The sequence below is a fragment of the Burkholderia sp. 28_3 genome (assembly GCF_003253915.1).
Lineage (GTDB): Bacteria > Pseudomonadota > Gammaproteobacteria > Burkholderiales > Burkholderiaceae > Burkholderia > Burkholderia cenocepacia.
This window is the reverse complement of record NZ_QKZF01000001.1, coordinates 910319-1011527: the sequence shown is the minus strand read 5'-3', so window position 1 is coordinate 1011527 and position 101209 is coordinate 910319. Positions and strand designations below refer to the sequence as shown.

General features: G+C 68.1%; 86 protein-coding genes (1 of these 86 only partly in view). 45 read left to right on the top strand and 41 right to left on the bottom strand.

Going from position 1 to position 101209, the window contains the following annotated elements; translation table 11 throughout:
- Positions 1-990 (top strand): phosphonoacetaldehyde dehydrogenase (phnY, locus tag DFS13_RS04655; protein WP_111441419.1); only part of this gene is annotated, 990 nt, incomplete at its 5' end.
- A 45-nt stretch (positions 991-1035) separates the two neighbouring features.
- On the opposite strand, the gene DFS13_RS04650 is transcribed toward phnY, so the two are convergent.
- Entirely contained in the window at positions 1036-3255 is a 2220-nt protein-coding gene (locus tag DFS13_RS04650; protein ID WP_012493258.1) for a TonB-dependent siderophore receptor, read from the bottom strand.
- A 325-nt stretch (positions 3256-3580) separates the two neighbouring features.
- On the opposite strand from DFS13_RS04650, the gene DFS13_RS04645 reads away from it, so the two are divergent.
- A complete protein-coding gene (locus DFS13_RS04645) occupies positions 3581-4642 on the top strand; it encodes an asparaginase (protein ID WP_111441418.1) in 1062 nt (353 codons plus the stop codon).
- A 56-nt stretch (positions 4643-4698) separates the two neighbouring features.
- On the opposite strand, the gene DFS13_RS04640 is transcribed toward DFS13_RS04645, so the two are convergent.
- On the bottom strand, positions 4699-5673 hold the full coding sequence (locus tag DFS13_RS04640; protein WP_034202506.1) for a LysR family transcriptional regulator: 975 nt from the start codon (positions 5671-5673) through the stop codon (positions 4699-4701).
- Positions 5674-5814: 141 nt separating this feature from the next.
- Here DFS13_RS04640 and DFS13_RS04635 point away from each other — a divergent pair, with 141 nt between their 5' ends.
- The gene (locus tag DFS13_RS04635; RefSeq protein WP_111441417.1) at positions 5815-7221 is read left to right on the top strand and encodes an aspartate ammonia-lyase; all 1407 of its coding nucleotides are present in this window, start codon (positions 5815-5817) and stop codon (positions 7219-7221) included.
- A 77-nt stretch (positions 7222-7298) separates the two neighbouring features.
- Positions 7299-8804: an amino acid permease gene (locus tag DFS13_RS04630; RefSeq protein ID WP_006491141.1), complete on the top strand. Its 1506-nt coding sequence runs from the start codon at positions 7299-7301 to the stop codon at positions 8802-8804.
- Positions 8805-8877: 73 nt separating this feature from the next.
- On the opposite strand, the gene DFS13_RS04625 is transcribed toward DFS13_RS04630, so the two are convergent.
- Positions 8878-9561 (bottom strand): alpha/beta hydrolase, encoded by a 684-nt coding sequence (locus tag DFS13_RS04625; RefSeq protein ID WP_111441416.1) that lies wholly within the window; start codon positions 9559-9561, stop codon positions 8878-8880.
- Between the two features lie 258 nt (positions 9562-9819).
- Here DFS13_RS04625 and DFS13_RS04620 point away from each other — a divergent pair, with 258 nt between their 5' ends.
- Both DFS13_RS04620 and DFS13_RS04615 read left to right on the top strand, forming a co-directional pair.
- Entirely contained in the window at positions 9820-10062 is a 243-nt protein-coding gene (locus tag DFS13_RS04620; protein ID WP_006491146.1) for an antitoxin, read from the top strand.
- Complete coding sequence (locus DFS13_RS04615; protein ID WP_109342384.1) at positions 10059-10466, top strand: type II toxin-antitoxin system VapC family toxin; 408 nt, start codon at positions 10059-10061, stop codon at positions 10464-10466. Before DFS13_RS04620 ends, DFS13_RS04615 begins: the two co-directional genes overlap by 4 nt.
- Positions 10467-10582: 116 nt before the next feature.
- On the opposite strand, the gene DFS13_RS04610 is transcribed toward DFS13_RS04615, so the two are convergent.
- Positions 10583-10771 (bottom strand): hypothetical protein, encoded by a 189-nt coding sequence (locus DFS13_RS04610; protein ID WP_240465729.1) that lies wholly within the window; start codon positions 10769-10771, stop codon positions 10583-10585.
- Positions 10772-10867: 96 nt separating this feature from the next.
- Here DFS13_RS04610 and DFS13_RS04605 point away from each other — a divergent pair, with 96 nt between their 5' ends.
- The 6 genes from DFS13_RS04605 to DFS13_RS04580 all read left to right on the top strand — a co-directional run bounded on the left by DFS13_RS04605 (position 10868) and on the right by DFS13_RS04580 (position 16553).
- Positions 10868-13243 (top strand): MCP four helix bundle domain-containing protein, encoded by a 2376-nt coding sequence (locus DFS13_RS04605; RefSeq protein ID WP_111441414.1) that lies wholly within the window; start codon positions 10868-10870, stop codon positions 13241-13243.
- Between the two features lie 22 nt (positions 13244-13265).
- On the top strand, positions 13266-13994 hold the full coding sequence (locus DFS13_RS41145; protein WP_111441422.1) for a methyl-accepting chemotaxis protein: 729 nt from the start codon (positions 13266-13268) through the stop codon (positions 13992-13994).
- A complete protein-coding gene (locus tag DFS13_RS04595) occupies positions 13991-14572 on the top strand; it encodes a hypothetical protein (protein WP_069353548.1) in 582 nt (193 codons plus the stop codon). Before DFS13_RS41145 ends, DFS13_RS04595 begins: the two co-directional genes overlap by 4 nt.
- Positions 14573-14594: 22 nt before the next feature.
- Positions 14595-15554, top strand: coding sequence for a chemotaxis protein CheX (locus DFS13_RS04590; RefSeq protein WP_006486236.1), 960 nt, complete (start codon positions 14595-14597; stop codon positions 15552-15554).
- A gap of 29 nt (positions 15555-15583) precedes the next feature.
- A complete protein-coding gene (locus DFS13_RS04585) occupies positions 15584-15949 on the top strand; it encodes a response regulator (protein WP_006486240.1) in 366 nt (121 codons plus the stop codon).
- Between the two features lie 145 nt (positions 15950-16094).
- Positions 16095-16553 carry a DUF3592 domain-containing protein gene (locus DFS13_RS04580; RefSeq protein WP_034202500.1) on the top strand — a complete coding sequence of 153 codons (459 nt, stop codon included), beginning with the start codon at positions 16095-16097 and terminating at the stop codon, positions 16551-16553.
- 30 nt (positions 16554-16583) lie between these two features.
- On the opposite strand, the gene DFS13_RS04575 is transcribed toward DFS13_RS04580, so the two are convergent.
- Positions 16584-17474 carry a LysR family transcriptional regulator gene (locus DFS13_RS04575; protein ID WP_006491368.1) on the bottom strand — a complete coding sequence of 297 codons (891 nt, stop codon included), beginning with the start codon at positions 17472-17474 and terminating at the stop codon, positions 16584-16586.
- A gap of 137 nt (positions 17475-17611) precedes the next feature.
- On the opposite strand from DFS13_RS04575, the gene DFS13_RS04570 reads away from it, so the two are divergent.
- Both DFS13_RS04570 and DFS13_RS04565 read left to right on the top strand, forming a co-directional pair.
- Positions 17612-19045 carry an MFS transporter gene (locus DFS13_RS04570; protein WP_111441413.1) on the top strand — a complete coding sequence of 478 codons (1434 nt, stop codon included), beginning with the start codon at positions 17612-17614 and terminating at the stop codon, positions 19043-19045.
- Between the two features lie 184 nt (positions 19046-19229).
- Entirely contained in the window at positions 19230-20024 is a 795-nt protein-coding gene (locus DFS13_RS04565; protein ID WP_059723151.1) for an enoyl-CoA hydratase, read from the top strand.
- A gap of 186 nt (positions 20025-20210) precedes the next feature.
- Here DFS13_RS04565 and alr read toward each other — a convergent pair whose 3' ends face one another.
- A complete protein-coding gene (gene alr / locus DFS13_RS04560; protein ID WP_111441412.1) occupies positions 20211-21332 on the bottom strand; it encodes an alanine racemase in 1122 nt (373 codons plus the stop codon).
- Positions 21333-21633: 301 nt separating this feature from the next.
- Between alr and DFS13_RS04555 the strand changes: the two genes are divergently transcribed.
- On the top strand, positions 21634-22005 hold the full coding sequence (locus DFS13_RS04555) for an MAPEG family protein (RefSeq protein ID WP_006495095.1): 372 nt from the start codon (positions 21634-21636) through the stop codon (positions 22003-22005).
- Between the two features lie 42 nt (positions 22006-22047).
- Here the strand turns inward: DFS13_RS04555 and DFS13_RS04550 are convergent, their stop codons facing one another.
- The gene (locus tag DFS13_RS04550) at positions 22048-22995 is read right to left on the bottom strand and encodes a LysR family transcriptional regulator (RefSeq protein ID WP_006486231.1); all 948 of its coding nucleotides are present in this window, start codon (positions 22993-22995) and stop codon (positions 22048-22050) included.
- A 119-nt stretch (positions 22996-23114) separates the two neighbouring features.
- Between DFS13_RS04550 and DFS13_RS04545 the strand changes: the two genes are divergently transcribed.
- From DFS13_RS04545 to DFS13_RS04505, 9 genes are all read left to right on the top strand, one after another.
- A complete protein-coding gene (locus tag DFS13_RS04545; protein ID WP_111441411.1) occupies positions 23115-26654 on the top strand; it encodes an ABC transporter ATP-binding protein in 3540 nt (1179 codons plus the stop codon).
- 398 nt (positions 26655-27052) lie between these two features.
- Positions 27053-27805: a glutamine ABC transporter substrate-binding protein GlnH gene (gene glnH / locus DFS13_RS04540; RefSeq protein WP_006486224.1), complete on the top strand. Its 753-nt coding sequence runs from the start codon at positions 27053-27055 to the stop codon at positions 27803-27805.
- A 15-nt stretch (positions 27806-27820) separates the two neighbouring features.
- Positions 27821-28528 (top strand): glutamine ABC transporter permease GlnP, encoded by a 708-nt coding sequence (glnP, locus tag DFS13_RS04535; RefSeq protein WP_020979474.1) that lies wholly within the window; start codon positions 27821-27823, stop codon positions 28526-28528.
- On the top strand, positions 28525-29253 hold the full coding sequence (glnQ, locus tag DFS13_RS04530) for a glutamine ABC transporter ATP-binding protein GlnQ (RefSeq protein ID WP_006486238.1): 729 nt from the start codon (positions 28525-28527) through the stop codon (positions 29251-29253). Before glnP ends, glnQ begins: the two co-directional genes overlap by 4 nt.
- 20 nt (positions 29254-29273) lie before the next feature.
- Positions 29274-30323 carry a C45 family peptidase gene (locus DFS13_RS04525; RefSeq protein ID WP_034202494.1) on the top strand — a complete coding sequence of 350 codons (1050 nt, stop codon included), beginning with the start codon at positions 29274-29276 and terminating at the stop codon, positions 30321-30323.
- A gap of 15 nt (positions 30324-30338) precedes the next feature.
- The gene (locus DFS13_RS04520; protein WP_111441410.1) at positions 30339-31673 is read left to right on the top strand and encodes an aspartate aminotransferase family protein; all 1335 of its coding nucleotides are present in this window, start codon (positions 30339-30341) and stop codon (positions 31671-31673) included.
- 25 nt (positions 31674-31698) lie between these two features.
- Positions 31699-32253, top strand: coding sequence for a carboxymuconolactone decarboxylase family protein (locus tag DFS13_RS04515; RefSeq protein ID WP_111441409.1), 555 nt, complete (start codon positions 31699-31701; stop codon positions 32251-32253).
- Between the two features lie 207 nt (positions 32254-32460).
- Positions 32461-33360, top strand: coding sequence for a lipid A hydroxylase LpxO (gene lpxO / locus DFS13_RS04510; protein WP_006486222.1), 900 nt, complete (start codon positions 32461-32463; stop codon positions 33358-33360).
- Positions 33361-33528: 168 nt separating this feature from the next.
- Positions 33529-34317: a hypothetical protein gene (locus tag DFS13_RS04505; protein WP_012493262.1), complete on the top strand. Its 789-nt coding sequence runs from the start codon at positions 33529-33531 to the stop codon at positions 34315-34317.
- Positions 34318-34411: 94 nt separating this feature from the next.
- Here DFS13_RS04505 and ahpF read toward each other — a convergent pair whose 3' ends face one another.
- The 4 genes from ahpF to DFS13_RS04485 form a co-directional block, all read right to left on the bottom strand.
- Entirely contained in the window at positions 34412-36013 is a 1602-nt protein-coding gene (ahpF, locus tag DFS13_RS04500) for an alkyl hydroperoxide reductase subunit F (protein ID WP_111441408.1), read from the bottom strand.
- 118 nt (positions 36014-36131) lie between these two features.
- A complete protein-coding gene (gene ahpC, locus DFS13_RS04495; protein WP_006488685.1) occupies positions 36132-36695 on the bottom strand; it encodes an alkyl hydroperoxide reductase subunit C in 564 nt (187 codons plus the stop codon).
- Between the two features lie 173 nt (positions 36696-36868).
- Positions 36869-37078: a CopG family transcriptional regulator gene (locus DFS13_RS04490; protein WP_111441407.1), complete on the bottom strand. Its 210-nt coding sequence runs from the start codon at positions 37076-37078 to the stop codon at positions 36869-36871.
- 115 nt (positions 37079-37193) lie between these two features.
- Positions 37194-38090 carry a LysR substrate-binding domain-containing protein gene (locus DFS13_RS04485; protein ID WP_006488686.1) on the bottom strand — a complete coding sequence of 299 codons (897 nt, stop codon included), beginning with the start codon at positions 38088-38090 and terminating at the stop codon, positions 37194-37196.
- A gap of 178 nt (positions 38091-38268) precedes the next feature.
- Between DFS13_RS04485 and DFS13_RS04480 the strand changes: the two genes are divergently transcribed.
- From DFS13_RS04480 to DFS13_RS04470, 3 genes are read left to right on the top strand one after another with little or no spacing between them, the layout of a single operon-like run.
- A complete protein-coding gene (locus DFS13_RS04480) occupies positions 38269-39435 on the top strand; it encodes a branched-chain amino acid ABC transporter substrate-binding protein (protein WP_111441406.1) in 1167 nt (388 codons plus the stop codon).
- Positions 39436-39460: 25 nt separating this feature from the next.
- The gene (locus DFS13_RS04475) at positions 39461-39985 is read left to right on the top strand and encodes an L-2-amino-thiazoline-4-carboxylic acid hydrolase (protein ID WP_006488690.1); all 525 of its coding nucleotides are present in this window, start codon (positions 39461-39463) and stop codon (positions 39983-39985) included.
- Entirely contained in the window at positions 39978-41228 is a 1251-nt protein-coding gene (locus DFS13_RS04470) for a Zn-dependent hydrolase (RefSeq protein ID WP_006493440.1), read from the top strand. The genes DFS13_RS04475 and DFS13_RS04470 overlap by 8 nt, the downstream gene beginning before the upstream one ends.
- Positions 41229-41259: 31 nt before the next feature.
- On the opposite strand, the gene DFS13_RS04465 is transcribed toward DFS13_RS04470, so the two are convergent.
- From DFS13_RS04465 to DFS13_RS04415, 10 genes are all read right to left on the bottom strand, one after another.
- Positions 41260-42096, bottom strand: coding sequence for a cytochrome c (locus DFS13_RS04465; protein ID WP_006488689.1), 837 nt, complete (start codon positions 42094-42096; stop codon positions 41260-41262).
- 279 nt (positions 42097-42375) lie between these two features.
- A complete protein-coding gene (locus DFS13_RS04460; protein WP_006495088.1) occupies positions 42376-43632 on the bottom strand; it encodes a hypothetical protein in 1257 nt (418 codons plus the stop codon).
- 8 nt (positions 43633-43640) lie between these two features.
- Positions 43641-45464, bottom strand: a complete 1824-nt coding sequence (gene glmS, locus DFS13_RS04455; RefSeq protein WP_006488683.1) for a glutamine--fructose-6-phosphate transaminase (isomerizing) — start codon at positions 45462-45464, stop codon at positions 43641-43643.
- A gap of 118 nt (positions 45465-45582) precedes the next feature.
- Entirely contained in the window at positions 45583-46071 is a 489-nt protein-coding gene (locus DFS13_RS04450; protein WP_048989115.1) for a hypothetical protein, read from the bottom strand.
- A complete protein-coding gene (gene pgaC, locus DFS13_RS04445) occupies positions 46049-47320 on the bottom strand; it encodes a poly-beta-1,6-N-acetyl-D-glucosamine synthase (RefSeq protein ID WP_006488682.1) in 1272 nt (423 codons plus the stop codon). Before pgaC ends, DFS13_RS04450 begins: the two co-directional genes overlap by 23 nt.
- Positions 47317-49410 carry a poly-beta-1,6-N-acetyl-D-glucosamine N-deacetylase PgaB gene (gene pgaB, locus DFS13_RS04440; protein ID WP_034178464.1) on the bottom strand — a complete coding sequence of 698 codons (2094 nt, stop codon included), beginning with the start codon at positions 49408-49410 and terminating at the stop codon, positions 47317-47319. The genes pgaC and pgaB overlap by 4 nt, the downstream gene beginning before the upstream one ends.
- Before the next feature lie 17 nt (positions 49411-49427).
- Positions 49428-52061, bottom strand: coding sequence for a poly-beta-1,6 N-acetyl-D-glucosamine export porin PgaA (gene pgaA, locus DFS13_RS04435; protein ID WP_111441405.1), 2634 nt, complete (start codon positions 52059-52061; stop codon positions 49428-49430).
- Positions 52062-52165: 104 nt separating this feature from the next.
- The gene (locus DFS13_RS04430; RefSeq protein ID WP_111441404.1) at positions 52166-52924 is read right to left on the bottom strand and encodes a hypothetical protein; all 759 of its coding nucleotides are present in this window, start codon (positions 52922-52924) and stop codon (positions 52166-52168) included.
- A 62-nt stretch (positions 52925-52986) separates the two neighbouring features.
- Positions 52987-53412: a hypothetical protein gene (locus DFS13_RS04425; protein ID WP_034178463.1), complete on the bottom strand. Its 426-nt coding sequence runs from the start codon at positions 53410-53412 to the stop codon at positions 52987-52989.
- A gap of 632 nt (positions 53413-54044) precedes the next feature.
- Positions 54045-55040 (bottom strand): LysR substrate-binding domain-containing protein, encoded by a 996-nt coding sequence (locus DFS13_RS04415; RefSeq protein WP_006495083.1) that lies wholly within the window; start codon positions 55038-55040, stop codon positions 54045-54047.
- 589 nt (positions 55041-55629) lie between these two features.
- On the opposite strand from DFS13_RS04415, the gene DFS13_RS04405 reads away from it, so the two are divergent.
- From DFS13_RS04405 to DFS13_RS04375, 7 genes are all read left to right on the top strand, one after another.
- Entirely contained in the window at positions 55630-57045 is a 1416-nt protein-coding gene (locus DFS13_RS04405; RefSeq protein ID WP_006481635.1) for a circularly permuted type 2 ATP-grasp protein, read from the top strand.
- Between the two features lie 64 nt (positions 57046-57109).
- Positions 57110-58051: an alpha-E domain-containing protein gene (locus tag DFS13_RS04400; RefSeq protein WP_006481638.1), complete on the top strand. Its 942-nt coding sequence runs from the start codon at positions 57110-57112 to the stop codon at positions 58049-58051.
- 8 nt (positions 58052-58059) lie between these two features.
- Positions 58060-59043, top strand: coding sequence for a transglutaminase family protein (locus tag DFS13_RS04395; RefSeq protein ID WP_034202485.1), 984 nt, complete (start codon positions 58060-58062; stop codon positions 59041-59043).
- A gap of 93 nt (positions 59044-59136) precedes the next feature.
- Positions 59137-62550 carry a DUF2126 domain-containing protein gene (locus DFS13_RS04390; protein WP_111441402.1) on the top strand — a complete coding sequence of 1138 codons (3414 nt, stop codon included), beginning with the start codon at positions 59137-59139 and terminating at the stop codon, positions 62548-62550.
- A gap of 202 nt (positions 62551-62752) precedes the next feature.
- A complete protein-coding gene (locus DFS13_RS04385) occupies positions 62753-65359 on the top strand; it encodes a circularly permuted type 2 ATP-grasp protein (protein WP_041494541.1) in 2607 nt (868 codons plus the stop codon).
- Positions 65353-66408, top strand: coding sequence for a transglutaminase family protein (locus tag DFS13_RS04380; RefSeq protein WP_006495079.1), 1056 nt, complete (start codon positions 65353-65355; stop codon positions 66406-66408). Before DFS13_RS04385 ends, DFS13_RS04380 begins: the two co-directional genes overlap by 7 nt.
- A 176-nt stretch (positions 66409-66584) precedes the next feature.
- Positions 66585-66857: a hypothetical protein gene (locus tag DFS13_RS04375; protein ID WP_027807048.1), complete on the top strand. Its 273-nt coding sequence runs from the start codon at positions 66585-66587 to the stop codon at positions 66855-66857.
- 68 nt (positions 66858-66925) lie between these two features.
- Here the strand turns inward: DFS13_RS04375 and pip are convergent, their stop codons facing one another.
- On the bottom strand, positions 66926-67858 hold the full coding sequence (pip, locus tag DFS13_RS04370; protein WP_006484702.1) for a prolyl aminopeptidase: 933 nt from the start codon (positions 67856-67858) through the stop codon (positions 66926-66928).
- 325 nt (positions 67859-68183) lie between these two features.
- On the opposite strand from pip, the gene DFS13_RS04365 reads away from it, so the two are divergent.
- The gene (locus tag DFS13_RS04365) at positions 68184-69335 is read left to right on the top strand and encodes an acyltransferase (RefSeq protein ID WP_109342397.1); all 1152 of its coding nucleotides are present in this window, start codon (positions 68184-68186) and stop codon (positions 69333-69335) included.
- A 27-nt stretch (positions 69336-69362) separates the two neighbouring features.
- Here the strand turns inward: DFS13_RS04365 and DFS13_RS04360 are convergent, their stop codons facing one another.
- The 9 genes from DFS13_RS04360 to DFS13_RS04320 all read right to left on the bottom strand — a co-directional run bounded on the left by DFS13_RS04360 (position 69363) and on the right by DFS13_RS04320 (position 78272).
- Positions 69363-70181, bottom strand: coding sequence for a multidrug ABC transporter ATPase (locus tag DFS13_RS04360; RefSeq protein ID WP_077021006.1), 819 nt, complete (start codon positions 70179-70181; stop codon positions 69363-69365).
- A 170-nt stretch (positions 70182-70351) separates the two neighbouring features.
- Complete coding sequence (locus tag DFS13_RS04355; protein WP_111441401.1) at positions 70352-70792, bottom strand: lysozyme inhibitor LprI family protein; 441 nt, start codon at positions 70790-70792, stop codon at positions 70352-70354.
- A 262-nt stretch (positions 70793-71054) separates the two neighbouring features.
- On the bottom strand, positions 71055-72119 hold the full coding sequence (locus DFS13_RS04350) for a 2-aminoethylphosphonate aminotransferase (protein ID WP_048985784.1): 1065 nt from the start codon (positions 72117-72119) through the stop codon (positions 71055-71057).
- Entirely contained in the window at positions 72119-73300 is a 1182-nt protein-coding gene (gene aepY / locus DFS13_RS04345; RefSeq protein ID WP_006484696.1) for a phosphonopyruvate decarboxylase, read from the bottom strand. Before aepY ends, DFS13_RS04350 begins: the two co-directional genes overlap by 1 nt.
- Positions 73297-74985 (bottom strand): phosphoenolpyruvate mutase, encoded by a 1689-nt coding sequence (gene aepX, locus DFS13_RS04340; protein WP_006484687.1) that lies wholly within the window; start codon positions 74983-74985, stop codon positions 73297-73299. Before aepX ends, aepY begins: the two co-directional genes overlap by 4 nt.
- Entirely contained in the window at positions 74982-75749 is a 768-nt protein-coding gene (locus DFS13_RS04335; RefSeq protein ID WP_006492690.1) for an NTP transferase domain-containing protein, read from the bottom strand. Before DFS13_RS04335 ends, aepX begins: the two co-directional genes overlap by 4 nt.
- A 35-nt stretch (positions 75750-75784) precedes the next feature.
- On the bottom strand, positions 75785-76786 hold the full coding sequence (locus DFS13_RS04330; RefSeq protein WP_006484682.1) for an HpnL family protein: 1002 nt from the start codon (positions 76784-76786) through the stop codon (positions 75785-75787).
- Entirely contained in the window at positions 76783-77592 is an 810-nt protein-coding gene (locus DFS13_RS04325; RefSeq protein ID WP_111441400.1) for a 2OG-Fe(II) oxygenase, read from the bottom strand. Before DFS13_RS04325 ends, DFS13_RS04330 begins: the two co-directional genes overlap by 4 nt.
- Positions 77589-78272, bottom strand: a complete 684-nt coding sequence (locus tag DFS13_RS04320) for a CDP-alcohol phosphatidyltransferase family protein (protein ID WP_006484692.1) — start codon at positions 78270-78272, stop codon at positions 77589-77591. Before DFS13_RS04320 ends, DFS13_RS04325 begins: the two co-directional genes overlap by 4 nt.
- 650 nt (positions 78273-78922) lie before the next feature.
- Here DFS13_RS04320 and DFS13_RS04310 point away from each other — a divergent pair.
- The gene (locus DFS13_RS04310) at positions 78923-80437 is read left to right on the top strand and encodes an acetyl-CoA hydrolase/transferase family protein (RefSeq protein WP_006484688.1); all 1515 of its coding nucleotides are present in this window, start codon (positions 78923-78925) and stop codon (positions 80435-80437) included.
- Positions 80438-80467: 30 nt separating this feature from the next.
- Here the strand turns inward: DFS13_RS04310 and DFS13_RS04305 are convergent, their stop codons facing one another.
- Positions 80468-81997, bottom strand: a complete 1530-nt coding sequence (locus tag DFS13_RS04305; RefSeq protein WP_109342400.1) for a DHA2 family efflux MFS transporter permease subunit — start codon at positions 81995-81997, stop codon at positions 80468-80470.
- A gap of 135 nt (positions 81998-82132) precedes the next feature.
- Here DFS13_RS04305 and DFS13_RS04300 point away from each other — a divergent pair, with 135 nt between their 5' ends.
- Positions 82133-82573: a MarR family winged helix-turn-helix transcriptional regulator gene (locus DFS13_RS04300; RefSeq protein WP_006484698.1), complete on the top strand. Its 441-nt coding sequence runs from the start codon at positions 82133-82135 to the stop codon at positions 82571-82573.
- 57 nt (positions 82574-82630) lie between these two features.
- A complete protein-coding gene (locus DFS13_RS41140) occupies positions 82631-83701 on the top strand; it encodes a tetratricopeptide repeat protein (RefSeq protein ID WP_111441399.1) in 1071 nt (356 codons plus the stop codon).
- 56 nt (positions 83702-83757) lie between these two features.
- Here DFS13_RS41140 and DFS13_RS04290 read toward each other — a convergent pair whose 3' ends face one another.
- The gene (locus DFS13_RS04290) at positions 83758-84255 is read right to left on the bottom strand and encodes a DUF2938 domain-containing protein (RefSeq protein ID WP_111441398.1); all 498 of its coding nucleotides are present in this window, start codon (positions 84253-84255) and stop codon (positions 83758-83760) included.
- Between the two features lie 139 nt (positions 84256-84394).
- Here DFS13_RS04290 and DFS13_RS04285 point away from each other — a divergent pair, with 139 nt between their 5' ends.
- Positions 84395-84823, top strand: coding sequence for a helix-turn-helix domain-containing protein (locus DFS13_RS04285; protein ID WP_006484694.1), 429 nt, complete (start codon positions 84395-84397; stop codon positions 84821-84823).
- Positions 84824-84977: 154 nt separating this feature from the next.
- On the opposite strand, the gene DFS13_RS04280 is transcribed toward DFS13_RS04285, so the two are convergent.
- The gene (locus tag DFS13_RS04280) at positions 84978-85859 is read right to left on the bottom strand and encodes a helix-hairpin-helix domain-containing protein (protein WP_006484679.1); all 882 of its coding nucleotides are present in this window, start codon (positions 85857-85859) and stop codon (positions 84978-84980) included.
- Between the two features lie 182 nt (positions 85860-86041).
- Complete coding sequence (locus tag DFS13_RS04275) at positions 86042-87568, bottom strand: sigma-70 family RNA polymerase sigma factor (RefSeq protein WP_111441397.1); 1527 nt, start codon at positions 87566-87568, stop codon at positions 86042-86044.
- A 297-nt stretch (positions 87569-87865) separates the two neighbouring features.
- On the opposite strand from DFS13_RS04275, the gene DFS13_RS04270 reads away from it, so the two are divergent.
- Positions 87866-88318: a hypothetical protein gene (locus tag DFS13_RS04270; RefSeq protein ID WP_006484690.1), complete on the top strand. Its 453-nt coding sequence runs from the start codon at positions 87866-87868 to the stop codon at positions 88316-88318.
- 33 nt (positions 88319-88351) lie between these two features.
- Positions 88352-89215 (top strand): SH3 domain-containing protein, encoded by an 864-nt coding sequence (locus tag DFS13_RS04265; protein ID WP_111441396.1) that lies wholly within the window; start codon positions 88352-88354, stop codon positions 89213-89215.
- Positions 89216-89334: 119 nt separating this feature from the next.
- On the opposite strand, the gene ilvD is transcribed toward DFS13_RS04265, so the two are convergent.
- The 5 genes from ilvD to DFS13_RS04240 all read right to left on the bottom strand — a co-directional run bounded on the left by ilvD (position 89335) and on the right by DFS13_RS04240 (position 96947).
- Complete coding sequence (gene ilvD, locus DFS13_RS04260; protein WP_111441395.1) at positions 89335-91194, bottom strand: dihydroxy-acid dehydratase; 1860 nt, start codon at positions 91192-91194, stop codon at positions 89335-89337.
- Positions 91195-91497: 303 nt separating this feature from the next.
- Positions 91498-92520 (bottom strand): Ldh family oxidoreductase, encoded by a 1023-nt coding sequence (locus DFS13_RS04255; protein WP_006495060.1) that lies wholly within the window; start codon positions 92518-92520, stop codon positions 91498-91500.
- On the bottom strand, positions 92513-94105 hold the full coding sequence (locus DFS13_RS04250) for an aldehyde dehydrogenase (NADP(+)) (RefSeq protein WP_077021012.1): 1593 nt from the start codon (positions 94103-94105) through the stop codon (positions 92513-92515). Before DFS13_RS04250 ends, DFS13_RS04255 begins: the two co-directional genes overlap by 8 nt.
- Positions 94106-94175: 70 nt before the next feature.
- Positions 94176-95801 (bottom strand): APC family permease, encoded by a 1626-nt coding sequence (locus DFS13_RS04245; RefSeq protein WP_034202473.1) that lies wholly within the window; start codon positions 95799-95801, stop codon positions 94176-94178.
- A gap of 225 nt (positions 95802-96026) precedes the next feature.
- Positions 96027-96947, bottom strand: a complete 921-nt coding sequence (locus DFS13_RS04240; RefSeq protein WP_006484863.1) for a dihydrodipicolinate synthase family protein — start codon at positions 96945-96947, stop codon at positions 96027-96029.
- 251 nt (positions 96948-97198) lie between these two features.
- Between DFS13_RS04240 and DFS13_RS04235 the strand changes: the two genes are divergently transcribed.
- The 4 genes from DFS13_RS04235 (at position 97199) to DFS13_RS04220 (ending at position 101036) form a co-directional block, all read left to right on the top strand.
- The gene (locus tag DFS13_RS04235) at positions 97199-98131 is read left to right on the top strand and encodes a 4-hydroxyproline epimerase (RefSeq protein ID WP_060266117.1); all 933 of its coding nucleotides are present in this window, start codon (positions 97199-97201) and stop codon (positions 98129-98131) included.
- Entirely contained in the window at positions 98128-99255 is a 1128-nt protein-coding gene (locus DFS13_RS04230; RefSeq protein WP_111441394.1) for an FAD-binding oxidoreductase, read from the top strand. The genes DFS13_RS04235 and DFS13_RS04230 overlap by 4 nt, the downstream gene beginning before the upstream one ends.
- Positions 99256-99537: 282 nt before the next feature.
- A complete protein-coding gene (locus DFS13_RS04225; RefSeq protein ID WP_006495055.1) occupies positions 99538-99771 on the top strand; it encodes a 2Fe-2S iron-sulfur cluster-binding protein in 234 nt (77 codons plus the stop codon).
- On the top strand, positions 99768-101036 hold the full coding sequence (locus DFS13_RS04220; RefSeq protein WP_111441393.1) for an FAD/NAD(P)-binding oxidoreductase: 1269 nt from the start codon (positions 99768-99770) through the stop codon (positions 101034-101036). The genes DFS13_RS04225 and DFS13_RS04220 overlap by 4 nt, the downstream gene beginning before the upstream one ends.
- 50 nt (positions 101037-101086) lie before the next feature.
- Here the strand turns inward: DFS13_RS04220 and DFS13_RS04215 are convergent, their stop codons facing one another.
- A protein-coding gene (locus DFS13_RS04215) for a LysR substrate-binding domain-containing protein (protein ID WP_006495053.1) crosses the window boundary here: on the bottom strand, positions 101087-101209 show its final stretch. It continues 822 nt past the right edge of the window; 123 of the gene's 945 nt are visible here — the last part of the coding sequence; its start codon lies off the right edge, out of view; its stop codon occupies positions 101087-101089.

Sequence of the window (101209 nt, the reverse complement as noted above, 5' to 3'; positions counted from 1 at the left end):
TCGGCGATCACGCCGTTCAACCACCCGATGAACCAGGTCGCGCACAAGATCGTGCCGTCGGTCGCGACCAACAACCGGATCGTCGTGAAGCCGTCGGAGAAGGTGCCGCTGTCGTGTTATCTGTTCGCGGACATCCTGTATGAAGCCGGCCTGCCGCCGCAGATGCTGCAGGTGATCACCGGCGACCCGAAGGAAATCGCCGACGAGCTGATCACGAACCCGGCGATCGACCTGATCACGTTCACCGGCGGCGTGTCGATCGGCAAGTCGATCGCCGCGCGGATGGGCTACCGGCGCGCGGTGCTCGAACTCGGCGGCAACGATCCGATCATCGTGATGGAAGATGCCGATCTCGACGAAGCGAGCACGCTCGCGGTATCGGGCTCGTACAAGAATTCGGGGCAGCGCTGCACGGCGATCAAGCGGATGCTCGTGCACGAGGCGGTGGCCGATCGCTTCACGGCGCTCGTCGTCGAGAAGACGCGCGCCTGGTCGTACGGCAACCCGTCCGATCCGTCGGTCGACATGGGCACGGTGATCGACGAAGCGGCGGCGAAGTTCTGCGAGCAGCAGGTCAACGACGCGATCGCGCGCGGCGCGCGGCTGCTGGTCGGCAACGTGCGCGACGGCGCGCTGTATTCGCCGACCGTCGTCGATCGCGTGACGCCCGACATGCCGCTGGTCAAGCACGAAACCTTCGGGCCGGTGTCGCCGATCATGCGCTTTCGCGATATCGACGAGGCGATCCGGATGTCGAACAGCACCGACTACGCGCTGTCGTCGTCGGTGTGCACGAACCGCTTCGACCACATCACGCGCTTCATCACCGAGCTGGAAGTCGGCAGCGTGAACGTGCGCGAAGTGCCCGGCTATCGGCTCGAACTGACGCCGTTCGGCGGCGTGAAGGATTCGGGGCTCGGCTACAAGGAGGGCGTGCAGGAGGCGATGAAGAGCTTCACGAACGTGAAGACGTATTCGCTGCCGTGGTGAACGCGGCGGGGAAGGGCGCGGCGCGCCCTCCCGTCGCCGGCGGCGTTACTGATAGAAGTTGAGCGTGACCATCGCCGAACGGCCCGGCGCCCACGTCGCGTAGATCGGATACGCGCTCGCGTAATACTGCTTGTCGAACAGGTTCTGCACGTTCAGTTGAACGTCCATCGTCTTGTTCACGCGCCACGTCGCGGCCGCGTCGAAGCGTGCATAGCCGGGCGTCCACTTCTTCACGGTCGGCGATACCGATGCATAGGTCTTGCTCATCACCGTCGCACCCGCGCCGAGCGTGAGCTTCGGCATCACGTCGTAGCTGGTCCACAGCGTGAAGTTGTGCTTCGGCACCATCACCATCGGCAGGCCCGATGCGCCCGGGCTGCCGGGGCCCGCGTCGGTCGTGATCGCGTTCAGGTACGAATAGCCGCCGAACACGTGCCACTTCTGCGTCAGGTTGCCCGCGAAGCCGAATTCGAAACCGCGCACGCGCTGCTTGCCCGCGTTGACCGTGTGACCGAGGCCGTCGCTGACGCGCGCGTTGGTCTTTTCGGTCTGGAACAGCGCGGACGTCAGCGACAGCTGATCCTGCAGCACGTCCCACTTCGCACCGATCTCGATGTTGCGCGCGCGTTCGGGCGCGAGATCCTGGTTGGTCGCGGTGATCTGGTCGGTGCCGCCGCCGAGGCCGCCGTTCGAGCCCGGCGGGTTCGACGACGTGCCGTACGACGCGTACAGGCTCACGTTGGTCACCGGCTTGAACACGAGGCCGAACTGGTAGCTGAACAGGTTCGACGTGTTCGACAGGTCGGCGACGCCGGCCTGCTTGCCGGTCGTGTCGTAGCGGTCGAAGCGCAGCCCCGTGTTGAACTGCCAGCGCTCGGACAGCTTCACCGTGTCGAAGATGTACGCGGAGACCGTATCGGTGCGCGTGTTCGTCGTCGCGCCGGGGAAGCCCTTGTCGCCGTTCAGTACGATGCTGCCGGTCCACGGCATGTTCGGGTTCCAGCCGCCGGCGAGCGGCGTGCAGTTACCGACCACCGCGCACGGGCTGTTCGAGCGGATGTTGTTGCCGGCCGAATCCGACACGAGATAGCCCTCGTAACGTGCCTGCTCGTGGCTGAACTCGACGCCGGCCGTCATCGTGTGCTTCATCCCGAACAGGCTCGCGCTGCCCGTCACTTCGGTCTGGTTCGAGAAACCGTTCAGCGCGTACTTGCCGCTCTTCGCCTGCAGCCCGAGCATGTTCGGGTTCGACGCGAGGATCTGCGGATTCGTCGCCACGTAATCGAGCGTCGAGCGGCCGAACATCGTCGTGTTCTTCAGCTTCCACGTGTCATTGAGCTTGTGCTCGACGCGAATTTCGCCGGTATCGGTCTGCCCGTAACGGTAGTCGCGCGTGTTGAGCCCGAAGAACTGCCCGCGATCGGTCGGCACCGGCGTGCCGCCCGATGCGCGGAACGGCACGCTGAAGTCCGGCATGTCGTAGGAGTTCATGTGGTAGTAGCTGACCGTGACCGTGGTCGGCGTGTTCAGCCCGAACACGATCGACGGCGCGACGCCCCAGCGCTTGTTGTACACGTCGTTGCGGCCGGCCTGGTTCGCGTCGTGGCCCATCACGTTCAGGCGCACGGCCGTCGTGTCGTTGATCTTGCGGTTCGCGTCGACCGTCGCGCGCTTGTAGCCGTCGGTGCCGAAGCCGATGCTGCTGTTGATGAAGTTGTCGTTTTGCGGCGTCTTCGTGACGATGTCGATGCTGCCGCCCACCGAGCCGCGGCCCGCGTAGACCGAATCGGGGCCCTTGATCACGCTGATCTGCTCGACCGCGAACGTCTCGCGGTTCTGCAGGCCGGAGTCGCGCATGCCGTCGACGAAGATCGAGTTGCGCGATTCGAAGCCGCGGATCACCGGACGGTCGGCCGACGGGTTCGCCGCCGCATCGCCGCCGAGGAACGTGATGCCCGGCACCGAGCGCAGCGCGTCCGCGAAGGACGTGACGTTCTTCTCCTTGATCAACTGCTCGGGGATCACCGTGACCGAGCGCGGCGTATCGAGCAGCGGCGCGGTGAATTTGTACGACGGCGAGCGTTTCACCTGCATGTCCGACAGCGCGGACGACTGCACGGCAATCGTCGGCAGCGTCGCAGGGACGTCGGCGGCAGGAGCGGAAGCGGGAGCGGTTTCGGCGGAGGCGAGCAGCGGCGTCAGGAACACGGAGCAGGTCAGTGCCGATACGAGGGTGCGGGGCCTCGTCTTGAACTGGGCGGGCATATCGGGAAGCAGCGGAAGGTTCGGTGATCGGACGCGTTTTTCTCGATGCCGGCGGGGCGTGTCCGAAACATCGGAAAACGTCAATGTAAATGCGTATGATTCGCGTTTGCGGTCGCAATTCTACGGATTAGTGTCAAATCTGTAAACGATTGAATGGTTTTTGTACTCATTCAGTCGGGCTTTCGTGGGGGCGCGATCGCCTTTGCGTCGCGTGCAACACCGCTTTCCATGACAGGGCCGCCGCGCGGCGGCGGCGACTCGCTACACTGCCGTACCGGTTGAGGGGCCCCGGCAGTCAGGCCCCCAGGCAAGGAGACAGGACACGATGGACACCCCACGCGCAGCAGTCGTCACATACCGCGGCAATGCGATCGAGAACACGTACGTCGCCCATGTGGCGGTCGTCGATGCACGCGGCAGGCTGCTGTCCCGGTTCGGCGATCCGTTCCGGATCACGCTCGCGCGGTCGGCGGCCAAGCCGGCCCAGGCGCTGTCGGTGATCGAGACGGGCGCGCCGGAACGCTTCGGCTTCGACGACGCGGACATCGCGCTGATGTGCGCGTCGCACAGCAGCGAGGACCGTCACATCGTGCGCACGCGCGCGATGCTCGAGAAGGTCGCCGCGCACGAAGCGGATTTGCGCTGCGGCGGCCATCCGCCGCTGTCCGACGCGGTGTACCGGTCGTGGATCAAGCGCGACTACACGCCGACCGGCGTGTGCAGCAACTGTTCCGGCAAGCATGTCGGGATGCTGGCCGGCGCGCAGGCGATCGGCGCGGCGATCGCCGATTACCATCTGCCCGACCATCCGATGCAGGTGCGCGTGAAGCACGTGGTGGCCGATGCGTGCGGCTTGCGCGACGACGAGGTCGACTGGGCGATCGACGGCTGCAACCTGCCGACGCCGGCGTTCTCGCTGGATCGCCTCGCGCGCCTTTATGCGTCGCTGGCCGACGGTGCGGACGCGGTGGAAGCCGGCGGCGCGGTTACCGATCGCGTTCGCGCGCTGGCGCGCATTCATCGTTCGATGACCGCGTATCCGGAACTGGTGGCGGGCGAAGGGCGCTATTGCACGGTGCTGATGAACGCATTCGGCGGGCAGGTGGTCGGCAAGCTCGGCGCGGATGCATGCTACGGGATCGGCGTGCGTGCGTCGGAACGCACGCGGGAACTCGGTGCGGACGGCGCGCTCGGCATTTCGGTGAAGATCGAGGACGGCAATCTCGACGTGCTGTATATGGTCGTCAGCGAAATCCTCGAGCGGCTGCGGATCGGCACCGCCGAGCAGCGCGCGCAACTGGCCGGCTTCCACCGGCCGCGGATGCTCAACACGCAGGGCGTCGAGTTCGGGCACGCGACGTTCCCGTTCGAATTGCAGGCGGCCTGAACGCCGTTACCGAGCCGTTACCGCGCCGATGCCGCCGGCCCGCGCGTCGGCGCTCGCTATGCGCGCAGGTCGCGAATCTTCGCCAGCTCCCGCTCCGACAGTTCGCCGATCTGCGCGAGATGTTCCGCGAGAAAATCCTTCAGCACGCGCAGCTTCGCCGAGCTGCGCCGGTTCGCCAGATACGCGATGTAGATGAATTCGCCGGTCAGCCGGTTCTGCAGCCGGTAGCGCGGCAGCACGGCTTCGAGCTGGCCGCTCGCGAGCAGGTCGCGCACCAGCCAGATCTCGAATTCCGCGATGCCGAGCCCCGCGCAGGTCGCATCCAGCAGCAGCTCCGAATGGTCGGTGACGAGATTGCCGGCCGGCAGCACGCTGTGGTGCGCGTCGCCGCTCACGAGATCCCAGCGCGGATCGCCTTCCGGGTGCACGTAGCGCAGGCAGTTGTGATGCTTGAGGTCGTCCGGCGTCGCCGGGCGCCCGCAGCGGTCGAGGTAGCCGGGCGTCGCGCACAGGATGCTGTCGTTGCGCGACAACCGGTGGACGACGAGGTTATCCAGGTAGTTCTCGCCTTCGTGGATGTCGAGGTCGAAGCCGCCGGCCACGAGGTCGTTGTGGTTGTCGGTGAGCCGCACGTCGAGCTGGATGGTCGGATAGCGCGCCAGGAACGGCGCGATCAGCGGCGCCAGATGACGTCGCCCGAACGCGACCGGCGCGGTGAGCTTCAGCGGGCCGCTCGGCCGCGCATTCAGCTCGGCGACGACGCGCAGCGTGTCGTCGAGATCGGCGATCAGCGTGACCGCGCGCTCCAGGTAGATGTGGCCGGCCTCGGTGAGCGTCACGCTGTGCGTCGAGCGGTGCAGCAGCGCGACGCCGAGCGCTTCCTCGATCGCCGTCACCTTGCGCGCGACGGTTGACGTCGACACGTGCATCTCCTTCGCGACCGCCGAAAAACTCCCCGTTTCGACCACGCGCACGAACGCGCGCATCGCGCCCAGGTGATCGATGCCGGTTTCCCTCGCGCCTGTTTTCATTCGATTCTCGCTGTTGCGTCCCACGCAAAACCGCTTTCGATAATACAGAAGCGAGGTTGTTTTTGCAAAGGCATAGAATGCGAACCCGTCGCGTCGGGAAGCGGCGCACGACGAGCGGCACGAGACATTCAGGAGGGCACGATGGCAGAAAACGGCTTCCGCGTCGAAGCGGATCTTTTAGGGAAACGAAGTATTCCGGATGCCGCCTACTACGGCGTCCACACGCTGCGCGCGAAAGAGAATTTCGACATTTCGGGCCGCACCATTGCGTCGCTGCCGTACCTCGTGATGGCGCTCGCGGCCGTGAAGGAAGCGGCGGCCGACGCCAACTGCGAACTCGGGCTGCTGCCGCGGCCGTACCGCGATGCGATCGCCGCCGCGTGCGTCGAGATCCGCGAAGGGCGGCTGCACGACCAGTTCGTCGTCGACGTGATCCAGGGCGGCGCCGGCACGTCGACCAACATGAACGCGAACGAGGTGATCTGCAACCGCGCGCTCGAACTCATGGGGCACGCGCGCGGGCAGTACGAATACCTGCATCCGAACGAACACGTCAATCTCGCGCAGAGCACCAACGACGTCTATCCGACCGCGATCCGGATCGCGACGTGCTTCGCGGTCGAGCATCTGCTCGAAGCGATGGCGCGGCTGCGCGATACGTTCGCGGAGCGCGCCGACGCGTTCGCCGGCTTGCTGAAGCTCGGCCGCACGCAGTTGCAGGACGCGGTGCCGATGACGCTCGGCCAGGAGTTCTCGACCTACGCGGTGATGCTGACGGAGGACATCGCGCGGCTGCAGGAGGCCGGCTGGCTGATTCGCGAGATCAACCTCGGCGCGACCGCGATCGGCACGGGCATCACCGCGCATCCGGAGTATGCGGAGAAGGCGCTGGCCGCGCTGCGGCGCATCACCGGGCTCGACCTGAGCACCGCGCCGAACCTGATCGAGGCGACGCAGGATTGCGGCGCGTTCGTCCAGGTGTCGGGCGTGCTCAAGCGGATCGCCGTCAAGCTGTCGAAGATCTGCAACGACCTGCGGCTGCTGTCGAGCGGCCCGCGCGCGGGCTTCGGCGAGATCAACCTGCCGCCGGTGCAGGCCGGTTCGTCGATCATGCCCGGCAAGGTGAATCCGGTGATCCCGGAAGTCGTCAACCAAGTCGCGTTCGAGGTGTTCGGCAACGACCTGACCATCACCTTCGCGGCCGAGGCCGGCCAGCTTCAGCTCAACGCGTTCGAACCGGTGATCGCGAGCGCGCTGTTCCGCAGCTTCAGCCACCTGACGGCCGCCTGCACGACGCTCGCGCAGCGCTGCGTGAGCGGCATCACCGCGAACCCCGAGCGGCTGCGCGAAACGATGGAGCGCTCGGTCGCGCTCGCGACCGCGCTGAATCCGTACATCGGCTACAAGCGCGCGACCGCCGTGGCCGCCGAAGCGCATGCGACCGGCAAATCGATCCGCGAGGTCGTGCTGGCCCGCGAGCTGATGACCGCTGCGCAACTCGACGAAGCGCTGCAACCGGAAGCGCTGATCCGGCCTCGGGCGCGCTGACGCCGGCCGCTTCGCGACCGTACCGAAAGCGCCCTCGAAGCAGGGCGCGACACATCAACAAACGACGGAGACTCACGATGAAACACACCAGCGAACGCCCGGCCGGCCCGGCCGGCGGCGCGGATGCCGCTCATGCCGATCCCGATGCGATGTTCGCGTCGCACGAAGCCGGCTATGCGAAGCAGTTGAAGCCGCGGCACGTGCAGATGATCGCGATGGGCGGTGCGATCGGCACCGGCCTCTTTCTCGGCGCGGGCGGGCGCCTGCAAAGCGCGGGGCCCGCGCTCGCGCTCGTCTATCTCGTGTGCGGCGTGTTCGCGTTCCTGATCATGCGTGCGCTCGGCGAGCTGGTGATGCACCGGCCGACCAGCGGCAGCTTCGTGTCGTACGCACGGGAGTTCATGGGCGAGCGGGCGTCGTTCGTCGCGGGCTGGATGTACTACCTGAACTGGGCGACGACCGGCATCGTCGACATCACCGCGGTCGCGATCTACATGAAGTACTGGGCCGTCTTCACCGACGTGCCGCAATGGGTGTTCGCGCTCGGCGCGCTCGGGATCGTATCGGTGATGAACATGATCGGCGTGAAGGTGTTCGGCGAGATGGAGTTCTGGTTCTCGCTCGTCAAGGTCGGCACGCTCGCGGTGTTTCTCGCGGTCGGCGCGGTGTTTCTCGCGAGCGGCCATCCGGTGGCGGGGCAGATGCCGGGGCTGCATGTCATCGCGGATCACGGCGGGATCTTCCCGCACGGGATCCTGCCGGCCGTGCTGATCGTGCAGGGTGTCGTGTTCGCATACGCGAGCATCGAGCTCGTCGGCGTCGCCGCGGGCGAGACGGCCGATGCGCGCAAGGTGCTGCCGAAGGCGATCAACAGCGTGATGTGGCGCATCGCGCTGTTCTATGTCGGCTCGGTCGTGCTGCTGACGATGCTGCTGCCGTGGACCGCGTACAGCGCGCACGAAAGCCCGTTCGTCACGTTCTTCAGCAAGCTCGGCGTGCCGTACGTCGGCACGGTGATGAACGTCGTGGTGCTGACGGCCGCGCTGTCGAGCCTGAATTCCGGCCTCTATTCGACGGGCCGCGTGCTGCGCTCGCTCGCGATGGGCGGCTCGGCGCCGCGTTTCGTGTCGCGGATGAACGCGCGGGGCGTGCCGTACGGCGGGATCCTGATCACGGTGGCGATCAACGCGATCGGCGTGCCGCTGAACTACATCGTGCCGGCCCAGGCGTTCGAGATCGTGCTGAACATGGCGTCGCTCGGGATCATCACGACGTGGGGCTTCATCGTGATGTGCCAGATCCTGTTCCGCCGCGCGGTCGATCGCGGCGAGATGAAGGCCGTGTCGTTCCGGATGCCGGGCGCGCCGTTCACGTCGTGGCTCACGCTCGCTTTCCTCGTCGGCGTGCTGGTGCTGATGGCGTTCGACTATCCGGGCGGCACGTGGACCATCGCGACGATTCCCGTCGTCGTGCTCGCGCTGGTGATCGGCTGGAAGCTGGCGAAACGTGGCGCCGAGCGCGAGCGGGCGGCGGCGATGCCGGCATCCGTGCGTGCCGTTGCGGATCCTGCGCGGAACGCGTGACGCGCGCGTGACGTCATGCACCGGGGGCGCCGGTCCGTTCGCGGGCGGGCGCCCCCGGTGCGTCGGGTTCGAGTCAGTTCAACCCGGTGCGCTCGCCGACCCATCGGCCGAAATCGCCGGCCATCTCCGCGGTCAGCTCGTGCCCGGCCGCATACAGCCGCGTGTCGTGCGCGACGCCGAGCGCCGCGAGTGTCGCATCGGCCTTGTCCGCCCACGCGACGGGCAGCTTGTCGTCGAAGCGGCCATGCACGATCAGCGCGTGAAGCGGGCGCAGCGCGTCGCGCGGCGCGATCAGCGGATCGATTTCCGGCAGGATGCGCCCGCACAGCACGGCGAACGCGCTCACGTCGCCTGGCGACGTGAGGCCGACGCTCGCGCTCATGATGCCGCCCTGGCTGAAGCCGGCGATCACGGTCGGCAACGCGGGCGCCGCGCCATCCTGTGCGCGGAAGGCGTGCAGCAGCGTGACCAGTTGCACGCGGCTCTCGTCCGCGCGCGCGGCATCGATTTCAGGGCCGTTCGGGCCGAAACGCACCGGAAACCACGCATGCTGACTGGGCCCGAACGTGAGCGGGCCGCGCAGGAACGCGATTTCGATGCGCGGATCGATCACGTCGGCCACGTTCAGCAGGTTGGTTTCGTTGCCGCCGACGCCGTGCAGCAGCAACAGGCGCGCGGCGGGGCGGCCAGCGGCCGGGCGCAGCCGGTACTGCAGGCCGGAATCGGGATCGGCGGTCAGCGGCAGGGCGTCGGTCATCGCGTGGGTCCGGAAAGAGGTCGATGCGACAGTCTAGAGCGGGCGGATCGGCAGGGGAATCGCCGGGGCGGGATTGATTGTTTCCTGAGCGGAATGAATCGGGGCACCGTTCGTTGCGGGAACGGATCGCGATGTCACGCGGCCAGGCATGGCCGGACGGCCCGGATATACGCCGACGACAGGCCAAGTGGACGACTCGTCATTCTCACGTACAGTTGATAAAATAGATACATTCTGTAGATACGTGAGGATGGAGCGATGGATACTGCAAAGCTCTTCAAGCATGGCGGCTCGCAGGCTGTCCGGCTACCGAAGGATTTCCGCTTCGATACGGCCGAGGTTCGCATCCGCCGCCACGGGGCGGCCGTCATTCTCGAGCCGATGCCGCAAGACTGGGCTTGGCTGGCACCGCTGATCGGTCCGGTGGACGCCGATTTCGAGGCTGCAGCGACCACACAGCCGTCCGCTCAGGAGCGCTCGGGCCTGGACGTGTTCGAATGAAATTCCTGCTGGATACCAACGCGGTGATCGCCATTCTCAAAGGCGAGCCGGCGATACTGGCCCGTTTGCATGCCTGGCACCCGGCCGATTTCGGAATCCCCGCGATCGTCGCGCACGAGCTTTACTACGGCGCGTACAAGAGCCAGCGAGCGGCTGCGAACGTCGCGCGTGTCGACGCGCTGCAGTTCGAGGTCGTATCGTTCGACACCGAGGATGCACAGCATGCGGGTGAAATTCGCGCGCACCTGATCGCGGCCGGCACGCCGATTGGTCCATACGATGCATTGATCGCAGGGCAGGCGCGTGCGCGGCACCTGGTGCTGGTCACGCACAACGTCCGCGAATTCGAGCGCGTTCCGCGGCTGCAATTCGAAGACTGGCTAGCCGAACCGAGGGCAGACTGAACGGTAGGTCATGCAAGATCGACATTAACGAACCTGCCCGACAAACCCCGCGTAGAGCATAAAAAGGTGTCAGAAAAAGACGACCCGCCGATAATACGCAAACGTTTTTCCGGCATTCAATAGAACGGATTTTGCGGAGCATGAATAAAACAATGAATATCCGCTATTCGTGCGATTCGTCGAACGCCGCATCCATACGGGGTATGGCGGCGGTAAGTTAACGGCAAGCCGACCAAAAACTTTAGGCTTTTCCCCGCGCAATTATTCATTTCATTTTTCTCAATGACCGATTGATTTTCGGTCATCGGACAGTCATACACCATCCCCGATAATTCGGCGCTCACATTCTTTCAATAGACCAGAGGGCGATCGAACCCGGATCGCTGCGGGGAGCTGTACTCATGACCATCCGTCATCGCATTACGCTGCTAGTCGTCCTGACGTTCTTCGCGCTGTCCGCGATCGGCGCTTATGCCGTGTACCAGACGCGCAAGAGCGCATCCGAGGTGCGTCAGGTCACCCAGGGAATCGTGCCGAGCGCGCTCGCGTCGGCGGATCTCGTCGCCGATGTGAAGAACATCCAGATCGCGACGATGACGCTCGTCTACGCGCCCGACGCGAACACAGCCGCCCAGGCGCGCGACGAGCTGAAGGCGAAGCAGGCCGCGCTGCGCGCCGCACTCGACGCGCAGGCGAAATCGGCGGTCGGCCGCGCGCAGGAAGGGCTCGTCGCGCAGGCGAAGGACAGCGCCACGAACTATTTCGCGGCGATCGACGACACCGTGAAGATGAAGACGGACGGCAAGGCCGAGATGGCGCAGGCCTACCTGTTCGCGAACGTCGCGCAGTATCGCGATGAGCTCGAAAGCATCGTCGACACGCTGCGCGTCGAGAAGAACCGCCAGAAGGACGACGCGATCGGCGCGCTGAACGGGATGCTCGCGACCACGGCGACCGCGATCGCGGGCGTCGCCGGCACGGTGATCGTGCTGCTGACCGCGCTCGGCTTCGTGCTGTATCGCCAGATCACGCGCCCGTTGATCGGGATGCAGACGGCGATGAGCGAGATCGCGACGAGCCAGGATTTCACGCGCCGCGTGCCGGTGGGCCGGATGGACGAAATCGGCCACTCGATCGTCGCGTTCAACGGGATGATCGAGAAGATCCAGGAGAACGCCGCGCAACTGAAGCAGAAGACGGCCGACATCCAGGCGATGCTGCAGAACATGCAGCAGGGCATCCTGACCGTCGTCGAAGGCGGCGTCGTGCATGCGGAGTATTCGGCGTACCTCGAAACCATCTTCGAGACGAACGACATCGCCGGCCGCGACCTGATGGCGCTCGTGTTCGACGATTCGGCGATCGGCGCCGACGCGCGCTCGCAGGTCGACGCGGCCGTGCACGCATGCCTTGGCGAAGACAGCATGAACTTCGCGTTCAACGAGCACCTGCTCGTCAACGAGGTCGCGAAGCGGATGCCGGACGGCCGCGAGAAGTGGCTCGACCTGAGCTGGTCGGCGATCACCGACGAGACCGACACGGTCGTGCGCCTGATGCTGTGCGTGCGCGACGTGACCGAGATCCGCGAGCTGACCGCGCAGGCCGGCGAGCAACAGCGTCGCCTGGAGATGATCGGCGAGATCCTGTCGATCAGCCAGGACAAGTTCCACGACTTCGTGCACAGCGCGAAGGGCTTCCTCAGCGAGAACGAGCGGATGATCCGCCAGCACGAGCGCGCCGATCACTCGATCGTCGCCGCGCTGTTCCGCAACATGCACACGATCAAGGGCAATGCGCGCACGTACAGCCTGCAGCATCTGACGAACATCGTCCACGAAGCGGAGCAGGCGTACGAATCGCTGCGCCGCGCGGACAGCGGCCCCGAGTGGAACCGCGACGCGCTGATGGAGGATCTGGCGCGCGTACGTGAAGCCGTCGACCACTACGCGACGATCAACGCGGTCACGCTCGGCCGCAGCGGCGAGCCGGCACAGCATGGCGCGGACTACCTGATGGTCGAGCGCGCGCACATCAGCGAGAGCCTGCGCGTGCTCGACGGCGCCGATCCGGCGAACGCGTCCGACTGGCACGCGGCGCGCGAGGCGGTGCGGCGCATGCTGAGCCAGCTCGGCACGCAAGGGATCGGCGACGCGCTCGGCGGCGTGATCGAGTCGCTGCCGTCGCTCGCGGCCGAGCTCGGCAAGCCGGCGCCCGTCGTGCATATCGACAGTCACGGCCAGCGCGTGCGCAGCGAGATCGTCGCGACGCTGAAGAACGTGTTCATGCACCTGCTGCGCAATGCGATCGACCACGGGATCGAATCGTCCGACGAGCGGCGCGCGGCCGGCAAGGCGGCGTCCGGCACGATCGACATCGCGGTCGGCGTGGGCGGCGGCGAGCTGTGGTTCGTGCTCGGCGACGACGGCCGCGGCCTCGCGCTCGACCGGATTCGCGGCATCGCGCGCGAGCGCGGCTGGATCGATGCCGACAGCGAAGCGGCGCTGTCCGACGAGGAGGTCGCCGAGCTGATCTTCCGGCCGGGCTTCTCGACCGCGCAGACGGTGACCGAAGTATCGGGGCGCGGCGTCGGCATGGACGCGGTGCGCAACTTCCTGAAGCGCGACGGCGGCGATATCGCGCTGCGCTTCACCGACGATCGCGTCGGCGCGCCGTATCGCGCGTTCGAGACGATCGTGTCGCTGCCGGCGCGCTTCGCGGCGGACGGTGCCGCGCACGCGCAGCGGGCGCGCATCGCGGATATCGGCGCAGCGGAGTGACGGCGTGATCGAGCAGGCGTGGATGATTCAGGTGGCCGCCGCGCTGGCGGGCGGCGTGGTCGTCGCGGTGGCGGCGGCGGTCGTGTTGCGCGTGACGCGCAGGCGGCTCGTCGCGGCGCTCACGCGCGAGGCCGATGCGTTGCGCGACGCGCTCGATGCAGCCGGCGCACGCGCCGATGAAGCGGCGTCGGCGCATGCGGACGCCGCCGACGCATGGGCGCAACGCGAGGCGCAACTGGCGGAGGCGCTGACGCGCGAGATCGCCGCGAACGGCGCGCAGCGCGACGCGTTGCAGGCGCTGTCGGCCGACCGCGCGGCGCTCGCGCAGCACGCGCTGAAGATCGCCGACGAAGCCGCGCGCCTGCGCGGGCTCGCCGGCACGTTCGAGCGCTGGCACGAGCAGATGATCTCGCTGACCACGCAGAACCAGGACATGCGCACGAAGAACCAGGAACTGTCCGCGATCGTCGCGCACGTATCGATCGTGTCGCTGAACGCGTCGATCGAGGCCGCGCGCGCGGGCACGGCCGGGCGCGGCTTCTCGATCGTCGCGAGCGAGGTGCGCGGGCTGGCCGCGCGCTCGCAGCAACTGTCGAACAGCTATCGCGACAGCCTGAACCGCAACGATCTCGTGACGGCCGCGACGTTCCAGGACATCCAGGCCGGCGGCAAGATGATCACGGCCGCGCTCGCGACCCTCGAGACGCTGGCCGGGCAACTGCACGCGCGAATCGAAGGGGAAGCCGCGTGATCAGTGCGCAGGCGAGGGCCGGTTTCGAACGGATCTTTTTCGATGCCGCGCGCACGCGGCTCGCGGCCGGCGGCGCGTGCGAGATCCGGCCGGCCGCCGGTCACGACCCCGACGCGCCCGATCGCGTGCTCGCGAAATCGCGATCGAAGCCGAAGGTGCCCGAACACGTGGCCGTGCTGACGATCTCGGCGCTGCATTTCCGCCTGCTGCTCGCGCTGCGCTTCAGCGACGACGACGCGACGCGCCGCCATTTCGCCGGCACGACGGCGGGCACGAGCAGCCAGCGGCCGTTGACCGAAGCGTTCATGGAGGTCGCGAACCTGTGTTGCGGCGCGATCAACCAGGCGCTGACCGCGCCGTTTCCCGATCTCGGGATGTCGACGCCTTACCTGCTGAGCGGCGCGAGCATCGACTACATGCGTGCGCTCGCCCCCGATTACGTGGCTGCGTACGACCTGACGCTCGACGGCGACGTGCGGGTCGGCGCGACGCTGTGCGTGTGCGCGAACGCGCCGGTCGATTTCCATGTGCCGGAAACGGCCACGGTGGAAGCCGGCGGCGAGCTCGAACTGTTCTGACCGACCATCAGGAACCCGTGAGATGACCGAAGACCAACCCGTCAGCAAGGTGCTCGTGCTCGACGACAGCCGCGTGCACGCCGACGCGATCAAGCGTTTCTGCGACGAGCACAACCTGGTCGGCCTGACCGTGCGGCGCAGCCGGCTGCTGAAGGTGCTGCGCTCGAACATCGATCTCGGCGCGATCCTGCTGGCCGAGGATTACGGCGGCTCGCCGGTCGAGAGCGCGATCATCGCGACGCAGATCGACGCGCTGCGGCCCGAGCTGCCGATCATCCTGCGCCGCGAATCGCTCGCGTCACGCGACGGGCTGCCCGATGCGCTGGCGCGCGTCGCATGCGCGGCCTACGTCGCCGACGACATGACGCCGCTCGAGCGCGCGATCGACGAATACCTGTTCGGCCGCGACTACCCGAACGCGCTGGTGCGCGGCATCTCGGAGATCACCGAGGCGCGCCTCGACAGCCTGTTCCCGGGCATGACGATCGAGCACGACACGCCGTGCATCGTGCGCGACCAGATCATCTTCGGCGAGGTGTTCAGCCTGATCGCGCTCGAAAGCGCGTGGTGCCGCGGCTACATGCTGCTGCAGACGAGCGAGCAGCCGCTGCTCGACATGCTCGGCGGCACGCGCGACGGCGGCCGCGCGCCGGATTTCCGCGACGTGAACAGCGTGCTCGGCGAACTGACCAACCTCGTGTGGGGCGCGTTCAAGAACCGCTATCTCGGCGACGCCGAGGCGCTGGCGCGCCATCCGGTGCAGGTGCCGCTCGTCGTCAATCACAAGCAGAAGTTCATCTCGTTCGGCGGCGACTGCCCGCAGCTCTGTTTCAAGTACCGGATGACCGATCCGGCATCGGGGCGTTCGGTCCGTCTCGACCAGCGTTTCGTGTTCAGCCTCAGCTGGTCGCCGGAAGATTTCCGCGAATCGGTGCAGGACGTCGGGCCGATGGTCGAATCGGGCGAACTCGAACTGTTTTGAAGTCAGCAACAACGAAAGGGGAATACGACATGGCAAAGATTCTGGTGGTCGACGATTCGGGCACGGTGCGCGACGAAGTGGCCGGCTTCCTGCGCAATCACGGGCTCGACGTCGCGACGGCCGTCGACGGCAAGGACGGGCTCGCGAAGCTCAAGGCGACGCCCGGCGTGCGCCTCGTGATCAGCGACGTGAACATGCCGAACATGGACGGCCTGACGATGGTCGAGAAGATTCGCGGCGAACTGGCGAACACGGCGGTCAACGTCGTGATGCTGACGACCGAAAGCAGCCCGGCGATGAAGGAGCGCGGCAAGGCCGCCGGCGTGAAGGGCTGGATCGTGAAGCCGTTCAAGGGCGATGCGGTGCTCGACGCGCTGAAGAAGCTCGCGGGCTGACGCGCGAGCGGCCCGGCGCGAGCTTGCGTACGCAATTTACAGCGTGCCGGGATGTCCGTATCCTGCCGGATGCCGAGGGCGGCGTGGCGGCGCATCATGCGCCGCATGCCCGGCATTGACGAACATCAGGAGCGGAACGAAGCAGATGGCAACTGAAATCGGGCGACCCGCTGCGCAGCACATCGAGTGGCGGATCGCGAAGGGCATCGTTTTTACCATCGTGGGCACGTGCATGCTGATCGGCACTGCGTTGTACGCGCAGTCGACACGCGAATTCCTGCGAACGTCGGTCGTCGTGCCAGGGCGCGTGGTCAAGCTGAACGCAGGTCCGCATCATCCGGAGATCACGTTCACGACGCTCGCGGGTGAGCAGGTCGACTATGCGCAAGGCGGCGAAGTCAGCGTCGAGGACGGCGCGACGGTCGAAGTGCGCTATGCGCCGGACGCGCCGAGGACGACCGCGCGGATGAACACGTTCGGCGCGATCTGGGGCACCGTGCTGACCATCGGCGCGATGGGTATGGTTTTTTTCGCCGTCGGCGTCGGTCAGGTGTGGTCGGGCGTGCGTGCCTCGCGTAGCCGGAGACACCCCCCGGTGCGCTGACGCGAAAGCCTGAAAAGCCTGAAACCCGCGTTATCGGGCAGCGGTCGTCGCGCTCGCCGCCGTCGCGAATTCGTCGACGACCGCTTCGATCACCGCCTGCACGCGCGCGGTCTTGTAGAGATCGGTGTGGGCGACGAGCCACACGTCGAAATGATTGCATCGCTGCGGCATGAGGCGCACCAGTTCCGGCTCGGTGTCGGCGCGGAAGCATGGCAGCTCCGCGATGCCGAGCCCCGCGAGCGTGGCCTCCACCAGCATCATCGTCGACGACGTCTGGAACATCACGCGGCCGCGCGAAGTCGGTTCGCCGCACAGCGCGTCCCACATCGTCGGCACCACCGGTTGCTGGTACATCACCAGATCGTGCCCGTCGAACGCGCTGCCGGCGACCGGCTCGCCGCGTTCGGCCAGGTAGCGGCGCGACGCGTAGATGCCCGTTTCGAGATGACCGAGCCGCCTGACGATCAGGTCCGGCGATTCCGGCCGCAACGTGCGAATCGCGAGATCCGCCTCGCGGCGCGTGAGGTTGGTGATTTGCGCCGACGTCACGCATACCACGTCGATGCCGGCATGCTTGCGCCGCACGCGGGCGATCGCCGGAACGACGAAGCGCTTGCCGAGCGTGTCGGTCGTGGCGATGCGCACCGACCCGGCCAGTTGCTCGTCGAGCCCCATTACCCGGCGCTCGATCGTCAGCGACGCCCGCTCCATCGTTTCGGCCGGTTCGAGCAGCGCTTCGCCCGCGGTCGTCAGCACATAGAGGGTCGGCGTGCGCAGAAACAGCCGGGCCGACAGTTCGTCCTCGAGCGCGGCGATCCGGCGCCCGACCGTCGCCTGGTCGACGTTCAGCTGCGCCGCGGCGCCGCGCAGCGTGCCGGTGCGCGCCAGGGCGAGGAAGAAGCGGGCGTTGTCCCAGTTCATGCGGATCGATTGTGTCATCGGGCTGGTGGCGACGGGCGGGAATCGGTGATGCAGATCTGCATCAGGCAAATGCGAAATTATCACTTTTCCGCATCGCGCGGCCGGTCCTAGACTCCCGGCATCTGCCTGGAGGTGCCATGTCCGACTGCCATTCCGTTTCCGTCCCCGCACCCGTCTCGGTGGCGACACCGAACCACCCGACCGCGCGCGAGCAGCGCCTGACGCTGGCGCTCGTCGCGGTCGGCATGTTCATGGCGGTGCTCGATTCGACGATCGTCAATGTGGCGCTGCCGGCGATGCGCACGAGCCTCGGCGCGACGGTCGCGGAACTCGCGTGGATCGTCGACGCGTACACGCTCAGCTTCGCCGCGCTGATCCTCGCGGGCGGCGCGCTGTCCGACCGGTTCGGCGCGAAGCACGTGTATCTGGCCGGGCTGGCGCTGTTCGTCGCCGCGTCGGCGGCGTGCGGGGGCGCGTCGTCGGTGGCGGTCCTCGTGGTCGCGCGTTTCGGGCAGGGCATGGGCGCCGCGCTCTTCCTGCCCGCGTCGCTCGCGATCGTGCGCAGCACCTTCGACGTGCCGGCCGAGCGCGCGCGGGCGATCGCGGTGTGGGCCGGCATCGCGTCGGTCGCGGTCGCCGTGGGGCCGGTACTCGGCGGAATCCTGGTCGACGATTTCGGTTGGCGCAGCGCGTTCCTGATCAACGTGCCCACCGGCGCGGTCGCCTTTGCCGGCGCGGCGGCGCTCGTTCGGGCGTCGGCCGCGCGGGACGTGCGCCCGTTCGACTGGGCCGGCCAGTGCGTCGGCGCGACGGCGCTCGGTGCGCTGTGTTTCGCGGTGATCGAACTGCCGACGCGCGGCGTCGGCGCCACGGAGGTCCGGGGCGCGCTGCTGGTCGCCGCGCTCGCCGCCGCGGTGCTGGTCGTCATCGAGCGGCGTGCCCGCCATCCGATGGTGCCGCTCGCGTGGTTTCGCAATCGCGTCTTCGTCGCGATGAACCTGATGGGCAGCCTCGTCTATGTCGGCTACTTCGGGCTGCTGTTCGTGCTGAGCCTGTACCTGCACGGGCGCTTCGGCATGAGTGCGCGGCAGACGGGGCTGACGCTGTTGCCGTTCGCGCTGAGCCTGTCGCTCGGCAATCTGCTGTCGGGAAAACTGCACGGCCGGGTGCGTCCGGTCAGGCTGATGGCAAACGGCCTCGCGATGGCGGCGCTGGCCGTTCCGGCGATCGCGCTTGCGCTCGCGCTGCGTGCGCCGTGGCCGGTGGTCTGGACGGCCATGGTCGCATTCGGCACCGGAACCGCGCTGTCGGTGGCGCCGATGATCGCGACCGTGCTCGAACAGGTGCCTGCCGACGCGGCGGGCGTGGCATCCGGGTTCCTCAACGCGGCGCGGCAGGCCGGCAGCCTGCTCGGCGTGGCCGTCGCAGGCGCCGCGACGATCCTGTTGCCGGATCCGACCGATGCGCTGTGGGCGGTCGCGGCGCTCGGATGCGTCGCCTATGCGATGGCCGCGCTGGCGGCGAGGACGGCAGGCCGCGTGGAAGCCGCGCAGCCGCAGCCGCGCCGTTGACGCACGAGCGGCAAGGGTGTGGCGTAGTGGCCGGCAGGCCGCCGCGCACGCGCATGCGGCGACGCGGCTGGACGCGGTGCGCAATGTGGAGGACCATTTCCGGGATATGCCGCGAGCGAGCGGGCGCGATGACCACTCGCCCGCCTCGCCGCGCAACCTGTCGACCCCCGTCCAGCGGAGCCCCATGGAACCCGATCAACAGACCGCCGAGCCGATCCTGCTGCGCGACGCGCACGACGGCGTCGTCACGCTGCGGCTGAATCGCCCGCAGCAGTTCAACGCGTTGTCCGAAGCGATGCTGTCGGCCCTGCACGATGCGTTCGATACGCTGGCGGCCGATCCGCACGTGCGCTGCGTCGTGCTGGCCGCCGAAGGCAAGGCGTTCTGCGCCGGCCACGACTTGCGGCAGATGCGCGGCAAGCCCGAACTCGACTACTACCGCACGCTGTTCGCGCAGTGCAGCCGCGTGATGCTCGCGATGCGCGCGTTGCCGGTGCCGGTGATCGCACGCGTGCACGGCATCGCGACGGCGGCCGGCTGCCAGCTCGTCGCCGCGTGCGACCTCGCGGTCGCGGCCGATACCGCGCGCTTCGCGGTGTCGGGCATCAACGTCGGGCTGTTCTGCTCGACGCCGGCCGTCGCGCTGAGCCGCAACGTCGCGGCCAAGCGCGCGTTCGACATGCTGATGACCGGGCGCTTCGTCGATGCGGCGACGGCCGCCGCGTGGGGGCTCGTCAACGAAGCCGTGCCCGAGGATGCCCTCGATGCAGCCGTCGCGCGCAAGGTCGCGGAGATCGTCGCGAAGAGCCCGGCCGCGGTGCGTTATGGCAAGCAGATGTTCTATCGTCAGCGCGAGTTGCCGCTCGACGAAGCGTATGCGTATGCGGGCGACGTGATGGCGCGCAACATGATGGAAGAGGATGCGGGCGAGGGGATCGACGCGTTCCTCGAGAAGCGGAAGCCGACGTGGCGTTCGTGATGCGTTGACGGAGGCGAGCACGCAGCGTGTCGTTGCACGGCGCGCAACGCCGTACCGCGTCGTCGCCGGCGCGCGTTGGGGCGCTGCAAAGCGAACGGGCCGCCCGAGGCGGCCCGCAAGCAGATAGACAGCATGGCATGCGCGGCGACGCGGTCACGTACCGCCGCCGCGACGCAGCGCCGCCGGTCAGCGTCCGTAGCTCCCCGTCCGCAGCGGCGCTTGCACGGTCGACGCGCCGGGCGGCACGATCACGACCGGCACGCGGCGCGCGAGCGCGCACATCAGCTCGTAGCCGATCGTGCCGCTGGCTTCCGCGACGTCGTCCACCTTCACCTGGTCGCCCCACAGCTCGACGCTCGAGCCGATGCCCGCGTTCGGGCAAGGCGTCAGGTCGACGGTCAGCATGTCCATCGACACGCGGCCGACGACGCGCGTCATCACGCCGTCCACCGCGATCGGCGTGCCGGTCGGCGCGTGGCGCGGATAGCCGTCCGCGTAGCCGCACGCGACGACGCCGATCCGCATCGGCCGGTCGGCCGTGAAGCGGCGGCCGTAGCCGACGGTCTCTTCCGGCGCGAGCGTCTGCACGCCGATGATCTTGCTGGTCAGCGTCATCGCGGCCACCAGCGGCGTGTCGGCGATATGCCGCGCAGCACCCGTCGGCGACGCGCCGTACAGGATCGTGCCGGGCCGCACCCAGTCGCGATGCGCGCGCGGATGCCACAGCACGGCCGCCGAATTCGACACCGAGCGCTCGCCCGGAATCCCGGCCGTGGTCGCGTCGAACTGCTCCAACTGCCAGTCGACTTCGCCTTCGTCGGCGTTCGCGAAATGCATCATCAACGTGATCTTGCCGATCGACGGCGCACTCGCCGCGCGTTCCCACGCGGCGCGGAACGCGGCCGGCCGATAGCCGAGCCGGTTCATGCCGGAATTCATCTTGAGCTGGATGTCGATCGGCTGCTTCGGCTTCGCGGCGATCAGCAGGTCGAGCTGCTCGTCGCAGTGCACGGCGACCGTCAGCCGGTAGCGATCGGCGAGTTCGACGTCGGCCGGTTCGAAGACGCCTTCGAGCAGCAGCACGGGCTTGTCCCAGCCGAGCTCGCGTACGCGCACGGCTTCGTCGAGATCGAGCAGCGCGATGCCGTCGGCGGCCGCGAGGCCCGGATAGATCCGTTCGATGCCGTGGCCGTACGCATTGGCCTTGATCACGGCCCACACGCGCGATGGCGCGACGGTGCGGCGGATGAAGTCGAGGTTGTGGCGGACGGCGCCGGGGCGGATATGGGCGACGATGGGACGGGGCATGGCAAGGGCTCGGGTCGGATGTCGTTCGGTGCGCGGTTGGCGCGGCGTGAAACGGTGGGCTGGCGCGATCGCGCCAAGCCAGTGTTGAACGCTATCTTATTGGTGTTCGACCAGTTTTAATTAACGTATTTGTCGACGATTTGGTGGAAATTTTGGCGCCGCAGCGGGCCGCACGCCGTCTCCCGCGGCTTGCCCGGCCGAGTCTCCCGTCTAGAAAACCGGTGCGCGAACGGCATGCCGCAATGCTAAGCTCTCGGCGATCTTGTCATTGATCAATGTAATCATAACGGAGGAGACTTTGATGACGACGTCCCAGCTGTGCCTGTTCATCGTGGCGCTGTTGCCGTTCCCGATGACGTTTCTCGCCAAGGCCCGCAAGGGTTACGACAACCGCGCGCCGCGCGAGTACCTGGCGAAGCTCGAAGGCTGGCGTGCCCGCGCCCAGGCCACGCATCAGAATTCGTGGGAAGCGCTCGCGCTGTTCACGGCCGCGCTGGTGGTGGCGTGGCACAACGGCGCGAACGTGCATCGCGTCGACCAGCTCGCGATGGCGTTCGTCGCGATCCGCGTCGTCTATGCGCTGATGTACCTGCTGAACTGGGCGTCGCTGCGCTCGCTCGTGTGGTTCGGCGGGATGGCGTGCGTCGTCGCGCTGTTCTTCGCGACGCCGTAAGCGGTTCGCCGGCAACGCGGGCCGGCTTCGCGAGCCGGCGCGTCAGGCGCCGCCCGCGCCCCGTGCGTGACTGTCGTTGGATGCGGGCGCAACCTTCTTCGAGACGAACGGCGGCGCGTCCGCTTCGTTGCGCAGGAACGCGATCAACGGATCGAGCAGCCGGTGTCGCGTCGACGGATGGCGGCGCAGCACGAAGCGCCACGACGCATCGCGCGAGAGGCCCGGCACCAGCGGCACCAGGCGCCCGCTGCGCAGTTCGGGCTCGATCAGCGGTACGCGCCCGAGCGCGATGCCCGCGCCGCCCACGGCCGCGCCGATCACCTGGCTGAAACTGCTGTAACGGACGATCTTCGTCTCGAAGTCGTCTGGCAAGCCGAAGTGCACCGCCCAGTTGCGCCAGTCGATTTCGGGGCTGTCCTCGTGCATTTCCTGCAGCAGCCGCGAGCGGCACACGTACCCCGAGGCGTACGGAAACAGTTCGGGACTGCAGACCGGAAACACGGTTTCCCGCATCAGCACGTCGTCGTCGGCCCGCAGCCGGTGCGCCGGTACGTGCACGATCGCCAGGTCGACGCCGCTGCGCGCGAAATCCGGCTCGTCGTCGAGCACGACCGCATGCAGCGGGGTGTCGGGATGAAGCGACGAGAATTCCGCGAGACGGCGCGCGAGCCACATCGACGAAAACGGCGCGTTGGCGGACACGGTGAGCCGTTGCGCGGTGCCGCGAATCTCGGCGCATGCGTCGGTCAGACGCGACAGCGCATCGCTGACGGCCGGCAGCAGGCGCGTGCCGGCCGGCGTGAGGCTGATGCCGCCGAGCCCCGTGCTGCGTTCGAGCAGCCTGGCGCCCAGCGATTCCTCGAGCGAACGGATCTGGTGGCTGACCGCGCTGGTCGACACGTTCAGCTCGGCCGCCGCGCGCGCGAACCCGCCGAGGCGGACGGCCGCCTCGAAAGCACGCAGTGCGCTGAGGGGAGGAAGGTGCGACATGCGGGGTATTGTAGTTGACTCAACACCCGTTGAAAAATCATCTTTTGCCGCGCGCGGGCCGCGCGGGTAGCCTCGATCCGGTCCAGAAAAACGCAACGAAACACCGACCGGAGGGCTGCATGTATTTCGACCGACGACTATGGGCAATGATGACGGGACTGCGCTGGCGGGTGGCGGCGGCCGTCGCGCTCGGGCTGCTCGCGATGGGTGTCGGCATCCTCCGCTTCGTGTTTCTCGGCCGCGTGCTGGCGCTGGTTTTCTCCGGCGCGCCGGCGCGCGGCATCGGCGAAGCCGTCGTGGCAACGGCGGCCTGCGTGCTGCTGCGTGCATGGCTCGATCATCGCCGCACGGTGCTTGCGCAGCACACGGCCGGCCGCGTGCAGGCCACGCTGCGCGCGCGGCTGTTCGACCGGATCGCCGCGCTCGGCCCCGCATGGTTCAGCGGCGAACGCACGGGTGGCGTGATGCTGGCCGTCGTCGACGGCGTCGAGCAGTTGCAGACCTTCTTCGGCGTCTACCTGCCGCAGCTCGTGATCGCCGCATGCGCGCCGATCATGATCTTCGCGGTGCTCGCGTGGTGGGACGTGCCGACGGCCGCGATCCTGCTGGTCGCGGCACTCGTCACGCTCGCGCTGCCGCAGCTCGTGCATCGCGCGGACCAGCGCGCGGCGCTCGCCCGTTCGGCCGCGTTCAAGGCGTTCGGCGAGGAGTTTCTCGACGCGGTGCAGGGCCTGCCGACGCTGAAGGCGTTCGGGCAGAGCAGCGCGTTCGGCGCGAAGCTGGCCGCGAAGGCGCGCGCGCTGTCGGACAGCACGTTCTGGGTGCTCGCGCTCGGCTTGCTGACGCGGTTCTTCACGGATCTCGGCACCGGCCTCGGCGCGGCCGCGGCGATCGCGGTGGGGGCGTGGCGCGTGCAGCACGGCGACATGAGCCTCGAGGCGCTGCTGATCGTGCTGATGGCCGGCAGCGAGATCTTCCGGCCGCTGCGCGACCTGCGCGCGGTGCTGCATCAGGGGATGATCGGCCAGTCGGCGGCGCATGCGATCCATGCGCTGCTCGACGCGGGCAGTCAGGCGCCGGCCGCCGACGCACCGCGCGTGGCGGGCCTGCGGCCGGAGATCGCGTTCGACGACGTGCGCTTCGCGTATCCGGGGCGCCGCGCGGATGCCCATGCGGCGCTGAGTTTCTCGGTACGCGAAGGCGAGACGGTCGCGATCGTCGGGCCGAGCGGGGCCGGCAAGTCGACCATCGTGCGCCTGCTGCTGCGCCAGCACGACGCGCAGGGCGGCGCGGTCCGGATCGGCGGCCACGACGTGCGGACCCTCGCTGCCGACCAGGTGCGCGACATGATCGCGGTCGTCGCGCAGGATGCGACGCTGTTCGACGGCAGCGTTGCCGACAACCTGCGGCTCGGCCGCCCGGATGCGAGCGATGCCGACATGATCGCGGCCGCGCGCGCCGCCAACGCGCACGATTTCATCTCGGCGCTGCCCGACGGCTACGCGACGCGCATCGGCGAACGCGGGCTCGTGCTGTCGGGTGGCCAGCGCCAGCGCATCGCGATCGCCCGCGCGCTGCTGCGCGATGCGCCGATCCTGCTGCTCGACGAGGCGCTGTCGTCGGTCGATGCGGAAAACGAAGCGCTGATCCAGCAGGCGCTCGACCGGCTCACGCGCGGACGGACGACGCTCGTGCTCGCGCACCGGCTGTCCAGCGTGATCGGCGCCGATCGCATCCTGGTGCTCGACCAGGGGCAGGTCGTCGACGAAGGAACGCATGCGGCGCTGATCGCACGCGACGGCCCGTATCGCCGGCTGATGGGGCCGCAACTGGAAGCGGTCGCCGAATCCGTCGGCACGACGGCGGCGGCCGGCGCGACCGTGTGTGCGTCGTCGGGCCCGCAGGTGCGGCCGCTGAACGACGACGCGGCGACGATCGGCTGGCCGGAAACGGTGCGGACGCTGCTGCGCTTCGTGCGTCCATGGAAAGGCAAGGTGGTGCTGACCGTGCTGTTCGGGATCGGCCGCGTGCTCGCGTTCATCGGTGTCGGCGTGCTCGGCGCGCGGGTGGTCGGCGCGGTGCCGACCGGGCAGGTCGGCACGGGGCTGGTGGCCGCGCTGCTCGTGATCGCGCCGGTCGCGGCCGTGCTGCACTGGCTCGAATCGTGGCTCGCGCACGACATGGCGTACCGGCTGCTCGCGGAAATGCGCATCGCGCTGTTCGCGACGCTCGAACGGCTCGCGCCGGCCGGGCTGCTGCGCCGCCGTTCCGGCGATCTCGTGTCGCTCGCGACGCAGGACGTCGAGACCGTCGAATACTTTTACGCACACACGCTGGCGCCGGCATTCGTCGCGGTGCTCGTGCCGGCCGGCGTGCTGGTGTTGCTCGCGTCGGTCGCGTGGCCGCTCGCGCTCGTGCTGCTGCCGTTCCTGCTGTGGGCCGGGCTCGCGCCCGTGCTGGCCCGGCGCGACGTCGACCGGCTCGGCACCGGCGCGCGCGAAGCGCTCGGCCAGCTTGGCGCGCACCTGACCGAAACGATCCAGGGGCTCGCGGAACTGACCGCGTTCCAGGCGATCGGGCGCCGGCGCGCGGCGTTCGTGGCCGAGGTCGATGCGTACCGCCGGCAGCGCGCGAAGCTGCTCGACGATCTGTCGACGCAAAGCGCCGCGCTGGAAGTCGCGAGCGGGCTCGGCGGGCTGGCGGTCGCGGCGCTCGGCGCATGGTTGTGCGCCCGCGGCGGGTTCCCGCGCGAGTCGTTGCCGCTGCTGGTGCTGGTCGCGGTGGCCGCGTTCATGCCGGTCGCCGAAATCGGCCAGGTCGCGCGCCAGCTGGCCGACACGATCGCGTCGACGCGCCGCCTGCGCGCGCTGGAGAAGGAGCCCGTGACGGTGACCGACGGCGCGCACGCGATGCCAGGCGATCCGGCGGTGCGGTTCGAGGCCGTGTCGTTCACGTATCCGGGGCGCGGCGTGCCCGCGATCGACCGCGTGAGCTTCGAGGTGCCGCCCGGCAGCACGGTCGCGCTGGTCGGCGCGTCGGGCGCCGGCAAGTCGACGGTCGCGAGCCTGCTGCTGCGTTTCTGGGACCCGCAGCAGGGCCGCGTGACGCTCGGCGGCGTCGACCTGCGCGACCTGCGGCTCGACGACCTGCGGCAGCACATCGCGCTCGTCGCGCAGGATACCTATCTGTTCAACGACACGCTCGAAGCGAACATCCGGCTCGCCGCGAACGATGCGTCCGACGCGGACGTGCGGCGCGCGATCGACCACGCGGCGCTCGGCGACTTCGTCGCGCGGCTGCCGGACGGGCTCGCGACGCGCGTCGGCGAGCGCGGCGTGCAATTGTCGGGCGGCCAGCGCCAGCGTGTGGCGATCGCGCGCGCGTTCCTGAAGGATGCGCCGGTGCTGATCCTCGACGAGGCGACGTCGCACCTGGACACGATCAGCGAGCAGCAGATCCGCGCGGCGCTGGAGGACCTGATGACGCAGCGCACGTCGATCATCATCGCGCACCGCCTGTCGACCGTGCGCAATGCCGACCTGATCCTCGTGATGGAGCAGGGCGCCGTGATCGAGGCTGGGCGCCACGCGGAACTGATCGCGCGGCAGGGCGCGTATGCGCGGCTCGTGTCGCATCAGGCGAGCGGGGTCGCGGCGTGAGCGGCGCGGCATCGGCGCGTTGCCCGTTGGCCCTTGCCCGGGCGTTTCGCCACCGGCATTGAGCCGAGCCGGCGGTTGCCGGCTCGGCGCGCACGGCCAGCGCGGCACGGCGCACCCCATCTTCTCTCCCCGTGCCGCCGCCCCTCGGCGCGGCGCGATCCGGCGGGGCGTTCTGCACCGCCGTCCCCCCGTTTTCCTCCGATCTATCCGCGCCGCGCGGCCCGGGTTTGTCTCGATGCATTTACCTGTTGCGGACTTTTTTGTTGTCGTAGTATCGCCATTGACAACACTTGTTGCACTAAGGTCTAATTCGACATCGCATGTTGCGGTGCGGCTTGATGTCGTCGTTCCGCCGGCCTGTTGGCCGGCTACATCGCTCAATCATGCGGAGAGAAACCATGAGTCGCCGTTCCTTCCTGAAAGCCGTCGCGGTCGTCGCCGCGCTCGGCGCCAGCCTCGCGCACGCGGATACCAAGACGCTCGTCGTCGGGACCGATACGTCGTTCATGCCGTTCGAGTTCAAGCAGGGCGACAAGTACGTCGGCTTCGATCTCGACCTGTGGGCGGAGATCGCGAAGGACCAGGGCTGGAAATACACGATCCAGCCGATGGATTTCGCGGGTCTGATTCCGGCGCTGCAGACGCAGAACATCGACGTCGCGCTGTCCGGGATGACCATCAAGGAAGAGCGCAAGAAGGCGATCGACTTTTCCGCGCCGTATTACGACAGCGGGCTCGCCGCGATGGTGCAGGCCGGCAATACGTCGATCAAGTCGATCGACGACCTGAACGGCAAGGTGATCGCCGCGAAGACGGGCACCGCGACGATCGACTGGATCAAGGCGCACCTGAAGCCGAAGGAGGTCCGCCAGTTCCCGAACATCGACCAGGCGTATCTCGCGCTGGAGGCCGGCCGCGTCGACGCGGCGATGCACGATACGCCGAACGTGCTGTTCTTCGTGAACAACGAAGGCAAGGGCAAGGTGCAGGTCGCCGGCCAGCCGGTCAGCGGCGACAAGTACGGGATCGGCTTCCCGAAGGGCAGCCCGCTCGTGCCGAAGGTCAATGCGTCGCTCGTGAAGATCAAGGCCGACGGCCGCTACGCGCAGATCTACAAGAAGTGGTTCGGCGCCGAGCCGCCGAAGATGTGAGCGTGACCACGCAGCATGGCGCGGCCGAACGGCCGCGCCGGTCTTGAATCGAACGGGGAGCGACAAGTGAATTTCGATTGGTCGGCGATCTGGGCGGCGCTGCCGGACCTGATGGACGGGGTCCGGTTGACGGTGTTCATCGCATTTTTCGGGCTGGTGGGCGGCTTCGTCGTCGGAATGATCGCGGGGATGTTCCGCGCATACGGACCGAAGGCGATGAACGTGCTCGCACAGGTCTATATTGAATTGATCCGCGGCACGCCGATCGTCGTGCAGGTGATGTTCCTGTACTTCGCGTTGCCGTTGCTTGCGCATATCCGCATCGACGGCCTGACGGCCGCGATCATCGCGATCACGGTGAATTCCGGCGCGTATCTCGCGGAAGTGGTGCGCGGCGCGCTGCTGTCGATCCCGAAGGGGCTGACGGAAGCAGGGCTCGCGATGGGCCTGTCGATGCCGCGCGTGCTCCTCAAGGTGGTCGGGCCGCTCGCGTTCCGGCGGCTGATTCCGCCGCTCGGCAACCAGTGCATCGTGAGCCTGAAGGACACGTCGCTGTTCATCGTGATCGGCGTCGGCGAACTGACGCGCAAGGGGCAGGAAATCATCGCGGGCAATTTCCAGGCGGTCGAGATCTGGACGGCGGTGGCCGTCATCTATCTGCTGCTGACCGGCGCGATGACGCTGACGCTGCGGCTCGTCGAAAAGCGGATGAAAATCTTATGAGCATGATCGAATTCCAGAACGTGTCGAAGAGCTTCGGCCACGTGCCGGTGCTGAAGAACATCGACCTGAAGATCGACGCGGGCGAGGTGGTCGTCGTGGTCGGTCCGTCGGGCTCGGGCAAATCGACGATGTTGCGCTGTATCAACGCGCTGGAGAAAATCACCGGCGGCGAGCTGCTGGTCGACGGCCAGAGCGTGCGCGGCAACGCGACGACGATCCGCAACATCCGGCTCGAAGCGGGCATGGTGTTCCAGCAGTTCAACCTGTTCCCGCAAATGACCGCGCTCGAGAACGTGATGTTCGGGCCAATCCAGGTGCGCGGCGCGTCGCGCGCCGACGCGCGCGACCAGGCGATGGCGTTGCTCGACAAGGTCGGCCTCGAATCGCGCGCGAATCATTACCCGTCGGAGCTGTCGGGCGGCCAGCAGCAGCGTGTCGCGATCGCGCGGGCGCTCGCGATCCGGCCGCGGTTGATGCTGTTCGACGAGCCGACCTCGGCGCTCGATCCGGAGCTGCGCCACGAAGTGCTGAAAGTGATGCAGGATCTCGCGACCGAAGGGATGACGATGATCGTCGTCACGCACGAGATCGGCTTCGCGAAGCGGGTCGGCACGCGGCTGCTGTTCATGGATCAGGGCGGCATCGCCGAGGACGGCCATCCGGTCGACCTGATCGACCGGCCGCCGACGCCGCGCCTGAAGGAATTCCTGAAACACGTGTCCTGAACGAAACCGAAACTTCCGACATGCCGCTTTCCCTTTCTCCCGTCATCGCCGGCACGCCGTTCGACATCGGCGTGCGCCTGGGCGAGCTTGCCCGCCCGGTATTCGACGCGTACATGCAGCAGAGCAGCGCATGGCAGGCCGTGCGCCGCTGGCGCGGCCATCCGTTCGTCGACGCGTTGCGGCGGGCCGCGCTCGCCGCGTACCCCGACCTCGTCGCGGAGCTGGACGGGATCGCGGCAGGCATCGGCTGGCCGGCCGAGGACATCTTCCTGTGGAACTGCCGCGGCGAACTGATCCACAACGCGCCGGACGGCTGCACGACGCTTGCCGCGCGCGATGCGGACGGCACGCGCTGGATCGCGCACAACGAGGACGGCGATCCGTACCTGCGCGAACGGTGCCTGCTCGTCGACGTGCAGCCGGCCGGCAAGCCGGGCTTCGTCAGTTTCTACTACCCCGGCTCGCTGCCGGGCCATACGTTCGCCGCGAACCGCGCGGGCATCGCGCAGGCGATCAACAACCTGCGGATCCGCACGCCGGCGCCGGGCGTACCGCGCATGATCCTCGCGCGTGCGGTGCTCGACGCGACGTCGCTCGATGCGGCCGTCGACGTGCTGCGCCGGCACGCGCGCGCGAGCGGCTTTCATCACACGCTCGGGGCGACCGGCGATGCGCGCTTGCTGAGCATCGAGGCGAGCGTCGCGCGCTGTTCGGTCATCGACGTCGCGCGGCTCGCCGGCCATGCGAACCATCTCGTGCATCCCGGCTGCGACGCGCAAGCGCAGATCGTCACGCAGTCGTCGGCGGACCGCCAGCGTCGCGTCGACGCGTTGACGCCCGGCATCGACACGATCGACGAAGCCGCGCTGCTGCGCGTGCTCGGCGATCGCGCGCCGGAAGGATTGCCGATCTACCGCGACGATCCGGCCGATCCGGACGACGAGAACACGCTGGCGACGGCGGTGTTCGCGATCGGCGCGGCATCGATCGATTTCACCGTTCACCAACACGGCACGCAGCGCTTCGCGACGCGCATCGTGCCGTCCGGACGCGCTCACCGCGCATCCTGATCCATGAGGCCACGCATGACGACCGTTTTCCATCGCGCCCCGCGCGCCACCTTGCCCGTTGCCGTCGCAGGCGACGGCATCGAGATCATCGATTCGACCGGCAAACGCTATATCGACGCGTGCGGCGGCGCGGCCGTATCGTGTCTCGGCCACAGCAACCAGCGCGTGATCGATGCGATCAAGCGGCAGGCGCAGCAATTGCCGTACGCGCACACGTCGTTCTTCACGACCGACGTGGCCGAGGAACTGGCCGACCGGCTCGTCGACGGCGCGCCGGCCGGGCTCGATCACGTGTATTTCGTGTCGGGCGGCTCCGAGGCGATCGAAGCCGCGCTGAAGCTCGCGCGCCAGTATTTCGTCGAGAAGGGCGAGCCGCAGCGCCGTCATTTCATCGCCCGGCGCCAGAGCTATCACGGCAACACGCTCGGCGCGCTCGCGATCGGCGGCAACGCATGGCGACGCGAGCCGTTCCTGCCGCTGCTGATCGAGGCGCACCACGTGAGCCCGTGCTATGCGTACCGCGACCAGCAGGCCGGTGAAACCGACGAAGCGTATGCGCAGCGCCTCGCGGACGAGCTCGAACGGAAGATCGTCGAACTCGGCGCGGAAAACGTCGCGGCGTTCGTCGCGGAAACGGTGGTGGGCGCGACGGCCGGCGCCGTGCCGCCGGTGCGCACGTACCTGCAGAAGATTCGCGCGGTGTGCGACAAGTACGGCGTGCTGCTGATCCTCGACGAGATCATGTCGGGGATGGGGCGCACCGGTTACCGGTATGCCTGCGACGAAGACGGCGTCGCGCCCGATCTGCTGACGATCGCGAAAGGGCTCGGTGCGGGCTACCAGCCGATCGGGGCGACGCTGGTGAGCGACCGGATCTATCGCACGATCGTCGACGGTTCGGGCTTCTTCCAGCATGGTCACACGTACCTCGGCCATGCGACCGCCTGCGCGGCCGCGCTCGAAGTGCAGCGCGTGATCGCCGAGGACAAGCTGCTTGACAACGTGAAGGCGCGCGGCGAGCAGTTGCGTGCGTCGTTGCGCGAGCATTACGGCGCGCACCCGCACGTCGGCGACGTGCGTGGCCGCGGGCTGTTCGTCGGCGTCGAGCTCGTGCGCGATCGCGACACCAAGGCGACGTTCGCCCCCGCGCTGAAGCTGCACGCGGCGGTCAAGCGCGAGGCGATGCAGCGCGGGTTGATGGTGTATCCGATGGGTGGCACGATCGACGGCGTGCACGGTGATCACATCCTGATCGCGCCGCCGTTCGTGTGTACCGCGCAGCAGATCGATACGCTCGTCGAGCGGCTGTCCGGTGCGATCGGCGCGGCGCTCGCGTCGGCCGGTGCATGAACCCCGATCTCAGCGAATCCTCACCATGACAGACAGACTGCCTCCTTTCGACCCCGCGTCGGCCACCGACGAACAGAAGGCCGTGCTCGCAGACATTCTCAGCGGCCCGCGCGGCAACCTGAACGGGCCGTTTCTCGGCTGGATCGCGAGCCCCGAGCTGGCCCAGCACGCGCAGAAGCTCGGCGCGTTCTGCCGCTATCGCACCGGGCTGCCGCTGCGCCTGTCGGAGCTCGTGATTCTCGTGACGGCCGCGCGCTGGCGCTCGCAGGCGGAGTGGCACATCCATCATCCGATCGCGCTCGAGGCCGGCGTGCCGGCCGCGACGGCCGACGCGATCCGGCTCGGCGTCGCGCCTGCCTTCGAATCGGACGACGACGCGCTGATCCATGCGTTCGCCACCGAGCTGTACGACACGCGCCGCGTGAGCGACGCGACGTTCGCGCGCGCGCAGGCGCGTTTCGGCCACGAGACCGTGGTGAACCTCGTCGCGCTGCTCGGCTACTACGCGCTCGTCGCGATGACGCTGAACACGTTCGGTATGCGCGCAGACGGACAAACTGATTTGCCGTTTCCGGAATAATCGCCGCCGGCGCGTGTGTCGGCGGCATGCCGCGCACGCGCCGGATGGCCCGAAAAGCGCGTATACGCGGGCTTTTCGGCGTTTCGGCGCGGATCGTTCCGGCATCTCGCCGCATCGTGACGACGCCCGCCGCGCGGCCTGCGCGTCAGTGCAAGAAATTTTTCCCGTACCTAGAATTCTGGCAAACAGCTTACGGGGGAAATATCGATGCGCTGGGTCCTGCTGATCGTGTTCATTGCGTGTGTCGTGTACACGCATCGGCGCGGCAAGGTTCGGCACGGGTTGTTCCGGCAACTCTCCGACCACTCGACCTTTACCGCGCCGCTGAACTGCTTTTCATACGCGTTCTCGTCGGTGCCGACCACGCCGTTTCTCGACACGGATCACTTTCCGGAGCTCGCGGTGCTGCAGCGCGAATGGCGCACGTTCCGCAGCGAAGCGCTCGCGTTGCGCGACGCGAGCCGGATCAAGGCATCGGGCGAGTACAACGACATCGGCTTCAATTCGTTCTTTCGCAACGGCTGGAAGCGTTTCTACCTGAAGTGGTACGACGCGCCGCATCCGTCCGCGCAGGCATTGTGTCCGCGCTCGGTCGAGATCCTGTCGCGGATTCCGTCGATCAAGGCCGCGATGTTCGCGCAGTTGCCGCCGGGCGGCAAGCTCGGGCTGCATCGCGATCCGTATGCGGGCTCGTTGCGCTACCACCTCGGGCTCGACACGCCGAACGACGACGCGTGCCGGATCGTCGTCGACGGCGAATCGTATGCATGGCGTGACGGCGAGGCCGTGATGTTCGACGAGACGTACCTGCACTGGGCCGAAAACCGCACCGCGAACGATCGCGTGATCCTGTTCTGCGACATCGAGCGCCCGATGAAATATCGCTGGGCGCAGCGCATCAACGATGCGTTCGGGCAACTGCTGATGCGCGCGGCCGCATCGCCGAACGAAACGGGCGATCGCACGGGCGGGCTCAATCGCGCGTTCCGGTACCTGTATGCGATTCGCCGCGCCGGCAAGCGGTTGAAGGCGTGGAATCGCACCGTGTACTACATCGTCAAGTGGCTGCTGTTCGGCGGGATCGCGGTCGCGATCTTCTGTATCTGACGGGCGAGGGCGGGCAATTTTTTCCCGTCTGACGATAGTGCGGCGCGGCATCGGACGGCCCCCGCCGGCCTGCGCCGACATCAATGCAACCAAATGTATTCATGCGGGATCAACGGACGTTGGCCGCGTATGATGGCTTGTTCACGTCGATATGATCGGTGAGCAAGCATGACGAGTACCCGTAAAACCATGATGATCGCCGGCGGGCTCCTGGTCGCCGCAGCCGGCACCGCGTACGTGATGCTCCTGCGCGCGGACCACCGTGCGATCGAGGACGCCGGCATCGGCGATTCGGCCGCGCCTGTTGCCGCGGCGCCCGCGGGCAACGACCACGCGGTGCAGGGCGCGATCGCGCCGCCGGCACCGGCTGTCGCGACGGCGCCGAAGCAGGCGGCTGCCGCACCGCCTCCCACCGCATCCACGCCCGCGCCGGCCGCCACTGCCCGCGTCGTCGCCCCGCCTGCAGCGGTTGCCGCGGTTCCGGTGGTCAGCGACAAGCCGCAACCGGTGACGAAGCCGGCTGCCCCGCCGCCGAAAGTCAACGTCGTGACGGTCGACGCTCAGGATTCGACCCCAGCGACGCCGCCGCCCACGCCGGCCGCCAAGCCCGCTCGGTCGGCTCAGTCCGCCGCACCCGCACAGGTCACGCAACGCGCGCCGCGCAAGCGCGATGGCCTCGAACGCCACGCCGCCGCCGCGCCGCCGGCCGCGACGAAATCCGAAACGCCGGAGACGGCGGCGCTCGTCAGGGAATCGGCGAAGCTCGACCCGTCGTTGCCGCCGCCGCCGATGCAGTCGATGCCGTCGGCGAGCACCGGTTCGTATCGGCAGGGCGGTTCGTCGTCCGGCGCGAATCCGGTAGCCGCCGCGATGACCGAGCAGCTCGTCAGGGAGTCGAGCCATTTCAAGACCACGACGCCCGTGCCCGCGAACGGCGGCCCGACCGCGACCAAGTAGCCGCGGGCGTCCTCGGCATAAAAAGGGCCCCGCACGCCGACCAAAGCATGCGGGGCCAAGAGAGACAAACTGTTTGCCGTCGGGCTGACGTCCGTCAGGCGGCGACCGCTTCTTCGACTCGCGGCTGCGCGGTGGCGGCCGGCGCCGCCACGTCCTGCCGGATCAGGTGGTCGAACGCGCCGAGCGACGCCTTCGCCCCTTCGCCGACCGCGATCACGATCTGCTTGAACGGCACCGTCGTCACGTCACCGGCCGCGAACACGCCCGGCACCGACGTCGCGCCGCGCGCATCGACGACGATCTCGCCGTGCTTCGACAGTTCGACCGTGCCTTTCAGCCATTCGGTGTTCGGCACGAGGCCGATCTGCACGAACACGCCTTCGAGGTCGACGCGCTTCGTTTCACCGGAACGCAGATCCTTGTAGACGAGCCCGTTCAGCTTGCTGCCGTCGCCGGTCAGTTCGGTCGTCTGCGCTTGCGTGACGATCGTCACGTTCGGCAGGCTGCGCAGCTTGCGTTGCAGCACTTCGTCCGCGCGCAGTTGCGCGCCGTATTCGATCAGCGTGACTTCCTTCACGATGCCGGCGAGGTCGATCGCGGCCTCGACGCCCGAGTTGCCGCCGCCGACCACCGCGACCCGCTTGCCCTTGAACAGCGGGCCGTCGCAGTGCGGGCAGTACGCGACCCCGCGGTTGCGGTATTCGCGCTCGCCCGGCACGTTGATTTCACGCCAGCGTGCGCCGGTCGCGAGGACGATCGTCTTCGCTTTCAGCACCGCGCCGTTCGCGAGACGGATCTGGTGCACGTCGCCCGGGATCAGCGCGTCGGCGCGTTGCACGTCCATGATGTCGACGTCGTACTGCTTGACGTGCTGCTCGAGTGCGGTCGCGAACTTCGGCCCTTCGGTTTCCTGCACCGACACGAAGTTCTCGATCGCCATCGTGTCCAGCACCTGGCCGCCGAAACGCTCGGCGACGACACCCGTCGCGATGCCCTTGCGTGCGGAGTAGATCGCAGCAGCCGCGCCCGCCGGGCCGCCGCCGACGATCAGCGTGTCGAACACCGGCTTGTTTTCGAGCGACTTCGCCGCGCGTTCTCCGGCGCCCGTATCGAGCTTCGCGAGGATTTCCTTCACGCTGCTGCGGCCCTGGCCGAACGACGCGCCGTTCAGGAACATCGTCGGCACGGCCATGATCTGGCGCGACTCGACTTCATCCTGGAACAGTGCGCCGTCGATCGCGACGTGGCGGATGCGCGGGTTGATCAGCGACATCACGTTCAGCGCCTGCACGACTTCCGGGCAGTTCTGGCACGACAGCGAGAAAAACGTTTCGAATGCGTAGTCGCCGTCGAGCGCGCGAATCTGTTCGATCACGTCGTCGTCGAGCTTGATCGGATGGCCGCCCGTCTGCAGCAGCGCGAGCACGAGCGACGTGAATTCATGGCCCATCGGGATGCCGGCGAAACGGATGCCGGCCGACTTGCCGGGCTCGCCGATCGAGAACGACGGCTTGCGCTCGGCGTCGTCGCGGCGTTCGGTCACGGTCACGCGATCCGTCAGCGACGCAATCTCGTTCAGCAGCGCCAGCAGTTCCTGCGATTTCGCGCTGTCGTCGAGCGAGGCGACGAGTTCGATCGGGCGCGTGATTTTTTCGAGGTACGCTTTGAGTTGGTTCTTGAGATTGGCGTCGAGCATGGCGTTTCGGATTCCGTATTGATTATGCTGGTCGGGCACGTCGTGCCGGAGGAGGGGGCGGGGCGCGCAGTGCGTGGCCCGCCGTCGCGCGCCTCGTGCGAGGCGCGCGGAGCGATCGTCAGATCTTGCCGATCAGGTCGAGCGACGGGGTCAGCGTTTCCGCACCCGGCGTCCACTTGGCCGGGCACACTTCACCCGGGTGCGCCGCGATGTACTGCGCCGCCTGGACCTTGCGCAGCAGTTCGCCTGCGTCGCGGCCGATGCCGTTGTCGTGGATTTCGCACAGCTTGATCTCGCCTTCCGGGTTGATCACGAACGTGCCGCGCAGCGCCATCCCTTCTTCCTCGATCAGCACGTCGAAGTTGCGCGACAGTGTGAGCGTCGGGTCGCCGATCATCGGGTACTTGATCTTGCCGATCGTGTCCGACGTGTCGTGCCAGGCCTTGTGCGTGAAGTGCGTGTCGGTCGACACGCCGTAGATTTCGACACCCAGCTTCTGGAATTCCGCGTAACGGTCGGCGAGGTCGCCGAGTTCGGTCGGGCACACGAACGTGAAGTCGGCCGGGTAGAACACGACGACGGACCATTTGCCCTTGAAGTTCTCTTCCGAGACGGGCACGAAATCGCCGTTGTGGTAAGCGGTTGCCTTGAACGGCTTGATTTGGGTGTTGATGATCGGCATCTGGACAATTCCTTTTCTTCAGTGGTGAGTGGAGTGTTGCCAGTATCCGGGTTCACCCTGAGCTTGTGAAATTGCTTGTTTCAATCCGCGGCATCGGGATTTTCTATCTGCTTCCGGCCCTTGATTGGCGGGGGCCGAAGGCGATTCGGGCGGGGCAGAGGTTGTACATGCCTTCACCATTCCGAGCGCAGGTCCTCCTGGCCGGCAATCTCGCGCCCCTTCCGTAGACCGAACCCATTGTTGACAAGTGTGGGTCCGTGTCGCGCGATACAGGCATCGATTGCGTCGCCGATGATTTCGGCGCGGGGGCGGCCCCTGGCCCCTGCGATGATGCTCAACGCGGCATGCTGGTCATCCGACAGGTCGATCGGGATGGTGGGCATTGCAACCTCCCTGACTTGACGCAGCCATCATCGACATGCGGCCGCGTAAATGCAGGATCGCCGCCTGTCCGAAGCGAATGCCGATTCCCGGTTCGGCAGGCGGGGCACACCCCGCTCAAATCCCCGCCATCTCCCGCAACCATGCCGCCAGCCGCCGCGCCCCGTCCGGCATGTCCGCGTCCTCGCGCGTGCACAGGTAGTAGTCGCGTCCGTCGTCGAGCGCGTGATCGAACAGTTGCACGAGCTCGCCGTTCGCCAGTTCGCGCTGGACCAGCGGCGCGCGCAGCAGCGCGGCGCCGAGATCCGCGCGGGCGGCGCTCAGCGTGAGCTGGCCATCCTCGAACATCGGCCCCACCGCGTGCGACACGTGCCGCACGCCGGCGCCCTGCAGCCAGTTGACCCACGTGCTGCGATCCTCGTCATGCACGAGCGGCGCGCGGGCGAGATCGGCCGGCGTGCGGAACGGCCCGTGACGCTTCAGGAACGACGGGCTGCACATCGGCACCATCGCGCCCGGCAGCAGCCGCTCGCAGCGATAGCCGGGCCAGTCGCCGGTGCCGAAGCGGATCGACAGATCCGACGCATCGCTTCGGTAGTTGCGGTGATGCGCGTACAGCACCGTGACGTCGACGTCGGTGTTGTCGGCCAGGAACGCATGCAGCCGGGGAATGAACCAGCCGATGCCGAGCAGCGGAATCAGGCTGACGGTGATCTGGCGCAGCGACGAACGGTCGCGCACGAAGCGCGTCGCGCTGCGCAGCACCGAGAATGCCGCGCTGATCGACCGGTAGTAGTCGCGCCCTTCGTCGGTGAGCGCAAGCAGCCGGCCTTCGCGTACCGTCAGCGGCGTCTGGATGAACGCTTCGAGCAGCTGCAGCTGATGGCTGACCGCCGACGGCGTGATGTCGAGTTCGCCGGCCGCCGCGGTGACCGAACCGAGACGCGCGAATGCTTCGAACGCACGCACCGCGCGCAGCGGTGGATCGTGCGGCAATTGTTCGATATTTTTCATGTATCGAATTTTATCGAAAAATCAGGGTAAGCGACAACACAAAAATATCCCGTATTTACAAAGATATACGCTAATGTGTGGAGAACGGCATAAGCATCCAACAATTGGATATTTGGGGTTTGAATGTCGAATATTTAATATTTTTCATGTTTTTGATCAGATTGACCGGCCCCCGCACATGAAAATCGCTTTCCTCCCCGCCAGCCTCGCCTTCTCGGCGGCCGCCCTGGTCGCCGCTGTTCCCGCGTTGGCGCAGTCCGCTCCGCAGACGGTCCTGATCGGTCTCGCCGCGCCGCTCACCGGCCCGTCCGCGCGGATCGGCAAGGACTTGCAGAACGGCGCGCAACTCGCGATCGACGACGCGAACGCGAAGCATCCGACCATCGGCGGCAAGCCGGTCGTCTACAAGCTCGTCGCGGCCGACGACCAGTCCGACCCGCGCACGGCCGTCGCGGTCGCGCAGCAACTCGTCGACCAGCACGTGATCGGCGTCGTCGGTCACTGGAACACGGGCTGCAGCGTGCCGGCGTCGCGCGTGTACCGCGATGCGGGCATTCCGCAGATCGCGCCGGCGTCCACCGGCCATCAATACACGCAGCAGGGCTACGCGACGGCGTTCCGCATCATGGGTCACGACGATGCGGGCGGCCATTTCACCGGTGCGTACGCGGTGAAGACGCTGAAGGCGAAGCGAATCGCGGTGATCGACGATCGCACGTCGTTCGGCGCGGGGCTGGCCGAGCAGTTCATCAAGGGCGTGCAGGCGAACGGCGGGACCATCGTCGATCGTCAGTACGTGAACGACAAGACGACCGATTTCAGCGGCGTGCTGACCGCGATCAAGGGCAAGCGCGCGGATCTCGTGTTCTTCGGCGGCCTCGACGCGCAAGCCGCGCCGATCGCGCGCCGGATGCGCCAGCTCGGCGTGAACGCGCCGCTGCTCGGCGCGGGCGGCTTCGTGAGCCAGACCTTCCTGTCGCTCGCCGGCAAGGACGGCGACGGCGTGACGGCGCTCGAACCGGGCCTGTCGCTCGACCGGATGCCGGGCGGCAAGGCGTTCGACACGCAATACCAGGCCCGTTTTCATGCGCCGATCGAGCTGCATGCGCCGTTCGCGTACGACGCGGCCGCCACGCTGATCGCGGCCGCGCAGAAGGCCGGCACGACCCAGCCGGCGAAGCTGGTCGCGGCCGTTCGCGCGATCGACCGGCCCGGCGTGACGGGGCGCATCGCGTTCGACGCCGAAGGCAACCTGAAGGACCCGGCCTTCACGATCTACCAGGTGCGCGGCGGCAAGTGGGCCGTCGTCGACGTGCTCGGCGGCTCGCGCACCGCAGCCAAGTAACGACAAAACGACCAACACGATCCCCATGACCGAAGCGAACCAGACATCCGCCGCCGCCCCCGAGGACTCGCGCCTCGGGATCCTCGCGCGGCGCCGCATCGAAGCGGAAATCATCAAGCCGATCTACGAGATCATGAAGCGCGAGTTCGGCGCCGAGCGCGCGCAGGCCGTGATCGCGGAAGCCGTGCGCGGCGCGGCCGTCGACGCGGGCCGGACGTTCGCCGCGCAGGAGCCGGACGGCACGAGCGTGAAATCGTTCATCGCGCTGCAGGTGCTGTGGGAGAAGGACGATGCGCTCGACGTCGAGGTGCGGCGCGCGGACGACGCGCACTACGACTACGACGTGCATCGCTGCAGTTACGCGGAGATGTATCACGCGATGGGGCTCGGCGAGATCGGGCACCTGCTGAGCTGCGCGCGCGACAGCTATTTCATCCAGGGCTATGCACCGGACATCGCGCTCACGCGCACGAGCACGATCATGCAGGGCGGCAAGCGCTGCGATTTCCGCTATGCGCTGCAACCCGCGCCGGAGAACGGCGATGCGTGACGCTCCCGCAAGCATGCCGCGCGTCGACGGCGACCGCCTGTGGGCGTCGCTCGAACGGATGGCGCAGATCGGCGCGACGCCGAAGGGCGGCGTGTGCCGTCTCGCGCTGACCGACCTCGACCGCGAGTCGCGCGACCTGTTCGTGCAGTGGGCGCGTGAAGCCGGCTGCACGGTGCGCGTCGATCGGATGGGCAACGTGTTCGCGCGCCGCGCCGGTCGCCGTCCCGACGCCGCACCGGTGATGACGGGCTCGCATGCCGATTCCCAGCCGACCGGCGGGCGTTACGACGGCATCTACGGCGTGCTCGGCGGGCTCGAAGTGGTGCGTGCGCTGAACGACGCGGCCATCGAGACCGAGCGTCCGGTCGACGTCGTGATCTGGACCAACGAGGAAGGCTCGCGCTTCGCGCCGGCGATGGTGTCGGCCGGCGTGTTCTCGGGCGTCTATACGCTCGAATATGGGCTGTCGCGCACCGACGGCGCGGGCCGGACGATCGGCGAGGAGCTCGAACGGATCGGCTACGCGGGCGCGGAGCCGGTCGGCGGCTATCCGGTGCACGCGGCATATGAGCTGCACATCGAGCAGGGCGCTATTCTCGAACGGGCCGGCAAGACGATCGGCGTCGTGACGGCCGGGCAGGGGCAGCGCTGGTACGAGGTGACGCTCACCGGTGTCGACGCGCACGCGGGCACGACGCCGATGGCGTTCCGCCGCGACGCGCTGGTCGGCGCGGCGCGGATGATCTCGTTCGTCGAAGTGCTCGGCCGCCGCTACGCACCGGATGCGCGCGCAACGGTCGGGATGATCGAGGCGCGGCCGAATTCGCGCAACACGGTGCCGGGCGGCTGTTTTTTCACGGTGGAATTCCGGCATCCCGACGATGCGGTGCTCGACGAACTGGACGCGGCGTTGCGCGCGGAGCTCGCGCGCGTGGCCGACGAAACCGGCCTCGGCGCGCAGATCGAGCAGATCTTCACGTATGCGCCGGTGCCGTTCGCGCCACGCTGCATCGACACGGTGCGCGACGCGGCGCGCTCGCTCGGGCTGTCGCACATGGACATCGTGTCCGGCGCGGGCCACGACGCGTGCTATGTCGCGCGTGTCGCGCCGACCGGCATGATCTTCGTGCCGTGCGTCGACGGGCTGAGCCACAACGAGGCCGAAGCGATTACGCCCGAATGGGCGACGGCCGGCGCCGACGTGCTGTTGCGCGCGGTGCTGCAGAGCGCGCAGGAAGCGTAAGCGCGACGGGTGCGGCCGTGGGGGGGCCGCGTTACTTCCCCGCGTTGCGCCGCGCCATGTACGCGAGATACGCGACGATCTGGTCGAGTTCGCGGTCGCTCAGCTGATCGGGCGGAAACGCCGGCATGCTGCGGCCCGGCCAGTCGCGCACCGACGCCGGGTTGCGGATGTAGCGACGCAGCGCGGCCGGCTGGAAGTAGTCGACCGGATTCATCGGCGTGTTCAGGTCGGGGCCGGCGTGGCTGCTGCCCGCGCCGTCGATGCGGTGGCACGCGAGACATTGCGTGACGAACAGGTGCTGGCCCGCGCGGGCCGGATCGTTCGCGGGCAACGCGGCGTCGACGGCGAGCGACGGCCAGCGCGCGAGCGGCGACGATTCGATCGTGATGCGCACGATCTGGTACGGCCACTGCTCGCCGCGCACCGACGACGCGTCCGGCCCGAGCCACACGAGATAGAACGGCCCCGCGCTGACCTGCTTGCCGGGCAGTTTCGGCCACGGATGGGCCGGATCCTCGATCGCGAGCCACGGGATCGCGCCGGCCGGCGCGCGGCGGCGCACGAGATCGAGCGGCAGTTGCGCGGCGAAACCGTCGGCCGCGCGCGTTTCGAGCACCCCGTCGGCCGGCAGCGGCGTGTCGCCGAGCAGCGCGGCGAACGGCACGGCGCGGAACGTCATCGGCCGGCCGTACGCGATGTCGCGCGGCACGTGGATGTCGGTCGCGTCCGTACGGGCGAGCAGCGTCTGGCGGGTGACGGCGCGGGCCGTGCCGTCGGTGTCGAGTTCGAGCGTGGACTGGGCCGACGCGCGTTGCCCGAGCAGGCAAACCGTCAGCAGCACAAGCGAAAACCACTGGCGCTTCAGCATTCGTTCTCCGGGAAAGGGCGTTCCGGCGGCGGCAGGAGGCGGGACGCCGCGGCCGATGGAAGGAATCGGGCGACAGTCTATCCGGTACGGGCGGCGCTGGCGAATTCGGCGCGGGAAACGCGCGGCGGCGATGATTGGACCAGCACGCGCCGGCGCCCGACTACCGGGCGCGTGACGGGGCGAGCGCGCGTCGTCGCGCGATCCGGACGGGGAAAACGACAGGCACGGTGGCGGCACGCGATCTGCCCGCGCCCGCGACATGGCGTGACGCGCCCGCCTTCAATGACTCGAACACGACACTTCGTTCTTCGGCATCGGCGTGTCGCGCGCCGGTTCGAAATCGGCTTCGCGCATCCCCGACGGCGTCAGTGACACGAAATGCATCGCCGTGCCGCGCGCCGGGAAACCGGCGACGCCGGTCGAGCCCCACGGAACGGGTGAGCGCTGCACGCCGCTCACCGCCATGTTCGCCGGCGCCAGCGCGAGCGTCAGCAGCCGCCCGTCGCGGGTCGGCACATACGCATGTGTGCCGGCGACGCCGATGCCCGATTCGCGCACCGACGCGGGCAGGCAATCGAGCGTCGCCGTGCGGCGGCCGTCCGGCGCGATCAGCATCGCGACGCCGCGATCGTCCGCGGTCGTCGTGACGACGATGAAACGGTCGATCTCCGGCACATAGGCGGCCGAATACACGTAATACTGGATCGCGTCGTTCAGCGAGCCGAGTTTTTCCAGCTTCGCGGTGACCGGATCGAACATCGCGTATTCGAGTGTCGCGTCCGTGCTGCCGTCGATGAACTTCTGCCACACGAGCAGCGCGTTGCGCGGCGAGCCCGCGATCACGGGCCACCACTCGCGGCGATGCGGCGCGACCGCGACGTGGTTCAGCACGCGCCCGGCCGCGTCGTAGGTTTTCAGGTATACGCCGTTGCCGCTGCCGAGGTTGTCGACACCGCCGCCGTTGACCCAGTCGGTCGAATAGAACACGACGAAGCGGTCGGCGACCGTCGCGACGTGCCCCGAATGACCGCCCGATTCGACGTCGTTCGGGTAGGGCTTGACCGGCTTCAGGTCGCGGCGGTAGATGCCGTAGCGCTGGCTGACTTCCTGCGACGTGTTCCAGCCGTCCTCGAACGTGACGAAGATGTCGCCGTGTGCATTCTGCGCGATCGACACGGGTTCCTGCGCCTCCGGGCGGCTGATGAACGTACGGACGTGCAGCACGCGCGGCTTGTCCGGCTGCCATTCGCCGACGTACACGTCATGCGGCCAGTTGCCGCTGCGCAGCGCACCGCGCGGCACGATGCCCGAGCTGCTGAAGAACACCCAGCGTTTGCCGTCGCCGGCGTCGGCCACGCCGATCCCGTGCATGAAGCGCCGCGGGTCGCCGGTGTCCTGCGGCGACGGGGCGCTCGGCACGGTGACCGTATGCACGGCCGGCGCGCCGGCAAAGGCAAACGGCGACACCGCGCCGACGCCGCATGCGCCGCCGAGCACGGCCGCGGCCAGCCGCATGACCGTCTGCGCCGGACGCATTCGCCGCTTCATTCGACGGTCACCGATTTCGCGAGGTTGCGCGGCTTGTCGACATCGGCGCCGCGCGTACAGCCGACGTGATAGGCGAGCAATTGCAGCGGGATCACGTTGACGATCGGCGACAGCAGGTCGCCCGATTCGCGTACGCGGATCAGGTGCGTGTCGCGGTCGGCGTCGATTTCGAGCTGATTGCCGGCCAGTACGTAGAGCCGCCCGCCGCGCGCGCGCACCTCGGCCATGTTGGATTTCAGCTTCTGGAACAGACGGTCGTCCGGCGCGATCGTGACGACCGGCATCGCGCTCGTGACGAGCGCGAGCGGCCCGTGCTTCAGTTCGCCGGCCGCATAGCCTTCCGCATGGATGTACGACACCTCCTTGAGCTTCAGCGCGCCTTCCATCGCGATCGGGAAATGGATGCCGCGGCCGAGGAACAGCGCGTTCTCGGTGCGGGCGAACTTCGCGGCCCAGCCCATGATCTGCGTTTCCAGCGCGAGCGCGTGGCCGATGCGATCCGGCAGCGCGCGCAACTGCTTCAGGTGCGTCGCGACCTGCGCGGCATCGAGCCGGCCGCGCAGCTGCGCGAGCGTCAGCGTCAGCACGAACAGCGCGACGAGCTGCGTGGTGAACGCCTTGGTCGATGCGACGCCGAGCTCGATGCCGGCCCGCGTCAGGAACCGCAGCGGCGCATTGCGCGCGATCGTGCTGGTCGCGACGTTGCAGATCGCCATCGACAGTTCCTGGCCCATCGCGCGCGCCTGCTCGATCGCGCCGATGGTGTCGGCTGTTTCGCCCGACTGCGAGATGCCGACGACGAGCGTGCGCGGATCGGCCACCGTGTCGCGGTAGCGGAATTCGCTGGCGATCTCGACCTGCGCGGGCACGCCGGCGATGCTTTCGAGCCAGTATTTCGCGGTCAGGCCCGCGTAGTAGCTGGTGCCGCAGCCGAGCAGCAGCACGCTTCTGACCCGCGACAGCAGCCCGCGCGTGGCTTCCGTCGCGTCGAACAGCGCCGGCGAGATCGTGTCGATGCCGTCGAGCGTGCTGTCGATCGCCTTCGGCTGCTCGAAGATCTCCTTCTGCATGAAGTGCTGATACGGCCCGAGCGCGGCGTCGTCCGCGCGCGCCTTCACTTCGCACAACGGGCGCCGCGCTTCCTGTCCGCCCGCATCGACCACGGCGATGCGCTCCGGCGTGATCAGCGCGACGTCGCCGTCCTCCAGGTACACGAAGCGGTCGGTCAGGTCGCCGAGCGCCGCGCAGTCGGACGCGAGGTAGTTCTGCTCGGCGCCGATGCCGATCACGAGCGGCGAGCCGGCGCGCGCGGCAACGAGGCGCTGCGGCTCGCGCGCGCCGAGCACCGCGATCGCGTACGCACCGTGCAGCCGTTTGACGGCGCGCACGACCGCGTCGAACAGGTCGTCGCGATAGAGGCTGTGGATCAGGTGCGCGATGACTTCGGTGTCGGTCTGCCCGCGAAACGTGTAGCCGCGCTCACGCAGCTCGGCGCGCAGCGTGTCGTGGTTCTCGATGATCCCGTTGTGCACGACCGCGATCGTGTCGCCCGACATGATCGGGTGCGCGTTCATTTCCGACGGCGCGCCGTGCGTCGCCCAGCGCGTATGCGCGATGCAGGTCTGCGCTTCGAGACCGAGCGTCAGCACGCGATCCTGCAGGTCCGTCACGCGTCGCAGCGTGCGTTCGCTGCGCAGGCGCCCGTCACGCTGCACGGCGATGCCGCACGAATCGTAGCCGCGATATTCGAGCCGGCTCAGCGCATTGACCAGTTGCGGCACCTGATTGTTCAGGCCGCTTGCTCCGACGATTCCGCACATGATTCACCTCGTCTCCAGGAAGTTGCCGGCTGGCGCGCGACGCGCGGCAGCACGATGCCGGAAGCGGTGCCGCGTCGCGCGGCAGGCGTCGCGCGCGGCGCGGCACGTCTCCGGCGATTTATTCGCGGGGCTGCGGGCCGGCATGCGCGACCCATTCGATGCCCGAAATCGACCCGTTCGCGTCGTGCGACGCGACCAGAATGCGCGTGGTGCGCCGCGCGCCGCGCCGGCGCTCGCTTGCCAACGCGGTCGGCGGCACCGAGCGCACCTTCACGCTGGCCGAGCGCCGCAGCATCTTCGACACGCGCAACCGGTAGGCGAACGGATGCACGACGCGTCCCGCGATCAGCCACATGACGATCGTGCCGGCGATCAGCGCGATGCTGGTCACGTAGAACACGATCTGCTCGATCGGCATCTCGGCCTCGTTGAACGGCAACAGGTAACGGTACGTATAGATGCAGATCGATGCCCAGACGCCCCCGACCAGCGCGGGGCGCACGAGGCGGAACCATGCGACGAGCACGGGCCCGACGATGTTGCCGCGTTCGGCGATCATGTCGCGCGGGGCGCGCAGGGAAAGGTCAATAATCGGCGCGTTCTTCATGTTGAATGCCTCGGTCGGGACTGACCCATACGGCGCGCTTGCCACGGCCCCGCAGCACGACGGCGGGCAGGGCGATGACGGTGGTGATCATGCTGATCAGCCAGAACGCGACGGGGTACCAGATGGTGTCAAGGAAGTACATCAGGAGTTTTTCGTCGTAACGACGATCGATCATGCTGCCGATGATCAGCTGCAGGATGCAGGTCGCGACCAGCAGCATCCCGTGCCAGTGCGGCACCACGGACACATGCCAGTTCGGCGGAAGCGGGTAGACCACGTCGATCAGCGCGAGCAGCAGGATGAACGACATCGAGTACGCCCACGCGATGCCGATCAGGTATTCGGCGAACAGCGGCCACATCATCATCTGGGTCGGCCGCATCAGCGTGCCCGCGTACTTGAGCAGCACCTGGATGCCGCCCTTGGACCAGCGCAGCCGCTGCCGGTAGAGCCCCTTGATCGTCTCCGGCATCAGGATCCAGCTGAGCGCGTGCGGCTCGTACACGACGCGCCAGTCGCGGCACTGCAGCTTCCAGCTGATGTCGATGTCCTCGGTGAGCATGTCCGAGCTCCAGTAGCCGACATCGGCGAGCGCGGTCTTGCGGAACATCGTGATCACGCCCGACACCGTGAAGATGCGGCCGTACACCTGCTGCGTGCGCTTGATCAGCCCGACGATCGACGAGAATTCACCGACCTGCATGCGGCCGAGCAGCGACGTGCGCGTGCGGATGCGCGGGTTGCCGGTCACCGCGCCCACGCCCGGATCGGTCAGGAAATGCTCGAGCATCCAGCCGATCGCATCGTGCGCGAGCAGCGCGTCGCCGTCGATGCACAGCAGGTATTCCGCGTTCGACACGGCCGCCGCGGTCGTGAGCCCGACCGCCTTGCCTTCGTTGCGCGCGTGATGGATCACGAGTAGCCGCGGAATCTCGACGGCCAGCTCGTTGAGGATCTCGCCGGTGCGGTCCTTGCTGCCGTCGTTGACCGCGATGATGTCGTAGTTCGGATACTGCATCCCGTTCAGGTGGCCGATCACGCTGCGCGCGTTCGCGGCTTCGTTGAAGCAGGGCACGACGATCGAGACTTTCGGGATGCCGCTCGACGCGATCGTGCGCGTCGACAGCTCGCGGCCTTCCTCGAGCAGGAAGTAGTGCACGACGCCGCCGATCATCCACAGATACGACATGAAGAACGGATAGTAGAAAACGAAATCCTGCAGGCGCTGGATCAGGCTGTGGGTGGTCATGGCGTCTTGGTTCCGTGCGACTGCTGCATCTGCATCAGCGCGTTGATCGAGGTGGGGTCGAGGCGCGACTTCAGCGACATCACGTCGCGCATCGCGTCGAGCTCAGGCTGGCCGTTCAGGAAGTTGTCGGGGTAGTAGCCGAAATTCACGGCGCCTTCGCTGCGCAGCCGCCGCATCTGCGCGAGCAGCGTGCCGGCCGGCACCGCCTTCTGCCCGTGCCAGTCGTACGCCTGCAGTTCGAACACGGTGCGCTGCAGCCCGCGCTGCTTCGTGCGTACCGCCTTCACGAGCTGGTCGAGCCAGCCGTCGGGGTCCTTCGCCTGTTCCATGTACGGCATCGCCATCAGCGCGACGTAGTCGTAGGCGGCGAGGAAATCGTCGTAGTTCTGCGCGAACCACGCTTCCGATTCGGGCTTGAGCACCGGCATCGCGAAGATGTTGCGCGCGGTCAGCACGTCGCCGACGTTCTGGTGGGCCAGCACGATCTGCTCGAGCTGCCGGGTCATGTCGATCAGGTAGCGCGTCTTCTGGTGCGTCCAGCGCTTCATCAGGTCGGGGTTCTCGCGGATCTTGCCGATGTCGGCCGGCAGCCCCCATTGCGAATAGGTGCGCAGCGCATGCCGGCCCCCATCCTCGTAGTCGTCGAGCACCGCGTCGTCGCTGAACAGGATGCCGCTGAACGACGCGTGCTTGCTGAGATCCTCGTAGATCTGCTGGATCATCAGGCGCGCATCGGGATCGAACGGGCTCAGCCGGAACACGCGCGTGCCGTTCTCGCGGGCCGGCGCGCCGCCGAATGCGCTGACGGCTTCGAGCGAGCGGAGCTTGTCGGCCGGCGGCCGGAACGCGAGCACCGGCATCCATGCGTACACCTGCACGTTGGCGCGCGTATTGAGCTGCCACGCGGCACGCGAGAACAGGTCGGAACGCATCGGCAGGTGCCGGTTCGGGAAATACACCGCTTCGGCCACGCCCGTGCCCTTCGGGTCCGCATACGCCTGCAGGTACACCGATTTCGGCTGCATCCGGTAGATGCGCTCGATCAGCTTGCCGAGATTCGCTTCCTGTCGCGCGGGATCGGGGTCGTAGACCTGGTCGAGATCGACCTGCACGGTGCGCTCGGGCACGTCGACGTCGCCGCGGTTGGACGCCGGCTCGCGCATCGAGCGCTCGAACCCGCCGATATCGACGTCGTACATCATCAGGATCCGTCTCAGCCGGTCCAGCGGCACGTCCGGCGTATTCGGGCCGGCGTCGAGGCTGAACTGGATGTCCATGCCGAGCGACGTCGAGATCTGGCGCACCGGCTGGTTTTCCGCGCCGTACGGCCACACCATCGAGCGTGCGACGAGGCCGGTGCGCTCGCGGATCTGCCGCACGCACGTCTGCAGGTCGTCGTGCACGCGGGCGTGGAATTCGGCGTCGGTTTCATAGCGTTTCTGGTCTTGCAGGTAGAGATGCGACGTGGTCGCCGGTAACTCGTTGCCTTGCGGATTCGCGATCGCACCGTGGTGGAGATTGTGGGTGTGGCAGCCGAGCTCGACGAATTCCGACTGCCCGAGCTTCTTCACCTCGTCCCACGACAGGAAGTAGTCGCGCGGCACCTGCACCTTGTCGCTGATGCGGATCGGCGTATCCGCCGGGGTATCGATCCACGCGGTGACGAGGCCCATCACGGCCGGATACTTGAAGCGCTCGAGCAGCGGCAGCACCTTCGTGTAGTGGCTGCGAAAGCCGTCGTCGAACGTGAGCAGCACCGAGCGCGGCGGCAGCGGCTTGCCGCCGTGCCGCGATTCCTCGATCTGCTTGACCGTGATGGTGTGGTAGTTGTTGGTCTGCAGCCACGAGAAGATCGCGGTGAGCGTGCCGGTATCGACCGCGAACGGATCGATGATCGCCGTCGGCGACGAAAACGACGCCATCAGGTTGTCGCGCACGTCGTGCATGCAGATCACGCGGAACGTCTTGCCGTCGGCCGGATCGGACGGCGGCAGCAGGTCGATCATCTTGGCGTTGGTCACGCCCGGGAACAGCGAACAGGCGGCAAACGTGCCGAGGCATCCGCACATGAAGGTCCGTCTGGATTGCAGCATTGCCGATCTCCTTGCTAAAACGGCAGGTTGAGCGACAGGAAGCCGGTTTCGGAGCGCTCGCGCTGGCCGTCGTATGCGTGGCTGCTGACCTCGACGCCGTAGCTCAGCGTGATGTCGTGCTTGAACGTCCACGCGTGCTCGAGACGCGCGCTCCACAGCGGGCTGGTGCCGAAGCCGCGCTCGTTGTACACGCCGCCCGACACCGACACGCGCTGCTGCAGCCCCGTGTCGCCTTTCTTCCACAGCGTCAGCTGATGCATGACGGTCGCCGCGGCCGCGTAGTCGCGACCGGGGCTGAAGTAGGGCGCGTCATGGCGCGTGTTGCTGTCGGTGCCGAGATTCAGCGAGACGTTGACGAGCTGGTTCGCGGACGTGTACACGCGCTGCGTGGCGGTCGCCGCGATTTCCTGGTGCAGGTTCGAATCGCTGTAGCGGCTCACGCCGTAACTCAGCTTGACTTCGCGCCGGTCGTTCTGGCGATACACGACCTCGACGTTCGCGGAGCGGCCCCAGATGTGCGCGGCATACGCTTTCCACGGCAGCGAGTTGTCGTTGGTGTCGAGCCCCGAGCTGACCGTCCAGTAGTCGTTCAGTGCGTACGCGATCGTCCCGCGGCCGCCGGTTCGGCCGTCTCCGCCGAGCGAGCGCGTGACCTCGCCCAGCACGGTGAGCGGCCCGTGCCGGTAGTCGCCGCCGATGCCCGTGCGTGTGCGGCTGACGCTGCCGCCGTCGGTTTGCGCATGGCCGTAGAACGTATGCGCGAAGACCCGCCAGTTGTCGCCGAACGGTTGCGAGTAGATGTAGCTGTCCGACGTGAAGCTGTTGTCGGCCAGCGCGCTGTTGCCGTGCTCGAAGCTCAGGTCGGTCGTGAACACGGGGCTGCGGTAGGCCTTGTAGTCGCGCTTGAAGCCGCGCACGGCGCCGCTGTCCGGGAACGTGTTGCCCAGCGTCTGGTCGACGGTCTTCGCGGTCGCGTAGTCGTCCGCCGTGAGCGATGCGCGGCCGAGGCCCGCGAGCATCTCGACGCTGTCCGGGTGATCGGTCAGCGACGCGCGATACATCGAGATCGCCTGGCGTGTATGCGATTGGCCCGACACCGCATCGGCGTGCGCGGCGCGGATCTCCGCGTTGAACGGCACCTCTTTCTCGAGCTGTTCGAGGGCGGCGATCCCCTGGTCGGCGTGACCCGTGAAGATCAGGTATTGCGCGCGCAACCGGTAGTAACGCAGATAGTCGCTTTCTCCGGGACCGACGTTGGTCACCTGCTTGGCGGGCGGCAGCGACTTCTCCATGTCGTCGAGCACCTGCTTCGCTTCCGGCGCGCGTGCCTGGTCGACGTACGACCAGAACAGCCCTTCGCGCAGCTCGATCGGCTGCGTGCGGGCGCCATACTGGAAGCCGCGCGTCGCGCGATCGGTCGGCGATGCGGTGGCCTGCTTCAGCGCACGCGCGTACACGGCGTTCGCCTTGGCCGGCTCGCCCAGGTACAGGTACGCGTCGCCGACGGCCGCCAGTGCGTCGATCGAGATTTCCGCGTTGGACGGAATCGTCTCGAACGTCGCGACGGCCGTCTTCATGTCGCCGCGTGCCGCAAGGGCGACGACCCGGTCGCCCGCGAGCGCGGTGCGGACCGGCGTGTACTCGGGCGTGGGCGGTATCCGCTTGTCGAGGTCGTCCGCCGCACGCAGGGCGCTGTCGATTCCGTCGAAGCGGTCCGAACTCGTCATCGAGCGCGACTTGTCGCGTCCGCCGCGCACTTGCTGGCGAATCGACAGTTCTTCCAGTTGCGCGATATCGACGGCGGAGAACGCATCGGGCCGGGCCTTCGCTTCGTCGAGCGCCTTGACCGCGCCGCCGCTTGCCGCGAGGCCGAACACGTCGTTGCGCACCGTCGCGACGTCGGCGGTGCGGAGATTCGGCGCCTGCGCATTCGGCGCTTCGACGTCCGGGCCTTGCGACCGCTGGATCGGCTCGCCGGGGAGCTGCGCGCCGGGCGACTGCGAATTCGGTTGCCGGGACGACGGCGGTTCGGCGCCGGACGGCTGGGTCATGGGCGCGGGCGAATTCGGCATCGGCGTGCCGGATGCCTGCGCGGTGAGCGTCGGCGTAGCGGCTGTGGTCGGTGTAGCCGGCGGTGCGGTGGTCGTGGCCTGGGCGCGCTGCCGCGGTGCCTCGGACGTTTGCGTGCGTGGCCGCGGCGTATCCGGCGGCGTGTCGAATGCCTGCGCCAGCAGCATCGGCGCATTCGACACTTGCGCCGCTGGCGCAGGTGCATTCGTCGATGGCGCGGCCGGCTGCGGCGCATCCGGGTCCACCACGACCGTGGTCGGCATCGCCGGGTTCGGCGCCTGCGCGATCTGCATCGATGCGTCCGACGCTTGCGCGATCGGCGTTGGTGCAAGCGGCGGCTGCGTGCCCGAACCCGGCGCGGCCTGCGTCGACGCGCCCGGGGGCTGCAGGTCGGGCGGCAACGCATCAGGCGCGCCGCGGGACCCGGCGATTTCGCTCGCGCTGCCCGGTTCCGCGTCTCCTTCGGCGGCAAGACACGGGCCGGACGCGACGAGCAGGCACAGCAACGGCGCATGCAGGAGGATCCGCCGGTTCGGCGGAGCGACGGTGGTGCATTGTTGTTGACGATTGTTGGCCACGGTGTGTCCTCACTTTGAAACGATCACATCGGTTGCACGCCCGACGGCGCTCGTCGCCGGCCGTCGCCCCGTCGGGCGGCGAGGCCCGGCGGGATCCGGCCAGGTCACAGGCGGTTGCGGATCGCTTGTCCAAGCAGCGCGCGCGATTCGCTGTTCTTCGGGTCGATGGCGAGTGCACGGCTCGCGTTTTGCTCCACACAGCTCCATTCGTCGATCCGTGCGCACCAGCGCGCCTTGGCCAGAGCGCGGGCGCCTTCCAGCTCATCGTGCGTGACGCTGGTGGCCTCCATGTGCGACGTGCCCGCGACATACGACTGCGGTTGCGGTTTCGGCACGGGGTCGGGGTGTTTTCTCGTGCGCGCCAGCGTCTGCGAACGTGACGTCCGGTGCGTGTCGCCCGGGCGCGTCGTGCGACTGCCGGTCGACGCGGCGTGCGGATTGGCCGCCAGCCTCGTCGGCGGCACGTGCGCGGGGCGCGTACGTGTCGTGTCGAAGCGGGCCGCCGTTTGCGGCGGCACGGCCGGTTCGGCCACGGCCGACACGGCGGGGGGAGCGGAGGCGGACGGCGGAACCGGTCCGGCCTGCGCGAGCGTCGAGGTCGAGCCGGCTGGCGCGGCGGTGCCGGACACGCGGCCGGTTGCCGCCACGATGAGCTCGCGGGACCTGCCGACGGCGTTTCCGATCACGCGGGCGATATCGTGCGTCACGCTCGCATGGCCGACCCTCGTGTCCCGCTCGACGTACGCGAAGGCACCGAAGATCGCGGCAAATGCGGCGACGCTGAGCGCCGCGTTCTTTCCCGGACCCCACGAGGGTTTCGGCTGACGGGCGGGCGAGCCGTCCGGTCGTTCTGCACGAGGCATGCATGACTCCTTGATTCGATGCGATCCACGATTGGCGCGATCGGAGAGGGGCGGCGCGACGTTCACCAGCGCAACTGCGTCGTGAGCGTGCCCGTCTCGACGATCGCGAACTGGGTTGCTCCCTGATAGGTCCCTTCGACCCGGTAGCTCGCATCGGGCACGCTGAACAGGCAGCGCGATCCCGATGCGGCGAATTCGACCAGCACGCGCCCATGTCGGCGCAGGCGCACCTGCACGTTGGAGAGCGGCTGCCCGGTATGTTCCGAGACGAACGACACGCCCAGGTTGTACGGACGCCCGTCGGGGGGAAGCGGTGCGGTGCCGTCGATCCGCGCATCGCCGCAGATATACGAAATCACGTACCGGTTCGCCCCCGGCCCGGACGCCGGTGAGGAGGCCGCCGGTGTCTGGGCCATGGCGTTCATGCACAGCGTGGAGACGAAGACGCTCAGGAAAGCGCGAGCATGCTGTCGAAGCGAGGGTGACATTGCAATCTCCCGTCCGGAATCGATGACGTGCATCGACTCCGAGTCGAATTTGCCAACGTTCTTTTTGCGACACGCTATTGATACACGATGGTTTTTGAACCAACAACCGCGTGTGGTCGGAATGGGACGGGGTGAAAGATCCTATTTAAATAGGATAAGGATGGATTGCTGAGGATCGCTTAATGCTGAATAAAGTCGATATTGCCGAACATGAAAATTGCTCGTCGGTAGCGATGATCGAGCACGCTTTGAATCACGTCGGAGGTATCGACGTTCGTGCCGAAAAATAACGACTGATAAAAGAAACTCTTGCGCCTGTATTCGAGGCGAATCGATGAAGGTCCGGATACAGGTCGCACATAGTGAAATGAGGGTGCGACGTTTTTGATGATTCCGACAGTTACAGGTAAATCGAAACTTGTGTAACAAGGTATTTCTGTCTGGAAAGGCGGGCCGATTATTCTTACTTAATACGGAAAACAGTAAAAAATACGACATGAATCGCAAACGTTTGCGTGTTCGGGAGATCGATTATGAGCCGTTGAGGGATTTTACGGAGTCCGACGGGATTATCGATTGCTATCGGGAGAACGCGTATTCGCGCCGCGGATATCCACGGCGCGAATATGCCATCAGCGGCTGCCGCCGGCGCTTCGCCGCGCGCTGCGCATCGCCGGGGCGGCCGCTTCTTCAGTGCCTGTCGCACCGTCGATCGCCGCGTGCGGCCGGTTCATGATGTAGGTCCACAGCTGCTCCGCCGCGAGCCCGCGTTTGCGCGCCGACCGATACAGGCGGATTTCGAGTTCGGTGATCCAGTCGCCGGTGCCCGCGCACACGAGCGTGCCGTCTGCGAGCTCCTTCGCGACGCAGCTTTCCGGCAGCCAGCCGATGCCGTGCCCGGCCACGACCATGCCTTTCAGCGCCTCGGACATGTGCGTTTCGAAACACCGGTGCAGCACGTACGGCTCGGTCGCATTCAGCAACAGCATCTCGACGATGTTGCCGAGAAAGGCGCCCGACGAATACGCGAGCAGCGGCAGCGGGGCATCGGGCGTGCCGGGCAGCTGGAACACCGGCTCGCCGCGTGCATCGGGTGTCGACACGGGCAGGATGCGTTCGACGCCGAGACTGACGAACGGGAAGTGATTCGGGTCGAGCACGATCGGCAACTGCGGATGGTGATAGCCGAGCAGCAAATCGCATTCGCCTTCGACCAGTTGCTGGACGCCTTCCGGCACGTTCACCGCATTGACGCGGGCAGTGACGTGGCCGACCTCGCCGTTGAGCTGCTTGAGCCATTCGGGAAACAGCGTGAACACGAGCGTATGCGCGACGGCGAAACGCACGACCTGGTCGCTCGCCGCGAACTGGTCGTAGCCGTTCACGAGGTTGCGCGCCGCATACATGCTGCGCAGGATGTCCGCGGCCAGCCCGCGGAACATCTGGCCGGCGGGCGTCAGCGTGATCGGGTTGATGCTGCGGTCGACCAGTTTCGCGTCCATCCAGGTTTCGAGCGCGGCGATTCGTCTGCTGAATGCCGACTGCGTCAGGTGCCGGTGACGCGCGGCCCGGGAAAAGCTCTTGGTATCCGCAAGGCTCAGGAAATCTTCCAGCCACTTTGCTTCCATTTCGATCTTCGCTTTTTATAGTCGGGCGCCTGAAAGGCGGCGCCGTCTGCCGCACCAACGTTCTAGCGTACCGCGCCTCGCGCCGGTCGAGCCGATGTTTTTTTTCGATCGGTGTCAGTCGAAATATGCATGGGCGTTGTCGCCGGGATTACGGCTGCATAGCGTTGAGGTGCCGGACCCGGCTTAACCGGACAGTTCACCGCGTCGGACTGTCCGCGCCGCCGCGGACGGTACTTCCCCCCAGGGCCGGCTGCGCCGTGCGCGCGCCGGCCCGCCCGCCCGCGATCGTTCCGGGGCGCGGGCCCGCCACTTTTGGTGCAGTGCAGATTGCACATTCGTGACACGCGGGAGAACTATGTTCGTCGAACGCGGCGCAGCATCGGCCGTGCGCGTTCACGGCGCACCGCAAGCGCCCGTCGCGTCGGGGGTTGCACCGTTGTGGTGCGCAATGCCGCACCGGCGTGCCTGGCGCGGCGCAAAAACAGGGGGATATCGACGGGGTCGAGCAAGGCACGTTCCTTGCAAAGCATTCAGTACGCCGGTCCGGCATGCGCAATGCCGGGGAAAACGATCGATGGAGAAAAGATCGATGAAGCCATTCGATGAAATGCTGCAATCCGGCGACATGGTAAGGGCGCCTTACGCGCGCCTGAAGCAATGGCTCGACACGCAGAATCCCGCGAGCCTCGCCCAGAAGGCCCACGACGCGGAAGGCGTGTTCCGCAAGACGGGCATCACGTTCGCCGTGTACGGCGACGCGGAGGCCGCCGAGCGGCTGATTCCGTTCGACATCGTCCCGCGCATCATCTCCGGGGCGGAATGGAGCCGGCTGTCGCTCGGCATCGAGCAGCGCGTGATGGCGCTGAACGCATTCCTCGACGACATCTATCACCGCCAGGAAATCGTGCGCGCGGGCATCGTGCCGAAGCACCTGATCGCGCACAACGAAGCGTTCATCCCGGAGATGATCGATTTCCGGCCGCCGGGAAACGTTTACACGCACATCATCGGCGTCGACATCGTGCGCACCGGCGAGAACGCGTTCTACGTGCTGGAGGACAACGCGCGCACGCCGTCCGGCGTGTCCTACATGCTGGAAAACCGCGAAACGATGATGCAGCTCTTTCCCGAGCTGTTCCAGCAGGTGAAGGTGCGCCCGGTCGAAACCTACCCGCAGATGCTGCGCCAGTCGCTCGCGGCCGTATGCCCGCCGGGCGGCAACGCCGACAACCCGACCATCGCCGTGCTTACGCCCGGCATCCACAATTCCGCGTACTACGAACATTCGTTCCTCGCCGACCAGATGGGCGTGCACCTCGTCGAGGGCAGCGACCTGCAGGTGATCGACGGCCGCGTCGCGATGCGCACGACCGAAGGCTTCCAGCCGATCGACGTGCTGTACCGCCGCGTCGACGACGCGTTCCTCGATCCGCTCACGTTCCGCCCCGATTCGGTGCTCGGCGTGGCAGGCATCATGGACGTGTACCGCGCGGGCAACATCACGATCGCGAATGCGCCCGGCACCGGCATCGCCGACGACAAGGCGATCTACTCGTACATGCCGGAGATCGTCGAGTTCTACACGGGCCGCAAGGCGCTGCTGGAGAACGTGCCGACCTGGCGCTGCGGCGAGGCCGACAGCCTGAAGTACGTGCTCGAGCATCTCGACGAACTGGTCGTGAAGGAGGTGCACGGCTCGGGCGGCTACGGGATGCTGGTCGGGCCGTGCGCGTCGAAGGCCGAGCTCGAGGCATTTTCCGCGAAGCTGCGCGCGCGCCCCGCGAACTACATCGCGCAACCGACGCTTGCGTTGTCCACGACGCCGATCCTGACCGACGCCGGCCTCGCGCCGCGCCACGTCGACCTGCGGCCGTTCGTGCTGGTGTCGGACCGGATCCGCATCACGCCGGGCGGGCTCACGCGCGTCGCGCTGAAGGAAGGATCGCTCGTCGTCAACTCGAGCCAGGGCGGCGGCACCAAGGACACCTGGGTGCTGGCCGACTGAGCCGGATGCGACCGCGCGCGCCGGAGCCGGCGCGCGAACCGAACGAAGACGGAGTGGACACGAGATGCTTCTGGGACGAACTGCGAGCGGGCTCTACTGGATGTACCGCTATATCGAGCGCGCGGAGAACATCGCGCGCATCGTCGATGCCGGGCTGCGGATGGCGCTCACGCGCACGTCCGACGCGCCGGCCGAATGGTCGTCGGTGCTGGTCAGCTCGGGCGCGGACGACGGCTACCGGCAGAAATACGACGCGTATGCGGCCGATACCGTGACCGACTACCTGCTGCGCGACCGCGACAACCCGTCGAGCGTGCTGTCGTGCATCGAGGCCGCGCGCTCGAATGCGCGGATGGTGCGCACGGCGCTGACGCGCGAGGCGTGGGAGAGCGTGAACGGCGCGTGGCTCGCGCTGCGCCGCGCGTTCGCGCAGCCGGTGCCGGAAAGCGAGCTGCCGGCCGTGCTCGACCAGGTGAAGCGCGAAACCGCGCTGATCCTCGGCAGCTTCTACAGCACGATGCTGCGCAACGAGATCTTCGATTTCGCGCAGATCGGCGCCTTCATCGAACGCGCGGACAACACCGCGCGGATCATCGACGTGAAGTACCACCTGCTGCTGCCGTCGGTGTCGCACGTCGGCACGATCCTCGACAACTACCAATGGGAGACGATCCTGCGCTGCGTGGCCGCGCATCGTTCGTACCGCTGGGTGTACGACGTGCAGTACAAGCCGCTGAACATCGCCGACTACCTGATCCTGAACGGCCGCATGCCGCGTTCGCTGCGCTATTGCTACGGGCGCGTCGTGTCGAGCCTGAACCTGCTCGCGAAGGATTACGGCGTGACACACCCGTGTCACGACACGGCCACGAAGATCCTGCAAATGCTGTCCGATACCTCGGTCGAGCGGATCTTCAAGAGCGGCCTGCACGAATTCCTGACCGACTTCATCGGCCGCAACAACAGCCTCGGGCTCGAAGTCGCCCAGGCTTACAACTTCGACTGAGACTTGCCATGCGACTCGCCATCCGACACATTTCGCGTTATCAGTTCGACGATCAAGCTTCCCACGCACTGCAACGGTTGCGGCTGCGCCCGCAGTCGGGCCCCGGGCAGACGGTGCGCGCGTGGCAGGTCACGATCGACGGCGTCGAGCCGACGCTGTCGTACGCCGACGGGCTCGGCAACCGGATCGACCTCGTGCGCCACGATCGCGGCGCGAAAGACGAGATCGTCGTCGTCGCGGCCGGCGTCGTCGAGACGCAGGACCGCGCGGGCATTCTCGGGAATCCCGAGGGCTATGCGCCGCCGTGGATCTTCGAGCGCGAGACCGCGCTCACGAAAGCGGGCGACACCGTGCATGCGCTGACGCAGGCGCTGCCGATCGAGCCGCACGGCCTCGACGCATTGCACTGGCTGATGACGGAGGTGCACGGCCGCATCGCGTACGCGCCGAACCTGGCCGCCGATGCGCCCGTCGATGCGGAAACCGCGCTGCAAAGCGGCGAGGGCACGAGCCGCGACCATGCGCACGCGTTCATCGCGGCCGCCCGCGCGCTGAAGATCCCCGCGCGCTACATCTCGGGCTACGTGCTGGCCGACAGCGCGATGCAGCGCATCGCCGATGCGAAGCAGCAGCCGGGCGACGTCGAGGAAGAGGAAGCACTCGCGCTGCAGAGCGGCGACGGGATGCACCAGATGCTCGGCGCGTCGCATGCGGTGCAGTCGCAATCGCAGGGGCAGCCGCAACCGGCGCTCGGCGCGCAGCCGCAAGCCGCCGCGCTGATGCAGCAGCCGGCCGGCCATGCATGGGCCGAAGCCTATGTCGAAGGGCTCGGCTGGGTCGGCTTCGACCCGTTCATGAACCGTTGCCCGGACGAACGCTACGTGCGCATCGCGGTCGGCCTCGACCATCGCGACGCGCAGCCGGTGACGGGGCTCGGCGCGACGGCCGTCGGCGTCGAGATCAGCGTCGTGCAGACGCCGGAACTCGTCTGACCCGCCGCGCGCTTTCGCCGAATCCGCCATGCCGGGCCGCCGCGTCGACAGCGACGCGGCGCGCGCGGCCGGCCCAACCCGATCCGAGCTCCCATGTCCATCCACGTCGCGCTGCATCACACCACCCGCTATCGCTACGACCGGCTCGTCAACCTCGGCCCGCAGGTCGTGCGGCTACGGCCCGCGCCGCATTGCCGGACGCCGATCCTCGCGTATTCGATGACGGTCGAGCCTGCGCAGCACTTCATCAACTGGCAGCAGGACCCGTTCTCGAACTATCTCGCGCGGCTCGTGTTTCCGGAGCGAACCGAGCACTTCGAGATCACGATCGATCTCGTCGCCGAGATGTCGGTGTACAACCCGTTCGATTTCTTCCTCGAAGCGAGCGCGGAACAATACCCGTTCAGCTATGACGACGCGCTGAAGACCGAGCTCGCGCCGTATCTCGCGTGCGACCCGCAGACGAGCGCCGCGCCGCTGTTCCGCACGTATCTCGACGCCGTCGACCGCACGCCGGCCGGCACCGTGAACTTCCTCGTCGCGCTGAACCAGCAGCTTCAGCGCGACATCGGTTATCTCGTGCGGATGGAGCCGGGCGTGCAGACGCCCGCGCAAACGCTCGAACTCGCATCCGGCTCGTGCCGCGACAGCGCGTGGCTGCTCGTGCAGCTGTGTCGCCATCTGGGCATCGCCGCGCGCTTCGTGTCGGGCTACCTGATCCAGCTCACCCCCGACGTCAAATCGCTCGACGGCCCCAGCGGCACGTCGGTCGATTTCACCGACCTGCACGCATGGTGCGAGGTCTACCTGCCGGGCGCCGGCTGGATCGGCTTCGATCCGACGTCGGGCCTGCTCGCCGGGGAAGGGCATATTCCGCTCGCCTGCACGCCGCAGCCGACGAGCGCCGCGCCGGTCGAAGGGCTGATCGACGAGTGCGAGGTGTCGTTCGAGCACGAGATGAGCGTGACGCGCGTGTACGAATCGCCGCGCGTGACGAAACCGTATACGGAAGCGCAGTGGGACGCCGTGCTCGCGCTCGGCACGCAGGTCGACGGTGCGCTGGCGGCCGGCGACGTGCGGCTCACGCAGGGCGGCGAGCCGACCTTCGTGTCGATCGACGATCGCGACGGCGCCGAGTGGAACACCGATGCGCTCGGCCCGACCAAGCGCGGTTACGCGACCGAACTCGTGCAGCGGCTGCGTGCCGAATACGGCGACGGCGGCTTCCTGCATTTCGGGCAGGGCAAGTGGTACCCGGGCGAGCAATTGCCGCGCTGGGCGTTGTCGATCTTCTGGCGCGCGGACGGCCAGCCCGTGTGGCACGATCCGTCGCTGTTCGCCGACGAGCGCGAACCGTCCGCGTACACGACCGACGACGCGAAGCGTTTCATCGATGCGCTCGCCGCGCGGCTGAACCTGACCGGCGAGTTCATCCGGCCCGGCTACGAGGACGTGTGGTACTACCTGTGGCGCGAGCGCCGGCTGCCCGTCAACGTCGATCCGTTCGACGCGCGCCTCGACGACGAGCTCGAACGCGCGCGGCTGCGCAAGGTGTTCGAGCAGCAGCTCGACAGCGTGGTCGGCTACGTGCTGCCGGTGAAGCGTGTGGATGACATGCCGGGCCTCGACGGGCCGCGCTGGCAGACGGGCCCGTGGTTCTTCCGCGACGAGCGAATGTACCTCGTGCCGGGCGATTCGCCGATGGGCTACCGGCTGCCGCTCGATTCGCTGCCGTGGACCGCCAGCGCCGATTATCCGTACCTGGTCGAGCGCGATCCGTTCGCGCCGCGCGACGCATTGCCGGATGCCGCCGCCATGCGCGCCCGCTACGCCGGCCCGGCCGACGCGCCGCGCTACCTGGCCGGCGTGCATCGCGAAGCGTCCGCGCAGACCGTGATGCAGTGGCGCGACGACGGCGCGGCCGCGAGCGGCCGACCGGGCGCCGTGGATCCGCATCGCCGCCCCGAGCGCTTCGAATCGGCCGCGTGGATCACGCGTACCGCGCTGTGCGTCGAAGTGCGCAACGGCATCCTGTACCTGTTCATGCCGCCGCTCGCCGCGCTCGAGGATTATCTCGACCTGCTCGGCGCGATCGAGCTGACCGCGCACACGCTCGGCGTGAAGCTCGTGCTCGAAGGCTATCCGCCGCCGCGCGACGCACGGCTGAAACTGCTGCAGGTGACGCCCGATCCCGGCGTGATCGAGGTGAACATCCATCCGGCCGCGAGCTTCGACGAACTCGTCGACCACACCGAATTCCTGTACGACGCCGCGTGGCAATCGCGGCTGTGCAGCGAGAAATTCATGGTCGACGGGCGGCACGTCGGCACGGGCGGCGGCAACCACTTCGTGCTCGGCGGCGCGACGCCGGCCGACAGCCCGTTCCTGCGCCGCCCCGATCTGCTCGCGAGCCTGATCGCCTACTGGCACAACCATCCGTCGCTGTCGTATTTGTTCTCGGGGCTGTTCATCGGGCCGACGAGCCAGGCGCCGCGGGTCGACGAGGCACGCAACGACCAGCTTTACGAGCTCGACATCGCATTCGCGGAGATCCAGCGCAACAAGCTGCTGTTCGGGCAGGACATGCCGCCGTGGCTCGTCGACCGCGTGCTGCGCAACCTGCTGATCGACGTGACGGGCAATACGCACCGCAGCGAGTTCTGCATCGACAAGCTGTATTCGCCCGACTCGTCCACCGGCCGGCTCGGCCTGCTCGAACTGCGCGCGTTCGAGATGCCGCCGCATGCGCGGATGAGCATCGTGCAGCAACTGCTGCTGCGTGCGCTGGTCGCGCGTTTCTGGGCCACGCCGTACACGACGCCGCTCACGCGCTGGGGCACCGCGCTGCACGACCGGTTCATGCTGCCGGAATTTCTCCAGATGGATTTCGACGACGTGCTGGCCGAGTTGCGCGACGCCGGTTTCGCGTTCGATCCGGCGTGGTTCGCGCCGCACTTCGAATTCCGTTTTCCGCTGTTCGGGCAGATCGCGGTGAACGGCATGCAACTGTCGCTGCGCGGCGCGCTGGAACCGTGGCACGTGATGGGCGAGGAGGGGGCGATCGGCGGCACGGTGCGCTACGTCGATTCGTCGGTCGAACGGCTCGAAGTGCGCGTGACGGGGCTGAACGACAACCGGCACGTCGTGACCGTCAACGGCCGTGCGCTGCCGCTGCAGCCGACCGGCACCGTCGGCGAGTACGTCGCGGGCGTGCGCTACAAGGCGTGGGCGCCGCCGTCGGCGCTGCATCCGACCATCGGCGTGCACGCGCCGCTCACGTTCGACATCGTCGATACGTGGTTGCAGCGCTCGCTCGGCGGCTGCCGGTATCACGTCGCGCATCCGGGCGGGCGCAATTACGCGACGTTCCCGGTCAACGCGTACGAAGCCGAGAGCCGCCGGCTCGCGCGCTTCGTCGAGATGGGGCACACGCCGGGCCGGATGGAGGTCGCGGCCGCCGCGCCGAGCCGCGAATTTCCGTTCACGCTGGACTTGCGGCGGCCTTGATCGATCGATGACGGGGCGGACGACGATGCGCGGCGCGCAACCTCCCGGCGGCCTCGCCGGAGTGCTAGGATGCGGGCAGACTGCGGCCGCGCGCCGCGGCAGCTTGCCGCCGGTGCGGCGGCGCGCGTGCGCGGCCGCATCCTGACGACGGAACGACATCGTGCCGCCCATTGACCTCGATCATCTCGCCGCCCTCGACGCGATGCCCACGCTTTTCGATACCGGCGCGCAGCCGGACGCCGCCGAACTGGCCGCCGCGCTCGCGGCGCCGGCCGCCGCCGGCCGCTACGACGAACTGCGCGGCAGCGCGGCCGGCCTGAACGCGCCCGCGCTGGCGCCCGCGTGGCGCAGCTTCTTCACGTCGATCGGCAGCGACGGCGTGGCCGACCTCGACCGCCGCGCCGACGCGCTGCACCGGCGCATGCGCGAGAACGGCCTGTTCTACCAGTTGCACGAGCAACGCGCCGGCGACGGCGCGGCCGGGCCGTGGTCGCTCGACCTGCTACCGCTGATCGTCACGCCCGAAGACTGGGTCGTGATCGAGCGCGGCGTGCTGCAGCGCGTGCGGCTGCTCAACGCGACGCTGGCCGATTTGTACGGGCCGCAGACGATCCTGCAGCGCGGGCTGCTGCCGCCCGCGCTCGTCACCGGTCATCCCGGCTACCTGCGCGCGATGCGCGGCGCACGCGTGCCGGGCGATACGTGGCTGCACGTCGTCGCGTTCGATCTCGCGCGCGGCCCGGACGGGCAGTGGCGGATCGTCGCGCAGCACACGCAGGGCGCGGCCGGGCTCGGATACCTGCTCGAAAACCGGCTGATCGTGTCGCGGCTCTTTCCGCGCGGGTTTCGCGGGCTGCGCGTGCAGCGGCTGGCGTCCGCCTACCGTGCGCTGTTGCAGAGCATGCAGTCGCTCAGCCCCGCCGCGAAGAATTCGCGGATCGTGCTGCTGACCCCGGGACCGCACAGCGCGACCTATTTCGAGCATGCCTATCTCGCGCGCTATCTCGGCCTCACGCTCGTCGAAGGCGGCGACCTGACCGCGCGCGACAATCACGTCTTCCTGAAGACGCTGAGCGGGCTCGAACCGGTGCACGGCATCCTGCGGCGCGTCGACGACGCGTGGCTCGATCCGCTCGAACTGCGTCCCGATTCGATGCTCGGCGTGCCGGGGCTGCTGCAGGCCGTGCGCGCGGGCAACGTGCTGCTCGCGAACGCGCCGGGCTCGGGCTTCCTCGAATCGCCGGCGATGCTCGGCTTCATGCCGCGTCTCGCGGAAGGCCTGCTCGGCGAAACGCTGACGCTGCCAGCCGTGCATTCGTGGTGGTGCGGCGAGGCGGCCGCGTGCGACGACGCGCTGCCGCAACTCGCGCGTGGCATCGTCAAGGCATCCTATCCACCCGACGTGCAGGCAGGCGGTGCATTCGAGCCGGTGATCGGCGCGCGGCTCACGCCGGCGCAACTGGCGGAGTGGCGCGCGCGGATTCTCGCGCGGCCCGAACACTACACGGTGCAGGCCGATCTGCCGCTGTCGCAGGCGCCGACCTGGCCGCGGCCCGACGCACCCGACGGCAACGGCAGCGCGCGGATCGTGCCGAAACCGCTCTTGCTGCGCGTGTTCGCGCTCGCCGACGGCGCGCAGCGCTGGCGGCTCCTGCCGGGCGGACTGTCACGGGTCGGCACGCGCGACACGCTGTTCAACGCGCCGATGCCGCGTGGCGGCAGCACCGTCGATACGTGGGTGATGACCGAGGGCATCGTCGATTCGACGACGCTGTTGCAGACGCACCTCGGCCCCGACGATCTCGTCGAGCGGCCGCGTGCGATCGCGAGTCGCGCGGCGGAAAACCTGTTCTGGCTCGGCCGTTATACCGAGCGCGCGACCAACCTGATGCGCCTGGCGCGTGCCGCGCTCGAACGGCTGCGCGGCGAAGACGACGTCGACAGCCCCGCGCACCTCGAACTGATCGACACGCTGTGCCGCGACACCGGGCTGATCGCGGCCGACGCGCCGCACGCCGTCGATGCGCCGCGCGCGTTCCAGCACGCGCTGGCGACATCGCTGACGCGCGGCGCCGATCGCACGTCGGGGATCGCGTCGTGCCTGTTCGGCATGCGCGGCGCGGCTGCCGCGATCCGCGAACGGCTGTCGAGCGATCAATGGCGGTTGATCGACGACGCGACGCAACTGTTCGCGGATAGCGCAGGACAACCGGAAGCGGAGGAGCAGATCGGCAACGACGCGCTGCAGCTGCTGGAACGCCTCGGCCTGCTGCTCGGCGCGATCACCGGTGCGCAGACCGACAACATGACGCGCGACGACGGCTGGCGCTTGCTGTCGATCGGCCGGCAGATCGACCGGCTCGATTTCCTGTGCAGCGTGCTGAAGTTCGCGTTCGACGAAGGAGCCGTGCACCGGCAGGACGGTTTCGAACTCGTGCTGGAACTGTTCGACAGCACGATCACGTTTCGTTCGCGGTTCCAGCGCGGCTTCGACGTCGCGCCGCTGTTGTCGCTCGTCGTGCTCGATACCGACAACCCGCGCTCGCTCGGCTGGGTCGTGCAGGCGCTGCGTGGCCGGCTGACGAAGGTCGAGCGCAGCGAAGGCTATGCGCTGTCGGAGCTGGCCGAGACGATTCCGGATGTGCCTGCATGGTCGCTGCACGAGCTGTGCGAGACCACCGAAGGCGGCCGGCACGACAAACTGCTCGCGGCGCTCGACACGACGGCGAAGGCGGTGTGGGAACTGTCGAACCGGATTGGCGAGCGCTATTTCAGCCACGTGCGCGAAGCGGGCAGGACGCTATGGTGACGACGAAAGGCGTGCCGAAAACGCCGGCCGGTTCCGCCTCCGGTAACGCACGGCAGGCAGCCGCACCGACGGCGGCCGCAAGCGACGCACGGGCTGCCGTCGCGCCGGGCCGGTTGCTGCGCGTCACGCACGACACCGAATACCGTTACGCGGCGCGCGTCGAATCCGCGCAGCACCAGGCACGCCTGCAACCGCTGGCGACGCCGCGCCAGCAGGTGCTGTCGTTCTCGCTCGACATCGAGCCCGCACCGGAATCGGTCGGCACCGAACTCGACGCGTTCGGCAATGCGCGCGCGTCGTTCGCGCTGAACCTGCCGCACGACACGCTGCTGGTGCGCAGCCGCAGTACCGTGCGCGTGACGCCGCCCGTGTGGTCGCTCGGCGCGCGCGGCGAGCCGCCGCCTGCGATCGCGAACCCGGACGCCGCGCATGCCACCGCATGGGAGGCCGTGCGCGAGCGCTTGCGGTTCCGCGCGGGGCAGCCTTACGACCCGGCGAGCGAGTTCGTGTTCGCGTCGCCGCACGTCGCGTGCGACGCCGAGCTTGCCGCGTACGCGGCCGCGAGCTTCACGCCGCAACGGCCGCTCGTGCAGGCGGCATGGGACCTGATGCGGCGCGTGCATGCCGATTTCGCGTACACGCCGAACAGCACCGACATCACGACGTCGGCGCTCGACGCGCTGCGGTTGCGCAAGGGCGTGTGCCAGGATTTCGCGCACGTGATGATCGGCGCGCTGCGTTCGCTCGGGCTGGCCGCGCGCTACGTCAGCGGCTACCTGCTCACGCAGCCGCCGCCGGGCCAGCCGCGGCTGATCGGTGCGGACGCGTCGCATGCGTGGGTCGACGTGTACGACCCGGCGTGGCCCGAGGATGGCGGCTGGCTACAGCTCGATCCGACCAACGATCGGGCGCCGGGCGACGACTACGTGATGCTGTCGATCGGGCGCGACTACGCGGACGTGACGCCGCTGCGCGGTGTGATCCGCGGCGGCGGGGCGGATCAGGAGCTGAAGGTCGGGGTGACGGTTGAGCCGCTCGATGCGGCTTGAGGGTGCCGCCAGGCGGGCTCAGCCGCTTTAAGTCTTCGTTAATTCTGCACGCCTAGCATGGTGATGCCGGCAGCGATTCGGACTCCGGTCCGACGCGCCGGCGGCACGCGCGGGTGCGTCGACGTCACGGCGCCGCGCCGTCGCGCGTCGCCATTTCCATGCAACGGCGGCAGACCATGATCAAGCACTTCGACTACACGCTCGGCAACGAGACGATCGCGCTTTGCGCGAGCTTCGGCGCGGGCCCGGCGTTCCGCCGCGTGCTCGTGAGTCGCGCGGATTCGATGGAGACGCTGGTGGTGCTCGACGCACGCGGGCTGTCGGGCCTGCTGAAGGTGGCGACCGAGGAGCCGGAAGGGCTGCTCGACGACGCGATCCGCAAGGTCGGCGACGAACAGCTCGTCGAGCAGGCGATCAGCGGCCGGACGATCGTCGAAGCGGCGCTGTGATCGGCGGCGCGTGGGCATGCCGGTAGGCATGGCAGCACGCGCCGCGTCGTGTCGCGTTGTTATGTTGCTCAGGCGGCGAACCGGTCCGTCGCCGCGACCAGCGCCTCCAGAATCCCCGGCTCGTTGTACGCATGCCCGGCGCCCGGCACGATCTCGAACGTCGCGTCCGGCCACGCTTTCGACAACTCCCATGCCGTGCGTGCGGGTGTCGCGATGTCGTAGCGGCCCTGCACGATCACGCCCGGAATCCCCGCGAGCCGATGCGCGTCGCGCAGCAGCTGGCCTTCCTCGACGAAGCCCTTGTTCACGAAGTAGTGGTTTTCGATCCGCGCGAACGCGAGTGCGTAGTGGCCGTCCGCGAAGTGCGCGGCGAGCGCGGGATCGGGCAGCAGCGTGATCGTGCGGCCTTCCCAGATGCTCCACGCGCGCGCGGCTTCGAGCTTCGCGGCTTCGTCGTCGCCGGTCAGCCGACGATGGTAGGCGGCCATCAGGTCGCCGCGCTCGGCTTCCGGAATCGGTGCAAGGAAGTCTTCCCAGTGATCGGGGAACAGCCACGACGCGCCTTCCTGGTAGTACCACAGCAATTCCGCGCGACGCATCGTGAAGATGCCGCGCACGATCAGCGCGCTCACGCGTTCCGGGTGGGTTTCCGCGTACGCGATCGCCAGCGCGCTGCCCCACGAGCCACCGAACACCAGCCATTGCTCGGCGCCGACCATCTCGCGCAGGCGTTCGATATCGGCGACCAGGTCCCACGTCGTGTTGTTCTCGAGGCTCGCATGCGGCGTCGAGCGCCCGCAGCCGCGCTGGTCGAACAGCAGGATGTCGTAGCGCTCGGGATCGAACAGGCGGCGATGGTCGGGTCCGCAGCCGGCGCCGGGGCCGCCGTGCAGGAACACGGCGGGCTTGCCGGCCGGGTTGCCGCAGCGCTCCCAGTAGATGCGGTGGCCGTCGCCGGTGTCGAGGTGGCCGTGGGCGTAGGGTTCGATCGGTGGGTACACAGGCAGGCTCCGGGTGAGGGTGGACACGAGGCGGACGAGGCGCGGGCCCGCGTGCGGACGGTACGGTACGGCCTGGATTGCTGCGCCGCAAAATTCGTTGCGTGGGCATCGGACCGGCCGCCGCCGGACAAGGCTTGTCATTATGCCCATTCGCCGCGCCGGACGTTGGCCCGCTGTGGCGCGTGTCGCCGGCGATGTTTGCCGCGCGGATTTTTGAAGCAATTTCATTCCGATATTTTTCATACAAAATCCCGGCGGCAGGTCGGCGTGCCCAGCGGGCGCCGGCCCATTCCCGCTCTTCCACCGTGCCAACGGAAACCAGCCGATGAACCATCGCGTCACGCAGTTGACCGGGTTGCGCGCCGTCGCGGTCGCGATGGTCGTCGTCGGTCATGCCGAGCATGTGCTGCCCGGCGGCTATACGGGCTGGTATGCGCCGTTGCGGCTGATCGCCGACGGCCGGCTCGGTGTGCTGATCTTCTTCGTGCTGAGCGGCTTCCTGATCACCAACGTGCTGCGCGCCGAATTCGCGCGTACGGGTGGCATCGCACTGACGTCGTTCTACGTGCGCCGTGCGTTGCGCATCTGGCCGGCCTGCTACGTGTATCTCGCGGCCGTCGCGATCGTGGCGTTCGTCGGCGGGTTCGACGTCGATCGCCGGCAGTGGCTCTATGCGGCGCTGCACCTGTGGAATTACTCGGCGTGGTTCGGGCTGACCGGCGACAACGCGCTGCATCCGGACGGCGCGTGGTACCTCGGCCATTTCTGGTCGCTCGCGCTCGAGGAGCAGTTCTACTGGTTCTGGCCGCTGCTGTTCGCGTTCGGCATGCGCCGCACCGGCACGCGCTGGCTGGCCACGTTGATCCTCATCGTGCCGCTGGTGCGTGCCATTACGTATTTCGTCGCGCCCGCACTGCGCGGGCAACTCGGGATGATGCTGCACACGGGTGTCGACCCGATCCTGATCGGCTGCTATGCGTCGCTCAACCGCGAACGGCTCGAAGCGTGGATCGGTTCGTGGCGCGGCGAGGCGCGCATCGTGACGGCGCTCGTGTTCGTCGTGCTGCTCGGCATGCCGCTCGCCGAACACCGGCTCGGCGGCTTCTGGAATGCGACGTACGGCGTGACGATCGAAGCCGCGCTGATCGCGATCGTGATCGTCGTGCTGAATTTCCGCAGCGGGTTCTGGTGCGCGCGCTGGTTGCGCGCCGGGCCGGTGGTGTTCGTCGGCACGATTTCGTTCAGTCTCTATCTGTGGCAGCAGCCTTTTGCGAACCCGGGCCTGCCCGTGCCGCATGGGTTTCCGCTCGGTATCGTATGGGCATTGATTGCCGCGACCGCCAGCTATTTCCTCGTCGAAAAACCGTTCCTGAGGCTGAAGGATCGCTATACGGCGCGCGAGGGGCGACGCGTGCGGGACGACGCGTTGCGGATGCCTACGCCGACCGACGCGATCGGGGCGAAGGCGGTGGAGTAGGCGGGCGGGGCGGCGATTTCCCCGGCCTTAATTGAAGCGCTTCATCGCGGCGGGTGAGTACCAGAAGTTACGGAACATATCGATGCCGTACGACTTGCCGTCGTAGTGGACGATCGTGCGTGCCGTGCGCTTGCCCGTATCCGAGTAATCGCCGTTCTTGCGCTGCGTCTTCGTGATGTGCGCCGTGATCGACAGGTCGGCGAAGCCGTGGCTCGACGTTTTCTCGACGGCGATCGTCATGCGGGCCGCTTCGCTGCGCGCATCGCCCGCACCCGGCCCGCAGGCGTCGCCTTCGACGCTGACCCAGCCGTACAGATTCGTGCCGAACACGGGGCGGATATGGCCGCCTTCACGCACCCAGAGTGTCAACTCTTCACCGGTGTTCGCATCCGGGCAACTCGGCCCACGCGCGCTGCTGGTAAACACGACGCCGAACGCACGCACGTCGGGCGACAGCCGATAGGGCGCCGTATCGATGCGGTAGCTGTTCTCGTCGATCTCCGTCACCACGTCCTCTTCGACCACCGATCGATCGGCCGCCACGACCTTGCCACCTTCGACGAGCGCGACGACCTGCAGCTTTTTGCTTTCGTCCGGGTTCTTGCTCTTCGGCAGCGAATCGAACGCGACGGCCGCGATCGTCGTTTCCGGTGCGTTCGGCATGACCTTGCACGACGACGCGACGACGAGCCGGTCCGCGTCGCGCGTGGCGATGCGTGCGTTCGCAATGCCGGCCCAGCGGGCGATGGCTGTCACGGTTTCGTCGCTGCAAGGCTGGCTGTCGGCGGCGTGAACGATGGGGGCGGCGGCGAGTGCCAGCAGCGGGGCGAAGCGCAGGATGCTCATTATTGTCCTCGGAAATGTTTCTTCATGGGTGTTCGTGGGCGTCGCCTCTGACCGGGCGGAGACTTTCAGCAATCCCGTTAGCGAACGTTCGCAAGCCGTTATTTGACTCGCTGAGCGTCAACGTTCTCTATGTCCTGATCATGCTGCTTTTATCCAGCACCGAGCTCATCCTAGCTAACCTGCTTAAGCCACGTGTTTAATTGACGCGTACGATCACGCGTTCTTTCGATTTCGCAAGTCAGTAGATCAAGATTACGATCCGCGCCTGCCTCGTTTATCAGATACCAAGCAGAACACTCGTTGTCGATAAAACGGAGCCATTGCCGCTGAGCCTCGATGAATTTCGCCTTGAGTGTCGGATAGTTGACGTACTCGTCACGTGGCCGAGACAGCGATTTCAAAACCTTTCGGTAAGTGCGGTTCAATTCGTCGTCGGCTTGCTGCAACTCATCCTGACTACGCTGCAGCAAACACTCCGGCACCACGCTGTCAGGTGCGCAACTCTGCGCTTGTGCAGCGGCGACTCCAGAAAATGTCAGCACCATGGAGACGCCGAGCATTGCGCGACGGAAGCGGGAACCCGATACGTGGATAGGAATTTTTGCTCCCATTTTTGTTTTCTCCTTGATATGGCGATCGATGGATTCCCGGCGTCGATCGCGTTCGACAGCGTCGTCTGAAGCGCGTATCGTCGACTTGCTTTAAAGAGGCGCGATCGGATTTGGAAAAACCGATTGTCTGGGAATGACGCGGCCATGTCGAGTGACTGAAATGCGCGAATGCCGACAACGTGTCCCATGTTTCCCCAAATTTGCAAATAACAATAAAAAAGGCCCTTGCGGGCCTTTTCGTAGACGAAGGTGCGGACAACGCTCACCGCGTCAGCGCCGTAAACCCTTCCAGCAACCGCTCGACATCGGCCGCCTGAATCGCGCCCATCGTCGAGATCCGGAACAGTTCCTTAGACAGCCCGCCTTGCCCCGCATAAATCACGAAGCCGCGCGCCTTCAACCCGTCGTGCAGCGTCTCGTACGTGACACCCTGCGGCAACCGATACGCACGCAGCACGACCGACGACGCACCTTCCGGCAGCACCAGCGGCATCCCGCGCGCAGCAAGCCCTGCCTGCGCCTGATCGGCAAGCGCCTTGTAATGCGCATGCCGGGCACGCCAGCCGCCAGCCTCGTCAAACTCGCGCAACGCCTCGACGAGCGCGTAATACGCATGCACGGAAGGCGTAAACGGCGTATTGCGCTGATCCTGCAGCTTCGCGAGCCGACCGAGATCGAGGTAGTAAGTCCGGCTTGCGGCCTTCGTGAGCGCACTGCGGCGCACGATCACGAACGCCGCGCCCGGCACGCCGTGCAGGCACTTGTTCGCGGTCGCGGCAACCGCATCGATGACGCCGCCGGCGAAGTCGATCGCTTCCGCGCCGAAGCTGCTGACGCCGTCCACGAGCATCTTCACGCCGCGCGCACGGCACACTTCTGCAATCGCGCCGAGATCGTTCAGCCGGCCCGTCGTCGTTTCATGATGGATCACCGCGACGTGCGAATACCCGCCCGCATCGAGCTTCGCCCCGATCTGGGCGAGATCGGGCGCCTGCATCCATTCATGCTTCAACACGTCATGCGCGATGCCGTACTGCGTCGCAATCTGCGTGATCCGCTCGCCGTACACGCCGTTCTCGATCACGAGCAGCTTGCCGTCCTGCGGCACGAGCGCCGCGATCATGCTCTCGACGGCGGCCGTGCCCGAGCCCGTCATCAGTACGGCCGCCCATTCGGCCGGATCGAGTTCGTACGCGGCGACGAGGCGCGTGCGCGCTTCATCCTGCAGGTCGAAGAATTCGCTTTCGCGATGGCACAGATCGGGTTGCAGCAGGCTGCGGCGCACGCGTTCGGTGAGCGTGACCGGGCCGGGGTTCAGCAGCAGCATCAATGGGCTCCTTCAACGTGGGCTTCGGTCTGCGCGGCGCCGATGTGCCGCATCAGACGGGTCTTGACCTCGACCGGCGTGACGGTCGGGCGGGGCAGGCCGTCGGGCACGCCCGTGCGGATCGCCACGCGGACGAATTGCGCACCGTCACTCGTTGCGGCGAGCGTCGCATCGAGCACGTCGAGCGTATCGCCTTCGACCGCCGACGCGTAGCCGCAGGCGGCCGCGACGCCGGCGAACGACACATGTTGCGACACCGTCGCCTGGCCGCCCGTCGATTCGTGCGCGCCGTTGTCGAGCAGCACGTGCGTGAGGTTGGCCGGGCCGTAGGTGCCGAGCGTCGCGAACACGCCCATCCGCATCAGCGCGGCGCCGTCGCCGTCGACGGCCACCACGCGCAGGTCGGGGCGCGCGAGCGCGAGGCCGAGCGCGAGCGGCGTCACGCAGCCCATCGAGCCGACCATGTACAGCTGGTTCGGGCGATCGTCGAGCGCATAGAGCTCGCGACCGCAGAAACCGGTCGACGCGAGCACGACGGTCGAATCGACCGGCGTATGCGCGATCACGCGCTGCAGCGCGTCGTGACGGGTCGGCCACGCGTCGGTCGATGCGGCGCGCGACGCCGATTGCGCGGCGACGTGCGCACGCGGCTTCGCGGCCGGGTTCGCCTTCAGTTCATACGGCGCAACGCTGCCTTTCTGCATCACGAGCGCGTACGGGCGGCCCGTCGCGTCCATGTGCGCGATCGCGCGGTCGAGTGCCGGGCCGACCTGTTCGGGGTCGGTCGGGAACGTCTCCCACGGGATCTCCATCGTGTCGAGCATCGCGGGCGTGATCGGTCCCATCAGTGCGTGCTGCGGCTCGTCGGCCACGCCCGGCTGGCCGCGCCACGTGACGATCAGCAGTTGCGGCAGGCGGAACGTCCAGGTCAGCGACGTGAGCGGGCTCACCGCGTTGCCGAGCCCCGAGTTCTGCATCATCGCGATTCCGCGCTTGCCGCCGAGCGTTGCACCCGCGATCAGCGCGACCGCGTCGCCTTCGTTCGCGGCCGATACGTAGTGCAGCGTCGGGTCCTGCAACACGTAATTGATGAACGGCGTCAGGTACGAGCAGGGTACGCCCGCGTACCAGTCGAAGCCGCGTTCGCGCGCGGCCTCGACGAACTGGGCCGCTTCGATCATTGCGCGCCCCCGTTGCCGGCGCCCGGCTCGGACAGCGGCGTCTGGCCGTGCGCGAAGTCGCCCGCGCGGCGGAAGTCTTCCAGATCGTTGACGCCGCGCCAGTGGCCGTGCACGTACTGCACCTCGATCTTCTCGCCCGCGGCGACCAGCTCGTTGAGCAGCGACGGGATGTCGAGCGTGTCGAAATCAGGGCGCGCCTGCAGCGTCGCGAGCATCGCCTTCAGCCGGTCGACGCCGGCGCCGCGCACGTTCAGCAGACCGATCCAGCGGCCGTGCGGGGTGCCCGCGGCGACGTCGCTCGATACGCGTTGCAGGTAGGTCTTCTGGCCGAACAGGCCGCGATCGTCGGCCGCCGAGCAGAGGGCGAAGTCGCGCACGCTCTGGTTCGTCGACTCCGTGAGCGACGAATCGACCACGACGCTGAATTCGGCTTCGCTTTCCGCGAGGTCGCGCACGATGTAGCTGCGGAACAGCAGGTCGCCGTACGAGATCACGGTGTCGCCGGTCAGGCGTTCGGCCGCGCACGCGAGCGACGCGAGCTCGCCCGTCTGCGCATGGCGCTCGTTGACGACGAGCTTGATGCCCGACGTGTCGATCGCGTCGGCGCGATAGCCGCCGACCACGGTGATGTCGTTCACGCCATGCGTCTTGAAGCCGTCGACGAGCCAGCGCAAGAGCGGCTTGCCGGCGACCGGCAGCATGACCTTCGGCTTGTCTTCGGTCACGGCTTCCAGGCCCTTGCCGCGGCTCGCGGCGAGCACGATCGCGGCATTCGACGCACGCGACGACGACGACAGGTAGATGCGCTCGGCCGCCGAGTATTCGTCGGCGTCCTGCAGGCGGAAGATCTCGTTGACCGATGCGACGCGGTCTTCGACGTTGATCAGCGTTTCGCTCTCGTGGATCTCGCGCGCGGTCGCCTGCATTGCGGAGGCCGACGCGCGGATCAGGTGGTTCGCCCAGATCACGGTGCTGATGCCGGCCTGGCGGAACACGTCGGTCGGCGTGCTGTAGTACTTGGTCGGCACGATCACGAGCGGCGCCTTGCCGCTCCATTCGCGCGCGAACTGCAGGATCTCGTCGGGGCGCGACAGCTTGCTGTGGATCAGGATCGCATCGGCGCCGGCTTCCGCGTACGCGTTCGCGCGGCGCAGCGCCTCGTCCATCCCCCAGCCGGCGATCAGCGCTTCGACACGCGCGACGATCGAGAAGTCGGGATCGGTCTGCGAATCCTTGCCGGCCTTGATCTTGCCGCAGAATTCGTCGATTTCCGCAAGCGGCTGGCGCTCGCCGCCGATGAAGCTGTTCGTCTTCGGGAACTGCTTGTCCTCGATGCAGACGCCGGCGATGCCACGCTGTTCGAGCTTCTTCACGAGGCGGCGCACGTTGTTGAAGTTGCCGTAGCCGGTGTCGCCGTCGAGCAGGATCGGCAGGTCGCTCGCGTCGGCCATGAACTCGAGCACGTCGACGACCTGGGTCCAGCTCGCTTCGTTGTTATCGCGTACGCCGAATTGCGCGGAGATCGCGAGGCCCGACGCCCAGATCCCCTTGAAGCCGGCCTCGCGGACGATCCGCGCGGACAGGCCGTTGTGCGCTTCCATCAGGAATTCGAGGTCGCTGCTGACGAGCATGCGGCGCAGGCGCGCGCTGCGCGATTCGGTGAAGTTGGGTTCGCGTGCGTTCATCGTGCGGCTCCTGCGGTGGTGCGTTGAATCAGGGGAAGGATGTCTTGCGTCGCGCGGGCGACGTCGTTCGGGAAGTCGATCTCGATCCACGGCGAACCGGTGACGTCGGCGACGTCGAACGAATGGCCGCCTTCGAGCAGCAGGTCGCGTACGGCTTCCTCGTGCGGCATGTTCGCGCGGCCGCTGTCGACGTAGCCCGCGACGATCGTCGCGAGGCGGCGCGCGGTGCCTTCGGTGAAGCGGAAGAAGCCGACCGATTCGCCGATCGTGTCGTAGTCGAGATCGACCGCGAGCTGCTTGCGCAGCTCGACCGGCACGCCGTTCTTCAGGCACAGCTTGACGGGCTCGTCGCCGGCCTCGAAGTCGCGGTCGATCAGCAGGCGGTCGACCGCCTGGTCGGCATCGGCCACCAGCGCGTGCAGGATGTTCTCGTCGTACAGCACGTCCGCGTCCATCAGCAGCACGTCGCCGCCGCGCGTCATCGCGTCGGCGACGGTATGCACGGTCAGCACGCTGCCGAGGTCGTAGCGTTCGTTGATCACGATTTCGGCCTGGCGGCCGAGACGCTTCAGTTCCTGCTCGACCTTCTCGTGCTGAAAGCCGAGCCCGAGCACGATCTCGTCGACGCCCGCGGCGTCGAGCACGCGCAGATGGCGCTCGAGCAGCGACACGTCGTCGAAGCGCAGCAGGCACTTCGGGAACTGCGCTTCGGGCGGTTGTTGCAGGCGCAAGCCGAGGCCTGCCGCAAGAATGATGGCTCGCATGGGTTCTCCAACCAAAAAGCCGGCGATCTGAACGATCAGTCGGCGAGCGGCTGCGGCGCACGGCGCCGCTGCCAGTTTCTTTCACTGAAATGCAGATAGAGCAGGCCGGGCAGGCCGAGCGCGAGTTCGCGCGCGCGCTTCGCGAGCGACAGCGCAAGCGCCGCGTCGGGCGGCAAGCCGACCAGCGGCGCGAGCAGCAGGTAGCCGCCTTCCTGCGCACCGAGCGAGCCCGGGATCGCGAAGGCCGCGCCGCGGATCGCCTGGCCGACGCTTTCCAGCAGCAGCGCGTCGAGCCAGCTCACCGGATGCCCGAGGAAGTGCAGCGCGAGCCACACTTCCGCGGTGCCGACGATCCAGCCGACGAGACTCAATGCGAAGGTCTTCGCGACTTTCGCGCGATCGCGGTACAGCGCGCCGACCGCGTCGTCGATCGCGTCGGCCCGCGTGGCGAGCGACGACCAGTCGCGCGGGCCGAGCAGTTTCGACGCGAGGCGCAGGCCGCGGCCGAACAGCCCGCGCCGCTGCGCCAGATAGAACATCACCGCGAGCGCGCCGAGCACGCCGGTGGCGATCAGCGCGGGCGTACGCAAGTGCGCGACCGATTCGTGCGTCGCATACAGGCTGAACGCGGCGATCCCGATCAACGCGAACGCCATCTGCGCGAGCGCCTGCATCGTCGTGCCGACGGTCACGGCGGCGGCCGCGTCGGCCATCCGCGTGCCGCGCTGCGCGAGGTGGCGCACCATCAGCACGGGGCCGCCGATCTGCCCGGCGGGCAGCAGGCTGTTCACCGATTCGCCGACCCAGCGCGCGCGCAGCGCGTTGCCGAGTTCGGCGCCCGGCTGCCCGCGGCGGAACATCACGGAGATCGCGAACGCATCGATCACGAGCGGTACGACGTGGAACGCCGCGACGAGCGCGAGGCCCCAGCCGGCCGCGAGGAACGTGGACGCGACCGCGCCGACGCCCTGCCAGGCCAGGAGTGCGATGAAGAGTGCGGTCCCGAGGGACAGCAGGATGAGGCCGGCGCGTGTCATGACCCGGTCGTGCGTCGCGTCGCCAGTTGCTTGAACACCTGGCGGAAACCGAAATACGCGATCGCATCCTTCATGTTCGAGATGAAGCGCTTCCACGGCCGCATGCCCGGGTTCGTCACGTATTCGAACGTGAGCGACACGCGCATTTCGTTCTGGCCGAGCGGCGTGATGCGGTGGCGCAGCTTGTCGCCGTCGAACAGCACGATGCCGCCGTCGGCGATCTGCACGGAGCCCGGTTCGTCGGCGACGTCCGGGTTGCGCGTATGCAGCTCGTAGTCGAGCCGGCACGACGATTCGTCGATCACGCCGATCAGCAGCGTGTAGCGCCGGCCGTCGTAGTACGACGTGTCGTAGTGCCAGCCGATGTGGTCGCCGGGCTTCGTGTAGTAATACAGCGCGTACGCGTGCGGATCGTCGTCCGGCGACAGCATCAGCTTGTCGCCCGTGATTTTCTCGAGGAAGCCGATCAGCGCCTTCGAGCGATACAGCTCCGCGATGTACGGCGCCTGCTCGTCGATCGTATGGCGGCTCACGCTGCCGCCCTGCTTGTGGCCGGGCAGATAATTGCGGTTCAGGCCGGCCTGCATCGCGCGGGCGGCGTCCGCCAGCTTCGCGTGCGCGTCGGGCGGCAGGAAGGCGTCGAGGTAGAGGAACGAGCCCTGGCGCGTGTAGTCGCCGCGCAGGCGGTCGAGGTCGAGCTGGCCGACGCAGTCGGCCACGGTGCGATCGGGATCGGCCGCGGTCGCGCGCACGGGCGCGGGGCGTGCCGGGCTCAGCACGGTATCGTCGCGCGTGCTAGAAGTCATTTGGAAGCCTGGATTTCAGAGGGGTTCTGCGGAACAGTGCTGCCGCGGCGCACGATGCGCCACCAGTCGATCACGACCCATGCGGCGAACAGCGGGGCGCCGATCGATGCGGCGAGCAGGAACGGCTCGACGCCGTCGACGAGCGTCACGATCGGCAGCAGGTACAGCACGTCTTCGGTCTCGAAGCCGCCGGCGAACGCCTGCTTGGTACCGGCCTTGCCGGCGATCGATTCGATCCGCATGCGCAGGAAGAAAATCAGCGCGACGGCCGCGCCGGCCACCGCGCCGAGCAGCACCGGCGACGCGGCCATCTGGCCGCCCTGGGCGACGATGCCGACCCCCATGCTGACGAACAGCGCGACCGTGACGAGCGCATCGGCCGCCAGGTCGTAAAAATGACCGATCTTGCTGGATTTGCCGCTGATGCGCGCGAGCTCGCCATCGGTGTGGTCGACGAAGTTCGACAACACGATCAGGAACGCGCCTGCATTGCTCCAGCCGAAGCCGCCTTGCGCGAGGCACCAGGCGCCGGCGAGGCCGATCAGCAGACGAAGGGTGGTGAGGTGATTCGGGGTGACCGGCGTATCGACGAGCGGTCGGACGAGCGAGCGCGCGAGCCGCGCATCCCAGGTGCGTGGCAGCGGTGGCTCGGGGCGTGTGGCGGTTTTTCTTTGGTCCATCGGCGAAATATATACGGAATTGTAATTTGTTGCTTTTTATTCGATCAATGTCCTGACATGCGGGAGTGTTACGGCGTCTTGCGCGCATCGGCCGGTTCAAAAACGCACGTGCGAACGGGGCGGCCGACGGGGTGGCCGGACTCGTCTTCCAGTGTGGTCCGCATCGCGCGACTGTCAAGGCCGGACGGGCCTCGCAGGCCGGCGAGGCGGTGTTTTTCGCGTCGGTCGGCGGGCGGCGCGCAACGCATGCGACCTTGATCTCGGTCAGGCCCGGAAAAGCCGCATCGGGCGACAATCGGCCGCGCCGGGCAGGTATCGGCCATTACCGAGCCACAGGTCGTCAATGTCGACGGAAATCCGTCGATTGAAGCGCGCGGCGCGGTGATCGGGAGCCCGCGATTCGCGTCGATGCTTTCGCGCACCTTTCGCGTGCATGCGGCGCGGGCGAATCGCCTGTCACAGAACGGTCGTTCGATACCCGGCAAATCCGGCAAGGATCTTTTGCATCCAGCGGACATTTCGCGGCGATGGCCTCTGCGATACTCCGACCGTGCCTGTGGTGCCGGCCGCCCCTGGCGGCCCCAAGGGCTTCATGTCGCTCAGGAGACACCCCCCGCGACGTCAACAGATCAAAGCGTCAGAAACCAGCCATGTCTTCATCACGCATCCTCGCTCCCGCCCTGCGTTCGCTCGTCCGCACCGCCGACGAAGCCGCCGCGCTGATCCGTCCCGGCATGACCGTCGCCATGAGCGGCTTCACCGGGTCGGGCTATCCGAAGGCCGTGCCGGCCGCGCTCGCCGCCCACATCGATGCGGCGCACGCGCGCGGCGAGAACTTCCGGATCAACGTGCTGACGGGCGCGTCGACTGCCCCGGAACTCGACGGCGCGCTCGCCCGCACCGACGGCATCTCGATGCGGCTGCCGTACCAGTCCGACCCGACGTTGCGCGACAAGATCAACGGCGGCGAAGTCGATTACCAGGACGTCCACCTGAGCCACGTCGCGCAATATGCATGGTTCGGGCTGTACGGCGATCTCGACGTCGCGATCGTCGAAGTCGCGGGCATCCGCGAGGACGGCCTGCTGATCCCGTCCGCGTCGATCGGCAACAACAAGACCTGGCTCGAGCGCGCGAAGCACGTGATCCTCGAAGTGAACGCGCGCCAGCCGCTCGGCCTCGACGGGATGCACGACATTTATTACGGCACCGCGCTGCCGCCGCATCGCAAGCCGATTCCGCTGACGAAGAGCGACGACCGGATCGGCGAGCCGTACCTGCGCTGCCCGGCCGACAAGATCGTCGCGATCGTCGAGACCGACGCGCCCGATCGCAGCAATGCATTCACCGCGCCGGACGCGACGTCCAAGCAGATCGCGCTGCAACTGATCGACTTCCTGCGTCACGAAGTGAAGCGCGGCCGCCTGCCGGAAAACCTGCTGCCGCTGCAGTCGGGCGTCGGCAACATCACGAACGCGGTGCTCGCGGAACTCAGCTCGGCCGGTTTCTCGAACCTGACGGCCTACACCGAGGTGATCCAGGACGGCATGCTCGACCTGCTCGACGACGGCACGCTGAGCTTCGCGTCGGCCACCGCGCTGTCGCTGAGCCCGGCCGCCGTGCAGCGTTTCGCCGACGAGATCGCGACGTTCCGCGAGAAGATCGTGCTGCGCCCGCAGGAGATCAGCAACCATCCGGAGCTCGTGCGCCGCCTCGGCTGCATCGCGATGAACGGGATGATCGAAGCCGACATCTACGGCAACGTGAACTCGACGCACGTGATGGGCACGAAGATCCAGAACGGCATCGGCGGCTCGGGCGACTTCGCGCGCAACGGCTACCTGTCGTGCTTCATGTCGGCGAGTACCGCGAAGGGCGGGGCGATCTCGCGGATCGTGCCGATGGCGAGCCACGTCGACCATACCGAGCACGACGTCGCGGTCGTCGTCACCGAGCAGGGGCTGGCCGACCTGCGCGGCCTGTCGCCGAAGCAGCGCGCGCGCAAGATCATCGCGACCTGCGCGCACCCCGACTACCGTCCGATGCTCGAGGACTACTTCGAGCGCGCGTCGCGCGACAGCTTCGGCAAGCACACGCCGCATCTGCTCGCCGAGGCGCTGTCGTGGCACGAGCGCTACGTGCGCACCGGGACGATGAAGGCCTGACGCGGCTGCGGACGGGCGCATGCGCGCCCGTCAGTCCATCGCCGCGTGCGCGACGTCGACGCTCGCCGTTTTCTGCGGCGGGCGGATCAGCAGCAACAGCGGAATCATCAGCAGCGTCGCGACGAACATCAGCTTGAAGTCGTTCAGGTACGCGATCATCGTCGCCTGCTGGTTGAGCGTGCGGTCGAGCAGCGCGAGATCGACGCGGCTGCCGGCGATCGCCTGCACGGCCGGGTTGAACGGCGTGACGTGCGTCGCGAGGTCGGCATGCGCGACCTGCGTGTTGCGCGTCATCAGCGTCTGCACGATCGAGATGCCGATACTGCTGCCGATGTTGCGCATCAGGCTGTAGGTGGCCGTGCCGTCCGCGCGCAGTTCGGGCGGCAGCGTCGAGAACGACAGCGCGCTCAGCGGCACGAACACGAGCCCGAGGCCGAAGCCCTGGATCACGCCGGGCCACACGATGTCCGCTTCGGACAGCACGACCGTGTACTGCATCATCTGCCACAGCGCGAGCGCGGAAATCGACAGCCCCGCGAGCAGCAGCATCCGCGCATCCACGTATTTCAGCAGCCTGCCGACGAACAGCATCGCGATCATCGTTCCGGCGCCGCTCGGCGCGGTGACGAGGCCCGTCGTCGCGACCGGGTAGCCCATCAGGTTCTGCAGCATCGGCGGCAGCAGCGCGCGCGTCGCGTACAGCACCGCGCCGACCACGAAGATGAACAGCGTGCCCGTCGCGAAATTCGGGTCGCGCAGCAGTTCCGACTTGAAGAACGACGCCTTGCCGACGGTCGCCGTATGCGCCAGGAAGAACGCGAAGCCGAGCGCCGCGACGAGCGCCTCGATGCGGATCTCGTACGAACCGAACCAGTCGAGCTGTTCGCCGCGGTCGAGCATCGCCTGGAACGCACCGATTGCGAGCGCGAGCGTCGCGAAGCCGAATGCGTCGAATTTCACGTGCGGACGCGGCGCGCGCGCCGGCAGGAAGGTCATCACGCCGGCGAGCGCGAACGCGCCGATCGGCACGTTGATGAAGAACACCCAGCGCCAGTTGTAGCTGTCGGTGAGCCAGCCGCCGAGCGTCGGGCCGAGGATCGGGCCGACCATCACGCCCATTCCCCAGATCGCCATCGCCTGGCCCTGTTTCTCGCGCGGGTTGATGTCGAGCAGGATCGATTGCGACAGCGGCACCAGCGCCGCGCCGAACACGCCCTGCAGCAGCCGCGCGCCGACGATCTGCACGAGCGTCTCCGACAGCCCGCACAGCGCCGACGCCACCGTGAAGCCCGCGATCGACACGATCAGCAGCCGCTTCACACTCAGCCGGTCGGACAGCCAGCCGGTGAGCGGCGTCGCGATCGCCGCGGCGACGATGTAGGAGGTCAGCACCCACGTGATTTCGTCCTGCGACGCGGACAGCGTGCCCTGCATGTGCGGCAGCGCGACGTTCGCGATCGTGCTGTCGAGAGTCTGGATCAGCGTGGCGAGCATGATCGACAGGGTCAGCATCGGCCGGTTCAGGGCGGGCGAGGCGGGGGCGTCGGCGGCGGGGTTCAAGCGGGTGTCTCCGTGGGACGGTCGCCGTGGGCGGCGATCCGGTATGGCACAAATTATAAGCACGCTTATTATATAGCCGCTTATCGCCAGGTCGCGAGCCGCGGGCCGGTTCCGGCTTGACCCTATAATCGCCGCATGGACAAGACCTATGAGAACCGGATCGGTTACCTGATCGCCGACGTGGCGCGCCTGAACGGGCGTCTGTTCGACCGGCGCGCGAAGCGCATCGGGCTGACGCGGGCGCAAAGCCGCGTGCTCGCGTACCTGACGTGGAAGGGCGAGATGAACCAGGCGCGGCTCGCCGAATGGCTCGAGATCACGCCGATCTCGCTCACGCGGCTGCTCGACCGGATGGAAAGCTATGGCTGGATCGAACGCATGGCGAACGACGACGACCGCCGTGCGTTCGTGATCCGGTTGACCGACAAGTCGCGCGAGATCTTTCCGCAGATGCTGGAAGTGGGCGATACCGTCGCCGACGACGGCCTGCGCGGCTTCACGCCCGACGAGCGCGAGACGCTGGTGCGGCTGCTCGGGCGCGTGCGGCGCAACCTGATCGACTGCGGCGGCGAATGACGCGGGCGCCCGGTCGGGGCGCACCGCTTGCAACCACAAAAAAGAGAACACCGAGAGATGATCCAGGCCCGACGAATCGGCCGGAAGGCCGGTATTGCGATCCTGATCGCGCTCGCAGTCGTACTGATCCTCGGGATCGGCATCGTCTGGCTCGGGCACGACGATGCGCCCGCGGCCTTCGACGCGGCGATGGAGAAGGCGAAGCGCGGCGACCTGGACGGCGAATTCGACGTCGCGCTGATGTACGAGCACGGCGACGGCGTCGAGCAGAATCCCGCCGAAGCCGCGAAATGGTATCGGCGGGCCGCCGACCAGGGCGATGCGGCCTCGCAGAACAACCTCGGCACGCTGTACGAAACCGGCGTCGGCGTCGAGCAAAGCCGGGCGGAGGCCGTGAACTGGTATCGGCGTGCGGCCGCACAGGGCCACGGCAATGCGTTGTGCAATCTCGGTCGCGCATACGAGCACGGCGAAGGCGCGCCGCAGGATAGTGCGGAAGCGGTGCGGCTTTACCGGCGTGCGGCCGAACAGGGCCTGCCCAGGGGGCAACTGTATCTGGGGTTGATGTACGACGCCGGGACCGGCGTGCCGCAGGATGCCGCGGAAGCCGCCAAATGGTATCGACGCGCGGCGGACCAGGGCGATCCGCAGGCGCAGAACGCCCTCGGCTACCTGTACGACAGCGGGCGCGGCGTGAAGCAGAGCGACACCGACGCATTCAGCTGGTATCGACTCGCCGCGGAGCAGGGCTACGCGAACGCGCAGAACAATCTCGGGCTGATGTACGAGAACGGGCAGGGCGTGCGCCAGGACGACGTCGAAGCGGTGAAATGGTATCGGCTGGCCGCGGCCCAGGGTGTCGCGACCTCGCTGTTCCGGCTGGGCGTGCAGTACTACTCGGGTGGCGGTGCCGGGCACGATCCGATCGCCGCGAACGCGCTGCTGGGCCTGGCTGCCGCCGCCGGCGAGACGCGCGCTCAGGCGTACCTCGATCAGGGCGCGAAGCTCACCGCGCCGGCCGATATCGAGAAGGCCGCCCGGCTAAGGGCCGAGATGAGCCGGCCGGGCAACCTGCTCGACGCGCTCGATCGCTACGAGGACACGGGGCAGCGCGGCGACGGCGGCTGATCTCGTCGGTTTGCTGGAGACGGACAGGCGCGTCTGGGGATACGCCGGCGCGCAGCTCAACGGGTCAGCGCCGCGAGCAGGTACGCCGCGAGATACAGCCCCACCCCGTACGACAGATGCGTGACGAGGCTGCGCCGGCGCGCGACGCCCGGTTGCGGCGTGCGTGACGCCGCGATGCCGAAGCCGAACGCCGGCTGCATCACGAAGAACGGGGCGACCACGCTTGCGAGTCCGGCGACGAGTGCGGGGAGCGGCGTCGGCGCATCGATCCACGTCGGGCCGGCGATCAGCACGGGCAGTGCCGCGAGCGCGATGCCGATCGCGTAATGCGCGATCCAGCCGAGCGCGCGTTCGCCGGCCACTGGGGCAGCGGTGCTGATCGACGCATGGCGGAACCGGCCGTGCGTCATGTGGCCGAGCCAGCGGCCGACCAGCGCGTAGTCGAGCGACGGAATGCCGAACGCACGCCGTCGGAACAGCGTCCACAGGTCCATCAGGAGCGTGGCGCCCGCGCCGATCAACAGCAGCTTGAGCAGGACGTCGGACGGGCTCATCGCGCACCTCCGCAGCGAGCGATGACGGCGATGCGGCACGGCGGAATGCGACGCGGGTTCAACGGTTTCATGGCGGTCCGGCTTGTCTTTATGGAGTCGAGCGACTATCTTGCAACTTCAAGTGAACTTGAGGTCAAGCATGGGCCGACTGGACATTGCGGACGTCGCGCGGCGCACGGGATTGCCCGCATCGACGCTGCGCTACTACGAGGAAAAAGGGCTGATCGTTCCGATCGGCCGGCACGGGCTGCGGCGGCAATACGACGAATCGGTGCTGGAGCGCCTGGCGCTGATCGCGCTCGGTCGGGAGGCCGGTTTTTCCCTCGACGACATCCTCGCGATGGTCGGCGCGCAGGGGCGGCCCGCGATCGACCGCGCGAAGCTCGACGGCAAGGCGGACGAGCTCGACCGCACGATCCGCCGTCTCGGTGCGGTGCGCGATGCGCTGCGGCATGCGGCCGTGTGCCCGGCGGCGAACCATCTCGAATGCCCGTCGTTCCAGAAGCTGTTGCGCATTGCCGCGCATCGTCATCCGGCGCGCCGTGCGAAGGCGGAAGGCGCCGCGTAGCGGCGAGCCTGCGCGAGGCGGGCGGTTCGGTAGCCATGCGACGGAAGGGCGGTGATGTGGTGACGTGGCGGGTTCGACGTACGTGCCGAATCGCGAGACGGCGCTGCCGGTCCGTGCCGCCTTCGACGTCAGCGAAGCGCCGCCGACGCCCGACTCATCCCGCGTAATACACGCGGCATTCCATCTCGCGCCCGCGCACGATCCGCTTGCCGACGAGCGCGCCGTACGTTTCGGTGAACACGGTGCGCTGGTGCTCGCATTGCACCGCGTCGTAGAAATAGAGCGAGACCCAGTCGGTCGGGCGGCCGGCTTCCGGCGTACGCATTGCGGCATGCTGGCTCAGCACCGTGAAATGCCAGCCGCCTTTCGTCATGTGCATCACCGGCGGCGGCACGTAACCGTCCGCGTTCAGGCGCCGGTGCGCGAGCGTCGGCAGTACGCCGGCGGCCGCCTTGTTGCGGTACTGGCGATCGATGTAAAGCAGCAGTTCGACGGGCGGTTCCGTGCCGGGGCCGGCGCTTTGCATGTGGCCTTGCCAGCGGCGGCGCCGGCTCAGCACGTCGTCGAGCGCGGCGCGGATGCCGACCGCGCGCCGCGGGCCGACGCCCGCGATCGTTTCGAGCTGGCCGTTGCGGGCCGCGCGTTCGAGCTCCTCCAGCGTGTCGATGTGCAGCGCGTCATGAATGCGCAGCGCGAGCGCGTGGCCGATGCCCGGCACCGCTTCGAATGCGGACACGCGTTCGGCGTCGCCGCGCAAGCGGTCGAGCTGGCGCCAGCGTCCCGTGACCAGCAGCTCGGCGATCGCCTGCGCGACGCCCGTGCCGATGTCGGGCAGCGCGCCGAGCGCCTCGACGCCGCCGGCGTCGAATACGCTGCGGATGTCGCGGTCGAGCGCGTCGGCCGTATCGGCCGCGGCGCGGTAAGCGGCGACCCGGTACGGGTTCGCACCCTGGTCGACGAGCCATTGCGCGGCCTCGCGCAGGCAGGCCGCGACAAGCCGGTTTTCCTCGTACGTCTGGCTGACGGTCGACTGCATGGCAAGGGACCCGGAAAGCACAAACGGAATGGACGCGGCGAGCGATGCGCCGGTCGGCTGTCAATCATTGTCGCGACGCGCGATGAAGAAAACTTGATGCGCGTCAATGGCAAACGTAACACAGGCACGCAGCGCACGGTCGTGCCGGAACGCGGCATGACCGTGCACCGCGCGCGATGCGGTTACGCGTCGAGAAACGACTGCGCGTTCTCGGCCTCGGCGGCCGTGCGCAGCGCGGCGAGCGCCCGTTTCTCGATCTGTCGCACGCGCTCGCGCGACATCCCCGCATCCTGCGCGATCGCGTCGTAGGTGTCGGGCTCGGCGCCGCCGAGGCCGAACCGCCGGCGCAGCACGTCGGCCTCGGTCGGCGTGACCGACCGCAGCAGCGACCGCACGCAGTCGCGCATGCGCGTGTCGGCCAGTTGCTCGAACGGGCTGGCCGATGCCTGATCCTCGATCAGTTCCACGAGGCCGGTGTCCGCGTCCGGCAGCGGCGTGTCGAGCGAGACCGGCTCGGCGGGCAGCGCGAGCACCGCGCGCAGCTTGTCTTCGGCGAGGCCGGTTTCGGCCGCGAGCTCGGCCGGCGTGGCGCGGCGGCCCGTGCGCTGCCGAAAGCGCAGCGCATGCCGCTGCACGCGCTGGTACTGGTCGCCGACGTGCACCGGCACGCGGATCGTACGCGAGCGATCCGCGACCGCGCGCGCGATCGCCTGGCGAATCCACCAGGTCGCATAGGTCGAGAACTTGAACCCGCGCCGGTATTCGAATTTCTCGATCGCGCGCATCAGGCCGAGGCAGCCGTCCTGCACGAGGTCGGACAGGTCGACGCCGCGGTTCAGGTACTTGCGCGCGATCGACAGCACGAGCCGCAGGTTCGCCTCGAGCATCGCCCGCGTCGCGTCGCGCACCTTCTGCTGGCCGTCGCTCAGCGCGGCAGCAAGCGCGCGCCGTGCAACCGCATCGAAGCACGCCGCGTCGCCTGCCGACGGATCATGCGGGGCGGCCGCGAGCGCGCGCACGACACGGCTCGCGTCGTCGACGGCCGGCGCGACCCACGCGAGCGAACCGAGCAGCGCGGCCACGTGGTTGCGTGCGTCGCGGTATTCGGCCGAACGGGTGCCATGCGCATGCACTGCCTCGCGCAGCGCCGACGCCGCTGCCTGCAGCGTGTCGTAGCGGGCGGGCACGGGCGCGTCGGCGTCGTCGTCATCGGGCGAGCCGGTCGTGCCCGCCGCGCGATGACGCTCGAGCAGCGCGTCGACCGCGGGCGGATAGCCGGCGATCGCGTGCAGCACCTGATGGCGGCCCGTCTCGATCTCGCGGGCGAGCACGATTTCGCCTTCGCGCGTGAGCAGCGGCACCGCGTGCATGCGCCGCATGTAGAGCGCGAGCGGATCGGTCGACGCGCTCGTGCCGCGCGCGAGGTCGCCGAGCATGGCCCGGCCTTCGTCGAGCGCGTCGCGGTCGACCTCGACCGGCGCCGCGCCGGCGAACGGCGCGGGCACGGCCGGCTCGTCGAGTACCGCGATGCCGATGTCGGCCAGCGCGGCGCGCACGACATCGAGCGCGTCGGGGCTGTCGCTTTCGGGCGGCAGCGCGTCGACGAGGTCGGCGTGCGTCAGATAACCCTGCTCGCCGGCGAGCGCCAGCAGCTGGATGATCGGATCGAGCGGTGTGTCCGCCCGGGGAGTGGGGCGTGGCGTAGTCATGTCGATGGCGGCGCGAGCCGCGTTCCTGTCTGGGGCGGGCCGAAGCTCGCCGGTTTGCGGTTGCCGGTGGGTCGCGGACGCCCGTCCGCGCCGGTCAGCCGACATCGTTCAAGTTGAGGGCATTTGCGCCAACTTCAACGCCGGCGCCGCGGACGGGCCAGCACGCGGCGTGCCCGCCCTGCCGTCCAGGGCAGGAAACAAAAAGTAACGGATCATACGCGCGGAAATCTGCAGGGGACGTAAGCTAGAGTCAGGCGCGCGCCCGGCGGCGACGCGCGGATTCTGCCGGAGTACGAGATGAACCCGATTTCCGCCGCGAGGCCCGCCGTCGTCGCGCTGGCCGCCCTGGCGCTTGGCGGCTGCTACTACACGAGCCCGTACGGTTATGCACCTTATTACGCGCCGGTGCCCGCCACGGTGACGCAGCGCGAGATTCCGGCCGCACCGACCGCGCCCGGCCCGGCCGCGTCGACCGTGCCCCAGGCAGAGGTCGACGTCGGCCCGGCAGTGCCCGTGTATGTCGCGCCGGCCTACGTGCCGCCGCCGTATCCGTACGCGCCGTATCCGTACGCTTACCCGGCGTACTACTCCGGCTGGTACGGGCCGCCCGTGACGATCGGCTTCTGGGGCCGCTGGGGTGGCGGCTACTGGGGCGGCCGCGGCGGGTACTGGCATCGGCCGTGGGGCGGCGGGCATTGGGGCGGTGGACATTGGGGTGGCGGCCACTGGGGCGGCGGCCATCGGCACTGACCGGCGCGCGGCGACGTTGCGCGGGAGAGCATCATGAGGGACACGATTGTCCGAAGTCTGTGCGTCGTCCTGGCCGGCCTCGCGGCCGCGCCGGGCGTCGCCGATGCGCAGAGCAGCGCTTACACGAATTCGCCGGCCGAGCTGTTTGCCGGGCCGGCGCCCGATTATCCGGTGGTCGCGCAGATTCCGCCCGGCACCGCGCTCGACGTCTTCGGTTGCCTGAGCGACTACACGTGGTGCGACGTCGCCCTGCCGGGCGTGCGCGGCTGGATCGATGCGCAGTTGCTCGACTATCCGTACCAGGGCAGCTACGTGCCGCTGCTCGAATACGGCGCGATCATCGGCGTGCCGGTGACCGGGTTTGCGATCGGCGCGTACTGGGATCGCTATTACCGGCATCGCCCGTGGTATCCCGACCGCGATCGTTGGGCGCATCGTGCGGAGCCGAGGCTCGGCCCCGGCGGCATGCCGCCGGCGCAAGGGCGTCCGCAACCGGGCGCGCCGCTGCAGGTCGCGCCGGGCGGCCCGCCGCCCGTGCATGACACGCGGCCGTCGGCCACGCGTGGCGGCTGGAATGGCGCGAACCGCGTGCCGCCGCCGGCTGCGCCGACGCCGGCGCCCACACCGATGCCGGGCGGGATGGGTAATGCGCGCCCGGCCAGCCCGGCAGCGCCGACGCCGATGCCGGGCGGAGCGGGCAATGCGCGTCCGGCCAATCCGCCGCCGGCCGTGCTGCACTCGTCGCCCGCACCGGGCGGCGAGGGCCGCACGATGCCTCAGCCCGCGCGCCAGGGCGGCTGGGGTGGCGGCGGTTATGCGCGGCCGCAAGGCGGCGGAAACGGCGGGGGCAACCACGGCGGCGGTGGAGGTGGCGGTCCCGACGAACTCCGTCACTGATGGCGTCGGTGCCGCGGATTTTCCGGCGCCAGACGAAAAAAAGCCGCTCCGGAGAGCGGCTTTTTGACTGGGCAAGCGCGGCGGGGCAAGACGCCACCGGTCGCCCGTCGCATGCGTCGTCAGTCGTCGAGCAGCGACAGATCGCGCACGGCGCCCTTGTCGGCCGACATGACCAGCTTCGCGTATGCCTTCAGCGCGGCGGACACCTTGCGCGGACGCGGCTGCGCCGGCTTCCAGCCCTTCGCGTTCTGCTCTTCGCGGCGGCGCGCCAGTTCCTCGTCCGACACCAGCACGTCGATCGTGCGGTTCGGAATGTCGATGCGGATCCGGTCGCCGTCGCGCACGAGGCCGATCGCGCCGCCCGCTGCCGCTTCCGGCGAGCAGTGGCCGATCGACAGGCCCGACGTACCGCCCGAGAACCGGCCGTCCGTCAGCAGCGCGCACGCCTTGCCGAGCCCCTTCGACTTGATGTAGCTGGTCGGGTAGAGCATTTCCTGCATGCCCGGGCCGCCCTTCGGGCCTTCGTAGCGCACGATCACCACGTCGCCGGCCTTGACCTTGTCGTTCAGGATGTTCTCGACCGCTTCGTCCTGCGATTCGGTCACATGAGCGGAGCCTTCGAACACGAGGATGCTCTCGTCGACGCCGGCCGTCTTCACGACGCAGCCGTCGAGCGCGATGTTGCCCGTCAGCACCGCGAGGCCGCCTTCCTTCGAGAACGCATGCTCGTACGAGCGGATGCAGCCTTCGGCGCGGTCGAGATCGAGGCTCGGCCAGCGCGTGTTCTGGCTGAACGCGACCTGCGTCGGGATGCCGGCCGGGCCGGCCAGGTAGAACGTGCGGACCGCGTCGTCCTGCGTGAGGACGATGTCCCATTGGTCGAGCGCGTCCTTCAGCGTCGGCGCGTGGACGGTCGGCACGTCGGTGTGCAGCTTGCCGGCGCGCTCGAGCTCGCCGAGGATCGCCATGATGCCGCCTGCGCGGTGGACGTCCTCGATGTGGTACTTGTTCGTGTTCGGCGCGACCTTGCACAGCTGCGGTACGATGCGCGACAGGCGGTCGATGTCCTTCATCGTGAAGTCGATGCCGGCTTCCTGCGCGATCGCGAGCAGGTGCAGGATCGTGTTGGTCGAGCCGCCCATCGCGATGTCGAGCGTCATCGCGTTCTCGAACGCCTTGAAGCCGACCGAGCGCGGCAGCACGCGTTCGTCGTCCTGCTCGTAGTGCTGGCGCGTCAGTTCGACGATGCGGCGGCCCGCGCGCTTGAACAACTGTTCGCGATCGGCGTGCGTGGCGACCACCGTGCCGTTGCCGGGCAGCGACAGGCCGAGCGCTTCGGTCAGGCAGTTCATCGAGTTCGCGGTGAACATGCCCGAGCACGAGCCGCAGGTGGGGCAGGCCGAGCGTTCGACTTCGGCGACGTCGGCGTCCGAATACGACTGGTCGGCCGCGATCACCATCGCGTCGACGAGGTCGAGCTTCTTCAGTTCGACGGTCTTGGTGACCGGGTTCGCGAGGCGCGTCTTGCCGGCTTCCATCGGGCCGCCCGACACGAAGATCACCGGAATGTTGAGGCGCATCGCGGCCATCAGCATCCCCGGCGTGATCTTGTCGCAGTTCGAGATGCACACCATCGCGTCCGCGCAGTGCGCGTTCACCATGTATTCGACCGAGTCGGCGATGATGTCGCGGCTCGGCAGCGAGTACAGCATGCCGTCGTGGCCCATCGCGATGCCGTCGTCGACCGCGATCGTGTTGAATTCCTTCGCGACGCCGCCGGCGGCCTCGATCTCGCGCGCGACGAGCTGGCCAAGATCCTTCAGGTGCACGTGCCCGGGCACGAATTGCGTGAACGAGTTGACGACCGCGATGATCGGCTTCGAGAAATCGTCGTCTTTCATGCCGGTGGCGCGCCACAGCGAGCGCGCACCTGCCATGTTGCGGCCGGCGGTAGAGGTTTTGGAGCGGTAAGTGGGCATGGTGATGGCTGAAGAAATATCGCGGGAAAAGGGTGGAGGCACGGGAATAAAGGCCTCTCTCGCGCCCGTGCGAACAACCTCTTGAGCTGCGCCCTGGGCAAACTCCGCGATTATCCCACAGCCGACGGGCCTGCGGCGCCGGCGGAAGCGGGCGGGCGGCGGGGGCGTGAGCCGGGCAGCGGCCGCGTGCGCCAAGCGCGCCGGGCCCGAAACGGGACGCAGGCCATCTTCAGCGCAACCGGACGGCGGCTTCCTCGCCCGTCCTGCCGACGATGAAGCCGCGCCGTGCCGCTCGAGCGTGCGTCAGTCGAGCAGCGTCAGGATCTCGTCGTACAGCGGCTTCGGAATCCGCACGCCGTTCGCGATGCTGCGCGCGCGGGCGTCGAAGCGTCGTTGCGACGGCAGCCGCGCGCCCTGCGCGACGATCGATTCGAACATCCGCTCGCCGCGCGCGAGCCCCGTGTCGAGCTCGTCGCCGAGAAATACCTTCGGATCGAACGCGATCACGAGTTCGCCGTGGCACGGCGTCGCGCCGACGCCCTCGTCGAAGTCCATCGATTCCCGGCTCGTCATGTCGCCGATCAGCGCGCCGCCGAGCAGCTCGACCATTGCCGCGAGCGCCGAACCCTTGTGGCCGCCGAACGTGCGCATCGCGCCTTGCAGCGCGGCCTTCGGGTCGGTGGTCGGCTGACCGTCCGCGTCGATCGCCCAGTGCGACGGAATCGCCTTGCCTTGCTTCGCGTGCAGCTCGATGTCGCCGCGCGCGATCGCGCTCGTCGCGAAATCGAACACGAACGGCTCACCGCCCGGGCGCGGCCACGCGAACGCGATCGGGTTGGTGCCGAACACCGGTTCGCGGCCGCCTTCCGGCGCGACCCAGCTGTGGCTCGGGTTCATCGCGATGCCGACCAGCCCTTCGGCCGCGATCGCCTCGACCTCGGGCCACAGCGCGGAGAAGTGATAGCAGTGGTTGATCGCCATCGCGGCGATGCCGTGCTGCTTCGCCATCTCGACCAGCACGGGCAGCCCGGTCTCGAAGCTCAGCAGCGAGAAGCCGCGATGCGCATCGACCGCGACGATCGACGACGACAGCCGGCGCAGCGTCGGCACGGCTTGCGGATCGACCTTGCCTTTCTTCAGCGACCGCACGCAGACGAGCAGCCGGTACACGCCGTGCGAATGGCATTCGTCGCGCTGGCCCTGCGTGATCACGTTCGCGATGGCGCGCGCATGCGCGTCGGACATCCCGTGGTGCGTCAGCACGCGCAACGCGAGCGCGTGGACTTCATCGAGCGACAGGACGACTTCGGTGGTGTGGTCAGCCATGGTTCACCTCGCGCGGGGCGGGCACGCCGTCGATGCGTTGCGGCACGTGCAGCGGATTGCTGCTGCGGATCGCGTCCGGCAGCAGCGCGTCCGGCACGTCCTGGTACGACACGGGCCGCAGGAAGCGCTCGATCGCGCGGGCGCCGACGGACGTCGTGCGCGTGTCGGACGTCGCCGGGAACGGGCCGCCGTGCACCATCGCATGGCCGACCTCGACGCCCGTGCCGAAGCCGTTGACGAGAATGCGGCCGGCCTTGCGTTCGAGCGTCGGACGCAGCGCGGCGAACAGCGCCGCGTCGCCGTCGGCGATGTGTGCGGCGATCGTCAACTGGCCTTCGAGCGATTTCAGCACGCGATGCAGCGTGTCGGTGTCCGGGCAGCGCACGATCAGCGACGCGGGACCGAACACTTCGTCGCGCAATTCGGGGTGGGCGATGAATGCGTCCGCAGAGGTTGCGAGCAGCGCCGCGCGCGCCTGATGGCGGCCGCCTTCGACGCCTTCGGCCAGCAGCGCGACGGCCGAGTGATCGCGCAGCGCCGCGACGCCTTGCGCGTAGCTCGCATGGATGGGCGGTGTCAGCATCGTCTGGGCGGCGACGGCGCGCACGGCGTCGGCCGCTGCGGATTCGAACGCGCGCAGCGCGGGGCCGTCGACCGCCAGCACGAGGCCCGGGTTCGTGCAGAACTGGCCGGCGCCGAGCGTGAGCGACGCGACGAACTGCGGCGCGATCGCATCGTGACGCGCGTCGAGCGCGGCGGGACACAGCAGCACCGGGTTGATCGAGCTCATTTCCGCATAGACGGGGATCGGCTCGGGGCGCGCAGCCGCGATATGCATCAGCGCGACGCCGCCGCGACGCGACCCGGTGAAGCCGACCGCCTTGATGCGCGGATCGGCGACGAGCGCCTGGCCGATCTCGCGCGATGCGTCGAACAGCAGCGAGAACACGCCGGCCGGCATCCCGCATTCGCGCGCGGCCTGCTGGATCGCGCGGCCGACGAGTTCCGACGTGCCCGGATGCGCGGAATGCGCCTTGACGATCACCGGGCAGCCGGCCGCGAGCGCCGACGCCGTGTCGCCGCCGGCCACCGAGAACGCGAGCGGGAAGTTCGACGCGCCGAACACGGCCACCGGCCCGACCGCGACGTTGCGCAGGCGCAGGTCGACGCGCGGCAGCGGCTTGCGTTCGGGGCGCGCCGGGTCGATGCGGGCGTCGAGAAAACCGCCGTCCCGCACGAGCGACGCGAACAGCGCGAGCTGGCCGACCGTGCGGCCGCGTTCGCCTTCGATGCGCGCGCGCGGCAGCCCCGTTTCGACTACGCAGCGCTCGATCAGGTCGTCGCCGAGCGCCATGATGTGGCGGCCGATCGCGTCGAGGAACGCGGCGCGTGCGTCGAGCGACGTTTCGCGATAGGTGTCGAACGCGTCGTCGGCGAGTGCGCACGCCGTTTCCAGATCGTGCAGGCTCGCGCCGCCGAACGCCGGTTCGAGCGGTGCGCCGGTGGCGGCGGCGATCGCATGGAGAGTGCCGTTCTGTCCGGCGACGGCCGACTGGCCGATCAGGAGCTGACCTGTGAGTTGCATGGTTTTCCTCGGAAAAAAGCCGGGCCGGGCGTGCTGCGCCCGGCCGCTGGAAGGGAGAAGGGCGCGCGCGTCAATCCTCGTCGTCGTCGAGTTGCAGCTTGTCGGTGCGCACGCCGGTGCTTGCGCCCCAGTAGTAGATGACGAGCGCGACGGCCGCGACGACGACCGTGTCGTACGGATGCGCGAGCCGGCCCGTGCCGCCGAAGCCGCCGAGATACGACAGCACGATCATCGCCGCATAGAACGCGATCAGCCACGCGGACGAACGCACCTGCTCGGCGAGGCTCAGGTGCGCGGTCGGCACCCAGCGGCGGCACGCGAGATAGATCGCGAACATCACGATCTGCAGGCCGAGCAGCCAGGACACCGTGCTCCAGCCCGACCAGTAGACGATCAACGCGGCGATCACGAACGACGCGGGGCCGGTGAGACCGAACGCGCTGGCGCGGAACGGCCGCGGCAGGTCGGGCGCGGTGCGGCGCAGCGCGGCGACCGACACCGGGGCGACCGCATAGCTGAGCACCAGCGCGGCCGACACGATGTTGATCAGCGCTTCCCACGACGGGAACGGCAGCGTCCAGAAGATCGCGAGGCCGAACGTGAGCCACAGGCCCGCGCGCGGGATGCCCGACGCTTCGTCGACGCGCGTGAACACCTTGAAGAAGGTGCCCGTCTTCGCCCAGCCGTAGACCACGCGCGGCGTCGCGTTCATGTAGATGTTGCCGCAGCCGCTCGGCGAGATCATCGCGTCGGCGACGACCATCACCGCGAGCCAGCCGACGCCGAGCGCGAGGGCGATGTCGCGGTACGGCAGCGAGAACGCCTTGCTCACGTCGTGCCAGCCGGCGGCGAGCATGGCCGTCGGGATGCTGCCGATGAACGCGAGTTGCAGCAGCACGTAGATCAGCGTCGACAGCAGGATCGACAGGATCAGCGCGATCGGGATCGTGCGCTGCGGATTGCGCACCTCGCTCGCGACCGACACGATCGGCGTGAGCCCGAGATACGCGAAGATGATGCCGCCGGCCGACACGGCCATCTCGATGCCCGGCATGCCGAACGGCGCGAAGCCGTGCACGGTCAGGTTCGCGGGCTTGAAGAACGTGAACAGCACCGCGATCACCGACAGCGGCACGATGAACTTGAAGATGCTGATGATGTTGTTCGCCTTCGCGAACGTCTTCACGCTCGAATAGTTCAGGTAAAAGAAGAAGCAGAGCAGCGCGGCCTGCACGAGCCAGCCGAGCGTGGTGGGGTCGCTCGATCCTTCGACCGTCAGCCCCGGAAACCATGCGGCCGCGTACTGGCGCGCGGCGACGACTTCGATCGCGATCAGGCTCGAGAACGCGATCAGCGTGATGAAGCCCATCAGGTAGCCGAGCAGCGGGCCGTGCGAGAACACCGGGTAGCGCACCACGCCGCCCGCGCGCGGCAGCGCGGCGCCGAGTTCGCAGTAGACGATGCCGAGCAGCAGCACCGCGAAGCCGCCGAGCAGCCACGAGAAGATGCCGGCCGGGCCCGCGATCGTCGACACGTGACTCGCGGCGAACAGCCACCCCGAACCGAAAATGGCGCCGAGACCGATGAACGTGAGATCGGTCAGCGACAGCTGTTTCTTGAACTTGCCGTGACCCGCGCCGGGGTGCGCGGAACGGGAAAGCGGGACGGACGGGTGTGCGTTGCCTTGGCCTGGCATGGGCTTGTCTCCTGGGGAATGTCGGTGCAGGCGCGCGTGGCGCGCTCCGACGGAGCAGCGCGCACGCCTGCCGGCCGGCGTCGCCCGGTTCGAACGACCGGGGCGGGCCGCGGCCCGTTCACCGTCGGCGCGGGCTGGCGCCGGGGCGAGCGGGCCCGCAGGCCATGCCGGACCGCGGACGGCGACGAACAGGGGCAAGCCCGCGCGCCGCCGCAGGGGCGTCGATCAGAGACCGACGTCGGGCAGCGCCGGGCGCGTTTCGAGCGCCTTCGCGACGATGGCCTTCACTTCCGCGAGCGTGTCGCCTTGCAGCGCGAGGCGCGGCGGGCGCGTGATCGCGCTGCCGCGGCCGACCAGCTCTTCGCACAGCTTGATGCACTGCACGAGGTCAGGGCGTGCGTCGAGGTGCAGCAGCGGCATGAACCAGCGATACAGCGCGAGCGCTTCGTCGAAGCGCTTCTGCTTCGCGAGGCGGAACAGCGTCTCGCCTTCCTTCGGGAACGCGTTCGACATGCCCGACACCCAGCCTTCCGCGCCGACCGCGATGCTCTCGACCACGACGTCGTCGAGGCCCGCGAACAGCACGAAGCGATCGCCGACCGCATTGCGCAGGTCGATGAAGCGGCGCGTATCGCCCGACGAATCCTTGAAGCAGACGATGTTCTCGCAATCCTGCAACGCGATCAGCACGTCGGGCGTCACGTCGTTCTTGTAGATCGGCGGGTTGTTGTAGACCATCACCGGCAGGTCGGTGCTCGTCGCGACCGCGCGGAAGTGCGCGGCGGTTTCGTGCGGCTTCGCCGAGTAGACGAGCGCGGGCATCACCATCACGCCGTCGACGCCGACGCGCTGCGCTTCGCGCACCGTGTTGCGCGCGAATTCGGTCGTGAATTCGGCGATGCCGGCGATCACCGGAATCTTGCCGCCGGCCGCGTCGCGTGCGGCCTCGATGACCTGCAGCTTCTCGCTCGTCGACAGCGACGTGTTTTCGCCGACCGTGCCGCAGACCACGAGGCCCGACACGCCGTCGTTCACCAGGTTCTTGACCACGCGGTGCGTGGCGTCGATGTCGAGGGAAAAGTCCGGCTTGAACTGGGTGCTGACGGCCGGGAAAACCCCGGTCCACTGAATGGCGTTTCGGCTCACTGAAATCTCCTACGTTCGTATCGGTCGGCCGACGGGTGTGTCGGTGTGGCAACCAGTATCGCCGCGCAAACGCCCATCACGCTTGAGTCGTATCGCGGAGCAAAATGACGAAATCGGCACAGTGGCCGGCAGGGGCGGGAGGGGCGCATCGCACTATGCCGATTTCGTCGTCGTCCTCATCGAAAAGCCACAAGCGGACGGACGCGCGACGGAGGAAGCTATGCTCCTTTCCCCACTTCGGACGGCTCATGATGAAGCGCATCCAGATCATCGATTCGCACACGGGCGGCGAACCCACTCGGCTCGTCGTGTCCGGCTTTCCGTCGCTCGGCAACGGCACGATGGCCGAGCGGCGCGACGTGCTCGCGCGCGAGCACGACCGTTACCGCACCGCGTGCATCCTCGAGCCGCGCGGCAGCGACGTGCTGGTCGGCGCGCTGCTGTGCGACCCGGTAGCGCCCGACGCGGCGGCCGGCGTGATCTTCTTCAACAATAGCGGCTATCTCGGGATGTGCGGGCACGGCACGATCGGCGTCGTGCGCACGCTGCATCACATGGGACGCATCGCGCCGGGCGTGCACAGGATCGAGACGCCGGTCGGCACCGTCGAGGCGACGCTGCACGACGACCTGTCGGTCAGCGTGCGCAACGTGCCCGCGTATCGCCACGCGCAGGGCGTCGCGCTCGACGTGCCGGGATACGGCCCCGTGAAGGGCGACATCGCGTGGGGCGGCAACTGGTTCTTCCTGATCAGCGACCACGGGCAGCGCGTCGCCGGCGACAACGTCGCGGCGCTCACCGCGTATGCGTCGGCCGTGCGCGAAGGGCTGGAACGCGCGGGCATCACCGGCGCGAACGGCGGCGAGATCGACCACATCGAGCTGTTCGCCGACGATCCCGAGCACGACAGCCGCAGCTTCGTGCTGTGCCCGGGCCTCGCGTACGACCGTTCGCCGTGCGGCACCGGCACGAGCGCGAAGCTCGCGTGCCTCGCGGCCGACGGCAAGCTCGCACCGGGCGCCGTGTGGCGGCAGGCGAGCGTGATCGGCAGCGTGTTTCACGCGAGCTACGAGCGGGCCGACGGCGGCATCGTGCCGACGATTCGCGGCAGCGCGCACCTGAGCGCGGAAGCGACGCTGCTGATCGAGGAAGACGATCCGTTCGGCTGGGGCATCGGGTCGTGAGCGAAGCGAAGACCGACGTCGTCGTGATCGGCGCCGGCATCGTCGGCGCGGCGTGCGCGCACGAACTCGCGCAGCGCGGGCTGCGCGTGCTCGTCGTCGACGATGCGAGCGGCGGCGCGACCGGCGCAGGCATGGGGCACCTCGTCGCGATGGACGACAACGCGGCGGAGCTCGCGCTGAGCCATTACTCGATCGAACTGTGGCGCGCGTTTAGCGGCGAGATGCCCGACGGCTGCGCATACCGCAACTGCGGCACGCTGTGGCTCGCGGCCGATGCGCACGAGATGGATCTGGCGCGCGCGAAGCAGGCGACGCTCGCCGCGCACGGCGTGGCCGGCGAGCTGATCGACGCGGCGGCGCTCGCGCAACTGGAGCCGATGCTGCGCGCGGGCCTCGGCGGCGCGCTGAAGATTCCGGGCGACGCGATTCTCTACGCACCCGTCACCGCGAACTGGCTGCTGCAGCGCACGCCGCGCGTCACGGTGCGCCGCGAGCGGGCCGTCGCGGTCGATGGCCCGAGCGTGACGCTCGCAAGCGGCGACGTGCTGCGCGCGGAGCGCGTGGTGGTCGCGAACGGCGTCGCGGCGCGTACGCTGCTGCCCGAATTGCCGCTGCGCCCGAAAAAGGGGCATCTGCTGATTACCGACCGCTATCCGGGCCACGTGTCGCACCAGCTCGTCGAGCTGGGCTATGCGGCGAGCGCGCACGCGAGCGACGGCACGTCGGTCGCGTTCAACGTGCAGCCGCGGCCGACCGGTCAGTTGCTGATCGGCTCGTCGCGCCAGTTCGACACCGAGGACGCGCAGGTCGAGCCGCCCGTGCTCGCGCGCATGCTGCGCCGCGCGGTCGGCTATCTGCCGGCGCTGGCCGACCTGAACGGCATCCGCGCCTGGACCGGCTTTCGCTCCGCGAGTCCCGACGGCCTGCCGCTGCTTGGCGAGCATCCGGCGCGGCCGGGCGTATGGCTCGCGGTCGGGCACGAAGGGCTCGGCGTGACGACCGCGCCGGGCAGCGCGCGGCTCGTCGCCGCGCTGATGGCCGGCGAGCGGCCGCCCATCGAGATCGAACCGTATTTGCCGGGACGCTTCCTGACCGCGTCCCCCGTAGCTGGAGCGCTGACATGAAACGACCCCCACGCTTACTTCGTTCGCCGTCGGCCGGCGTTGGCGCTTCAGCGCTTACGCCGGTCCCATGCAAGGCGCCCCCGGCGCGGGCCGTCAGCCGCCCACGGCCGGCTTTGCAAAGCCGGCCGGCTACGCAGGCGCAGAGCGATGCGCTGCGAATTCCCTGCTACGCCCTTGCGGCGGCCCGGTGGAGGCTGAGATGAAACGACCCCCACGCTCACTTTGTTCGCTGCCCCCCGCGGGGGCGGTCAGCCTCCTTGGGGCGGCCCGGCGGAGGCTGACATGATCATTCATCTGGACGGCCGCGCGCTGACGGTGGCCGACGGCGCGACCGTCGCGGCCGCCGTTGCGGCGAGCGGCGACGACATGACGCGCGTGTCGTGCACGGGGGCGACGCGTGCGCCGTTTTGCGGAATGGGCATCTGCCAGGAATGCCGGATGACGATCGACGGCCGGCGCCGGCTGGCGTGTCAGACGCTGTGCCGCGACGGCATGCAGGTGGAGCGCACGCGATGAATCAGGAACGATTGAGCGTCGACGTCGCGATCGTCGGCGCGGGCCCGGCCGGGCTGTCGGCCGCACGAGCCGCCGCGCGCAGCGGCGCGACGGTTGCGATCGTCGACGACAACCCGCGCGCGGGCGGGCAGATCTGGCGGCAGCCGGCAGCGTCCGCACCGACGCCGGCCGCCGCCGAACGCCTTGCCGTGCTGCGACAGCCGAACGTCACGCATCTCGCGGCGACGCGCATCGTCGCCGAAACGCAGCCGGGCACGCTGCTGCTCGAGGACGACGAACGCGGGCTGCTGCTCGATTTCCGGACGCTGATTCTCTGCTGCGGCGCGCGCGAGCTGCTGCTGCCGTTTCCGGGCTGGACGTTGCCGGGCGTGACGGGTGCCGGCGGCTTGCAGGCGCTGATCAAGTACGGGCTCGACGTGCGCGGGCAGCGCACGGTGATCGCGGGCAGCGGGCCGCTGCTGCTGGCGAGCGCGGCGACGGCCCGGCACGCCGGCGCACGCGTGTCGCACGTGCTCGAACAGGCCGCATGGGGCGACGTGGCCGGCTTCGGCGCGGGGCTGTGGCGCTGGCCGTCGAAGCTCGCGCAGGCCGCGAAGCTCGTCACGGCCGCGTATCGGCCCGCTGCGTACGTCGTCGAGGCATTCGGCGACCAGCGGCTCGAACGCGTGCGGATTCGCCAGGGCGATCGCGAATTCGACGTCGACTGCGACCGGCTCGCGTGCGGCTTCGGCCTCGTGCCGAATACCGTGCTGCCGCGTCATCTCGGCTGCCGGATCGAGCACGGCGCGGTGGCGGTCGACGCACACCAGCGCACGAGCCGCGACGGGTATTTCGCGGCCGGGGAGTGCACGGGGGTCGGCGGCAGTGAGTTGGCGATGGTCGAAGGCGAAATCGCCGGGTACGCAGCGACCGGGCAGACTGCACGACTGGCCGCGCGGGTCGCGCGGCGCGCGCACTGGCAGGCTTTCGCGGAGGCCGTACGCGAGCGCTTCGCGATCCGGGAGCCGATCCGCCGGCTCGCGCGGCCCGACACGCTGCTGTGTCGTTGCGAAGACGTGCGGTTCGATGCGGTCGCGCGGGAACCGGGCTGGACGGCCGCCAAACTGCAGTCGCGTTGCGGGATGGGCGCGTGCCAGGGCCGCGTGTGCGGCGCGGCCGCGCAGGCGCTGTTCGGCTGGACGCCGCCGGCGCCGCGCACGCCGCTCGTGCCCGCGCGGGTCGGCACGCTGATGTTCGACGGTACGGGGCCCTGCGACAGCGCATGATGCGTGCGGCGTCGCGGTGAAGCGGCCCGGTTCGCGCCGGGCCGCGCCTTTCATTCCACCTTCACTTTCTCCCATCCGCCAACCTGCGGTGCCGCACAGGCGCGCAGGCACTCGATCGTCGCGGCCACGGCCGCGCGGTTCGCGCTGTCGGGGTGCCAGTACATCGATACCGC

Bases quoted from the DNA above. Each gene is read 5' to 3' on its own strand.
- DFS13_RS04650 (WP_012493258.1), bottom strand. From the start codon at position 3,255: ATGCCCGCCCAGTTCAAGACGAGGCCCCGCACCCTCGTATCGGCACTG.
- DFS13_RS04645 (WP_111441418.1), top strand. From the start codon at position 3,581: ATGGACACCCCACGCGCAGCAGTCGTCACATACCGCGGCAATGCGATC.
- DFS13_RS04640 (WP_034202506.1), bottom strand. From the start codon at position 5,673: ATGAAAACAGGCGCGAGGGAAACCGGCATCGATCACCTGGGCGCGATG.
- DFS13_RS04635 (WP_111441417.1), top strand. From the start codon at position 5,815: ATGGCAGAAAACGGCTTCCGCGTCGAAGCGGATCTTTTAGGGAAACGA.
- DFS13_RS04630 (WP_006491141.1), top strand. From the start codon at position 7,299: ATGAAACACACCAGCGAACGCCCGGCCGGCCCGGCCGGCGGCGCGGAT.
- DFS13_RS04625 (WP_111441416.1), bottom strand. From the start codon at position 9,561: ATGACCGACGCCCTGCCGCTGACCGCCGATCCCGATTCCGGCCTGCAG.
- DFS13_RS04620 (WP_006491146.1), top strand. From the start codon at position 9,820: ATGGATACTGCAAAGCTCTTCAAGCATGGCGGCTCGCAGGCTGTCCGG.
- DFS13_RS04615 (WP_109342384.1), top strand. From the start codon at position 10,059: ATGAAATTCCTGCTGGATACCAACGCGGTGATCGCCATTCTCAAAGGC.
- DFS13_RS04610 (WP_240465729.1), bottom strand. From the start codon at position 10,771: ATGACCGAAAATCAATCGGTCATTGAGAAAAATGAAATGAATAATTGC.
- DFS13_RS04605 (WP_111441414.1), top strand. From the start codon at position 10,868: ATGACCATCCGTCATCGCATTACGCTGCTAGTCGTCCTGACGTTCTTC.
- DFS13_RS41145 (WP_111441422.1), top strand. From the start codon at position 13,266: ATGATTCAGGTGGCCGCCGCGCTGGCGGGCGGCGTGGTCGTCGCGGTG.
- DFS13_RS04590 (WP_006486236.1), top strand. From the start codon at position 14,595: ATGACCGAAGACCAACCCGTCAGCAAGGTGCTCGTGCTCGACGACAGC.
- DFS13_RS04585 (WP_006486240.1), top strand. From the start codon at position 15,584: ATGGCAAAGATTCTGGTGGTCGACGATTCGGGCACGGTGCGCGACGAA.
- DFS13_RS04580 (WP_034202500.1), top strand. From the start codon at position 16,095: ATGGCAACTGAAATCGGGCGACCCGCTGCGCAGCACATCGAGTGGCGG.
- DFS13_RS04575 (WP_006491368.1), bottom strand. From the start codon at position 17,474: ATGAACTGGGACAACGCCCGCTTCTTCCTCGCCCTGGCGCGCACCGGC.
- DFS13_RS04570 (WP_111441413.1), top strand. From the start codon at position 17,612: ATGTCCGACTGCCATTCCGTTTCCGTCCCCGCACCCGTCTCGGTGGCG.
- DFS13_RS04565 (WP_059723151.1), top strand. From the start codon at position 19,230: ATGGAACCCGATCAACAGACCGCCGAGCCGATCCTGCTGCGCGACGCG.
- alr (WP_111441412.1), bottom strand. From the start codon at position 21,332: ATGCCCCGTCCCATCGTCGCCCATATCCGCCCCGGCGCCGTCCGCCAC.
- DFS13_RS04555 (WP_006495095.1), top strand. From the start codon at position 21,634: ATGACGACGTCCCAGCTGTGCCTGTTCATCGTGGCGCTGTTGCCGTTC.
- DFS13_RS04550 (WP_006486231.1), bottom strand. From the start codon at position 22,995: ATGTCGCACCTTCCTCCCCTCAGCGCACTGCGTGCTTTCGAGGCGGCC.
- DFS13_RS04545 (WP_111441411.1), top strand. From the start codon at position 23,115: ATGTATTTCGACCGACGACTATGGGCAATGATGACGGGACTGCGCTGG.
- glnH (WP_006486224.1), top strand. From the start codon at position 27,053: ATGAGTCGCCGTTCCTTCCTGAAAGCCGTCGCGGTCGTCGCCGCGCTC.
- glnP (WP_020979474.1), top strand. From the start codon at position 27,821: ATGGCGCGGCCGAACGGCCGCGCCGGTCTTGAATCGAACGGGGAGCGA.
- glnQ (WP_006486238.1), top strand. From the start codon at position 28,525: ATGAGCATGATCGAATTCCAGAACGTGTCGAAGAGCTTCGGCCACGTG.
- DFS13_RS04525 (WP_034202494.1), top strand. From the start codon at position 29,274: ATGCCGCTTTCCCTTTCTCCCGTCATCGCCGGCACGCCGTTCGACATC.
- DFS13_RS04520 (WP_111441410.1), top strand. From the start codon at position 30,339: ATGACGACCGTTTTCCATCGCGCCCCGCGCGCCACCTTGCCCGTTGCC.
- DFS13_RS04515 (WP_111441409.1), top strand. From the start codon at position 31,699: ATGACAGACAGACTGCCTCCTTTCGACCCCGCGTCGGCCACCGACGAA.
- lpxO (WP_006486222.1), top strand. From the start codon at position 32,461: ATGCGCTGGGTCCTGCTGATCGTGTTCATTGCGTGTGTCGTGTACACG.
- DFS13_RS04505 (WP_012493262.1), top strand. From the start codon at position 33,529: ATGACGAGTACCCGTAAAACCATGATGATCGCCGGCGGGCTCCTGGTC.
- ahpF (WP_111441408.1), bottom strand. From the start codon at position 36,013: ATGCTCGACGCCAATCTCAAGAACCAACTCAAAGCGTACCTCGAAAAA.
- ahpC (WP_006488685.1), bottom strand. From the start codon at position 36,695: ATGCCGATCATCAACACCCAAATCAAGCCGTTCAAGGCAACCGCTTAC.
- DFS13_RS04490 (WP_111441407.1), bottom strand. From the start codon at position 37,078: ATGCCCACCATCCCGATCGACCTGTCGGATGACCAGCATGCCGCGTTG.
- DFS13_RS04485 (WP_006488686.1), bottom strand. From the start codon at position 38,090: ATGAAAAATATCGAACAATTGCCGCACGATCCACCGCTGCGCGCGGTG.
- DFS13_RS04480 (WP_111441406.1), top strand. From the start codon at position 38,269: ATGAAAATCGCTTTCCTCCCCGCCAGCCTCGCCTTCTCGGCGGCCGCC.
- DFS13_RS04475 (WP_006488690.1), top strand. From the start codon at position 39,461: ATGACCGAAGCGAACCAGACATCCGCCGCCGCCCCCGAGGACTCGCGC.
- DFS13_RS04470 (WP_006493440.1), top strand. From the start codon at position 39,978: ATGCGTGACGCTCCCGCAAGCATGCCGCGCGTCGACGGCGACCGCCTG.
- DFS13_RS04465 (WP_006488689.1), bottom strand. From the start codon at position 42,096: ATGCTGAAGCGCCAGTGGTTTTCGCTTGTGCTGCTGACGGTTTGCCTG.
- DFS13_RS04460 (WP_006495088.1), bottom strand. From the start codon at position 43,632: ATGCGTCCGGCGCAGACGGTCATGCGGCTGGCCGCGGCCGTGCTCGGC.
- glmS (WP_006488683.1), bottom strand. From the start codon at position 45,464: ATGTGCGGAATCGTCGGAGCAAGCGGCCTGAACAATCAGGTGCCGCAA.
- DFS13_RS04450 (WP_048989115.1), bottom strand. From the start codon at position 46,071: ATGAAGAACGCGCCGATTATTGACCTTTCCCTGCGCGCCCCGCGCGAC.
- pgaC (WP_006488682.1), bottom strand. From the start codon at position 47,320: ATGACCACCCACAGCCTGATCCAGCGCCTGCAGGATTTCGTTTTCTAC.
- DFS13_RS04430 (WP_111441404.1), bottom strand. From the start codon at position 52,924: ATGCCTCGTGCAGAACGACCGGACGGCTCGCCCGCCCGTCAGCCGAAA.
- DFS13_RS04425 (WP_034178463.1), bottom strand. From the start codon at position 53,412: ATGTCACCCTCGCTTCGACAGCATGCTCGCGCTTTCCTGAGCGTCTTC.
- DFS13_RS04415 (WP_006495083.1), bottom strand. From the start codon at position 55,040: ATGGAAGCAAAGTGGCTGGAAGATTTCCTGAGCCTTGCGGATACCAAG.
- DFS13_RS04405 (WP_006481635.1), top strand. From the start codon at position 55,630: ATGAAGCCATTCGATGAAATGCTGCAATCCGGCGACATGGTAAGGGCG.
- DFS13_RS04400 (WP_006481638.1), top strand. From the start codon at position 57,110: ATGCTTCTGGGACGAACTGCGAGCGGGCTCTACTGGATGTACCGCTAT.
- DFS13_RS04395 (WP_034202485.1), top strand. From the start codon at position 58,060: ATGCGACTCGCCATCCGACACATTTCGCGTTATCAGTTCGACGATCAA.
- DFS13_RS04390 (WP_111441402.1), top strand. From the start codon at position 59,137: ATGTCCATCCACGTCGCGCTGCATCACACCACCCGCTATCGCTACGAC.
- DFS13_RS04385 (WP_041494541.1), top strand. From the start codon at position 62,753: ATGCCCACGCTTTTCGATACCGGCGCGCAGCCGGACGCCGCCGAACTG.
- DFS13_RS04380 (WP_006495079.1), top strand. From the start codon at position 65,353: ATGGTGACGACGAAAGGCGTGCCGAAAACGCCGGCCGGTTCCGCCTCC.
- DFS13_RS04375 (WP_027807048.1), top strand. From the start codon at position 66,585: ATGATCAAGCACTTCGACTACACGCTCGGCAACGAGACGATCGCGCTT.
- DFS13_RS04365 (WP_109342397.1), top strand. From the start codon at position 68,184: ATGAACCATCGCGTCACGCAGTTGACCGGGTTGCGCGCCGTCGCGGTC.
- DFS13_RS04360 (WP_077021006.1), bottom strand. From the start codon at position 70,181: ATGAGCATCCTGCGCTTCGCCCCGCTGCTGGCACTCGCCGCCGCCCCC.
- DFS13_RS04355 (WP_111441401.1), bottom strand. From the start codon at position 70,792: ATGGGAGCAAAAATTCCTATCCACGTATCGGGTTCCCGCTTCCGTCGC.
- DFS13_RS04350 (WP_048985784.1), bottom strand. From the start codon at position 72,119: ATGCTGCTGCTGAACCCCGGCCCGGTCACGCTCACCGAACGCGTGCGC.
- aepY (WP_006484696.1), bottom strand. From the start codon at position 73,300: ATGATCGAAGCGGCCCAGTTCGTCGAGGCCGCGCGCGAACGCGGCTTC.
- aepX (WP_006484687.1), bottom strand. From the start codon at position 74,985: ATGAACGCACGCGAACCCAACTTCACCGAATCGCGCAGCGCGCGCCTG.
- DFS13_RS04335 (WP_006492690.1), bottom strand. From the start codon at position 75,749: ATGCGAGCCATCATTCTTGCGGCAGGCCTCGGCTTGCGCCTGCAACAA.
- DFS13_RS04330 (WP_006484682.1), bottom strand. From the start codon at position 76,786: ATGACACGCGCCGGCCTCATCCTGCTGTCCCTCGGGACCGCACTCTTC.
- DFS13_RS04325 (WP_111441400.1), bottom strand. From the start codon at position 77,592: ATGACTTCTAGCACGCGCGACGATACCGTGCTGAGCCCGGCACGCCCC.
- DFS13_RS04320 (WP_006484692.1), bottom strand. From the start codon at position 78,272: ATGGACCAAAGAAAAACCGCCACACGCCCCGAGCCACCGCTGCCACGC.
- DFS13_RS04310 (WP_006484688.1), top strand. From the start codon at position 78,923: ATGTCTTCATCACGCATCCTCGCTCCCGCCCTGCGTTCGCTCGTCCGC.
- DFS13_RS04300 (WP_006484698.1), top strand. From the start codon at position 82,133: ATGGACAAGACCTATGAGAACCGGATCGGTTACCTGATCGCCGACGTG.
- DFS13_RS41140 (WP_111441399.1), top strand. From the start codon at position 82,631: ATGATCCAGGCCCGACGAATCGGCCGGAAGGCCGGTATTGCGATCCTG.
- DFS13_RS04290 (WP_111441398.1), bottom strand. From the start codon at position 84,255: ATGAGCCCGTCCGACGTCCTGCTCAAGCTGCTGTTGATCGGCGCGGGC.
- DFS13_RS04285 (WP_006484694.1), top strand. From the start codon at position 84,395: ATGGGCCGACTGGACATTGCGGACGTCGCGCGGCGCACGGGATTGCCC.
- DFS13_RS04280 (WP_006484679.1), bottom strand. From the start codon at position 85,859: ATGCAGTCGACCGTCAGCCAGACGTACGAGGAAAACCGGCTTGTCGCG.
- DFS13_RS04275 (WP_111441397.1), bottom strand. From the start codon at position 87,568: ATGACTACGCCACGCCCCACTCCCCGGGCGGACACACCGCTCGATCCG.
- DFS13_RS04270 (WP_006484690.1), top strand. From the start codon at position 87,866: ATGAACCCGATTTCCGCCGCGAGGCCCGCCGTCGTCGCGCTGGCCGCC.
- DFS13_RS04265 (WP_111441396.1), top strand. From the start codon at position 88,352: ATGAGGGACACGATTGTCCGAAGTCTGTGCGTCGTCCTGGCCGGCCTC.
- ilvD (WP_111441395.1), bottom strand. From the start codon at position 91,194: ATGCCCACTTACCGCTCCAAAACCTCTACCGCCGGCCGCAACATGGCA.
- DFS13_RS04255 (WP_006495060.1), bottom strand. From the start codon at position 92,520: ATGGCTGACCACACCACCGAAGTCGTCCTGTCGCTCGATGAAGTCCAC.
- DFS13_RS04250 (WP_077021012.1), bottom strand. From the start codon at position 94,105: ATGCAACTCACAGGTCAGCTCCTGATCGGCCAGTCGGCCGTCGCCGGA.
- DFS13_RS04245 (WP_034202473.1), bottom strand. From the start codon at position 95,801: ATGCCAGGCCAAGGCAACGCACACCCGTCCGTCCCGCTTTCCCGTTCC.
- DFS13_RS04235 (WP_060266117.1), top strand. From the start codon at position 97,199: ATGAAGCGCATCCAGATCATCGATTCGCACACGGGCGGCGAACCCACT.
- DFS13_RS04225 (WP_006495055.1), top strand. From the start codon at position 99,538: ATGATCATTCATCTGGACGGCCGCGCGCTGACGGTGGCCGACGGCGCG.
- DFS13_RS04220 (WP_111441393.1), top strand. From the start codon at position 99,768: ATGAATCAGGAACGATTGAGCGTCGACGTCGCGATCGTCGGCGCGGGC.